This is a genomic window from Microbacterium aurantiacum, assembly GCF_002872075.1.
Lineage (GTDB): Bacteria > Actinomycetota > Actinomycetes > Actinomycetales > Microbacteriaceae > Microbacterium > Microbacterium aurantiacum_A.
The window spans coordinates 1-84,719 of sequence record NZ_PGGU01000009.1 but is presented as its reverse complement, the minus strand read 5'-3'; the positions used below and the strand labels follow the sequence as shown (position 1 = coordinate 84,719).

At 67.9% G+C, this 84,719-nt stretch carries 81 protein-coding genes, 1 tRNA gene, 1 other RNA gene and 1 pseudogene; 44 read left to right on the top strand and 40 right to left on the bottom strand.

The window, feature by feature from the left end; translation table 11 throughout:
* Window positions 1–232 precede the first annotated feature (232 nt).
* From CUR96_RS08765 to CUR96_RS08740, 6 genes are all read left to right on the top strand, one after another.
* Window positions 233–1,420: an ROK family transcriptional regulator gene (locus tag CUR96_RS08765; RefSeq protein ID WP_245861150.1), complete on the top strand. Its 1,188-nt coding sequence runs from the start codon at window positions 233–235 to the stop codon at window positions 1,418–1,420.
* 143 nt (window positions 1,421–1,563) lie between these two features.
* Window positions 1,564–2,916, top strand: a complete 1,353-nt coding sequence (locus CUR96_RS08760) for an extracellular solute-binding protein (RefSeq protein WP_102192927.1) — start codon at window positions 1,564–1,566, stop codon at window positions 2,914–2,916.
* 10 nt (window positions 2,917–2,926) lie between these two features.
* Window positions 2,927–3,856: a carbohydrate ABC transporter permease gene (locus tag CUR96_RS08755; RefSeq protein WP_432612420.1), complete on the top strand. Its 930-nt coding sequence runs from the start codon at window positions 2,927–2,929 to the stop codon at window positions 3,854–3,856.
* The gene (locus CUR96_RS08750; protein ID WP_102192925.1) at window positions 3,856–4,743 is read left to right on the top strand and encodes a carbohydrate ABC transporter permease; all 888 of its coding nucleotides are present in this window, start codon (window positions 3,856–3,858) and stop codon (window positions 4,741–4,743) included. The genes CUR96_RS08755 and CUR96_RS08750 overlap by 1 nt, the downstream gene beginning before the upstream one ends.
* A gap of 44 nt (window positions 4,744–4,787) precedes the next feature.
* Entirely contained in the window at window positions 4,788–7,811 is a 3,024-nt protein-coding gene (locus tag CUR96_RS08745; RefSeq protein WP_102192924.1) for an alpha-mannosidase, read from the top strand.
* Between the two features lie 85 nt (window positions 7,812–7,896).
* Window positions 7,897–8,457 carry a CDP-alcohol phosphatidyltransferase family protein gene (locus tag CUR96_RS08740; RefSeq protein WP_102192923.1) on the top strand — a complete coding sequence of 187 codons (561 nt, stop codon included), beginning with the start codon at window positions 7,897–7,899 and terminating at the stop codon, window positions 8,455–8,457.
* Window positions 8,458–8,543: 86 nt separating this feature from the next.
* Here CUR96_RS08740 and CUR96_RS08735 read toward each other — a convergent pair whose 3' ends face one another.
* Together CUR96_RS08735 and def are read right to left on the bottom strand one after the other, a co-directional pair.
* The gene (locus tag CUR96_RS08735; RefSeq protein WP_102192922.1) at window positions 8,544–9,062 is read right to left on the bottom strand and encodes a hypothetical protein; all 519 of its coding nucleotides are present in this window, start codon (window positions 9,060–9,062) and stop codon (window positions 8,544–8,546) included.
* A 117-nt stretch (window positions 9,063–9,179) separates the two neighbouring features.
* On the bottom strand, window positions 9,180–9,746 hold the full coding sequence (def, locus tag CUR96_RS08730; RefSeq protein WP_102192921.1) for a peptide deformylase: 567 nt from the start codon (window positions 9,744–9,746) through the stop codon (window positions 9,180–9,182).
* Window positions 9,747–9,807: 61 nt separating this feature from the next.
* Here def and CUR96_RS08725 point away from each other — a divergent pair, with 61 nt between their 5' ends.
* Window positions 9,808–10,836 (top strand): DMT family transporter, encoded by a 1,029-nt coding sequence (locus CUR96_RS08725; protein WP_102192920.1) that lies wholly within the window; start codon window positions 9,808–9,810, stop codon window positions 10,834–10,836.
* Here the strand turns inward: CUR96_RS08725 and pgl are convergent.
* From pgl to tkt, 6 genes are read right to left on the bottom strand one after another with little or no spacing between them, the layout of a single operon-like run.
* Window positions 10,830–11,609, bottom strand: a complete 780-nt coding sequence (gene pgl / locus CUR96_RS08720; protein WP_180968982.1) for a 6-phosphogluconolactonase — start codon at window positions 11,607–11,609, stop codon at window positions 10,830–10,832. The two genes, CUR96_RS08725 and pgl, sit on opposite strands and share 7 nt — an antisense overlap.
* Window positions 11,610–11,614: 5 nt before the next feature.
* A complete protein-coding gene (locus tag CUR96_RS08715; protein WP_102192918.1) occupies window positions 11,615–12,550 on the bottom strand; it encodes a glucose-6-phosphate dehydrogenase assembly protein OpcA in 936 nt (311 codons plus the stop codon).
* Window positions 12,547–14,097, bottom strand: a complete 1,551-nt coding sequence (gene zwf, locus CUR96_RS08710) for a glucose-6-phosphate dehydrogenase (RefSeq protein WP_102192917.1) — start codon at window positions 14,095–14,097, stop codon at window positions 12,547–12,549. Before zwf ends, CUR96_RS08715 begins: the two co-directional genes overlap by 4 nt.
* 22 nt (window positions 14,098–14,119) lie before the next feature.
* On the bottom strand, window positions 14,120–15,727 hold the full coding sequence (locus CUR96_RS08705) for a glucose-6-phosphate isomerase (RefSeq protein ID WP_102192916.1): 1,608 nt from the start codon (window positions 15,725–15,727) through the stop codon (window positions 14,120–14,122).
* A complete protein-coding gene (gene tal / locus CUR96_RS08700; RefSeq protein WP_102192915.1) occupies window positions 15,724–16,836 on the bottom strand; it encodes a transaldolase in 1,113 nt (370 codons plus the stop codon). Before tal ends, CUR96_RS08705 begins: the two co-directional genes overlap by 4 nt.
* The gene (gene tkt / locus CUR96_RS08695; RefSeq protein ID WP_102192934.1) at window positions 16,833–18,944 is read right to left on the bottom strand and encodes a transketolase; all 2,112 of its coding nucleotides are present in this window, start codon (window positions 18,942–18,944) and stop codon (window positions 16,833–16,835) included. Before tkt ends, tal begins: the two co-directional genes overlap by 4 nt.
* 257 nt (window positions 18,945–19,201) lie before the next feature.
* Here tkt and CUR96_RS08690 point away from each other — a divergent pair, with 257 nt between their 5' ends.
* Window positions 19,202–20,116, top strand: coding sequence for a heme o synthase (locus CUR96_RS08690; RefSeq protein WP_432612421.1), 915 nt, complete (start codon window positions 19,202–19,204; stop codon window positions 20,114–20,116).
* A gap of 102 nt (window positions 20,117–20,218) precedes the next feature.
* Here the strand turns inward: CUR96_RS08690 and CUR96_RS08685 are convergent, their stop codons facing one another.
* On the bottom strand, window positions 20,219–20,617 hold the full coding sequence (locus CUR96_RS08685) for a hypothetical protein (RefSeq protein ID WP_102192914.1): 399 nt from the start codon (window positions 20,615–20,617) through the stop codon (window positions 20,219–20,221).
* A 75-nt stretch (window positions 20,618–20,692) separates the two neighbouring features.
* A complete protein-coding gene (locus CUR96_RS08680) occupies window positions 20,693–21,799 on the bottom strand; it encodes a COX15/CtaA family protein (protein ID WP_102192913.1) in 1,107 nt (368 codons plus the stop codon).
* 234 nt (window positions 21,800–22,033) lie between these two features.
* On the opposite strand from CUR96_RS08680, the gene sufB reads away from it, so the two are divergent.
* Genes sufB through CUR96_RS08645 form a run of 7 tightly spaced genes read left to right on the top strand, consistent with a single transcriptional unit; the run spans window position 22,034 to window position 28,624 of the window.
* The gene (sufB, locus tag CUR96_RS08675) at window positions 22,034–23,452 is read left to right on the top strand and encodes a Fe-S cluster assembly protein SufB (protein WP_102192912.1); all 1,419 of its coding nucleotides are present in this window, start codon (window positions 22,034–22,036) and stop codon (window positions 23,450–23,452) included.
* Window positions 23,453–24,658, top strand: a complete 1,206-nt coding sequence (gene sufD / locus CUR96_RS08670) for a Fe-S cluster assembly protein SufD (protein WP_102192911.1) — start codon at window positions 23,453–23,455, stop codon at window positions 24,656–24,658. It abuts the gene before it with no gap.
* Window positions 24,655–24,981, top strand: coding sequence for a non-heme iron oxygenase ferredoxin subunit (locus tag CUR96_RS08665; protein ID WP_102192910.1), 327 nt, complete (start codon window positions 24,655–24,657; stop codon window positions 24,979–24,981). Before sufD ends, CUR96_RS08665 begins: the two co-directional genes overlap by 4 nt.
* Window positions 24,982–25,752 (top strand): Fe-S cluster assembly ATPase SufC, encoded by a 771-nt coding sequence (sufC, locus tag CUR96_RS08660; protein ID WP_102192909.1) that lies wholly within the window; start codon window positions 24,982–24,984, stop codon window positions 25,750–25,752. It begins immediately after the preceding gene.
* A gap of 9 nt (window positions 25,753–25,761) precedes the next feature.
* Window positions 25,762–26,091 carry a metal-sulfur cluster assembly factor gene (locus CUR96_RS08655; RefSeq protein WP_053096448.1) on the top strand — a complete coding sequence of 110 codons (330 nt, stop codon included), beginning with the start codon at window positions 25,762–25,764 and terminating at the stop codon, window positions 26,089–26,091.
* 2 nt (window positions 26,092–26,093) lie between these two features.
* Window positions 26,094–27,248, top strand: coding sequence for a MalY/PatB family protein (locus CUR96_RS08650; protein WP_180968981.1), 1,155 nt, complete (start codon window positions 26,094–26,096; stop codon window positions 27,246–27,248).
* Window positions 27,245–28,624, top strand: coding sequence for an MFS transporter (locus tag CUR96_RS08645; RefSeq protein WP_102192907.1), 1,380 nt, complete (start codon window positions 27,245–27,247; stop codon window positions 28,622–28,624). Before CUR96_RS08650 ends, CUR96_RS08645 begins: the two co-directional genes overlap by 4 nt.
* On the opposite strand, the gene CUR96_RS08640 is transcribed toward CUR96_RS08645, so the two are convergent.
* Window positions 28,599–29,156 (bottom strand): TetR family transcriptional regulator, encoded by a 558-nt coding sequence (locus CUR96_RS08640; protein ID WP_102192906.1) that lies wholly within the window; start codon window positions 29,154–29,156, stop codon window positions 28,599–28,601. The two genes, CUR96_RS08645 and CUR96_RS08640, sit on opposite strands and share 26 nt — an antisense overlap.
* Window positions 29,157–29,246: 90 nt before the next feature.
* Between CUR96_RS08640 and CUR96_RS08635 the strand changes: the two genes are divergently transcribed.
* Genes CUR96_RS08635 through CUR96_RS08625 form a run of 3 tightly spaced genes read left to right on the top strand, consistent with a single transcriptional unit; the run spans window position 29,247 to window position 31,106 of the window.
* The gene (locus tag CUR96_RS08635; RefSeq protein ID WP_102192905.1) at window positions 29,247–29,834 is read left to right on the top strand and encodes a biotin transporter BioY; all 588 of its coding nucleotides are present in this window, start codon (window positions 29,247–29,249) and stop codon (window positions 29,832–29,834) included.
* Window positions 29,824–30,516, top strand: a complete 693-nt coding sequence (locus CUR96_RS08630; protein ID WP_245861149.1) for an energy-coupling factor ABC transporter ATP-binding protein — start codon at window positions 29,824–29,826, stop codon at window positions 30,514–30,516. Before CUR96_RS08635 ends, CUR96_RS08630 begins: the two co-directional genes overlap by 11 nt.
* Window positions 30,513–31,106: an energy-coupling factor transporter transmembrane component T family protein gene (locus tag CUR96_RS08625; RefSeq protein ID WP_102192931.1), complete on the top strand. Its 594-nt coding sequence runs from the start codon at window positions 30,513–30,515 to the stop codon at window positions 31,104–31,106. Before CUR96_RS08630 ends, CUR96_RS08625 begins: the two co-directional genes overlap by 4 nt.
* 189 nt (window positions 31,107–31,295) lie before the next feature.
* Here CUR96_RS08625 and CUR96_RS08620 read toward each other — a convergent pair.
* The 4 genes and pseudogenes from CUR96_RS08620 to CUR96_RS08605 all read right to left on the bottom strand — a co-directional run.
* Window positions 31,296–32,375 (bottom strand): annotated as a pseudogene (locus CUR96_RS08620) (acyltransferase family protein); the annotation flags it as partial.
* 97 nt (window positions 32,376–32,472) lie between these two features.
* Window positions 32,473–33,144, bottom strand: coding sequence for a response regulator (locus CUR96_RS08615; protein WP_102192904.1), 672 nt, complete (start codon window positions 33,142–33,144; stop codon window positions 32,473–32,475).
* The gene (locus tag CUR96_RS08610; RefSeq protein ID WP_102192903.1) at window positions 33,141–34,367 is read right to left on the bottom strand and encodes a sensor histidine kinase; all 1,227 of its coding nucleotides are present in this window, start codon (window positions 34,365–34,367) and stop codon (window positions 33,141–33,143) included. Before CUR96_RS08610 ends, CUR96_RS08615 begins: the two co-directional genes overlap by 4 nt.
* 5 nt (window positions 34,368–34,372) lie before the next feature.
* A complete protein-coding gene (locus CUR96_RS08605; protein WP_102192902.1) occupies window positions 34,373–34,990 on the bottom strand; it encodes a DedA family protein in 618 nt (205 codons plus the stop codon).
* Between the two features lie 227 nt (window positions 34,991–35,217).
* On the opposite strand from CUR96_RS08605, the gene abc-f reads away from it, so the two are divergent.
* The 3 genes from abc-f to CUR96_RS08590 all read left to right on the top strand — a co-directional run bounded on the left by abc-f (window position 35,218) and on the right by CUR96_RS08590 (window position 38,026).
* Window positions 35,218–36,816: a ribosomal protection-like ABC-F family protein gene (abc-f, locus tag CUR96_RS08600; protein ID WP_102192901.1), complete on the top strand. Its 1,599-nt coding sequence runs from the start codon at window positions 35,218–35,220 to the stop codon at window positions 36,814–36,816.
* Between the two features lie 119 nt (window positions 36,817–36,935).
* Window positions 36,936–37,583, top strand: a complete 648-nt coding sequence (locus CUR96_RS08595; RefSeq protein WP_102192900.1) for a pyridoxamine 5'-phosphate oxidase family protein — start codon at window positions 36,936–36,938, stop codon at window positions 37,581–37,583.
* Window positions 37,580–38,026 (top strand): cupin domain-containing protein, encoded by a 447-nt coding sequence (locus tag CUR96_RS08590; protein WP_102192899.1) that lies wholly within the window; start codon window positions 37,580–37,582, stop codon window positions 38,024–38,026. Before CUR96_RS08595 ends, CUR96_RS08590 begins: the two co-directional genes overlap by 4 nt.
* Here the strand turns inward: CUR96_RS08590 and CUR96_RS08585 are convergent.
* From CUR96_RS08585 to CUR96_RS08570, 4 genes are all read right to left on the bottom strand, one after another.
* Complete coding sequence (locus tag CUR96_RS08585; RefSeq protein ID WP_102192898.1) at window positions 38,013–38,828, bottom strand: SURF1 family cytochrome oxidase biogenesis protein; 816 nt, start codon at window positions 38,826–38,828, stop codon at window positions 38,013–38,015. The two genes, CUR96_RS08590 and CUR96_RS08585, sit on opposite strands and share 14 nt — an antisense overlap.
* A complete protein-coding gene (locus CUR96_RS08580) occupies window positions 38,825–39,019 on the bottom strand; it encodes a hypothetical protein (RefSeq protein WP_102192897.1) in 195 nt (64 codons plus the stop codon). The genes CUR96_RS08585 and CUR96_RS08580 overlap by 4 nt, the downstream gene beginning before the upstream one ends.
* Window positions 39,016–39,363 (bottom strand): DUF3099 domain-containing protein, encoded by a 348-nt coding sequence (locus tag CUR96_RS08575; protein WP_102192896.1) that lies wholly within the window; start codon window positions 39,361–39,363, stop codon window positions 39,016–39,018. The genes CUR96_RS08580 and CUR96_RS08575 overlap by 4 nt, the downstream gene beginning before the upstream one ends.
* A 73-nt stretch (window positions 39,364–39,436) precedes the next feature.
* Window positions 39,437–40,087, bottom strand: a complete 651-nt coding sequence (locus CUR96_RS08570; protein WP_102192895.1) for a DUF4190 domain-containing protein — start codon at window positions 40,085–40,087, stop codon at window positions 39,437–39,439.
* Between the two features lie 140 nt (window positions 40,088–40,227).
* Between CUR96_RS08570 and CUR96_RS08565 the strand changes: the two genes are divergently transcribed.
* Window positions 40,228–40,938, top strand: a complete 711-nt coding sequence (locus CUR96_RS08565; protein ID WP_102192894.1) for a beta-ketoacyl-ACP reductase — start codon at window positions 40,228–40,230, stop codon at window positions 40,936–40,938.
* Window positions 40,939–40,974: 36 nt separating this feature from the next.
* On the opposite strand, the gene CUR96_RS08560 is transcribed toward CUR96_RS08565, so the two are convergent.
* From CUR96_RS08560 to glgC, 3 genes are read right to left on the bottom strand one after another with little or no spacing between them, the layout of a single operon-like run.
* Window positions 40,975–41,670 carry an alpha/beta fold hydrolase gene (locus tag CUR96_RS08560; RefSeq protein WP_102192893.1) on the bottom strand — a complete coding sequence of 232 codons (696 nt, stop codon included), beginning with the start codon at window positions 41,668–41,670 and terminating at the stop codon, window positions 40,975–40,977.
* A gap of 33 nt (window positions 41,671–41,703) precedes the next feature.
* The gene (gene serB, locus CUR96_RS08555) at window positions 41,704–42,339 is read right to left on the bottom strand and encodes a phosphoserine phosphatase SerB (protein WP_102192892.1); all 636 of its coding nucleotides are present in this window, start codon (window positions 42,337–42,339) and stop codon (window positions 41,704–41,706) included.
* Between the two features lie 31 nt (window positions 42,340–42,370).
* Complete coding sequence (gene glgC, locus CUR96_RS08550; protein ID WP_102192891.1) at window positions 42,371–43,615, bottom strand: glucose-1-phosphate adenylyltransferase; 1,245 nt, start codon at window positions 43,613–43,615, stop codon at window positions 42,371–42,373.
* Between the two features lie 46 nt (window positions 43,616–43,661).
* Here glgC and glgA point away from each other — a divergent pair, with 46 nt between their 5' ends.
* The 3 genes from glgA (at window position 43,662) to CUR96_RS08535 (ending at window position 45,994) form a co-directional block, all read left to right on the top strand.
* Window positions 43,662–44,846 (top strand): glycogen synthase, encoded by a 1,185-nt coding sequence (gene glgA / locus CUR96_RS08545; RefSeq protein ID WP_102192890.1) that lies wholly within the window; start codon window positions 43,662–43,664, stop codon window positions 44,844–44,846.
* Window positions 44,847–44,863: 17 nt separating this feature from the next.
* Entirely contained in the window at window positions 44,864–45,649 is a 786-nt protein-coding gene (locus CUR96_RS08540; RefSeq protein ID WP_102192889.1) for an ABC transporter ATP-binding protein, read from the top strand.
* A 90-nt stretch (window positions 45,650–45,739) separates the two neighbouring features.
* Window positions 45,740–45,994: a type B 50S ribosomal protein L31 gene (locus tag CUR96_RS08535; RefSeq protein ID WP_102192888.1), complete on the top strand. Its 255-nt coding sequence runs from the start codon at window positions 45,740–45,742 to the stop codon at window positions 45,992–45,994.
* A gap of 57 nt (window positions 45,995–46,051) precedes the next feature.
* Here the strand turns inward: CUR96_RS08535 and CUR96_RS08530 are convergent, their stop codons facing one another.
* From CUR96_RS08530 to CUR96_RS08520, 3 genes are read right to left on the bottom strand one after another with little or no spacing between them, the layout of a single operon-like run.
* A complete protein-coding gene (locus CUR96_RS08530; RefSeq protein WP_245861148.1) occupies window positions 46,052–46,333 on the bottom strand; it encodes a hypothetical protein in 282 nt (93 codons plus the stop codon).
* 55 nt (window positions 46,334–46,388) lie between these two features.
* Window positions 46,389–47,636, bottom strand: a complete 1,248-nt coding sequence (locus CUR96_RS08525; protein WP_102192886.1) for an alpha/beta fold hydrolase — start codon at window positions 47,634–47,636, stop codon at window positions 46,389–46,391.
* A 45-nt stretch (window positions 47,637–47,681) separates the two neighbouring features.
* A complete protein-coding gene (locus CUR96_RS08520) occupies window positions 47,682–49,685 on the bottom strand; it encodes a DUF262 domain-containing protein (protein ID WP_102192885.1) in 2,004 nt (667 codons plus the stop codon).
* A 175-nt stretch (window positions 49,686–49,860) separates the two neighbouring features.
* Here CUR96_RS08520 and CUR96_RS08515 point away from each other — a divergent pair, with 175 nt between their 5' ends.
* On the top strand, window positions 49,861–50,634 hold the full coding sequence (locus tag CUR96_RS08515; RefSeq protein ID WP_102192930.1) for a hypothetical protein: 774 nt from the start codon (window positions 49,861–49,863) through the stop codon (window positions 50,632–50,634).
* Window positions 50,635–50,821: 187 nt separating this feature from the next.
* On the top strand, window positions 50,822–51,325 hold the full coding sequence (locus CUR96_RS08510; RefSeq protein WP_102192884.1) for a DUF3145 domain-containing protein: 504 nt from the start codon (window positions 50,822–50,824) through the stop codon (window positions 51,323–51,325).
* A 147-nt stretch (window positions 51,326–51,472) separates the two neighbouring features.
* Here the strand turns inward: CUR96_RS08510 and CUR96_RS08505 are convergent, their stop codons facing one another.
* Entirely contained in the window at window positions 51,473–52,876 is a 1,404-nt protein-coding gene (locus CUR96_RS08505; RefSeq protein WP_102192883.1) for a PLP-dependent aminotransferase family protein, read from the bottom strand.
* A 95-nt stretch (window positions 52,877–52,971) separates the two neighbouring features.
* On the opposite strand from CUR96_RS08505, the gene CUR96_RS08500 reads away from it, so the two are divergent.
* Entirely contained in the window at window positions 52,972–53,637 is a 666-nt protein-coding gene (locus CUR96_RS08500) for a YczE/YyaS/YitT family protein (RefSeq protein WP_102192882.1), read from the top strand.
* Between the two features lie 69 nt (window positions 53,638–53,706).
* Here CUR96_RS08500 and CUR96_RS08495 read toward each other — a convergent pair whose 3' ends face one another.
* From CUR96_RS08495 to aceE, 6 genes are all read right to left on the bottom strand, one after another.
* The gene (locus CUR96_RS08495) at window positions 53,707–54,945 is read right to left on the bottom strand and encodes a beta-ketoacyl-[acyl-carrier-protein] synthase family protein (protein ID WP_102192881.1); all 1,239 of its coding nucleotides are present in this window, start codon (window positions 54,943–54,945) and stop codon (window positions 53,707–53,709) included.
* A 91-nt stretch (window positions 54,946–55,036) separates the two neighbouring features.
* Window positions 55,037–55,285: an acyl carrier protein gene (locus tag CUR96_RS08490; protein WP_102192880.1), complete on the bottom strand. Its 249-nt coding sequence runs from the start codon at window positions 55,283–55,285 to the stop codon at window positions 55,037–55,039.
* Window positions 55,286–55,352: 67 nt separating this feature from the next.
* Entirely contained in the window at window positions 55,353–56,354 is a 1,002-nt protein-coding gene (locus tag CUR96_RS08485; protein WP_102192879.1) for a beta-ketoacyl-ACP synthase III, read from the bottom strand.
* Window positions 56,351–57,271: an ACP S-malonyltransferase gene (locus CUR96_RS08480; RefSeq protein WP_102192878.1), complete on the bottom strand. Its 921-nt coding sequence runs from the start codon at window positions 57,269–57,271 to the stop codon at window positions 56,351–56,353. Before CUR96_RS08480 ends, CUR96_RS08485 begins: the two co-directional genes overlap by 4 nt.
* A 93-nt stretch (window positions 57,272–57,364) precedes the next feature.
* Window positions 57,365–58,564, bottom strand: a complete 1,200-nt coding sequence (locus CUR96_RS08475; RefSeq protein ID WP_102192877.1) for a PucR family transcriptional regulator — start codon at window positions 58,562–58,564, stop codon at window positions 57,365–57,367.
* Window positions 58,565–58,595: 31 nt separating this feature from the next.
* Entirely contained in the window at window positions 58,596–61,322 is a 2,727-nt protein-coding gene (gene aceE / locus CUR96_RS08470; protein ID WP_102192876.1) for a pyruvate dehydrogenase (acetyl-transferring), homodimeric type, read from the bottom strand.
* A gap of 153 nt (window positions 61,323–61,475) precedes the next feature.
* Between aceE and CUR96_RS08465 the strand changes: the two genes are divergently transcribed.
* The 4 genes from CUR96_RS08465 to CUR96_RS08450 all read left to right on the top strand — a co-directional run bounded on the left by CUR96_RS08465 (window position 61,476) and on the right by CUR96_RS08450 (window position 64,156).
* Window positions 61,476–61,548: transfer RNA gene (locus tag CUR96_RS08465), tRNA-Val, on the top strand.
* Window positions 61,549–61,835: 287 nt separating this feature from the next.
* Complete coding sequence (locus CUR96_RS08460) at window positions 61,836–62,612, top strand: hypothetical protein (RefSeq protein ID WP_102192875.1); 777 nt, start codon at window positions 61,836–61,838, stop codon at window positions 62,610–62,612.
* A 72-nt stretch (window positions 62,613–62,684) separates the two neighbouring features.
* Window positions 62,685–63,251, top strand: a complete 567-nt coding sequence (locus tag CUR96_RS08455; protein WP_102192874.1) for a hypothetical protein — start codon at window positions 62,685–62,687, stop codon at window positions 63,249–63,251.
* A gap of 17 nt (window positions 63,252–63,268) precedes the next feature.
* On the top strand, window positions 63,269–64,156 hold the full coding sequence (locus CUR96_RS08450; protein ID WP_102192873.1) for a TIGR01777 family oxidoreductase: 888 nt from the start codon (window positions 63,269–63,271) through the stop codon (window positions 64,154–64,156).
* A 5-nt stretch (window positions 64,157–64,161) separates the two neighbouring features.
* Here the strand turns inward: CUR96_RS08450 and CUR96_RS08445 are convergent, their stop codons facing one another.
* On the bottom strand, window positions 64,162–64,926 hold the full coding sequence (locus CUR96_RS08445) for an SDR family oxidoreductase (RefSeq protein WP_102192872.1): 765 nt from the start codon (window positions 64,924–64,926) through the stop codon (window positions 64,162–64,164).
* Between the two features lie 100 nt (window positions 64,927–65,026).
* Between CUR96_RS08445 and CUR96_RS08440 the strand changes: the two genes are divergently transcribed.
* Window positions 65,027–65,887 (top strand): helix-turn-helix transcriptional regulator, encoded by an 861-nt coding sequence (locus CUR96_RS08440; protein WP_102192871.1) that lies wholly within the window; start codon window positions 65,027–65,029, stop codon window positions 65,885–65,887.
* A 28-nt stretch (window positions 65,888–65,915) separates the two neighbouring features.
* Here CUR96_RS08440 and CUR96_RS08435 read toward each other — a convergent pair whose 3' ends face one another.
* The gene (locus CUR96_RS08435) at window positions 65,916–66,767 is read right to left on the bottom strand and encodes an aldo/keto reductase (protein ID WP_102192870.1); all 852 of its coding nucleotides are present in this window, start codon (window positions 66,765–66,767) and stop codon (window positions 65,916–65,918) included.
* 42 nt (window positions 66,768–66,809) lie between these two features.
* Here CUR96_RS08435 and CUR96_RS08430 point away from each other — a divergent pair, with 42 nt between their 5' ends.
* The 4 genes from CUR96_RS08430 to rnpB all read left to right on the top strand — a co-directional run bounded on the left by CUR96_RS08430 (window position 66,810) and on the right by rnpB (window position 70,057).
* Complete coding sequence (locus CUR96_RS08430) at window positions 66,810–67,232, top strand: YchJ family protein (RefSeq protein WP_102192869.1); 423 nt, start codon at window positions 66,810–66,812, stop codon at window positions 67,230–67,232.
* Window positions 67,229–67,960 (top strand): zinc ribbon domain-containing protein, encoded by a 732-nt coding sequence (locus CUR96_RS08425; protein ID WP_102192868.1) that lies wholly within the window; start codon window positions 67,229–67,231, stop codon window positions 67,958–67,960. The genes CUR96_RS08430 and CUR96_RS08425 overlap by 4 nt, the downstream gene beginning before the upstream one ends.
* 25 nt (window positions 67,961–67,985) lie before the next feature.
* Complete coding sequence (locus CUR96_RS08420) at window positions 67,986–69,686, top strand: bifunctional 3'-5' exonuclease/DNA polymerase (RefSeq protein WP_102192867.1); 1,701 nt, start codon at window positions 67,986–67,988, stop codon at window positions 69,684–69,686.
* Between the two features lie 14 nt (window positions 69,687–69,700).
* Window positions 69,701–70,057, top strand: an RNA gene (gene rnpB / locus CUR96_RS08415) — RNase P RNA component class A.
* 70 nt (window positions 70,058–70,127) lie between these two features.
* Here the strand turns inward: rnpB and ppgK are convergent.
* The gene (gene ppgK, locus CUR96_RS08410) at window positions 70,128–70,874 is read right to left on the bottom strand and encodes a polyphosphate--glucose phosphotransferase (protein ID WP_102192866.1); all 747 of its coding nucleotides are present in this window, start codon (window positions 70,872–70,874) and stop codon (window positions 70,128–70,130) included.
* Between the two features lie 69 nt (window positions 70,875–70,943).
* On the opposite strand from ppgK, the gene CUR96_RS08405 reads away from it, so the two are divergent.
* The 4 genes from CUR96_RS08405 to CUR96_RS08390 are packed head-to-tail and all read left to right on the top strand — an operon-like array spanning window position 70,944 to window position 76,450.
* A complete protein-coding gene (locus CUR96_RS08405; protein ID WP_102192865.1) occupies window positions 70,944–71,159 on the top strand; it encodes a hypothetical protein in 216 nt (71 codons plus the stop codon).
* 2 nt (window positions 71,160–71,161) lie between these two features.
* The gene (gene glnA, locus CUR96_RS08400; RefSeq protein WP_102192864.1) at window positions 71,162–72,499 is read left to right on the top strand and encodes a type I glutamate--ammonia ligase; all 1,338 of its coding nucleotides are present in this window, start codon (window positions 71,162–71,164) and stop codon (window positions 72,497–72,499) included.
* A 6-nt stretch (window positions 72,500–72,505) separates the two neighbouring features.
* Window positions 72,506–75,481 (top strand): bifunctional [glutamine synthetase] adenylyltransferase/[glutamine synthetase]-adenylyl-L-tyrosine phosphorylase, encoded by a 2,976-nt coding sequence (locus tag CUR96_RS08395; protein WP_102192863.1) that lies wholly within the window; start codon window positions 72,506–72,508, stop codon window positions 75,479–75,481.
* A gap of 51 nt (window positions 75,482–75,532) precedes the next feature.
* Complete coding sequence (locus CUR96_RS08390; protein WP_102192862.1) at window positions 75,533–76,450, top strand: diacylglycerol/lipid kinase family protein; 918 nt, start codon at window positions 75,533–75,535, stop codon at window positions 76,448–76,450.
* On the opposite strand, the gene CUR96_RS08385 is transcribed toward CUR96_RS08390, so the two are convergent.
* The 3 genes from CUR96_RS08385 to glnA (CUR96_RS08375) form a co-directional block, all read right to left on the bottom strand.
* A complete protein-coding gene (locus CUR96_RS08385; RefSeq protein WP_180968980.1) occupies window positions 76,437–77,594 on the bottom strand; it encodes an AI-2E family transporter in 1,158 nt (385 codons plus the stop codon). The genes CUR96_RS08390 and CUR96_RS08385 overlap by 14 nt on opposite strands.
* 36 nt (window positions 77,595–77,630) lie before the next feature.
* A complete protein-coding gene (locus tag CUR96_RS08380; protein WP_102192861.1) occupies window positions 77,631–78,569 on the bottom strand; it encodes an alpha/beta fold hydrolase in 939 nt (312 codons plus the stop codon).
* Window positions 78,570–78,699: 130 nt separating this feature from the next.
* The gene (glnA, locus tag CUR96_RS08375; RefSeq protein ID WP_102192860.1) at window positions 78,700–80,124 is read right to left on the bottom strand and encodes a type I glutamate--ammonia ligase; all 1,425 of its coding nucleotides are present in this window, start codon (window positions 80,122–80,124) and stop codon (window positions 78,700–78,702) included.
* A gap of 123 nt (window positions 80,125–80,247) precedes the next feature.
* Here glnA (CUR96_RS08375) and CUR96_RS08370 point away from each other — a divergent pair, with 123 nt between their 5' ends.
* Complete coding sequence (locus CUR96_RS08370; protein ID WP_245861146.1) at window positions 80,248–80,676, top strand: RDD family protein; 429 nt, start codon at window positions 80,248–80,250, stop codon at window positions 80,674–80,676.
* A gap of 2 nt (window positions 80,677–80,678) precedes the next feature.
* Here CUR96_RS08370 and CUR96_RS08365 read toward each other — a convergent pair whose 3' ends face one another.
* Complete coding sequence (locus CUR96_RS08365; protein ID WP_102192858.1) at window positions 80,679–81,167, bottom strand: ATP-dependent zinc protease family protein; 489 nt, start codon at window positions 81,165–81,167, stop codon at window positions 80,679–80,681.
* Between the two features lie 17 nt (window positions 81,168–81,184).
* Here CUR96_RS08365 and CUR96_RS08360 point away from each other — a divergent pair, with 17 nt between their 5' ends.
* Window positions 81,185–82,372, top strand: a complete 1,188-nt coding sequence (locus CUR96_RS08360) for a RimK family alpha-L-glutamate ligase (protein ID WP_102192857.1) — start codon at window positions 81,185–81,187, stop codon at window positions 82,370–82,372.
* Between the two features lie 69 nt (window positions 82,373–82,441).
* On the opposite strand, the gene CUR96_RS08355 is transcribed toward CUR96_RS08360, so the two are convergent.
* The gene (locus tag CUR96_RS08355; protein ID WP_102192856.1) at window positions 82,442–83,152 is read right to left on the bottom strand and encodes a DUF4191 family protein; all 711 of its coding nucleotides are present in this window, start codon (window positions 83,150–83,152) and stop codon (window positions 82,442–82,444) included.
* Window positions 83,153–83,328: 176 nt separating this feature from the next.
* Between CUR96_RS08355 and CUR96_RS08350 the strand changes: the two genes are divergently transcribed.
* On the top strand, window positions 83,329–84,719 hold a 1,391-nt coding region (locus CUR96_RS08350), incomplete at its 3' end, for a hypothetical protein (protein ID WP_102192855.1).

Below are 84,719 nucleotides of genomic sequence, written 5' to 3'. Positions count from 1 at the left end.
CCCCTCCCGCGAGTCGCGGGAGGGGCGCCTTCTCCCATGTACTGCGCGTTGATACGCGCACGACTGAGCGGCGACGACGGGAGTGCGCGTCCATGGCTTCCCGCTCTAGGCTTTAGCTTGCGGCCCGGGTTTGACCGTTGCGGTGCTACGCGGCAATCATGAAGGTTCACGCGCCGACGAAGGTGCAAGGGCGAGGGAGCGGAATATGCAGCGTGGGTCGAACCTCCCAGCTGTGGGCGTCTACAACCAGGCGCTCGTCTTCGACCTCATCCGCCGGTCCGAGGAAGGGCTCAGCCGCAGCGAGCTCGCCGAACGCACGGGGTTGTCGACGCAGACGCTCAGCAATGTCACTCGCCGGCTCGCCAACGAGGGGCTGATCGAGGAGACCGGAAAGGTCATCTCGGGGCCGGGAAAGCCCCGGACGCTGCTCGCGCTGCGGTCGGACTCGCGCTACGCGGTCGGTGTGCATCTTGACCCGGCCGTCGACACCGTCGTGGTCGTGGATGCCGCCGGTGCTGTCGTCGCACGGACGGAGCAGACCCCCGGAGGCGCCGATGCGTCGCCGGATGAACTCGTGGAGCGTCTCGGAGACAGCGTCCGATCACTCGTCGTCGAGGCGCGCCTCCCTGCGGAACGCGTGCTCGGGATCGGTGTGGCGGCTCCGGGGCCTTTCGACCGCGAAGCGGGTCGCTTGCTGAATCCTCCGCTCCTCCCTGCCTGGCATAACGTGTCGGTACGCAAGGAATTGGAACGGGTCAGCGGGTTGCCGACGCTGCTCGAGAAAGACGTCGTCGCGACCGTCGTCGGAGAGCAGTGGTTCGACGTCGGGCAGGAGCTCTCCGACGCCATGTTTCTCTACTATGGTGCAGGGCTCGGCCTCGGGCTCTCGGTCTCCGGGGCGCCCGTGCACGGCAGGACCGGCAACGCAGGCAACATCGCGCACATCGTCGTCGATCCGGAGGGGCCGCTCTGCACGTGCGGGTCGCGCGGCTGCATCGGGGTGATCATGGAGCCGCGAATGCTCCTGGCCCAGGCTGAGCGGACATCCGCCGCAAGTGATGCGGGAGATGCGCGGATGCAGCTCGAACTGCTGTCGGCCTTGGCCGCGGCCGGGGATGGGGGAGTGCTCACAGCCTTGGAGCGTGCAGGGCGGCACCTCGCGACGGCGATCGTCGAGGTGAACAACCTCCTCGATCTCGGCATCGTCGTCCTGGGCGGTCCTGCGTGGTCGAGGCTGGGCGAACGGCTTCTCCCGGTGCTGGATCACTGGGTGCACACCACAGCCGTGAGCACGTCCACGGAGCCCGTGCAACTGCGCCCGTCGCAGATCGGCGCGGATTCAGCCGCTGTGGGAGCTGCGTGCCTCGTGCTCGACGATGCGCTCACGGCGCGTCCGTCGCGGCTCATGATCAGCCACTGACCGCACGCTGTCGGTGCTGGCGACCTGCATAGCGCGCCGTGACAGAAATGTTATGAGACCCTCTCGCGGTAGTTATCCCATTTGATAGGATTATCCGTCTGAGGGCCTCAACAGCGAGGTCCGCATGCAAAGGAGCAAAGCAGATGCGAACGAAGCCCCTCGCCGCCATCGGTGCGATCGCGGTCGGCGCGATCGTCCTCTCGGGATGCAGCGCATCCGGGGACGCGGAGACGTCCGACAGCGGAGACCGCACCATCACTGTCGCGTACCAGATGACGTCGGCGTTCCACCAGCTCGACGATCTCTTCCAGAAGGTCAAGCCCGAGTTCGAGGCCGCGAACCCCGGTGTGACGGTGAAGCTCCAGCCGATCGAGTCCGAGGACGAGTACTTCACGAAGCTCGCCCTGATGAACGGGTCGCCCGACACCGCACCCGACGTGATCTACGAGGACACCTTCCAGCTGCGCTCCGACGCCGCCGCCGGCTACCTGCTCCCGATCGACGACTACCTCGCCGACTGGGACGAGTGGGACCAGTTCTACGATGCGGCCAAGGAAGCGGGACTCGGCGGAGATGGCAGCACCTACGGAATCTCGATGGGTACCGACACCCGCGCGATCTACTACAACAAGGAGATCTTCGCCGCAGCGGGACTCCCCACCGACTGGCAGCCAGCATCGTGGCAGGACATCCTCGATGCCGCCGAAGCGGTGAAGGCGTACGACGCCGACCTGATCCCGCTGAACATCTACGGCAGCAAGAGCGGCGGTGAGCAGACCTCGATGCAGGGTGTTGAGATGTTGCTCTACGGCACCGAGTCCACCCTGTACGACGCCGACTCGGACAAGTGGGCGGTGGGCTCCAAGGGTCTCACTGACGCTTTCGGCTTCTACGACACGCTCTACAAGAATGATCTGGCGACTCCGCTCGATCTCGCCCTCGACTCGACCATCGGCAGCCGTGTTTCCACGGAGCTGCTCCCCGAGGGGAAGCTCGCCATGGCTATCGACGGGTCGTGGCTGCCCGGCGGCTGGATCAGCGGCGACAGCGCCTGGGACGGCTGGGAGGACAAGATCGGTCTCGCCAAGATGCCGACGCAAGACGGCGGCGACCCCGGCTACACGTCCATGTCCGGAGGCTGGACCCTCGCGGTCGGCGCTCAGACGAAGCACCCGCAGACTTCCTTCGACTTCATCACGATGGCGCTGAACCAGGAGAACTCCCTCAAGTACGACACCGAGAACAGTCAGATCGCCGTCCGCGAGGACGTCGCGACCGACGATGCGTACCTCTCGTACAACCCGACCTTCGCGTTCTTCTCCGACCTCGTGCAGTACACGCACTTCCGTCCGACCACGCCGGACTACTCGCAGATAACCAGCGCGCTTCAGCAGGCGACAGAATCGGTGATCACCGGAGATGCGACCCCGGAGGACGCGGTGAAGACCTACGACGATGCTCTCACCCAGATCGTCGGCGCGGACAAGGTCGAGTAGGAATTCCTCAGTGACCTCCGCATCCGCAACGCGCAGCCCGGCCCCGGTGCACACCGGGGCCGGGCGGCGCACCCGCCTCCGCGACCTGCTGCGCTCTGTCCCGTTGTTACCTGCGGCGGTGCTGCTGGTCGTGTTCCTGCTCGGGCCGATCATCTATGCGATCTGGGGATCGCTGACCAACCGGGCTCTCACCGGCTATCGGGCGGCGCAGCCCGAGTTCGTCGGTTTCGACAACTACGTCGCACTGTTCACGGATCCGAACTTCTGGACGGCGCTGGTTCTCACGGTCGTCTTCGTGCTGTTCTCCGCGATAATCGGTCAGAACGTTCTGGGGCTCGGTGTCGCGGCGCTCATGCGCATCGGCTCGAAGTCGGTCAACAGCGTCGTCGGCGCACTCGTCGTCGTGGCCTGGGTGATGCCCGAGATCGTCGCCGCCTTCGCCCTCTACGCCTACTTCTCGAAGGACGGCACACTCAATGCGATGTTGGAAGCCGTCGGCATCCCCGCGGTGAGTTGGCTCATCGAATACCCGATGTTCGCCGTCATCCTCGCCAACGTCTGGCGGGGCACGGCCTTCTCGATGCTCGTCTACGGAGCTGCTCTCAACGAGGTGTCGCCTGAGGTGATGGAGGCCGCACAGATCGACGGCGCGAACGCCGCCCAGCGCTTCTTCCTCATCACCATCCCGATGATTCGCCGCTCGATATCGACGAACCTGATGCTCACCACGCTGCAGACGCTCGGGACCTTCGGTCTCATCTGGGTGATGACCAAGGGGGGACCCGGCGTCTCGAGCTCGACCCTTCCTGTCCTCGCGTATCAGGAGGCGTTCCAGTACTCGCAGATCGGCTACGGTACGGCGATCGCTGCGGTGACCCTCGTGCTCGGCGCGATCTTCGCCATCTTCTACATTCGCATCCTCAAGCCGGAGGTCGACTGATGACCGCCACTGAAGCACTCGTCCGCCCCGCTGTCAGGCGCGGCCCACGGATCTCTGTCGCGTCGCCTGCGAAGCGCCGCTCCGCGTGGCTCGCCAACACCGTCCTGATCGTGATCGGGGTCGTCTTCCTCGTGCCGATCGCGTGGATCGTGTTCTCTGCGGTGTCCCCATCCGCCACGGTGTCGATCTCGGTGCCGGAGAGCCTCACCTTCGACAACTTCGTCTCGGTGTTCGACTGGTCGATGACGCTGCTGCCGCTGTGGAACTCGACCCTCATCTCGCTCGGCACCGCGCTCATCACCGTCGCCGTCGGCGTGCTCGCCGCGTATCCGCTCTCGCGGCACAACTCGCGCTTCCAGCGCGGCTTCATGTACTCGGTCCTGTTCGGCTCCTGCCTGCCGATCACGGCCATGATGGTGCCGGTCTACGCGCTTTTCGTGCAGTTGAAGATGCTCGACTCGCAGGTCAGTGTGATCCTGTTCATGGCCGCCACGTCGTTGCCCATGGCGATCTGGATGCTGAAGAACTTCATGGACTCGGTGCCGGTCTCTCTCGAGGAGGCCGCATGGGTCGACGGCGCCTCCGCCATGCGGGCGCTGTGGACCATCGTCCTGCCCCTCATGCGCCCGGGCATCAGCGTGGTCTTCATCTTCGTGTTCACTCAGGCCTGGGGGAACTTCTTCGTCCCGTTCGTCCTGTTGTTCAGCTCCGAGAAGATGCCAGCGGCCGTCGCGATCTTCACGTTCTTCGGCAACCACGGCGCCGTCGCCTACGGGCAGCTCGCAGCGTTCGCCACGTTGTACTCCGTACCGATCCTCGTCTTGTACCTGCTCGTGCAGCGTCTCTCCGGCAGCAGCTTCGCGCTGGCCGGCGGCGTCAAGGGCTGACCCCCACCTCCGCGTACAACCCCCCAATCCAGAAAGCACCACACATGCACGACCGCACCGCGCTCATCGAGATGCGCATCGACCGATTCATCCGCGAGCGCCTCCGTCCGGCGCGCCACCGGCTGAGCCACCCGCTCGAGGTGCGCGCCTGGGAGGTACCGGGGGAGCCGGTGCCCTTCACGGACGCCGTCCAGGCGGACTACACCCCTACCGCGGTCGGCGCTCCGTGGGGGCGCCCCTGGGGGACGACCTGGTTTCGTGTCAGCGGGAAGGTCCCGACCGAGTGGCGCACGGCATCCGGCGATCTTCCTGACGCCACCCGGGCAGAACTCGTCGTGGACCTCGGTTTCACGGCCGGACAGAGCGGCTTCCAGGCCGAGGCTCTCGTCTGGGGTCTCGACGGGAGTCCGATCAAAGCCATCTCGCCGTTCAACAACGCGGTCGCCGCGGCGGTGCAGCCGGACGGCCGCATCGACGTGCTGCTCGAGGCGGCGTCCAACCCCGACGTGGGCAGCATCTTCACGTTCGACCCGACCGAGCTCGGTGACCCCGAGACCGCCGGTGCCGATCCGATCTACGTGCTCCGCGTCGTCGACGTGGCCCTGCGCGACCTGACCGTCGAGTCCCTGCTCGACGACACCGTGATCCTGCGCGGACTCATCGCCGAGCTGGATGCCTCGTCGCCGCGGCGAGCCGAGATCGTGCAGGCGCTGGATCGGATGATCGACCTCGTCGACCCGCATGACGTCGCGGGCACGGCGGCAGACGGCCGAGAGGCGCTCCGAACGGTGCTGGCTAGTCCCGCCCATGCGAGCGCGCACGTGCTGCATGCCATCGGGCACGCGCACATCGATTCGGCCTGGCTCTGGCCAGTGCGCGAAACGGCTCGCAAGGTGTCGCGCACCTTCTCGAACGTGCTCTCGCTGATGGACGAGAACCCTGACGTCGTGTTCGCCAGCTCGTCGGCGCAGCAGTTCGCCTGGATCAAGGAGCGCTACCCGGAGATCTGGGCGCGTCTGGTCGAGCGTGTGCGCGAAGGCCGCTTCGTGCCGGTCGGCGGCATGTGGGTCGAGTCGGACACGAACATGGTCGGCTCCGAAGCCCTCGCCCGTCAGCTCGTCGAGGGCAAAAGCTTCTTTCTCCGGGAGTTCGGAATCGACACCCCCGAGGTCTGGCTGCCTGACTCCTTCGGCTACAGCGCCGCACTTCCGCAGATCATCAAGGCCTCAGGATCGAAGTGGTTCCTCACGCAGAAGATCTCATGGAACGAGACGAACCGGATGCCGCATCACACGTTCCTCTGGGAGGGCCTCGACGGTACGCGCGTGTTCACGCACTTCCCTCCGGTGGACAAGTACAACTCGGACGCCTCGCAGGCCGACCTCGCGCATGCGCAGCGGAACTTCCAGGACAAGGGCAGAGCCCGTGTCTCGCTGCTGCCATACGGTTACGGCGACGGCGGAGGCGGACCAACCCGTGAGATGGCTGCGCAGGTCGAGCGCGCAGGGTCGCTGGAAGGATCGCCGATCGCCCGGCATTCCACGCCACAGGCGTTTTTCGAGCAGGCCGAGACCGAGTACCCGTCGCCCGAGGTCTGGAGCGGTGAACTGTATCTCGAGATCCACCGCGGCACGTACACGAGCCAGCTGGCCACCAAGCAGGGCAACCGTCGCAGTGAGCACCTGCTCCGCGAGGCAGAGATCTGGGCGGCGACGGCGTCCGTGCGAACCGGACTCGCCTACCCGGCCGATCAGCTCAGGCGCCTCTGGCAGCTCGTCCTTCTCCAGCAGTTCCACGACATTCTCCCCGGAACATCGATCGCCTGGGTGCATCAGGACGCCGAGCGCAACTACGCGGCGATCGCGGTCGAACTCGAGCAGATCATCGCTGGCTCCCTGCGTGCGCTGGTCGGCGAGGGTACCCGCAGCCTCGTGGCCAACGCTGCCCCGCACGGGCATGCCTCGGTCGGCGCGCTGGCAGTCGGTGAGGCGGATGCCGTCGCGCCGGTCACGCCGGTCGCAGCGGACGGCGGGTTCGTGCTCGACAACGGGCTCGTGCGTGCAACGATCGATGCCCGAGGGGCGCTGACGTCGATCGTCGACCTGACGAATGCGCGTGAGGTCGTGCCAGCCGGTCAGAGCGCCGGTGTCTTCCAGCTGCACCGGGACACCCCGACGCAGTGGGATGCCTGGGACATCGACGAGCACTACCGCCGTAACGTCACCGACCTCCTCGACGTGGACGACATGGAGGTCGTTGACGGTGCCGTGGTGATCTCGCGCTCATTCGGCGCATCGACGCTGGTGCACAGCATCCGTCTCGATGAGGGGTCGCGAACCCTGAAACTGGCTGTCGACCTCGACTGGCACGAGCGGCAGAAGCTGCTCAAGCTCAGCGTCCCCGTCGACGTGCACACCGACCACGCCGCCTCCGAGATCCAGTTCGGGCACATCATACGTCCGACGCACACCAACACCTCGTGGGATGCTGCGCGCTTCGAGACCGTGGCGCATCGGTGGGTCAGAGTGGGCGAGAGCGACTTCGGCGTCGCCGTCACCAACGATTCCACTTACGGCCACGACATCACCCGGCACCCGCGTAAGACGGGGGGGACGTACTCGAACGTGCGGCTCTCACTTGTCAGGGCGGCGCTGTTCCCCGACCCGCAGCAAGACCAGGGCCGGCATCATCTGGAGGTGGGCATCGTTGTCGGCGGCGACCTCGTCGAAACGATCGCCGAGGGGTACCGCACAAACCTCGCAGAGCGCCGCATAGAGGGAGCCGACGACGTGCACCCCCTCGTTTCGATCGACCACCCCGGTGTGGTGGTCGAGGCGGTCAAGCTCGCCGAGGATGGGAGCGGCGACGTCGTCGTCCGTCTGTACGAGGCGCTCGGGCGTCGCGCCCAGGCCACAGTCACCGTGGGCTTCCCGAGCGGTGACGTGAGCGAGGTGGACTTGCTCGAGCGAAAGATCGAGCAGGCCGCGCTGTCGAGTCAGGATGCCGACGGCATCCGTCTGGCGCTTCGACCGTTCCAACTCGTGACGCTGCGACTGTCGCGGGTCTGAGGAGCCCTGAGCTGTCTGGCTCTCGAGCCCAACGTGGGAGACGACGCGGTACTCTGGGCCATTGGTGGAGAGCGAGGATTGCCGGATGAACGACGTCCCTACCGAATCGGAGAAGACCCGCGATTGGGCGACGCTGCCGAACGCGATCACCGTTCTGCGCCTGCTCCTGGTCGTTCCGATCATCGTGCTGCTGATCCAGAACGCCGCTCCGGTGCTGACGCTCGTCCTGCTGGTGCTGTTCGGAGTGAGCGATTGGGTGGACGGCTACCTCGCACGGCGCCTGGGACAGACCAGCCGGACCGGCGCTCTGCTCGATCCCTTCGCCGATCGTGTCGGAGTCGCCTTCATCGCCTGCGGATTCGTGATCGCCGGTCACCTGCCCCTATGGATCGCCGTCGTGGTGGTGGGCGTGGATCTCACCCTCGGAGTCGTCTACCTGGTGCGGCGTCCGGAGCAGATGCCCCCCGCGACCCGACTCGGGAAGGCCCGCACGGCGATCTTCATGACAGGACTCGCTCTGATCGGGCTGGGCATCCTTCCCGATCTCGGCGTCATCGGCGTCATCGGGCAGATCATCTGCGCTGTCGGCGCGGTGCTCCATCTGATCGTGGGATTCGGCTACCTCCGGACTCTCGTCCGGCGCTGACGTTCGCGACAGAACGGTTCACGACGGCTGGATGCAGAAGAGGCCCCGCCGTCCGGCGGAGCCTCTTCTGGAAACGGTGGAAAGCGTCAGCGCGCCGCGCCCTTCAGCGTTCCAGTCGTCTGGACGCCGTCCTCGAGGATGACGCACTGGATGATGCGGTCGTTCAGAGTGTCCCAGGTGTCCTTCGTGGGCGTGATCGGGTAGACCGTCAGCACCGATGCGTCGTAGGCGACGCCGACGAACGTGGTGAAGGGCTCGCCGATGCACTCCTGCGAGGCTGCATCGACGTCGGTCTCCGAGAACTCGCCGTCGGGCATGGAGAACTCGTAGTAGACCTCTTCATCGTGCGGCTGATCGCAGGGGGTGACGTCGGCACTCTCGATGAGACCGGACGCGCTGGCCATCTTGCAGTCGCCGACCTTCAGCGCGAAGATGTCGATGTTCGCATCTTCCTTGACCTCGCCGGTCTCCTCGTCGCGCTCTGCATCCTGAGGGGCGCCACCGCTGAGAATGTCGTTGATCGCGCTGCAGCCGCTGAGGGCGATCGTGAGCGCCACGGCTGTTCCCGCCAGTGCCAGGGCGCGTCGCGTGCGCAGTTTCATCATGATGTGATTTCCCCTCGAATGACTTGGTGAGCGGGCGCGAGAAAACGCCCTCTTCGGGCACGCTATCGGCGGGGAGTCTGTGACGCAACTCCGAGGATGCTGTGATCCGGCTGAGTGTCAGCCTTCGAGGTCGTCGACACCCGGAGTCCAGCTCACCCCGGCACGCCCCCACCCGCGTTTGCGAGCGATCTTCTGCACTGTCTTCCAATCTCGGTCGGAGAGACGGTCGACGTAGAGGATGCCGTCGAGGTGATCGAATTCGTGCTGCATGATGCGGGCACGCCACCCATCCACCTCGATGCGCACGTCGGCGCCGTCGAGATCGGTACCCGTGACCAGGACCCGATCGGAACGCCGAAGAGGGAATCGCTCGCCGGGGAACGACAGGCACCCTTCGGACTCCAGATCAGGGTCGGGCTCGCCGGGTTCGAGCGGCGCCATCCACAGCACAGGATTGATCAGCACGCCGCGCCAGGGCTGGTCGTCATCGTCCACGTATGAGTAGGTGTAGAGCCGCAGTGGCACTCCGACCTGGGGGCCCGCGAGACCGACACCCGGTGCGGTGTCCATCGTGTCGTACATGTCGGCGACGAGTGTGCGGATGTCATCGGTGATCTCTTCGACGACGGATGCGGGGGAGTGCAGGACGGGGTCGCCCATGATGCGAATCGGAAGTACAGCCACGCCATAACCCTACTGGGCGGGAACTGCCAGGTAGGGTCGTAGTGTGAGCGTAGGCGTAGGGATGAACGGGGCGGAAGTCGTCGGCGACCAGCTCGTCGGCGCGTTTCAGAACCCGGGCCTGCTGCTGGGAATCCCGCTAGCCCTCGCCGGCGCCGTCTTCATGTCGCTCGGCGCGCAGTATCAGCATCGCGGGGTCGAGAAGGTCGAACTGCTGAGCGGTGCCGACGGCGCCAACGGGCTCAGCGTCGACCAGATCAAGCGGCTCCTGACGCGGCCGTCGTGGCTCCTGGGGACGTTGATGCTGGCACTCGCCATCATCTGCCAACTCGCCGCGCTCGTGCAGGCGCCGCTGATCGTCGTGCAGCCGCTGGGCGCGATCGCGCTGGTGATGACCACGCTGCTGAACGCCCGAATCTCGGGGCACTCACCGACCAAGCAATCGATCACCGCGATCGCGTGCTGCGTCGGTGGCATCTTCCTGTTCGTGTTCTTCGCCGCGATCTTCGCGACGGAGCAGGAGATCGACGAACGCCAGCTCTTCGTGATCCTGGCCGTCCTGCTCGTCGTGATCATCATCCTGGGTGCCTTCTGGCTGATCCTCAGGCACCGCATGCGCGCGCTCTTCTACGTGATCGGCGCCGGCATCCTCTATGGCTTTGTCGCGACCCTCGCGAAGGTCGTCATCAAGCGCGTCCAGGCCGGCGACTTCGAGTGGGTGACGGTCGTCTGCGTGATCGCGCTGCTCGCCGCCGCCGCCGTCGGGGCCTACTTCGTGCAGACCGCGTACAGCTCAGGTCCGCCCGACCTCGTGATCGCAGGGCTCACCGTCGTCGATCCACTCATCGCGGTGCTCATCGGCATGGTCGTGCTCGGCGAGGCGGCCGCCGCACCGTGGTGGGTCCTCATCATCTTCGCCGTCGCCGGAGCGATCGCGGTGTGGGGAGTCGTGGGACTCGCCCGATTCCACCCGCAGGTGCTCAGCGACAGCCAGGAACTGGGTATCGCTCGCGGCAGCGACGAGACGCCACGCAGCGACTCTTCGACCAGCCCAGGACCTCAGCGCTCGACGGGGTCCGAGAACGCTCAGTAGGAGCGGTCGATGAGATCGGGCGACACCTCGGACGCGGCCGCCTCGTCCACGAAGAAGACCGTGCGCTTGCGCCCCTTCGCGCCGGCGGCAGGCACGCTGGCATAGCTCGCGCCCGCGAGGGCGAGCCCGAGCGCTGAGGCCTTGTCGGCTCCAGTGAGCACCAACCAGACGCGCTTCGACGAGTTCAGCACCGGACGGGTGAGCGTCACGCGCTCCGGTGGCGGCTTGGGGGAGTCGCGGACCGGAAGGGCCGCGACGTCCGTCACACCGACCTCTGGGCGGTCGGGGAAAAGCGATGCGATATGACCGTCGGGGCCGACTCCGAGGAAACAGACCGCGAACGAGGGCCATGGCTGCTCGTCGGTGCCGAAGCGAGCGAGCTCCGCGGCATAGGCGGAGGCTGCCTCGTCGAGAGTGAGGCCGGAGTCGGACGCGGCCACCTCGTGCACGTTGTCGGCGGGCACCGGGACGTGGTCGAGCAGTGCCTGCCGGGACTGCAGGGCGTTGCGGTCGGCGTCCTCACGCGCGACGAAACGCTCGTCGCCCCACCAGAAATGCACGAGCGACCAGTCGATCTCAGCCGCGCGCGGATCCTCTGCGGTGGCGCGCAGCACGGCGCCCCCCATCGACCCTCCGGTGAGGGCGATATGGGCGATCCGTCCGTTCCTCGTACGCGCGCGCAGGCGCGTCAGGAACCGGTCGGCAACCCGGGCGGCCACTGCCGCCGGGGTTGATTCGACAACGACCCGCTTCTCTGCGGATGCTGCTTCCATCGAGCTCACACTCCAGTCTCGGGCGGACCCAGCTTCTCCCAGCCCTCGGTTATCACTCGACCGTACAGGACATCGGGGTCGAGGCGACGAAGCTCCTCAGCGAGACACTCGCGGAGCGTGCGCCGCGGCAGGTGCAGGTCGTGATCCGGCTGCTCCGGCTGTGTGAGAACGGCGACGCCGGGCGTCGGGCGCTCCAGCAGGATGTCGCCGGTGGCGCGAGTCAGACGCACCGACTTGATGCCTTCCTGCCAGTGCTCCGGGTCTTCGTACGACCAGCGCACGGGCACGTCCAGCGCCATCTGCAGCCATGCGGCGAGCAGCGCCGTCGACGGCGACGCGGAGGCCCCCCGAACCTCCACGGCGGTGACGGCTTCGTACGGCGGCTGGTCGAGCACGGCGGCGAGCTGCTCGCGCCAGTGCGTCAGGCGCGTCCAGGCGAGATCGGTGTCGCCGGGCGCGTGGGTCTCGCCGAGCCGGGCGAGGCGATCGCGCACGTCGGACGACGTGGCGGCATCCGTGATCCGGCGCTGGGCGATCCTGCCCAGCGGGGACTGCGCGGGCGCCAGCGGCGCTTCCTCGGGCCACCAGGCCACGACGGGAGCATCCGGGAGGAGCAGGCCGGTGATGAGGCTCTCCTCGTTGCTGGCGGCGTCGCCGAAGGCGCGGAGCACCACGACCTCGCTGGCCCCGGCATCCCCGCCGACGCGGATCTGCGCGTCCAGACGTGCTTCTCCGTCACCGGTGGTGAGCACGATGACCCGCATCGGGTGCTCGCGAGAAGCGTCGTTGGCAGCGTCGATCGCGGCCTCGGCGACACCGTTGCGTGCCGCGATGACGAGGGTGAGCACGCGACCGAGGGCGACCGCGCCGCCCTCTTCGCGCGTCTTGACGAGCTGCTTCGCGACCTGGCTGACGGTCGTATCGGGAAGGTCGATGATCACGGGCGTCTCCAGACTCTTCCGTCGCGGGCCAGCAGGGCATCGGCGGATGCCGGACCCCACGAACCGGGCGCGTACTGCTCCACCGGACCGCCTTCGGCGGCCCAGAACTTCTCCACCGGGTCGAGGATCTTCCAGGAGAGCTCGACCTCCTCGTGCCGCGGGAACAGCGGCGGGTCGCCCAGGAGGACGTCGAGGATCAGACGCTCGTAAGCCTCGGGGCTCGCCTCGGTGAAGGCGTGGCCGTATCCGAAGTCCATCGTGACGTCGCGCACGTTGGTGCCGTTGCCCGGCACCTTGGATCCGAAGCGGATCGTGACGCCCTCATCGGGCTGCACACGGATCACGAGGGCGTTCTGGCCGAGCTCGGAGGCGTTGCCCCGGCCGAACAGGTGCTCGGGTGCCCGCTTGAAGACGACGGCGACCTCGGTGACGCGGCGGCCGAGCCGTTTGCCCGTGCGCAGGTAGAACGGCACACCCGCCCAGCGGCGTGTGTCGATCTCCAGCTTGATCGCGGCGTACGTCTCGGTGGCCGACTCGGGGTTCATCCCGTCCTCGTCGAGGAAGCCGGTGACCTGCTCGCCACCCTGCCAGCCGCCCGCGTACTGGCCGCGGGCCGTCGCGAGCGACAGATCCTCCGGCACATGGACGGCCGCGAGGACCTTCTCCTTCTCGGCCCGCAGGTGCTCGGCGGACAGGCTGATCGGCTCTTCCATCGCGGTGAGCGCGAGCAGCTGCAGGAGGTGGTTCTGGATCACGTCGCGCGCGGCGCCGACGCCGTCGTAGTAGCCGGCACGACCACCCACGCCGATGTCCTCGGCCATGGTGATCTGCACGTGGTCGACGTAGTTGCGATTCCAGATCGGCTCGTACAGCTCGTTCGCGAAGCGCAGCGCCAGGATGTTCTGCACCGTCTCCTTGCCGAGGTAGTGGTCGATGCGGAAGATCGAGTCCGCCGAGAACGCGACCTCGAGTGCGTCGTTCAGCTCTCGGGCCGACTCGAGGTCGTGCCCGAACGGCTTCTCGATGACGACGCGTCGCCAGCACTGGTCGTCGTCGTCTTCGTCGCCGACGAGCCCGGAGTCCTTGAGCTGCTTGGCGACGACGGGGAACGCCTTCGGCGGGATGGACAGATAGAACGCGTGGTTGCCCATCGTGCCGCGTTCGACATCGAGGTGGTCCACGGTCTCGCGGAGCTTGCGGAACGACTCGGGGTTGTCGAACTCCCCGGAGACGAACCGGATGCCCTGAAGCAGCTGCGTCCACGTCTCTTCGCGGAACGGCGTGCGCGCATACTGCTTGACCGCGTCGTACACGACCTGCGCGAAGTCCTGGTCCTCCCAGTCGCGGCGGGCGAAGCCGACCAGCGCGAAGCCGGGAGGGAGCAGGCCTCGGTTGGCGAGGTCGTAGACGGCGGGCATGAGCTTCTTGCGTGACAGGTCGCCGGTCACGCCGAAGATCACGAGGGCGCTGGGCCCCGCGATGCGGTTCAGGCGACGATCATCGGGGTCACGCAGCGGATTCTGCCCGCGCGAGATGGGAACAGTCATGAGTGGGGGATTCTCCTGCTGACTACTTCTGGGCGGCTTCGAAGAGGGCGAGCACGTCGGCCGAGGAGTCCGTGATCGTGAGGGACACGACCGGGCGGCCGTGTTCGGCGAGGACAGCCGCGTCACCGGCGGCCTGGGCCTCGATGAGCTGTCCGAAGGTGAACGGTCGCTCCGGGATCTCCAGATCCACGTCGGTGCGCTCCAGGATCTGCAGGAACACGCCCTGGGCGGGCCCGCCCTTGTGGTACTGACCGGTGGAGTGCAGGAACCGCGGTCCCCAGCCGAAGGTGGTCGGGCGACCGGAATCGGCGGCGACGAGTTCGCGCAGCCCCTGCAGCTGCGGCACGTCGAGGCGGTTCACGTAGGCCTGGATCGACACGTAGCCGTCAGCGGACAGCTGCGCCCAGAGAGCATCGAGCACGCCCTCCACCGTTCCCGAGACCGCGAGGCTCGGGTCGGAGACCCGCACCTCGACACCGTTCTCGACGAACACGGCAGCCGCCTGCTCAGGACGCGCGTCCAGCAGGCCTCGTGCGGCGACCTTCGCCGACTCGACGTCGGGCTGATCGAACGGGTCGATGCCGAGCAGGATGCCGGCGATCGCGGTGGCGAACTCCCAGACGATGAACTGCGCGCCCAGCGTGCCGCTGACGAGGATCTCGCCCGGGTGGCGCTCGTGCAGGTGGAACTCGTTCGCATCGTCGACGAGCCTGACGATCTGCAGGTCGGCGGGCAGCGCGTCGAGCTCCGGCGAGACGGGCAGCAGGACGACCGGGAGGATGCCGGTGCCGCGCTTGCCCGTGGATTCGGCGATCAGCTGCTCGATCCAGTCCGGCAGGCCGTTGATGTGCGTGCCGTCCGTGACCAGGCCGAGCTTGTCGCGTCGCGGGCTGGTTCCGGCGATCGCCGCCGCCAGTCGCAGCGCCGGGTTGTCGGCGGAGTCGACGGCGACCTCGAGCAGCGACGCCTCGGCCTCGTTCAGCAGCTCATCGATGTCGACGCCGGCGAGTCCGCTCGGGACGAGCCCGAACGCCGTCAGTGCGGAGTAGCGGCCGCCGACGTTCGGGTCGGCGTTGAACACGCGATAGCCGGCCTCGCGAGCCGAGGCATCGAGAGGGGAGCCGGGGTCGGTGACGACGACGATCCGCTCGACGGGGTCGATGCCGAGGTCGCGGAAGGCGGCTTCGAACGTGCGGCGCTGCGAGTCGGTCTCGACCGTCGAGCCCGACTTCGACGACACGACGAGCACCGCGTTCTCGAGTCCCTCGTCGAGGGCGGCCAGGACCTGGCCGGGTGCGGTCGAGTCGAGGATCGTGAGCGGGACGCCGGACGTCTGCGCGATCACCTCGGGCGCGAGCGACGATCCGCCCATGCCAGCGAGCACGACGCGGTTCACACCCTTGGCGGCCAGACCATGGCGCAGAGCGACGATGTCGGCGACCAGTGGACGCGAGATCGACACGGCTTCGACCCAGCCGAGGCGGATCGACGCCTCGGCTTCGGCATCCGGACCCCACAGGCTCGCGTCGCCGCCGGTGAGGCGCGAAGCGATCAGGTCGCGGACGAGGCCGGGGACGACCTCGTCGATCGCCGCCCGGGGTGCCCCGGACGTGTGGATCGAAAATGTCATCGCTGAGCTTCCAGGCCCTCGGAGACCTGGGCCAGGAGGTCGTGCCACGAGTCGATGAACTTGGCGACGCCCTCGTCCTCGAGCACCTGGGTGACGTCGTCGAAGTCGACGCCCAGCTCGGCGAGCCCGGCGAACACGGCGCGCGCGTCGTCGTAGCCGCCGGTGATCGTGTCACCGGTGATGACGCCGTGGTCGAAGGTCGCTTCCAGCGTCTTCTCCGGCATCGTGTTGACGACACCCTGCGCCACGAGCTCGGTGACGTACAGGGTGTCCGGCAGCGCCGGGTCCTTCACGCCGGTCGACGCCCACAGCGGACGCTGCAGGTTGGCGCCGAGCTTGATGAGATCCTGCGCGCGCTTCTCGGCGAACTTCTGCTCGAAGAGCTCGTACGCGAGACGCGCGTTCGCAAGGCCCGCCTTGCTCTTCAGAGCGTTCGCGGCGTCCGTGCCGATCGCCGAGAGACGCTTGTCGGTCTCGGTGTCGACGCGGGAGACGAAGAACGAGGCGACCGAGTGGATGCTCGACAGATCGAAGTCGGCGCTGTGCGCCCGCTCGAGCCCGGTCAGGTAGGCGTCGATCACCTCGGCGTAGCGCTCCAGGCTGAAGATCAGGGTGACGTTCACGCTGATGCCGGCGGCGATGGCCTCGGTGATGGCCGGGATGCCCGCCTTCGTCGCGGGGATCTTGACCAGCAGGTTCGGGCGGTCGACCTTCGCGTACAGTTCCTTGGCCTGCTTCACGGTGCCGGCGGTGTCGTGCGCGAGGTCGGGGGAGACCTCGATCGAGACGCGGCCGTCGACGTGGCCGGAGGCCTCCCAGACGGGGCGGAACACGTCGAGCGCCGCGGCGACGTCCTGCGTGGTGGCGGCGAACACGGCCTCTTCGGCGGATGCACCGGATGCGGCGAGCTCGGTCACCTGTGCGTCATAAGAGGTGTCGTTCTTGTCGGTGATCGCGTTCGCGAAGATCGTCGGGTTCGTCGTGACGCCCACGACGTTGCGCGAGGCGATCAGATCGGCGAGGTTGCCGGACGCGATGCGGGTGCGGGAGAGGTCGTCGAGCCAGATGCTGACGCCGGCGGCGGCGAGGTCTGCGGTGGGGGTGCTCATGCGTTCTCCTTGGTGCTGTTGGCTGCGATGGTCTCGCGGGCCGCTGCGATGACGGCCTCGGTGGTGATGCCGAACTTCTGGAACAGGGTCTTGTAGTCGGCGGATGCGCCGAAGTGATCGATGCCGACGGAGCGTCCGCGGTCGCCGACGATGCCGCGCCAGCTGAGCACTGATCCGGCTTCGACGGACACGCGGGCGGTCACGGATGCGGGGAGCACGCTCTCGCGGTACTCCGCGCTCTGCTCGTCGAACCACTCCAGCGACGGAGCGGAGACGACGCGGGCGTTCACGCCCTCCGCGGCGAGAGCCGCGCGTGCGTCGACGGCGAGCTGCACCTCGGATCCGGTCGCGATGATGATGACGTCGGGGGTGCCGTCCGGCGCCTCGGCGAGGACGTAGGCGCCCTTGACCGCGTTGGATGCCGCCGCGAAGGTATCGCCCTCCGCTGCGCCTTCGCCGCGTGCGAACACCGGGATGTTCTGACGCGTGAGGGCGATGCCCGAGGGCCCGGACTGACGGCGCAGCATCTCGAGCCAGGTGACCGAGGTCTCGTTGGCGTCCGCCGGACGAACGATGGTGAAGTTCGGGATGGCGCGCAGCGTGGCGAGCTGCTCGACAGGCTGGTGGGTCGGGCCGTCCTCGCCGAGGGCGACCGAGTCGTGCGTCCAGACGAAGATGCTCGGCACGTTCATCAGTGCAGCGAGTCGGACCGCGGGGCGCATGTAGTCGCTGAAGATGAGGAACGTTCCGCCGAAGGCGCGAGTCGGGCCGTGCAGCACGATGCCGTTGATGATGGCGCCCATCGCGTGCTCGCGGATGCCGAAGTGCAGCACGCGGCCGTACGGCGAGCCCGACCACTCGTGGGTCGACCACTCGGCCGGGATGAACGACTTCGAGTCCTTGATGGTGGTCAGGTTCGACTCGGCGAGGTCGGCCGATCCGCCCCACAGCTCGGGGAGCTGGGCGGCGAGAGCATTGATGACCTGGCCGGAGGCGGCACGGGTGGAGACCTCCTTGCCGGATTCGAAGACCGGCAGTGCGGTGGCGATGTCGGTGGGCAGTTCGCCCGCCTCGAGGCGTTCGAGCAACGCGTTGCGCTCCGGGTTCGCCGACGCCCAGGCGTCGAACGACTCCTGCCAGGCGGCGCGTGCCTCGGCGGCGCGCGCGGCGAGGCCGCGAGTGTGCTCGAGGACGTCATCGGCGACGGCGAAGTGCTCCTCGGGGTCGAAGCCGAGCACCTTCTTGGTCGCGGCGAGCTCATCGGCACCGAGGGCGGAGCCGTGGATCTTGCCGGAGTTCTGCTTGCCGGGCGACGGCCATCCGATGATCGTCTTCAGGACGATGAGCGACGGCTTGTCGGTCTCGCCCTTGGCGGCCTCGATCGCTGCGAACAGCTCGGCGACGTCTTCGACGTACTCGCCCGTCTTCTTCCAGTCGACGACCTGGACCTGCCAGCCGTAGGACTCGTAGCGCTTGGCGACGTCTTCGGTGAAGGCGACGTTCGTGTCGTCCTCGATCGAGATCTGGTTGGAGTCGTAGATGGCGATGAGGTTGCCGAGCTGCTGGTGGCCGGCGAGCGAGGATGCCTCGCTGGTGATGCCCTCCTGCAGGTCGCCGTCACCGGCGATCACATAGATGAAGTGGTCGAAGGGGCTGGTGCCCGCCGCGGCCTCCGGGTCGAACAGGCCGCGCTCGTAACGGGAGGCGTAGGCGAAGCCGACGGCCGAGGCGAGACCCTGGCCGAGCGGGCCCGTCGTGATCTCGACGCCCTTGGTGTGTCCGTACTCGGGGTGACCCGGAGTGAGCGATCCCCAGGTGCGCAGCGACTTGAGGTCGTCCAGCTCGAGGCCGAAGCCGCCGAGGTAGAGCTCCACGTACTGCGTGAGGGAGGAGTGTCCGGCCGAGAGGATGAAACGGTCGCGACCGAGCCAGTCGGTGTCGCTGGGGTCGTGGCGCAGCACGCGCTGGTACAGCAGATACGCGGCCGGTGCCAGGCTCATCGCGGTGCCGGGGTGGCCGTTGCCGACCTTCTCCACGGCATCCGCCGCCAGGAGTCGCGCGGTGTCCACCGCGCGTCGATCGATCTCATTCCACTGCAGTTCCGACACGGTGAAGCCCTTCTCCAACATTTCGAGAGCACCCGGAGAGCAGAGTCGCGGTCCGCATCGTTACGGAGGAGAGGTCATGAGCGCCGGGCGCGCGAGTGGTTTCAGCATACCGCTGTGCGTCGTTGCGTTACCTCGTCTTACAACCTCTCACAACGATGGAAAGCCGGATGTGAGACGGGGCCCGGGCGCGGGGCGCGGTGTATCGGGTGCCCTAGACTGGGAGGGCTGTCGTGACGCGTGCGGAGGAGGCGATCGAGATCTCGACGATGACTGAGAAGACCGTGGTGAAGCAGTCCATCGGCCGCACTGTCAAGGCCTACGTCGCCCTGACGAAGCCACGCGTGCTCGAGCTTCTGCTGGTCTCCACCGTGCCGGTGATGTTCCTCGCACAGGGCGGACTGCCGAACATGTGGCTCGTGCTCGCGACCGTGATCGGCGGCTCGATGAGCGCCGGATCGGCTGCCGCGTTCAACATGTATCTCGACCGCGACATCGATGCGCACATGCACCGCACCGAGAACCGGCCGCTGGTCACCGGCGAGATCACGCCGCGCGGCGCCCTGATCTTCTCGTGGACGCTCGCCGTGGCATCCACCGTCTGGCTCGCCCTCACCACCAACTGGCTCGCGGCGACGCTGTCGGCCGTGGCGATCTTCTTCTACGTCGTGATCTACACGATGATCCTCAAGCGCCGCACGGAGCAGAACATCGTCTGGGGCGGGATCGCCGGGTGCTTCCCCGTACTCATCGGCTGGGCGGCGGTGACCGGATCGCTCGACTGGCCGGCATTCGTGCTGTTCCTGCTGATCTTCCTGTGGACGCCGCCGCACTACTGGCCGCTGTCGATGAAGTACAAGTCCGACTACGAAGACGTCGACGTGCCGATGCTCGGCGTGACGCGCAACGCCTCTCAGGTGGGGCTGCAGGTCATCCTCTACGCATGGGCGACGGTCGCGTGCTCGCTGCTGCTCGTGCCGATCGCCGACATGGGCCTCGTGTACACGGTGTCGGCGCTGGTGTTCGGCGGCTGGTTCATCTACGAGTCGCACCGCCTGTACAACCGTGCGGTGCACGGTACCGAGCCGCGTCCGATGCGGGTGTTCCACGCATCGATCACGTACCTGACGCTGATCTTCGTCGCCGTTGCGATCGACCCGCTGCTTCCGTTCTGAGTCACGGCGCTCCTGCCAGGTTCAACCTCGCAGAGCTGCTGCTTCTTCGCAGAGAATCTCGCGAAACCTGCGACGTCGCTGCAGCACTGCGAAGCTACGACCTCACCTGGTGAGCGCCGGCTCTGCGTCCTGGGCGGGGGCGGCCCCGTCGGCGTCCACCGTCTCCGTGGCGTCTTCAGCCGCATTCTCCACCGCGTCGATCTCAGGGCCGGTGCGGTCTTCGGATTCCGCGACCGGAGCCGGCGCACGCAGCAGAGCCTTCGCCGCTGCCAGCACCAGCGCGAGGAGGATGCCGACCACTCCGGCTCCGAGTAGAACCGCGCCGACGAGGACGATCGACGGTCCCACGTAGACCTCGACGTTCGTCGCTGTGCCGTCGAGCAACCTCGCGGTCATCGTGCCGATCTGCCCGGCGATGAGCCACACTCCGACCGCGGCCGAGGCGACGGAGAGGACGAGGAGGGCCCAGTAGGGAACGTTTCGTGTCAGTGATGTTTTCATGGGACGAGCCTCGCCGACGCCGTGATGAGTCCCGCGTGCGCCGGCTTTGTGTCGGCTATGCATCTGCCGACCGCGTCAGCTCCTGATGCGCTTGAGATGCAGCACCACGACGGTGTAAGCGGCGGCGGCCAGCGCGGCGAGCACCATGTGGATGCCGACGAGCAGAGGCGGGAGTCCCTCACGGGCCTGCCAGACGCCGACCCCGACCTGCACCGCGATTGCCACGGCCAGGACCAGCAGCCAGCGGCGCGGTTCGAGACGGAGCACCCACGATACGACCGCGAGCGCCAGCACCAGGCCAGCGAGGATGTATCCGGGCCAGGAGTGCACGTGCGCAAGCACCGTCGCGTCGAAGCCGTGGCGCAGCACGTCGGCATCGCCGGAGTGCGGACCGGATCCGGTGGTCAGGACACCGAAGAGGATCGTGACCGCGAGCGCGAGCCCGGTGATGTGCGTCGTGACGGCGAACCACCGCGGCACCGCGCGCTCACGCGGCCCCGGTGCCGCATTCATCCGCACCAGGAACGCCGCTGTCACGCACACCAGCAGCAGAGACGAGGCGTAGTGGAAACCGACGATGAACGGGTTCAGGCCCGTGAGCACGGTGATCCCGCCCACGAAGGCCTGCGCCACGACTCCGACCAGAGTGATCCACGCCAGCGTCACCAGGTCGCGACGATCGCGAGTGGAGCGGATGGAGTGCACAGCGGCGGCGATGCACACCAGAAGCAGGACCGCCGACGCGATCGGGAACGCCGGGAGCACGAGCGGCGCGCTGACGGCGTAGGCGATGACGGCCGCGACGATGCCGCCGACGGCGTAGCGCACGGCGAGCATGAGCGCGCGCCGCCCGCCCGTCGCCTGCAGTACGAGGAGGATCACAGCGACAGCGATGATCCCCACGACCCCGGTCATCGTGCGGTTGCCGAACTCGATCACGCCATGGATGCCCTGTTCCGGCGTCGGCACCAGCGACTCCGGCGTGCACAGCGGCCACTCGGAGCATCCGAGACCCGAGCCGGTGAGCCGTACCGCACCGCCGGTGCCGATGATGATCGTCTCCGTGAGGAACGAGAGCCATGCGAGGACCCGCAGAAGACGACCGACGCGAGCCGGGGACTCCGTAGCGGAGCGGTGCTCCCGGCCCCGGGCGTCGGGAGCGGGGATCGTGGTCTCGGGCATAGGTCCTCCGGACCGCGGGTGAACGTTACGGGGCACGGCCCGGCGTCCAGGCGGAACCTGTAGAATCGGATTGTTGTGATGAGCGCTGACCGCGCTGAAGCATCGTCAACAGTTTAGGCGCGATGGATGCGCCGGTGATGAGGGCCCACCAGCGGCACCCGCTCCCGCAGACTCGACGGGGATCAGGTGTGTCGGGGCGGATGACACCGTTGGGACCTAAGAGGAGAGTGTGTGATGTCGGATGTTCTGATCGACCGCCCGGAGCTTGACGGTCTGGGGGTGTACGAGTTCGGCTGGCACGACGCGGACGCCGCGGGTGCCATTGCGAAACGCGGTATCTCCGAGGAGGTCGTCCGCGGGATCTCGGGCCTCAAGAACGAACCCGAATGGATGCTGAAGACCCGTCTGAAGGGGTATCAGCTCTTCGGTCGCAAGCCGATGCCGACCTGGGGCGCCGACCTCAGCGAGATCGACTTCGACAACATCAAGTACTTCGTCCGCTCGACGGAGAAGCAGGCCCAGTCCTGGGAAGAGCTTCCGGCAGAGATCCGTGAGACCTACGAGCGCCTCGGCATCCCGGAGGCGGAGCGTCAGCGCCTCGTCTCGGGCGTCGCCGCGCAGTACGAGTCCGAGGTCGTCTACCACCAGATCCGCGAGGACCTGGAACAACAGGGTGTCATCTTCATGGACACCGACACCGCGCTGCGCGAGCACCCCGAGATCTTCCAGGAGTACTTCGGCACCGTGATCCCCGCGGGCGACAACAAGTTCGCCGCGCTGAACACGGCCGTCTGGTCGGGCGGCTCCTTCGTGTACGTGCCCAAGGGCGTGCACGTCGAGATCCCGCTGCAGGCGTACTTCCGCATCAACACCGAGAACATGGGCCAGTTCGAGCGCACCCTGATCATCGCCGACGAGGACAGCTACGTTCACTACATCGAGGGCTGCACCGCCCCGATCTACAAGTCGGACTCCCTGCATTCGGCCGTCGTCGAGATCATCGTGAAGAAGAACGCCCGCGTTCGCTACACGACGATCCAGAACTGGTCGAACAACGTCTACAACCTCGTCACCAAGCGTGCGGTCGCCCACGAGGGCGCCACCATGGAATGGATCGATGGCAACATCGGCTCCAAGGTCACGATGAAGTACCCGTCGATCTACCTGATGGGCGAGCACGCCAAGGGCGAGACCCTGTCCGTCGCCTTCGCCGGTCCCGGTCAGCACCAGGATGCCGGCGCGAAGATGATCCACATGGCGCCGTACACCCAGTCCTCGATCGTCTCGAAATCGATCGCCCGCGGCGGTGGTCGTGCCGGTTACCGCGGCGAGGTGCGAGTGGATGCCAACGCGCACCACTCCGCGAACACGGTGCGCTGCGACGCGCTGCTGGTCGACACCAAGTCGCGCTCCGACACCTACCCGGCCATCGACATCCGTGTCGACGACGTGCAGCTCGGCCACGAGGCGACCGTCTCGAAGGTCAGCGAAGAGCAGCTGTTCTACCTGCAGTCCCGCGGCATGCCCGAGGACGAGGCGATGGCGATGATCGTGCGCGGCTTCATCGAGCCGATCGCTCGCGAACTGCCGATGGAGTACGCGATGGAATTGAACAAGCTCATCGAGATGGGCATGGAAGGCAGTGTCGGCTAGATGACGGCCCCGACGACAGCGCCCGCCGAGGCGCAGCACACGAACGCCCACGTGGACCCGGCGGCTCAGGTCTTCGCTACGGGATTCGTTCCCGTGCAGACCAGATCCGAGCGACCGCACTCGTTCGAACCCGCCGATTTCGGCACGCCGACGGGCCGCGAGGTCAACTGGAAGCACACCCCGGTCGCCCGGCTCGCCTCGCTCTTCGACGTCGCCGCCGAGAAGGACGGCGTGAGCTACGACTTCGGCACGGCGCAGCAGTATGTCGCGGCTCCGCTCGCTGCCGGCGCCGCACCGCGTGGTGACGTCTTCCTCCCGGAAGACGTCACGTCCGCCGTGGCCTGGCAGGGCTCCCCGGAGGCGCTGCACATCCGCATCCCGCGCGAGACGGAGGTCGCCGAGCCCCTCCTCGTCACGATCACCGGGCAAGGCGCCGAGCGTCGTGCCGACGCGCACGTCGTGATCGAGGCGCTGGAGCACAGCACTGCGACGGTCGTGCTGCAGCACACCGGTGCCGCGCAGTACGCGCAGAACGTCGAGATCATCGCCCGCGACGGTTCCAAGCTCACCGTGATCAGCCTCCAGCAGTGGCAGGATGACGCGATCCACACGGCGTCGCATCAGGCGCGCGTGCATGCGGACGCCACACTGAAGCACTTCGTGATCACCTTCGGCGGCGGTGTCGTCCGGGTGAACCCGAACATCGAGCTCGCAGGGACCGGATCAGAGGGCTACCTCTACGGACTCTCCTACGCCGATGCCGGCCAGCACTTCGAGAGCCAGGTCTTCCTGCACCACAAGGGTGCGCACACCACCGGCGACGTGCTCTACAAGGGCGCGCTGCAGGGTGCGGGGGCGCACAGCGTCTGGATCGGCGACGTTCTCATCGGACCTGATGCGACCGGCACGAACTCCTACGAGGCCAACCGCAACCTGGTGCTCACCGAGGGTGCACGCGCCGACTCGATCCCGAACCTCGAGATCCAGACGGGCGACATCCAGGGCGCCGGCCACGCGAGCGCGACCGGCCGCTTCGACGACGAGCAGCTCTTCTACCTGCAGGCCCGCGGCATCAGCGAGGAGGAGGCACGGCGACTCGTCGTGCTCGGCTTCCTCACCGACATCGTGCAGCGCCTGGGCATCCCGGCCCTCGAGGCCGAGCTGCTGGCGGCGATCGAGACCGAGCTCGCGGCGGTGAACGCATGACCGCGCACCGCGTCTGCGGCGTCTCCGACCTGGAGCAGGACACTCCGATCCGCGTCGATCCCGACGGCGTCCCGATCACGGTGATCAAGGACTCCGAGGGCGTCATCCACGCGATCGGCGACACCTGCACGCACGGCGAGATCTCCCTCGCCGAGGGCTTCGTCGAAGGTGACACGGTGGAGTGCTGGGCCCATGGCTCGGCGTTCTCGATGATCACCGGCGTGCCCCAGAACCTCCCTGCGTATGAGCCCGTTCCGGTCTACGTCGTCGAGATCGACGGCGACGACGTGCTCATCGACCCGACTGTGATTAAGGAAGTCTGAATGTCTGTTCTCGAGATCCGCGACCTGTACGTGACGGTCGAGACCGAGGCGGGAACCACCCCGATCCTCAACGGAATCACCCTCACGATGAACACGGGGGAGACCCACGCGATCATGGGGCCGAACGGCTCCGGCAAGTCCACGCTCGCGTACACGATCGCGGGCCACCCGAAGTACACCGTCACCGGCGGCTCCATCACCTTCGACGGTGAGGACGTCCTGGCGATGAGCGTCGACGAGCGTGCGCGTGCGGGGCTCTTCCTCGCGATGCAGTACCCCGTCGAGATCCCCGGCGTGACGGTGACGAACTTCCTCCGCACCGCCAAGACCGCGCTCGACGGCGAGGCGCCCGCGATCCGCGGCTGGACCAAGGACGTCAAGCAGGCGATGACGAACCTGCGCATGGACCCCAAGTTCGCGCAGCGCAACGTCAACGAGGGCTTCTCCGGAGGCGAGAAGAAGCGTCACGAGATCCTTCAGCTCGAGGTCCTCAAGCCGAAGTTCGCGGTGCTCGACGAGACCGACTCCGGACTCGACGTCGACGCGTTGAAGATCGTCTCCGAGGGCGTCAACCGCGCCAAGGAGTCGACCGGTCTCGGCGTGCTCCTCATCACGCACTACACGCGCATCCTCCGCTACATCCGACCGGACTACGTGCACGTCGTCGTCGGCGGACGCATCGTCGAGGAGGGCGGCCCCGAGCTCGCGGACCGCCTCGAGAACGAGGGATACGACCGTTTCCTCGACCCTGCCGCTCCCATCGAGGCGTAGGCTGAGCGTATGACCGCGACGCTCACCGATGCGAAGTACGACGAGGTCACCGAGGCTCTCAAGGACGTCATGGACCCCGAGCTCGGGATCAACGTCGTCGACCTCGGACTCATCTACGACCTCGCCTGGGATGACGAGAACGATGCTCTCGTCATCCACATGACGCTGACCAGCGCCGGCTGTCCTCTCACCGACGTGCTCGAGGATCAGACCGCCCAGGCGCTGGACAACGTCGTCGACCGGTTCCGCATCAATTGGGTCTGGATGCCGCCGTGGGGTCCGGAGAAGATCACCGATGACGGGCGCGACATGATGCGCGCCCTCGGCTTCGCCATCTGAGGATGCTCGAAGTCACCGCCCTCCCGCTGGCCGAGCTGCGCGCTCGGACCAGCGAGAAGTGGCGCGAGTACCCCGACGACGTGCTCCCGCTGTTCGTGGCCGAGACGGATTTCCCGCTGGCGCCGGCGGTCGCCGACGCACTGCAGCACGCTGTCGCGACCGGGGACACCGGCTACATCGCCTCACGCAATCCGCTCGCCGGTTCCTATGCGGCCTTCGCCCGCCGCCGGTTCGGCTGGGACGCGGATGCCGAGAGGATGCGCAGCACTGCCGACGTCAGCATGGGGATCGTCGAGATCCTTCGCCGCGTCGTCTCGCCCGGGGAACGGGTGGTCGTGACCACACCGGTCTACCCGCCGTTCTTCGAGCTCGTGACCGAGGCCGGCGGGATCGTGGAGCGGGTCCCGTTGCGGGACACCGGGACGGGATGGGAACTCGATCTCGAAGCGATCCGGTCTGCGCTCGACGACGGAGTCCGCGCCGTGCTGCTCTGCAACCCGCACAACCCGACGGGCACGGTGCACAGCCGTGATTCGCTGGCGGCTCTTGCCGCTCTCGCGGATGAGTACGGGGCAGCCGTGGTCTCGGATGAGATCCACGCGCCGCTCGCACAGCCGGGCACCGGGTACACGCCGTTCCTCGCGGTGAGCGACGACGCGCGTCGTGTCGGCTACGCGGTCGTCAGCGCGAGCAAGGCCTTCAACCTCGCCGGCCTCAAGTGCGCTCTGATGGTGACGGCCGCCGACTCCACGAGCGCGGTCGTGCGCGACCTGCCGATCGAGGTGGAATGGCGCACCGGGCAGTTCGGCCTGCTCGCAGCGGTGGCGGCGTTCTCCGAAGAGAGCGATCCCTGGCTCGACGGTCTGCTGCACACTCTCGACCAGAATCGTCGCCTCGTCGCGGATCTGCTGGCCGCGCACCTTCCGGACGCGCGCTACCGGATTCCGGATGCAGGCTACCTGGCCTGGATCGACCTCACCGGCCTCGGCTGGGGAGAGAACCCTGCGCGCCGCATCCTGCGTGATGCGAAGGTCGCGCTCCACTACGGGCCGGCATTCGGCGGCGAGGGCGCGGGGCATGTGCGCCTGAACTTCGGCACCAGCCCGGAGATCATCACCGAGGCGATCGAGCGCATCGCGGCGCTCGTCGAACGGTGAGCGCGACGCAGGCCGCCGTTTCGATCTGGGATCGTGCGCGTCTCGGCATCACCGTCGGCTCCGTCGTCCTGATCTTCCTCGCCGCCATCGAGGCACTGGCCGTGACCACCGTCATGCCGATCGTCAGCGTCGATCTCAACGGGGAGGCGCTGTTCGCGGTCGCGTTCTCCGGCACCCTCGCCACCGGGGTGATCGGCATGGTCGCTGCAGGAGCATGGAGCGACCGCACGGGTCCTCGGGTGCCGCTGTACACGGCCGTGGTGCTCTTCATCATCGGCCTCGTCGTCTCGGGGTTCGCACCCGACATGTACACGTTCATCGCGGGGCGGCTCATCCAGGGCCTGGGCGCAGGTGGGCAGACCGTCGCTCTCTACGTCGTGGTGGCCAGGGTCTATCCGTCCGAGCTGCACGGTCGGATCTTCGCGGCGTATGCGGCGGCCTGGGTCGTGCCCTCCATGATCGGCCCCTTCCTGGCGGGCGCCGTGGCCGAGTTCCTGCACTGGCGATGGGCGTTCCTGGGCGTCGCGGTGCTCACGGTGCTCGCGTTCGTGCTCGTCGCCGCGCGGCTGCGCGACGTCTCGCTGAATCCTTCGGACGACGCCACTGCGGACGCGCCGATTCCGCGCAGCGGGTCGATCGGAATGCGGATGCTGCGTGCCGTCGTCGTCGCCGTGTCGGCGGTCGCCGTCGGCTTCGCGGCAGAGGCTCAGCCGGCGATCGGGTGGCCGATCGCGCTCGGAGCCCTGGCCGTGCTCGGCTTCGCGATCCTGCCTCTGCTGCCGCCCGGCACACTGCGGGCCCGCCGCGGACTGCCCAGTGTGATCCTGGTGCGCGGCCTGGCCGCCGGCTCCTTCTTCGCCGCCGAGGCCTACGTGCCGAAGCTTCTGATGGACCGCTTCGAATTCAGCCCGACCATCGCGGGCCTCGCCCTCACGATCGCCGCGCTGGCGTGGTCGAGCGCGTCCGCGGTGCAGGGGCGCTATGGCGACCGGCTCGGCAGCACGCGGATCGTGGCCGTCAGCATCCCGCTGATGCTGGTGGCCGTGCTCAGCCTTCTCATCGTCTCCGTGTCCGGCACGATGCCGTGGCTCGCCGTGATCGGCTGGGGATTCGCCGGCGCCGGCATGGGGCTGCTGTACCCGAGGCTGACCGTGCTGACCCTGGCCTACTCGACGTCGGCCGACGAGGGGTTCAATTCCTCGGCGCTCTCGATCTCGGACTCCACGGGGTCAGCGGTCACGATCGCGCTGGCCGGGCTGCTGTTCCTCGCTCTGCCCTTCGGAGGGTCGGGATTCCCGATCGTCTACGTGTTCACGGCCGTGCTGCTGGTGGTCGCCCTCATCCCCGGGCTCAGGCTGGGCGACGGGTCTCGCTGAGCGAGACGAAGGCGCGGATGCCGGCCTCGAAGACGTCGGCGGAATCGGCGGTCGGGTCGGCGGCGCTCCCATCGACAGCGCCGATGCTCTGCGCGTGCATCCGCTGCTGCAGCAGCATCGCGTGGCCGAGGATGAACTCGAAGACCGCATCGGCGAACGCCCCGTTGTCGCCGTTGTCCCCGCTGCCCGATGCGGCCAGCGCGGCTTGCGCTCGCCCGGCGCCGAGGCGCAGCGCGTAGGCGCTCATGACGACCTCGGCGCCGTCGCGGTAGGCGAGCAGCGCGTCGCGGATCGCGCGGGCGGTCGGTGCGAGCGCGAGCGAGGGATCCGGTTCGGGTATCGCGCTGAGGATGCGGTCGGCGACGGCCGCCAGGAGTTCCTGCTTGCTCGCGAAATGCCAGTACAGGGCGCTCGCCTGCACGTCGAGTTCGGCCGCGAGACGGCGCATCGACAGGTCGGGGAGCCCGACGTCGTCGAGCAGCCGCAACGCACAGTCGACGACGCTTCGGCGGTCGTGTCGTGCAGGGCTCATCTCCTCAGTATACTGAACGGCGTTCAGGTGAACAGTGTTCAGGTGCGTCGACTCCGTCGACAGCGCGAGAACTCCCTCGAGAGGAGAATCATGTCCGAGCAGCGCGGCGACATCGGTCGCGGACTGGCCCGTATCGCGATCTTCGCGGCCCTCATCGTCGTCCTCGGGATGGTCACCATCCCGATTCCGGGCGGCGTCCCCATCACCGCGCAGACGCTCGGCGTCATGCTCGCCGGCGCCGTCCTCGGCCCGCGGCGGGCTCCGCTGGCCGTGCTTCTCGTGCTGGTGCTCGCCGCGGTCGGCCTGCCGGTGCTCGCGGGGGGTCGTGGCGGCCTCGGCGTGTTCGTCGGCCCGTCGGCCGGCTACCTCCTCGGCTGGGTCGTCGGCGCGCTCGTGGTCGGCCTCATCGTGCACCGGGGAAGGATCACCGCCTGGCGGGTGGCGCTGGGAACGGTCGTGGGCGGCATCCTCGTGGTGTATCTGCTCGGCATTCCGGTCACCGCGCTCGTGCTGGGGCTCGATCTCGCACCGACCGCGCTGGCCGCCACCGCCTTCCTCCCCGGCGATCTCCTGAAGGCCGGCGCAGCCACGGCGCTCACGCTGGCCCTTCGGCGCGCCTATCCTCCCGCCTTCGGCCTCTCCGCGTTCGATCGGGCGGCGTCGGCGCGTGTCGCCTGACACGCTGCTGGGCACGATCGGGCTCGAGAACGTCTCTGTGCGGATCGACGGGCGTGCCGTTCTCAGCGACGTCACCCTCGAGCTCGCCGCGCGCCGGATCGCCGTGATCGGAGCGAACGGATCGGGCAAGTCCACGTTCGCGCGTCTGTTGAACGGACTCGTCGCACCGTCATCGGGAAAGGTGCTGGTGCACGGGATGGATCCCGTGCAGGAGCGGCGACAGGTGCGACGCCGGGTCGGCTTCGTCTTCTCGAACCCCGACGCGCAGATCCTGATGCCGACGCCGGCAGAGGACCTGGCGCTCTCGTTACGGGGCCGTGAGGGAGGGGAGATCGCGGATCGCGTGCGCGAAGCCCTCCATGCGCACGGCCTGGCCGAGCACGCGGATGCACCGGCGTTCTCTCTCTCCGGAGGACAGAAGCAGATGCTGGCGCTGGCGTCCGTCCTCATCACCGAACCGGAGCTCGTCGTCGCGGACGAGCCGACGACGCTCCTCGACCTGCGCAACTCCCGACGGATCGGCGACCTGCTCCTCTCTCAATCCGCACAGCTCGTGCTCGTCACGCACGATCTCGATCTCGCCGCGAGGTGCGACACGGTGATCCTCTTCGACGAGGGCCGGGTGGTCGGCCTCGGGGAGCCGGCCGCGATCATCGAGACCTACCGGTGGACGGCCGGATGATCCTGCTGTACCGCCCGGGGTCGAGCATTCTGCACCGATCACCGGCCGGCGTGAAGCTCGCGCTGTTCGCGCTGGCCGCGCTCGCGCTGTCCGCCTACCCCCACGACGGCTGGAGCATCGCCGTTGTGCTGGTCGCCGTGTGCGCGCTCTATGCCGTGGCGCGGCTCCCGTTGCGCATCCTCCTCGCCGAAGCGTGGCGGCTGCGCTGGATCGTGCTGGTGCTCGGCGCTGCGCTGACGATCTTCGTGTCGCCCCTCATCGCCTGGATCAACACCGGGAGAGTCGTCGGCATCGTGCTGCTCGCCAGCCTGCTGACCCTCACCACCCGGATGTCTGACCTGCTCGCTGTGCTGCACCGGCTGATGCGCCCGCTGGGCCGGATCGGTGTCGACGCGGAATCCGTGGCGATGGCCATATCGCTCACCATCACCATGATCCCCGTGGTGGCGGGGTTCGCCGACCGCGTTCGAGACGCTCAGGATGCGCGGGGGGTTCGTCTCGGCGTGCGGTCGGCCATCCCTCTGCTGGTGCTCGCCCTCCGGCATGCGGACGACGTCGGCGACGCCCTCGCCGCCAGAGGCCTCGCCTGACCCGGCTCGGCGCGAGAACCGCAGCGACATCAGGAGCATGGCGACGGCGATGCTCGCCGTGACGACGGAGGTTCCGAAGATGAGCAGCATCAGGACCGCACTCAGCCCGGTCAGCGTGGTGAGCGCGATGCGCCGGCCGGATCGATGCGCCTCTGGAGCGGCACCCGCCTCGAACCGCGTGAAAGCGATGGCGACGACGGCGGTGAGTGCGAGTGCGAGTGCGAGCCACAGCGGGCGTCCGAGCCACCAGCCCACGCTGCCGAGTTCGGGGAGCGCGACGCCCGTGACGATGGCTCCGACCGCGGAGGCCCCGGCCATCGCGAGCAGCACAGGCATGTGCCAGAGGTAGATCGTCATGGTGCGCAGGCTGATGAAGGCCGTGAACGCCGCGGCACGAGGACGGCGGCTGAACAGCTCCAGCTGATCGCGGTACAGCGAGACCAGAGCGATGTGCACGACGCCGACCAGCAGCATGGCGGCCGTCGGCGGGTTGATGTTGGCGACGAGATCGGGGGAGTACAGGCCCGTGACGAAAGTGCCGACGAGGATCGCGAGGGCGCCCGCCGCTGCCAGGGCGCGGGTGCGTCTGGTCAGCGCATCGATGCTGCCGTCGGCGAAGAAGAATCCGAGCTGCTGCAGCGTCAGCCAGACGAAGGCGAGGTTCAGGAAACCGAGTCCCTCGAAGCCGCTTGCCCCGCGCAGCACGTCGACGGCGACCGAGACGGCCGCGAGGGCGCCGATCGTGAGGAGCGGCGCGCGCCCATGAGCGGCGACGAACAGGGGGAGCAGGGCCTGACAGAGCAGGAACACACCGAGGAACCACAGCGGCTGCCCGTACCGGAAACCGGCGGTGGCGATGAGATCGGCGGGCACGCCGGCGAAGGTGAGGAGCAGGAGCGTCACGCCGACGGCGCCGACGGTGAACATGGCCGGGCGCAGCAGCCGGTGCAGGCGACCCGCCACGAAGTCGGAGGCGGTGCCGCCACGGTTCTTCGCCCGGCGGTAGGCGATGAGGCCGGAGAACCCGCCGATGATGAAGAACAGCGGCATCACCTGCAGAACCCAGCTGAGCGGGGTGATCCACCAGGTGCCGTCGCTCGCGTTCTCGAAGACCGGTCCCGAATCGCTGACCGTGACGCCGACCATGATGGCGTGCAGAAGCACGACTCCCACGACGCAGAGAGCGCGGACGAGGTCGATTCCGGTGTCGCGAAGTCCTTTCGCGGTCGGTGCGGATGCGGCGATCTGCGGCGCCTGGACGATGGCCATGAGTCCTCCTCGGGAGCGGTGTCCCAGGAGACTATGGAGCCGGTGCGTTCCGCGGCATCAACCGATGGTGCCGTCACGCCCCCTACCGAGGGGTGAGTCAGGAGGTCGGCTCGACCAGACCGGTGTCGTAGGCGAGGATCACGGCGTGCACGCGGTCTCGGAGACTCAGCTTCGCCAGGATCTTGCCGACGTGGGTCTTCACGGTCTGCTCGGCGATGAACAGCTCCTTCGCGATCTCCCCGTTGGACTTGCCCTGCCCGATCAGCACCAGTACTTCCCGTTCGCGTTCGGTGAGGCTGTTCAGAACGGTCTCGGAGCGCGGGGAGCGGGGCCGGTGACCGGAGAACTGCTCGATCATGCGCCGGGTGACGCTGGGCGCCAGCAGTGCGTCACCTCCCGCGACGACACGCACCGCATGCACGAGTTCTTCCGGCAGAGCGTCCTTCAGCATGAAGCCGCTGGCTCCGGCCTGCAGGGCGTCGTAGACGTAATCATCGATGTCGAATGTGGTGAGCATCAGGATCCGCGGCACATGCGCGGCCGGATACGACGATCCGAGGATGCGCCGTGTCGCCTCGATGCCGTCGAGCTCGGGCATCCGCACATCCATCAGGATGACATCCGGATCCAGTCGCGCCGACAGCGCGACGACCTCGAGACCGTTCGACGCCTGACCTGCCACACTGATGCCCTCATGGGCGTCGAGGAGTGCGGCGAATCCGGCACGCACCATGGCCTGGTCATCGGCGATGAGGACGCTGATCGTCACGGGTTCTCCTTGTGGGTGATGAGGGGAAGCACGGCTTCGACGGCCCATCCGCCGTCCGCGACCGGTCCTGCACCGAATGTGCCCCCGAGGAGCTGCGCCCGCTCCCGCATGCCGCGCAGCCCATGACCCGGCGCCTGCTCGAGGGTCGTCGTCGCCGGTGCCGAGTTCTGCACCGCGATATGCACGGCGGCGGCGTCGACTCTGACGCGGACCGAGATCATGGTCTCCGGCGCGTGGCGCACGGCGTTGCTCAGGGCCTCCTGGACGATGCGGAAGGCGGCGATCTGCACGCCTGGAGCGACGGAGGGTGCGTCGCCGGTGATGATCTCCAATCCGACTTCGACCCCCGCCCGGCGGATGCTGTCGACGAGCGCGGGGATATCGTCGATGCCCTGCTGGGGCGCGAGTTCGGCCGTCTGATCCTCGGTGCGCAGTACGCCGAGCATCCGCCGCATCTCGGTGAGCGATCCGCGTGCCGTCGCGGCGATGTCCTCGAACTCGGCGGCCACTTCCTGATCGAGGCTCGGAAGGCGGTATCGCGCGGTGGATGCCTGCACCTGGATGACGGACATGCTGTGCGCGATGACGTCGTGCAGCTCGCGGGCGATGCGGGTGCGCTCCTCCATGAGCGCTCGGCGCGCCTCTTCGAGCGCGCTGTGCTCACGCTCCCTGTTCAATTCGGCGCCCACGCGGGCTCGAGCGGCGACGAGGACGGCGATGAGGTACATCGCGACCGCGAGAGACGCCGTCACGATCATGTCCGCTGTCGCGCTGGACGCCGCGCCCGCCGTCATGACGATCTCGGCGCGCAGAAGGGGAGCGGTGAGTGAGGAGAGCACCCCGATCGCCAGCGGGAAGACGCCCAGACGCGACCCGTGCACGAAGGTCACCACTCCGACGAAGAGCACGAACGTGATCAGAGCGGGCACCGACCACGGCCAGGGTGAGGCGACGGCGAGCTCGGGCACGACGAACAACGGAAGAGCGAACGCCGCAGCGCAGAACTGGGCGATGGCCGTGCGCGGGCGGGAGAGCGCGAGCAGAGGTGCGGAGCAGAGCGCGGCTCCCAGGATGAACGCCAGAGGCAGCGGCGTGCCGTAGAGAGCGGTCTGAATCGGAACCAGCACCGCGAAGAGCGCGAGCAGCGCCCCGCACAGCAGCGCGATGGCGCTGCGGCGGGTGATCCGTGGGGAGCGTCTGGTGCGCTGCCGGCGTTTCGCCATGGCCTTCATCCTGCCAGTTGCGGCACGGCGACGCGTCGACGCCGAACTGCGGCCACGCGATCGACGGTGAAGCCGATCACGAGCGCGAGGACGACGCCGACGGCGGCGCTGAGCAGGGGCTGATCCTTCACCCAGGAGCCGGCGAGAAGTCCGATCCCCACGCTGAAGGCGCTCCAGCTGGCACCCGCGAGCAGGCTCAGCGGCACGAAGCGACGCCACGGGAACGCCAGCGCCCCGGCGGTCATGTTCACGGCGACGCGTCCCACCGGGATGTACCGGGCGCCGAGGATCAGCATGGCGCTGCGATCATCGAGCGCACGCTGGGCGTGGGTGAACGCGGCTGCGACGCGCGGGCGCCGCATCCAGGCGAACCGCCGAGTTCCCAGGCGACGCCCGATCGCGTAGGCGATGTTGTCGCCGATCGCTGCGCCCACGGCGGCGACAGCGCACAGAAGCGCGATGTGGACGTCGCCGGTGGATGCGCCGACCGCCGCTGCGGCGACCAGCACCGTCTCGCTCGGAACCGGCGGGAAGAAGCCGTCTATCACCGCCACGGCGAGCATGACCAGGTACAGCCAGGGCGACGCGACGGTCTGCGTGATGAGCTCGTTGATGACATCCACCCGAGAAGGTTAGGAAGCAGGACAGGGGTGCGGCATCCCTCCGCGGTATCGTCCCTCTCCACCTCTGGAGGTATATCCGGCGCAGTGATCGTCCTGTGGGGCAGAGTTCGATCCCGGCCGCCTTCTGCACCGGTCGCCGTACTTCGACGGAACGTCCAGCGAGGGCGATCTATACTGAGAGGCTGGCCCTTCGGCCGCATCCTCCCTGACGAACGGACCAACCTGCTGTGCTTGCCGTGCACGACCTCGAGATTCGCGTGGGCGCCCGCCTCCTCATGGAGAACGTGTCGTTCCGCGTCAGCGACGGCGACAAGATCGGCCTCGTGGGCCGCAACGGTGCGGGCAAGACCACACTGACCAAGGTGCTGGCCGGCGATGTGCTGCCCTCGGGCGGCCGCGTCGATCGTTCCGGCGAACTCGGCTACCTGCCGCAGGACCCGCGCTCCGGTAATCCGGAGGACCTCGCCCGTACGCGCATCCTCGACGCCCGCGGTCTCGGACAGTTGAACCTCGGCATGACCGAAGCCGCCTCAGCGATGGGCTCGAACGACCCGGCCGTCGCCGCGAAGGCGATGAAGCGCTATGCCCGTCTGACCGAGCAGTTCGAGGCGCAGGGCGGCTACGCGGCGGAGGCCGAGGCGGCCGCCATCGCCAATAACCTCTCGCTGCCGGATCGCATCCTCGACCAGCCCCTCTCCACGCTGTCGGGTGGCCAGAGACGGCGCATCGAGCTGGCGCGCATCCTGTTCTCGGATGCCGAGACGATGATCCTCGACGAGCCGACCAACCACCTCGACGCCGACAGCGTCGTCTGGCTGCGAGAGTTCCTCAAGGGATACAAGGGCGGGCTGATCGTGATCAGCCACGATGTCGAGCTCGTGGGGGAGACCGTCAACCGGGTGTTCTACCTCGACGCGAACCGCCAGATCATCGACACGTACAACATGAACTGGAAGAACTACCTGCGCCAGCGGGTGGCCGACGAGGAGCGCCGCAAGAAGGAGCGCGCCAACGCCGAGAAGAAGGCGACCACGCTGCAGCAGCAGGCGGCACGCTTCGGAGCGAAGGCCTCGAAGGCGGCGGCCGCGCATCAGATGGTCGCACGCGCCGAGAAACTGCTCGCGGGCCTCGACGAGGTGCGACAGGTCGACCGGGTCGCGAAGCTCCGCTTCCCGAAGCCGGCGCCCTGCGGGAAGACGCCGATGATGGCGACCGGTCTGTCGAAGTCGTACGGTTCGCTGGAGATCTTCACCGATGTCGACCTCGCGATCGATCGCGGTTCCAAGGTCGTGGTGCTGGGGCTCAACGGCGCGGGCAAGACCACGCTGCTGCGAATGCTCGCGGGAGTCGACCAGCCGGACACCGGACAGCTCGAGCCCGGGTACGGACTGAAGGTCGGGTACTACGCCCAGGAGCACGAGAACCTCGACGTGTCACGATCGGTGCTGCAGAACATGGTCTCCGCCGCTCCGCACATCACCGAGACAGAGGCGCGCCGGGTGCTCGGGTCGTTCCTGTTCACCGGCGATGACGTGCTGAAGCCGGCCGGGGTGCTCTCCGGTGGCGAGAAGACCCGTCTTTCGCTGGCGACCCTGGTCGTGTCATCCGCGAACCTGCTGCTGCTCGACGAGCCGACCAACAACCTCGACCCGGCGTCTCGCGAGGAGATCCTCGACGCGCTGGCGCACTACGAGGGTGCTGTCGTGCTGGTCTCGCACGACCCCGGCGCTGTTCAGTCGCTGAACCCGGAGCGCGTCCTCATCCTGCCGGACGGCGTCGAGGACCTCTGGAGCCAGGAGTATCAGGATCTGATCGAGCTCGCGTAACCGCGCTGCTCGCTCGGAGAACGCTGTTTCGCCGACCCTCGCGCTGTCGGTTCGGCTCCTCTGATCGGAGACGGGACGCGTGGCGGAGAGGGTGTTCGCTGCTGTCGTAGGATGCGAGCATGGCACCTGCAGCGGACCGGACAGACGATCTGAGCGATGCAGCGGAGGTGCATCCTGCGGGCATCACGCGGTGGTTGCGTGATCGGCCGACGTTGTCCGGAACCGCTCCCCGGTTCGACTCGACCGAACTGCCGGACGAGCCGACGCCCCTGTTCCTGCGCTGGATAGGTGAGGCGGCGGCGGCTGGAGTCAGCGAGCCTCACGCAGCCACGCTCGCGACCGTGGACGTCGACGGCGTTCCCGACGCGCGGACCCTGATCCTGAAGGCCGTCGATGACAACGGGTGGGCCTTCGCCGGCCCGCGTTCATCTCGCAAGGGGGACCAGCTCGCGGCGAACCCGGTGGCCGCGCTCAACTTCTGGTGGCAACCCGTCGTGCGAGCTGTGCGGGTACGCGGCCTCGTCACGGAGGCGTCGCAGGAAGAGAGCGATGCGGACCTCGCTGCTCGGTCCCCTGCGGCGCGCGACGCGATCCCACGTGGAGGTTGGGTGTTGTGGCGACTTGCGCCGACACGGGTCGAGTTCTGGCAGGGTTCGCCGGATCGTCACCATACCCGTGTCGTGTACGAACCGTTGGAAGATGGCACCTGGTCGTTGCAGGTCGGCGCCTCAGGATCTTCCGTGCAGAATCGAGGAGAACAATCATGACCGGATACCAGGTAATCGAGATCGGCGCCCTCGACGAATGGCGCGGCCACTTCGGCGGATTCGACGAGGCTCGATCGCGCGACGGGCGACGCGTCGTGGACCATGAGCTCACGATGCAGTACATCGGACTGACCGCCAACGCGCTGGAGCCGGGCGAGGAAGCAGGCTACTGGCACACCCACTCGAAAGTCGAGGAACTGTACGTGTTCCTCGAGGGCCGAGGCCAGATGGGGCTCGATGACGACGTCGTCGAGGTCGGGCCGGGTACGGTCATCCGCGTCGGGCAGGGCACCTGGCGCACCTGGCGCGCGCTTCCGGACAGTCCGGCACAACTGCGCTGGCTCTGCATCCGGGCCGGCGGGGAGGAACTGCCGCACCTGCCGGACGACGGCTCGCGCAATCCGGACAAGCCGATGCCCTGGGCCGACGTCAGCGCGAGCTGATGTCGAGCAGCTCGTCCTCGGTGTCGGCATCGTGGTCGCGGCGGCGCTTCACGGCCGGTGCCGGCGCGCCTTCGAGCTCCTCGCGATGCTTCACGATCTCGGTGCGGATGATGTACCCGATGAAGATGAAGCCCATCAGCGCGAACAGGATCCACTGGATGGCATAGGAGAGGTGAGGGCCGGGGTCGTCGGTGGGGGAGTCGAAGCCGCTGGGCGTCGTCTCGGGTGCCGGGTCCTCGCTGACCAGCTGGCCGTACGCCGAGGTGATGACGTCGCCGTCAACGAGGTCGGCGACCGCCGGCAGGTGGATCGTCGGCAGCTGTCCCTCCGGGGCACCCCGGCCCGACGCCGGCAGCTGCTCGCTCGGACGCAACCTCACGATCACCTCGACCTCTCCCGACGGAGGAGCCGGCACCGCATCCGGTGACTCGCCGTCACCGGGTGGAACCCAGCCCCGGTCCACGATGAACACGCGCCCGTCGACATCGCGGAACGGAACCAGCACCTCGAATGCGCTCGTGCCGCCGTGCGGACGATTGCGGACCAGCAGCTGATCCTCATCGAGGTACTCGCCCCTCAGGATCGCCGGATGCCACTGATCGGCTGCATCAAGCGCACCGTCGGCACCGATGAGATCGGCGAGCGGAACCGGCGCGGCGTCGTAGTTCCTCTCGACGAGTTCGATCTGCTCCGCACGGGTTTCGTTGCGTTCGAACTGCCAGTTGGAGAGGAATGCGCACGCGACCGCGAAGCCGATCGCGATGAGGACGTAGACCCCCCAGCGCAGGATCCTTGCCCTCATGCGGGCACGCCGTCGCGCACGGTCACCGGGAAGTCCCGAGCGGCCAGGTAGTCGCGCAGGAAGACGACGTGCTCATCGCAGGCGAGCCAGATCTTCTCCCGGTCGGCCGCGTGGATACGAGGATTCCGCCACACCACCTGATGCGACGCGGCGGCCCGGCAACCGGCGCGCGAGCACTCCGGAGCAGTCATGGCTGATCCTCACGGGTCTCTCGGATCGTCACGATCCGCGGTTCCGCCGTGGGGATCACCGGGTCGACCGTCGTGGCCTCCAACTGCTGCACGGGCGACTCCGCCTGCGTCTCGGTGCTGTCGCTGCCGGCGTTCGCGAACACGACGGCGATGTAGGGGAGCACAGCCGCGGCGATCGCGAAGACCCAGGTGTACCAGCCGTACGGCTGCACCAGCACCATCAGTGCGAAACAGGCGATCCTGATCGACATCGTGAGCGCGTACCGGCGGACACGGTGAGCGACCTCATCCTGCGGAGCGATCGGCAGGGAGGTGACAGCTGGGGCATGGCGTGCGGCCTTCACGATGACTCCAGCCTACGCCCGTCCGAGCGAACGAGGAGCGTCCGCGCGGCGGGCTGAGGGCTCGGCGAGGGCCCTAGGAGTTGAAGAGGAACGGCAGTGAGAACGCCCCGAAGAACAGCACGCTGATCAGTGAGATCGCGATGGACAGGACGACGAACGCGAGCACCACGTATCCGAGGATGATCCCGGCGAATGCCATGCCGCGCCCGGCGAGTGCCGGGTTCTTCTTGGTCTGGCCCAGTGCCATGTGCCCGGTGATCACTGCGGCCACGGAGGCGAGGATCGGCACGAACAACCAGCTCAGGATGAGACCGGCCAGGCCGCACACCAGCGAGGCGACCGCGAGTCCGCTCGTCGGACGGGTCGGCGCGTACGTGGCGGGCGCCGGCGTTCCGTACACGGGGTAGCCGTTCGACTGCGGAGCGGCTGGGGGCGCGGCGTAGCCCTGCTGTGCGCCCGGGTACGCGGGCGCCGTGGGATACGAAGGCGCCGCCCCTGGGTACGCCTGCGGCGTCTGGGGGTACGACGGCGCGGCCCCGGGGTACGCCTGTGTCGGAGGCGCTGGGTAGGAGGGAGCCTGGGCAGGCTGCGCCGGCTGAGCGACCGGAGGCACCGGAGCGGGCGGGGCAACCGCCCACGCGGGCGCGGGGGCTGCCGGAGCCGCCGGGGGTGGCGTCAGGGACGGATCCTCCGCGGGCGGAGTGGGGATGCTGTTGTCGCTCACGCTGATGCCTTTCGTCCTGCACAGCGTTTCAGCAGCGCGGGGATCTGTCAAACGTCGCGCAGACGATCACGGGGCCATCCTCGGTAGGATCGATGTCGGCTCGGCCGCCCCGAAGCTGCAGCCAGATCAGGAGTGGGAACATGAGTGCTCAGCGCGTCGTCCTCGTCACCGGAGGCAACCGCGGCATCGGCCGGGCGATCGCCGAGCGATTCGTACGCGACGGATACCGCGTCGCCGTCACGGCACGCAGCGGCGAGGGTCCGGAGGGCACGCTCACGGTGCGGGCGGACGTCACGGATGCCGCCGCCCTCGATGCCGCGTTCACCGAGGTCGAGCAGAAGCTGGGGCCGGTGGAGATCGTCGTGGCGAACGCCGGGATCACCAAGGACACACTCCTGCTGCGGATGAGCGAGGACGACTTCGACAGCGTCGTGGCGACGAACCTCGGCGGCACGTTCCGCGTCGTCAAGCGCGCATCCAAGGGGATGCTCCGCGCGCGCTTCGGCCGGGTCATCCTGATCTCCAGCGTCGTGGGGCTCTACGGCTCCGCCGGTCAGGTGAACTACTCCGCCTCGAAGAGCGCTCTCGTGGGCTTCGCCCGCTCGCTCACCCGCGAGCTCGGTGGCCGAGGAATCACGGCCAACGTCGTGGCGCCGGGATTCATCGAGACGGACATGACAGCGGAGCTCCCGGAGGAGACGCAGAAGCAGTACAAGGCGAGCATTCCGGCCGGCCGCTTCGCGACACCGGATGAGGTGGCCGGCGTCGTCACATGGCTCGCAGGCGACGACGCCGGTTACATCTCGGGTGCGGTCATCCCGGTGGACGGCGGCCTCGGGATGGGCCACTGAGCCCAGGGTCATCCCGCAGGGCCGGCACAGAGCGACTCAGCCGGCAAGCGCAGCGATGATCAGCCGGGCGAGCCGCTCGGGCGTCGAGAACTGAGGCCAGTGGCCGGAATCGATGCGCACGACATCTGCGCTCTCGATGGCACGGAACTCTTCGCCGTACGGCCCCCAGTTGTCGAGCTCCGACTCCAGGGTCTCCCGATCGAGGCTGCCCATGAGCAGCGTCACCGGCACGGTGAAACGCGACGGGTTGCCGAGTTCGATCGGATCGGTCGGCACACGCGCCGGCACGCTCCGGGTCAGGGGAGCGGTACGCGCGCGGGTCGCCTCGTCGAGGTCCTCGACATCCTCGTCCGGGAAGAAGTCCCAGCCCGGGAACGGGATGACACCGTCGACGACCTCGAACTCGCTGATGCCAGAGCCCGCCGGTGGCGGCACCGTGTCGACGAACACGACCCGTGCGACTCGCTCCGGTCGGGCATCGACGGCGCCCCAGGCGACGTTGCCGCCCCCGCTGTGGCCCACGACGACGACCGGACCGGTCACGCCGTCGATCGCGCCGACCGCTGTCTCCACCCAATCGCGGATCCCGATGTCGGCAGACTCGGATGCGGGTGCTCCGAGACCCGGCATCGTGAGCGCATGCACGCGGTGGCCCGCACGCTCGAGATCGGGGATGACGTCGTTCCAGCTGGATGCGTCGAGCCAGAGACCGGGGATGAGGATGAGGTTCATGGCCGCGACGCTACCCTGAGGTTCGGACATCCGCTAAGGCAGGAGCGAGATGATCTCGGAGAGGTCCTGGTCCCGGATGACCAGGTTGGCGGCTGCGCGAACTGCCGGCTTCGCGTTGAAGGCGATACCCAGGCCCGCGACGGCCATCATCTGCAGGTCGTTCGCCCCGTCGCCGATGGCCACCGTTGCGTGTGGCGCGACACCCAGCTCCGCAGCCCATTCCTGCAGCGCGGTGGCCTTGACCGCTGCATCCACGATGTCGCCGTCGACCATGCCCGTCAGCGCGCCATCGGCGACACCCAACCGGTTCGCGCGCCAGCGGTCCACGCCGAGCGACGGCGCGACGTGATCGAGGATCTCGTGGAATCCGCCCGACACGACGCCGACCACGCCGCCGCGCTCGTGCACGGCCGCGGTCAGTTCGCGTACCCCGGGTGTCGGCTCGATGCGCGTGAGCACGCGCGCGAACGCCTCGACGGGAACCCCGCGGAGTGCCGAGACCCGGGACCTCAGGCTCTCGGCGAAGTCGACCTCACCGCGCATCGCGGCTTCGGTCGCCGCCTGCACCTCGGCCCCGCGGCCAGCCTCATCGGCGAGGAGCTCGATCACCTCGTTGCGGATGAGGGTGGAATCGGCATCGAGGACGACGAGGAAGCGCGCGGAGGTCACCCGATCGAGCGTAGCGGCAACGGAACCCGGCTCAGCGTTCGATGAAGACGCCCTTGCCCACCACGGTGATCCCGGAATCGGTGATCGTGAACCCTCGAGCCAGATCCCGCTCGCGATCCACGCCGACGGTCGCACCGTCGGCGAGCACGACGTTCTTGTCGAGGATCGCCCTGTGCACCCGCGATCCCGACCCGACCCGCACGTGATCGAAGACGACGGAGTCGGTGATGGTCGACCCTCCGCCGGCGAGGGTCCACGGCCCGACGACACTGCGCTCGAGGTGAGTGCCGGAGAGCACCGACCCGAGCGACACGATCGAATCGATCGCGTTGCCGATGCGCCCCACGGAGTCGCGGACGAACTTCGCCGGCGGTGAGTTGACCGCCTGCGAGTGGATCGGCCAGTCCATGTTGTAGAGGTTGAAGATCGGCAGCGTGGAGATCAGATCCATATGGGCGTCGAAGAACGAATCGATGGTGCCCACGTCGCGCCAGTAGGAGCGATCACGCGGCGAGGAACCGGGAACGTCGTTCTGCTTCATGTCGTAGAACCCGGCTTCGCCTCGGTCCACGAAGTAGGGGACGATGTCGCCGCCCATGTCGTGACCGGACGTCGGCGATTCGCCGTCGACCTCGACGGCCTCGATGAGCGCATCGGCGTCGAAGATGTAGTTTCCCATCGATGCGAGCACCTCGTGCGGCGAGTCCGGAAGACCCTCGGCATCCGAGGGCTTCTCGAGGAACCGCTTGATGCGCCCCGCATCCTCGGGGTCGGTGTCGATCACGCCGAACTGGTTCGCCATGGCGAGCGGCTGCCGGATGCCGGCGACCGTCGCCTTCGCACCCGATTCGATGTGCGCGTCGAGCATCTGACGGAAATCCATCCGGTACACGTGGTCGGCGCCGATCACGACCACGATGTCGGGCTTCTCGTCGCTGATGAGATTGAGGCTCTGAAGAATCGCATCAGCCGATCCCGAGAACCAGCGCTTCCCGAGTCGCTGCTGTGCCGGCACCGAGGCCACATACGAGTCCAGGAGGGCGGACATCCGCCACGTCTGCGAGATATGACGGTCGAGGCTGTGGGACTTGTACTGCGTGAGCACGACGACCTGGCGCAGCCCGGAGTTTATGAGATTCGAGATCGCGAAATCGATCAACCGGTACTGTCCGCCGAACGGAACGGCCGGCTTGGCGCGATCGGCCGTCAGTGGCATGAGGCGCTTGCCCTCGCCACCGGCGAGGATGATCCCGAAGACCTTCTTTGGAGCGGACATGGCTCCACCCTAGAGGGCGAAACCCGTCGTGTACTAGCGTTCGAACATGCGAGTTGAGATGATCACCAAGGAGTATCCGCCGGCGATATACGGCGGTGCCGGGGTGCACGTCGCGGAGCTCGTCTCAGCGCTGCGCGAGAGCATCGAAGTGCGGGTCCGCGCCTTCGGCGAGCCGCGTGACGAGCCGGACACGTATTCCTATCGAACGCCTGTGGGACTGACGGATGCGAATGCCGCTTTGCAGACCATCGGCACCGATCTCGAGATCGTCTCGGCGATCAGCGGTGCTGATGTCGTGCACAGTCACACCTGGTACGCGAACTTCGCCGGCCACCTGGCATCTCAGCTGCACGGCATCCCGCACGTGCTGACGGCTCACAGCCTGGAGCCGCTCCGGCCCTGGAAGGCGGAGCAGCTCGGTGGCGGCTATGCCGTGTCCAGCGGCATCGAGAAGCTGGCGTACGAGAATGCGGCTGCGGTGATCGCGGTGAGTGCGGGCATGCGGGCCGACATCCTGCGCAGCTACCCGAACGTGGATCCGGCCCGGGTGCGCGTGATCCACAACGGCATCGACGTCGAGCGCTGGCATCCCGTTCAGGATGCCGAATTCCTGCAGAGCGTGGGCATGGATGCGAATCGCCCTTCGGTGGTCTTCGTCGGACGCATCACCCGTCAGAAGGGCCTGCCGTATCTGCTGCAGGCGGCGCGGCGCCTGCCGCCGGAGGTTCAGCTCGTCCTCTGCGCCGGCGCGCCGGACACTCCGGAGATCATGGCGGAGGTGCAGGAGGGCGTCCGGCTGCTGCAGGAGACCCGCGACGGCGTCATCTGGATCGAGAAGATGCTGCCCCGCGAGCAGCTCTCCGCGATCCTCACCGCGGCGACCACCTTCGTCTGCCCCTCGGTGTACGAGCCGCTGGGGATCGTCAACCTCGAGGCGATGGCATGCGGAGCGGCCGTCGTCGGGACGGCGACCGGCGGCATTCCCGAGGTCGTCGCAGACGGCGTCACCGGGCGTCTGGTGCCGATCGAGCAGGTTCAGGACGGCACCGGAACCCCTGTCGATCCGGAGCGCTACATCTCGGACCTCGCGGCGGTTCTGACCGAAGTCGTCTCCGATCCCGAGCGCGCGAAGGCGTACGGCGAAGCCGGGCGCGAGCGTGCCAGGGCGGACTTCAGCTGGGCGGCGATCGCCGACACCACGCGCGCGCTCTACGCGGAGCTCTCGTCCTGAGCCGATAGGCTGGAGGCATGCCGATCGCTCTGGAATTCACCGACGTCGTCGTGCGCCGCGAAGGGCGCAACATCATCGATCACGTGACCTGGCAGGTCTCCGACGATCAGCGATGGGTGATCCTCGGACCGAACGGGGCTGGTAAGACCACGCTGCTGCAGCTGGCCGACACTCTCATGCATCCGACCTCCGGAACGGTGACGGTACTGGGGGAGACCCTCGGCCGCACCGACGTGTTCGAGGTGCGTCCGCGCATCGGCTTCGCCTCCTCGGCCATGGCGAAGCGCGTGCCCCGCGATGAGACGGTGCTCAACGCCGTCCTCACCGCCGCCTACTCGGTGCTCGGGCGCTGGAACGAGAACTACGAGGACATCGACGAACGCCGCGCGCTGCGAGTGCTCGGAGACTGGCGGCTCGAGCATCTCGCCGACCGCACCTTCGGCACGCTGAGCGACGGCGAGCAGAAGCGCGTGCAGATCGCACGCGCGGTGATGACCGATCCGGAGCTTCTGCTCCTCGATGAGCCCACGGCGTCGCTCGACCTGGGGTCGCGCGAGGAGCTGCTGGCCCTGCTCAGCGGCTACGCCTCCTCGCCGACCACGCCCGCGATGCTGATGGTCACGCACCACGTCGAGGAGATTCCGGTCGGCTTCACGCATGTGATGCTGATTCGCGACGGTCAGGTCGTCTCCGCCGGGCCCATCGCCGAGACCCTCACCGCCGAGTCGCTGAGCGAGACCTTCGGCATGCCGATCGCGCTCAGCAGCGAGGACGGCCGCTACTCCGCGCGCGCGGTCTCCTGATCCGCCGTCTGCTAGACTCGAACCTTGGTGCTTCCGCACCGCAGACTTCCCGCGCCCTGGCACAATCCAGGGCACCAAGTAAGGAATCCCATGAAGACTGACATTCACCCCGACTACCAGGCAGTCGTGTTCCGCGACCTCGGTTCGGGCGAGACGTTCCTCACCCGCTCCACCGTGTCCGGTGACAAGACCATCGAGCTCGATGGCGTGGTCTACCCCGTCATCGACGTCGAGATCTCCTCGGCTTCGCACCCGTTCTACACGGGCAAGCAGCGCATCATGGACTCGGCCGGTCGCGTCGAGAAGTTCAACCAGCGCTTCAAGGGCTTCGGCGGCTCCAAGTAACGACCGCCGTGAAGGCCCCGTGCTCCCCGGAGTACGGGGCCTTCTTCGCGTGCGGCGTCAGATGTCGAGCGTGATGCGGCCGCCGTCGATCCTGCTCGGAGGATCGCCCGGAGAAGGCGCGGGAGCCGTTCGCTTCGTCTGGCGGTCGCGTTCCATGCCGGCCTCGTAGGCGGACGGCATCCAGATCGCGTCGAAGGAGCCGCCGAATCCGCCGCCCGTGCCGTCGTACTTCTCCTCCACGGACTTCTTCGAGAGGCCGCGAACGATGGCGAACAGGATCAGACCGGGCCCCATGCCGGCGACCACGGCGACGTAGAACCACCCCATGACGTCCTTCATGAGTCCAGCGTAGGCGGGCTGTGCATGGCGCGGCATCCCCCTGACGGGGGATCCGTCAGCGGATGCGCCGGTCGTGCGCGAGATCGATGAGACGCGAGAGCACGGGACCCGACCGCAGGCCGTTGTGCTCGTGTTCGCTGGTCACCCACAACTCCACGCCGGGAAGCAGGCTGGCGGTCTCGAGCGAGTACTCCATCGGCACGTACACGTCGTTCGCATACACGGCAGCCGCGCCGACAGCGCCGGAGGCCGCGATGGCTTCGGCGTCGTACACACGGGGCCACTCGAACTCGGCGAGTTCCAGGGCGACCTCTCGCCACGGCTGGAACGCCGGTACGGTCTCGGTCCATTCACGGCGGATGTGCTCGCCGGTGAACAGCGTCGGATCGGCGGCGAAGTCTTCCGGCTCGGTGCGCTCCGCGGACCAGCGGGTGGCATGGCCGCTCGCGTAGCTGGATTCATGGAACGCGAAGTAGAGGGGGTTGCGGCCGCTGTAGGGCATCGCGTGCATCAGATCGTGACGGAACGCGTTCGATGCCGGGTCGAGTTCGAGCAGCGACCACAGCGTCTGCCAGCCCTCGTTGGTTCCCAGCGCCGAGCCGATCGAACGCAGACGCGACACCGACACGATCTCGCCGTCAGGGAGGGCGATCCGCCCGGCATCCGCCAGGTCGACCAGCCGGGCCATCGCATCGCGATGCTCGGGAAAGCGCCGGTAGTACCGCTCCGATGCCGCGCGCATCTTGCCGTAGCAGAGGGCGTAGACGTCGTCGGGGTGGCGGTCGACGGTGCTGAGGCCGCCGGTGATGAAGACGTGATCGAGGGATGAGGCATCTGTGGAGAGGTAGGCGAGGGTCGTGAATCCTCCGAAGGACTGGCCCAGGACGTTCCAGGTGGCAGTTCCCAGATGCTCGCGCATCGCCTCGCAGTCGCGCACGATCGAGTCCGCGCGCAGATGGGTGAGGTACTCGGAGACGGCCGAGCTTCCGCGTTCGAGGTCGGCATCGCCGACAGGGGTCGAGCGGCCGGTGCCGCGCTGATCCAGCAGCACGACTCGGTAGTGCGCGAGAGCCTCATCGAGCCACGCCGGAGACGTCGACGAGCGGAAGGCGCGAGGCGCCTCGAACCCCGGGCCGCCCTGGAGGAACACCAGGTGGGGGAGACCCTCGCCGCCCTCGCGGGACACCACGGCAGCGAAGACGTCGATCGTGCGGGTGTCGGACGGATCTGACCAGACCAGGGGAACGGTGAGCGTGTGCTCTTCTACGGTCAGATCCAGGATGCGACGGACAACGGTGCTCACCGTTCGAGCCTATCGTCCGGTGTGTGCTGCGGTCCGTCGAAGGGGCTACATCACCCCGGCGATGTAGGAGTACTTCACGAACACCTCGGTGGCGATCCCGGATTCCTCGAGCACTCCCTGCACGGCGTTCATCATGTAGTTGGAGTCCCAGCCCATGTAGAGGAAGTGCGATTCGTCGAGCTCGTCCCACTGGCCCTTCCAGGCCATCTCGCCGTAGATCGGCCCGCCGTGGTTCGCGCAGTACGAAACTGCCGCTTCCCTCGTGTCCGTCCAGGCACGACGAAACACCCGGTTGAAGAGGTGCCTGACGTCGAAGACCTCCCACCGTTCGCCGCGATACTCGATGTACTCGAACTCCCGGTCCCAGCCGGCGGGCCACCCGCGTCGGCGCACGGCATCCAGGATCGGGGTCAGGCCGTCGTCGTCGATCTCGGGCAGCGCCGGACGCGCCCAGATCCGCAGCAGGTCGGCGGTGAGCCGCACGGTTCGCTGCGTGATCGCCGCCGTGCCCCACGACGTGACCTCTTCGAGTTCGCGTGTGGCGGGCACCGAACTGCGAGCGTAGGCTTCGGCTCGTTTGACGGGATACGGGGCTCCGAACACCCGCTGGGCGAGCGACGGCTCGAGGAGCGTGAGGTTCCCGAGCGTCGGCGCGAGTGCACGATGGCTGTTCTGCTCGTCGTCGGTGAACTCGCTCCACCGGCGGAGGTCGTCACCCGACCAAGTATCGCCCGGAGCCGCTGGGACGATGTGCTCGACATCGAGGTCGGAAGGATCATCGACGCCTTCGAGTCGCCCCAGCACATACTCCGCGTAGGGGAGCTCGCTGTACTTGAGCACGGCGCTCACCCGCTCGTCCGAAGGCGTGATCCGAGCGAACGCGCGGACCAGGGATTCGTGCCCCTCGCTGCGTGCACGGCACAGCCGCGCGATGAGGCGTTCGTTGGGCAGGTTGACCAGGGTCCGTCGCAGGTAAAGCGCCTGGATCCACTCCAGGACCCGGATGAGCTCGTCTCGGCCGACGATTCCGCGCGCATAGTCGCTGTACACCTTCATCACCAGCGGATAACCGGCTCGGCCGAACGTGTTCACGTACCGCAGCTGGCGAGCGATCTCGGCATCGCTCTCCTGTGAAGGGTCGAGGAGGATGCCGTAGATCTCCGCATAGTGACGCCAGATCGCGGCGTCCGCCTGAAGGTGCTCGACATCGACGCGGGGGAACGACTGCCGGAATGCGCTGTACACGCCGTGCTCGCCGTTCGCGGCGAGCTCTCGCCCTGTGGTCATCACCAGGTAGTGCCGCCAGAACGCCCCGATCGCCTGGCCGGTGTGCTGCTCGATCGGCAGCCAGAAACGTGCCTCGACATCGAGCTGCTCCGCGTGCGTGAGCCCCATCAGGATGTAGTTGTGGATGAGCTCGTGGTCGCGCAGAGGCTCCCCGGTGGAGTTCAGGCTCTCGAAGATCTGCTGAGCGTTCGCGGCCGCGCCCAGGGTGATCGAGACATGCTCGAGCTTCTGCAGTCCGCGCCAGATCTGCGGCACGTCCTCGACATGCACCTGGCTGCGGAAGAAGGCGTAGTTGTCGTCGAAGCGCGACTCCCGGTCCGTGTCGCCCCGGCGCTCCAGCACCACAGACTCGTACAGCTCGGCCCACGCATCATGCGGGCGCAGCTTGGTGCGCGAGGGATCGTCCTGGCGGACCAGTACTCGCTCGAGCTCGGCCGCCAGCGCCGGGTCGGTGTCCTTGATCGAGTGGTGGAGGGCTGCGACCAGGAGCATCAGGGTGGTGATGCGCTGCTGGCCGTCGATGAGCACGAGATCTGCGGCTGCGTCGGCAGGACTCTCCGCGGAGAGGATGGAGCCGATGAAATGACGATGGGCTTCGTCTTCGCGGGCGACGGCACGGATGTCCGTGAGCAGCTGCTCACAGCCGCCGATATCCCAGCGGTACTGCCTCTGATACACCGGCACGACGATCGTCGTCGACCCCGCTGCGAGCCATTCGATCGTGTTGACTGCTGTCGCCTCGACGTTGGTCGCAGTGCTCATGCTGGTGTCTCGTCCTCCCGTAGTGCGCGGTGCCGAGGACTCGCCCGACGCCCCGATCAGTCTATTGGCTCTCCACGGCGGCCCTCCGGGGAACGCGCGGGCTTCGCTGTTAGGCTTGCCTTATCAGGGCCTGTTAAAACGTGCTGGCCCCCGATGAAAGGACATGAGTCAGATCATGGGATACATCAAATCCGCTGCCCTCGAGGAAAAGGGCTTCGTCGTCCTCGACAGCTACAACCAGGAACTCGACCCCAAAGAGTGGCTGGACATCGAGTACAACGACTGGAAGTCCTCCGGCGACACGCGGTTCGCGCCGCTCGCCAGCGCATTCGGCGACATCGAGTGCAACGGCTTCTGGAACCACAAGCCGCCGCGCACCGACAAGGACGGCGTCTGGATCGACTCGCAGGTCGCGAAGGCCCCGAACCTGACGCGTCGCGCGCAGGAGCCGGGCGCCAACGTCGGCCGCTGCCGCGTCATCGAACTGCAGCCCACTCCCTACGGCGAGTGCCTCTACAACCTGCACCAGGATGACAACAACCGGCTGAACCCCGACGGCACCGGCTGGGTCGTCCGCGGCTTCTTCAACCTCACCGACGACAAGGACAGTTACTTCGTCCTGCGTGAGAACCGCACCGACCCGAGCATCGAGTACCGCATCGCCCTCCCGGCCGGCGCGCAGCTCATCGTCGACACCCAGCGTCTGTGGCACGCGGCCACGCACAACGGCACCGAGCCGCGCTACTGCCTGATCACCTCGTGGACCTCGGGTCCCGAGCTCGACGCGTACATCGAGAAGTACAACGGCACCGACGACGTCCCCAACTACGAGGTCGCTCAGGACGTGCTCGAAGCAGGCTACGCCGAGCAGGCGCGCAAGGATGCCGCTCGCGCCGCCTACTACGCCGCCAAGGGTCAGCAGGCCAAGCTGGCGATGAGCGAGGCCTGACCTCTCGACAAACTCAGGACCCGTTCGTGAGAGGAAGCCCCGGTCGCGAGACCGGGGCTTCCGTCGTCTGAATCACACGCTTGTTATTTCGGCCGGACTGGGCGAGAATGGGCGCACAACCGCATATTCTCGCCACTTCGTTGGCTCAGGTCGTTGGGGAAGACGCACCTGATGAAACGGAGAGATCATGGCGACGGCTTACGCACGCGGAGTGGTGTACATCCACTCCGCACCCCGCGCGCTCTGCCCGCACCTCGAATGGGCGGTGGGTCGCGCTATCGGTCGCGCGGTGAACTTCGACTGGACCGAACAGCCCGTCCTCGAAGGCGCGCAGCGCGCGGAGTTCTACTGGGACGGCCCCGTCGGCACGGGCGCTGTGCTCGCGACCGCCATCCGCGGGTGGGAGCACCTGCGCTTCGAGGTCACCGAGGACCCCACGCCTCGCAGCGACGGCGGCCGCTGGTTGCACACGCCCGACCTCGGCATCCACTACGCGCAGACGGATGCCGCGGGCAACATCGTCATCGGCGAGGATCGCATCCGCTATGCGATGGAGATCGCCGCCGGCAGTGCCGTCGAACTCCAGCGGGAACTCGACGTCGCGCTCGGCTCCGTCTGGGACGAGGAGCTGGAGCCCTTCCGCCACGCCAGCGACGACGCGCGCGTCGTCTGGCTCCACAAGGTGGGCTGATCGCCTTCGGTGATCAGCCCCGAGGCCCGGAGCGGGGGAGGCGTGAGTATCGGATGCCGGTGAATCTTCCCGGACGCTGAGAAGACGTATCCCCACTCTCCGCTCGACGAGGACCTCACCCCGACTGGGGCGGGGTCCTCGTCGCATTCAGACCACAGCCGAGCGGGGCAGGTCCCCGAACGCTCCTCCATCGCTCTGGGAGACGTGCTCCCACGCGACGCGGAGCCGCGCCATCGCGTCCGCGGCCTGCGCAGGAGGGAACGAGATCGGTATCCGCATCCGGCGTTCGAGCACGCCACCCGTCGTGAAGCGCGGGCCAGGCGGCAGGATCAGTTGCTGCTCGCGTGCGGCGAGCGAGAGCGCCGTCGAGACCGGCGCCCCCAGGTCCACCCATGCCGAGAGTCCTCCCGGTGTGGACGGCATCCTGATGCCATCGATGGCCGCCAGGCCGTCGGCCACGGCAGAACGCCCCGCACTCAGGCGTGCGCTGACGTGCGCCTTCAACGACGGCAGATCGGCGAGCAGCTCGGCGGCGATGCACTGCTCCAGCAGCGCGGTACCGAGATCGTACGAGGAACGCAACGCCAGGACGCGCGCGACAAGACGACGATCCGCACGGATCCAGCCGATGCGGAGCCCGCCCCACGCCAGCTTCGACATCGACCCGATGGTGACGACGCCGGGACTGAACGACGACATCGGCGCGGGCGACCACCCGCGATCGATGTCGAGTTCCACGGTCGTCTCGTCCACGATCAGCAGCGTGCCGGTGCTGCGCGCCGTCGCCGCGATGGTATCTCGTTCGGCGTCCTTCATCGTGGCCCCGGTGGGATTGTGGAAATCGGGGATCAGGTAGGCCGCTTGAGGGCGGGAGCCGAGCAGGACACCGGTGAGATGCCGCGGGTCCCAGCCGTCCTCGTCGACGGGGGTGGGCTGCGTGCGATACCCGTGGCGACGGAGGGCTTCGATCGCATGCGGGAACGTCGGCTGTTCGACGAGAACACGGTCTCCGCGCCGGCCGATCGTCGTGAGGACGAGATTGAGAGCGTGCATCGCGCCGGCGGTGATCACGATCTCGTCTGGTGAGGTCGCCGCTCCGCGCTCCGTGAAGCGTCGCGCCACCGCCTCACGGAGTTCCGGGAGCCCCTGCAGTTCGTAGCCGCTCGAACTTCGGAGAGCCGCCAGGCGAGGGAGCGAGCGCACCGTCGCATCGTAAAGACCGGGAGTCGAGTCCATCGAGGCGATCGACATGTCGATCGACGTCTCACTGACGATCGGGACGGGTGCGAGGTAGCCGTGAGGGAGGGTCACCCGCGTCCCGCCGCCGTGGATCCGGTCCACGTATCCCTCGGTGTCGAGGATGTCGTACGCGCGCGTGACGGTGGAACGGGATCGCTGCAGTTCGACGGCGAGTGCACGCTCGCTGGGCAGTCGTTCTCCCACGGTCAGGCGCCCGTCGAGGATCAGTGCGCGGATCTGAGCCGAGAGACGGGAGGCGCTGTATCCCGAAACCTGCCGTGCTCCGAGCAGTTCGGTCAGTCGAGATCCCATGCATCCATTGTCCTGCAAAGTGGCACGAGATGATCAGACCACTTTGCGTCCAGTGGCCTCAGAATCCGATACCGGATGACCGGCACGATAGGAGAATGCTCCTGCGCACCGTCTTCCTTCCCGTCACCGCCACCAGCCGGCGGGATCTCGTCGAGAGGATGCTCCAGCTCCTCATCGGCCTGCTCCTGTACGGGGTGGCCCTGGGGCTGATGGTGCGGGGCGGCATCGGTGTGGCGCCCTGGGACGTCCTCTCGCTCGGAATCACCGGCCGCACCGGCATCGGGTACGGGCTGATCACGAACCTCGTCGCGATCGCCGTGCTCCTGCTGTGGATTCCGCTTCGACAGCGCCTCGGCCTGGGTACGGTCCTCAACGCGTTGCTGGTCGGCCCGAGTGCGGACCTGACCCTCTGGCTGCTTCCGCCGGTGCCCTCGGTCTGGGTCGGAGCGCCGCTCTTCATCGTGGGACTCGTCCTGCTTTCCTTCGCCACCGGACTCTACATCTCGGCGGACTTCGGACCCGGCCCGCGGGACGGCCTGATGACCGGGTTGGTCCGTGTCACCGGATGGAAGGTGTGGATCGTGCGCACCCTCATCGAGGGCAGCGTGCTTCTCGTCGGCTTCCTGCTCGGCGGCCCTGTCGGCGTCGGCACGGTGCTCTTCGCTCTGGGCGTGGGCCCGCTCATCGGATGGTTCCTGCCGCGCATCAGACGGCCTCGCGAAGAGCGCTCGCGTCGGCTCGCACCCATCACGGCGCGCTGACCCCCGATAACACGAACGGAAGAGGCCCCGGGAGATCACTCCCGGGGCCTCCTGCGCGTATGCGATCCGTCAGTCGGCGTTCGCGAAGACGGCGACGGCATTGTGCCCGCCGAAGCCGAACGAGTTGCTGATTGCGATCTGCGGTCCGTCGCCGAGCGGAGTGGGTTCGCCCGAGAGGCGGAACGGCACGGCCGGATCGGGCTCGGTCATGTTGATCGTCGGCGGGGCGACACGATCGCGCAGGGCGAGGAGCGAGAAGATCGCCTCCAGCGCGCCGGTGCCGCCGAGCAGGTGGCCGGTGGACGCTTTCGTCGCGGAGACGGGGATCTCATCGAGTCGGTCACCGAAGACCTTCTTGAGAGCGACGTACTCGTTGGGATCGCCGACGGGGGTCGAGGTCGCGTGCGCATTGATGTGCGTGACCTGATCCGGCGTGACGCCGGCCTCCGCGAGTGCCTGGGTCACCGCGCGTGCGGCCCCGGTGCCTTCCGGATCGTTGCCGGTGATGTGATATGCGTCGGCGGTGACGCTGCCACCGAGCACGTACCCGTAGATCTTGGCGCCGCGTGCCTTCGCGTGCTCCTCGGTCTCGAGAATCAGCACGGCAGCACCCTCGCCCATGACGAAGCCGTCACGGTCGATCGCGCCGGGGCGGGAGGCGGTCGCCGGGTCGTCGTTGCGGCGGGACAAGGCCTGCGCCGACGCGAAGGAGGCCATGGTGATGGGGTGGATCGCGGATTCAGTGCCGCCGGCGATCACGATGTCGGCGTCGCCGTCCTGCAGGTGGTGGAAGGCGTGGATGATCGACTCGGTGCTCGACGCGCACGCGCTCACCACCGTCTGCGCGTAGGCGCGCGCCTGGAACTGGAGCGAGAGGTTGCCGGCTGCGGCGTTGGGCATGAGCATCGGGACGGTCAACGGCATGACGCGCCGCGGACCCTTCTCGCGCAGGGTGTCCCAGGCGTCGAGCAGCGTCCACAGACCGCCGATACCGGTGGCGAAGTCGATGCCGAGGCGCTCGGGGTCCACCTCGGGGGAGCCTGCGTCGGCCCAGGCTTCGCGTGCCGCGATCAGCGCGAACTGCGACGACGGGTCGAGGCGCTTGGCCTCGTGGCGGGGCAGAACCTCTTCGGGGCGGACGATGGCTTCGGCGGCGAAGGTGACGGGGAGCTGGTACTGCTCGACCCAGTCGTGCTCGAGGGTCCGGGTTCCGGACATGCCTGCGAGCAGGTTGGTCCAGTTGTCCGGAGCGGTCCCGCCGATGGCGGAAGTGGCGCCGATGCCGGTGACGACGATGCGCTTGGTCATGGTGTGGTTCCTTGTCGGGCGGGGTGGAGCAGAATTCGGGCAAGGCAGAGGATGCCACGCCCCGCAGATGCGGGGGTGGCATCCCGTCGTACTACTCCTGGCCTGCGACGATGAAGTTCACGGCGTCGCCGACGGTCTTGAGGTTCTTGACCTCGTCGTCGGGGATGGTGACGCCGAACTTCTCCTCGGCGTTGACGACGATCGTCATCATCGAGATCGAGTCGATGTCGAGGTCGTCGGTGAACGACTTCTCGAGCGCGACCTCGTCTGCGGAGATGCCGGTCTCGTCGGTGATGAGTTCTGCGAGGCCGGCGAGGACCTCATCGTTGGTGAAAGCCATGTGGTCTTCCTCTTTCTTGCGGGTTGTAATCGGAACCGTGGAACAGTCTAGGGAAGGTCGGGCGTTCTCAGGGGAGGACGACGACCTGGGCGGCGAACACGAGTCCGGCGCCGAAGCCGATCTGCAGAGCCAGGCCGCCCGACAGCTCGGGGTGCTCGGCCATCAGGCGGTGGCTCGCCAGCGGGATCGATGCCGCTGAGGTGTTCCCGGTCGTCTCGATGTCTCGGGCGATCACCGTGGTCTCGGGCAGCTTCAGCTGCTTGGCGAACTCGTCGATGATGCGCAGGTTGGCCTGATGGGGGATGAAGGCTGCGAGGTCGGATGCTTCGATACCGGCCTTCTCGAGCGCCTGGCGGGCGACCTTCGCCATCTCCCACACCGCCCAGCGGAACACCGTCGGGCCCTCCTGGCGGAGCGTCGGCCAGGGAGCCACGCCGTCACGGAAGTCGGTGAGCGTGTGGTTCATGCCCACGGCATCCGCCTTCGAGCCGTCGGATCCCCACACGGCGGGCGCGATCCCCGGTGTGTCACTGGGGCCGATGAGAGCGGCGCCGGCACCGTCGCCGAGGAGGAAGGAGATGCTGCGATCGGTCGGGTCGACGACGTCGGAGAGCTTCTCGGTGCCGATGACCAGCGCGTAGCGAGCGGCACCGGCGCGGATGAGCGCGTCGGCCTGCGTCACCGCGTAGGAGTAGCCGGCGCATGCGGCGTTGATGTCGTAGGCGGCTGCCGGGTTCGCTCCGACGCGGTCGGCGACGATCGCAGAGACCGAGGGGGTCTGCTTGGGGTTGCTGATGGTGGCGACGATGACCAGGTCGATCTGGTCGGCGGGCACGCCGCCCTTCTCGATCGCCTCGACCGCAGCAGTGGTGGCGAGATCGATGGCATCGGTCTCCTTGACCGCGCGAGCGCGCGTGATGATGCCGGTGCGCTGCTGGATCCACTCGTCGCTGGAATCGATCGGGCCGATGAGGTCCTCGTTCGGCACGGCGTTCTCGCCGCGCGCCGCGCCGTAGGAGTAGATCCGCGTGAACGCGGGACCGGTGATCTGAGTCAGCGTCGGGCTCATGCGGATTCTCCGTTCAGCAGCGCGACGGCCGCATCGAGGTCTTCGGGGGTTTTCACGGCGACGGTCGGCACACCGCGCAGACCGCGCTTCGCGAGGCCGGTCAGAGCTCCGGCCGGCGCGAGCTCGATGAGCCCGGTGATGCCGTGGTCGGCGAACGATGCCATGCAGAGGTCCCAGCGCACGGGCGAGGAGACCTGATCGACGAGGTAGTCCAGAGCCTGCGCGCCGTCGGTGACGACGGAGCCGTCACGGTTGGTCCACAGTGTGATCTCGGGATCAGCAGGCGAGGTCTCCGCGACGGCGGTGCGCAGAGCCGCGACGGCCGAGGCCATGTATGCGGTGTGGAATGCGCCGGCGACCTGCAGCGGAATGACCCTGGTGCCCTTCACCGGCGCCTCCGCGAGAGCAGCGAGCGCGGGGAGAGCGCCGGCCACGACGAGTTGGCCGCCGCCGTTGTAGTTCGCGGGAGACAGCTCGAGTTCCGCGAGCCGGTCGAGGACGGCCTGCTCGTCGCCGCCGAGGACGGCGCTCATGCCGGTGGGGGTGTGAGCTGCGGCATCCGCCATCGCGCGACCGCGGATACCGACCAGGCGCATGCCTGTCGTGGCGTCGAGCACCCCGCTCCCGACGAGCGCGGCGATCTCGCCCACCGAATGGCCGGCGATGCCGTCGGCCCGGCGACCGGCACGGGCAGCCAGTGCGTCCGCGGCGATCAGCGACGCCGCGACGATGAGCGGCTGCGCGATGCGGGTGTCACGGATGGTGTCGGCATCCGACACGGTTCCGTGCTGCTGCAGATCGACCTCGGCAGCCTCCGAATAGCCGGCGAGGCGTTCGGCCGCACCGTCCAGTTCGAGCCACGGGGCGAGGAAACCGGGGGTCTGCGAGCCCTGACCTGGGCATACGACGACAATCACACCCCCAGTCTGTCAATGATCGGAGGCGAGTGGTGGATGATCCATCACAAGATTGCGAGAAACCCTTGTGTGTGGCGCACAGCGCTGGCCTTCTCAGCGGGGCGTGCGGCGCAGGGCGGGCCGACGCCGCACCTGATCGGCGGCGCCGATGGAACCGAGGATCAAGGCGGTCTGCAGGATCAGCGCTTCCCGCGGACCGGTGGCGTCCCAGCCGATGACCTCGCTGACGCGCTTGAGGCGGTACCGGACCGTGTTCGGGTGCACGAAGAGCTCACGCGCGGTCGCCTCGAGGGAGCGGCCGTTGTCGAGGTAGCTCCACAGGGTCGTGACGAGGTCGGTCGAATGGGCCTGCAACGGGCGGAAGATGCGCTCGATCAGCGTCTGCTTCGCGAGGGGATCGCCGGCGAGGGCGCGCTCCGGGAGCAGATCGTCGGCCTCCACCGGACGCGGGGCGCTTCGCCAGGCGCGGGCGACCGCGAAGCCGGCGAGTGCGGCGCGAGCGCTCTGGCTCGCATCCACAAGGGCGGCGACGGCCGGGCCGAGCACCACATAGCCCGGACCGAACAGCGGTTCCAGGCGCGCGGCGATCTCGAGGAACGCCAGTTCTTCTTCTTCGTCGTTCTCCTGGCCGGCGATCCTCGCGCGGCCGAGCACGAGCACCAGGCGCGAACCCTGCACGCCGATCAGGACGTCGACAGCGAGCTTTCGCGCGGTGCGGCGCACCTGATCGACGTCGAACTGGGGAGGAGTCGTCCCGACGAGGACGGCGACCTCGCCGTGACCGTGCCAGCCGAGTGCCGCGATGCGGCTGGGCAGTTCTTCGTCGGCTTCACCGGTGAGGATCGAGTCGACGACCAGGGCCTCGAGGCGCGCATCCCACAGTCCGCGAGCCTCGGCGGCGCGGGCGTACACGTCGGCGGCGGCGAATGCCACGTCGCGCGAATACAGCAGGATCGCCTCGCGGATGTTGTCGCCCTTGCCGGCGACGCGTTCCTCGGTGACCTCGACCGTCACCCGGATCAGCTGCAGCGTCTGCTGCAGGCTGACGCTCCGCAGCAGCTCGCGGGGAGCTGCGGCGAAGATGTCGGCGGCGATCCAGGGAGTCGAGGTGGGGTCGTCGTACCACTGGATGAACGACGTGATGCCGGCCTGAGCCACCAGCCCGACCGCAGAGCGGCGGGCTGGTGGCATGTCGGCGTACCAGGGGAGCGTGTCCTCGAGCCGCTTGATCGTCACCGAGGCGATGTCGCCGGAGATCCGGCGCAGCCAGGTGAGGGTCGCGGCTTTGTCCATACCGCGCGAAGACGAACCTGTCACCGAGAGCTCAGCTCTCGCCGCCCGCGTTGCCGCTGGTTCCGGCGTTCACGTCGTGCAGTCGGTACTTCTCGATGGCCTGCGCCGCGAGCGAGCGGTCGACGACGCCTTCCTCGGCCAGTGCCTGCAGCGTGCGCACCACGATCGACGGGCCGTCGATCTTGAAGAAGCGACGCGCTGCCGCACGCGTGTCGGAGAAGCCGAACGTGTCGGCGCCGAGCGTCGCGAAACGCTGCGGAACCCACGGACGGATCTGGTCCTGCACCGCGTGCATGAAGTCGCTGACGGCGACGACCGGTCCCTGGGCGCCCTGCAGCTTCTCGGTCAGGTAGGCCGTCCGCGGCTCCTCGTTCGGGTACAGGAAGTTGTGCTCGTCGGCGGCGAGGCCGTCGCGGCGCAGCTCGGTCCACGAGGTGACCGACCAGACGTCGGCGACGACGCCCCAGTCGTTCTTCAGCAGCTCCTGCGCCTCGAGTGCCCAGGGCAGCCCGACGCCGGAGGCGAAGAGCTGGGCGCGGTGACCCTCGCCGGTGCCCTCGGAGACGCGGTGGATGCCGCGGACGATGCCGTCCACGTCGACGTTCTCCGGCTCGACGGGCTGCACGATCGGCTCGTTGTAGAGCGTGATGTAGTACATGACGTTCGGGTCGGGGTGGTTGCCGCCGTACATGCGCTCGAGACCGCTGCGCACGATGTGCGCGATCTCGTAGCCGTATGCCGGGTCGTACGAGAGCGTCGCCGGGTTGGTCGAGGCGAGCAGGTGCGAGTGGCCGTCGGCGTGCTGCAGGCCTTCGCCGGTGAGCGTGGTGCGGCCGGCGGTCGCGCCCATGATGAAGCCGCGTGCCATCTGGTCGGCTGCGGCCCACTGGGCATCGCCCGTGCGCTGGAAGCCGAACATCGAGTAGAAGATGTAGATCGGGATCAGCGGCTCGCCGTGCGTGGCGTACGAGGTGCCGGTTGCGGTGAAGGCGGCGAGAGCGCCGGCCTCGTTGATGCCGACGTGGATGATCTGACCCTGCGGGCTCTCCTTGTAGGCGAGGAGCAGTTCCCGGTCGACCGAGGTGTAGTGCTGGCCGTTGGGGTTGTAGATCTTCGCCGTCGGGAAGTACGCGTCCATGCCGAACGTGCGCGCCTCATCCGGGATGATCGGCACGATGCGGTGGCCGAAGTCCTTGGAGCGCAGCAGATCCTTCAGCAGGCGGACGAACGCCATCGTCGTGGCGATCTCCTGCGAGCCGGACCCCTTCTTGGGAAGGGCGTAGGCGGAGTCATCCGGGAGCGACAGCCCGACGTGGGTGGAGCGGCGCTCCGGCAGGAAGCCGCCGAGGTTCTTGCGACGCTCGAGCATGTACTGGATGGTCTCGTCCTGGGCGCCCGGGTTGTAGTACGGGGGAAGATACGGGTTCTCCTCGAGCTGCGCGTCCGTGATCGGGATGTGCATCGTGTCGCGGAACGTCTTGAGGTTGTCCAGCGTCATCTTCTTCATCTGGTGGGTCGCGTTGCGGCCCTCGAAGTGCGGGCCCAGGCCGTAGCCCTTGACCGTCTTCGCCAGGATGACGGTCGGCTGACCCTTGTGCTCGACGGCCGCCTTGTACGCCGCGTACACCTTGCGGTAGTCGTGGCCACCGCGCTTGAGCTGCCAGATCTGGTCGTCGGTGTAGTCCTTGACCAGGGCGGCGGCGCGCTCGTCGCGGCCGAAGAAGTGCTCGCGGATGTAGGCGCCGGACTCCGTCTTGAAGGTCTGGTAATCGCCGTCCGGGGTGACGTTCATGATGTTCAGCAGCGCACCCTCGGTGTCGCGGGCGAGAAGGTCATCCCATTCGCGGCCCCAGACCACCTTGATGACGTTCCAGCCGGCGCCGCGGAAGAACGACTCCAGCTCCTGGACGATCTTGCCGTTTCCACGCACCGGGCCGTCGAGGCGCTGCAGGTTGCAGTTGATCACGAAGTTCAGGTTGTCCAGACCCTCGTTCGCGGCGACCTGGAGCTGACCGCGGCTCTCGACCTCGTCCATCTCCCCGTCGCCGAGGAACGCCCACACCTGCGAAGAGGAGGTGTCCTTGATGCCGCGGTTCTCGAGGTACTTGTTCGACATCGCCTGGTAGATCGCGTTGATCGGGCCGAGGCCCATCGAGACGGTCGGGAACTGCCAGTAGTCCGACATCTGACGCGGATGCGGGTAGGACGGGATGCCGAAGGGAGCGCGGGACTGTTCCTGACGGAAGCCGTCGAGGTTGTCCTCGCTCAGCCGGCCCTCGAGGAAGGAGCGGGCGTAGATGCCGGGGGAGGCGTGTCCCTGGACGAAGATCTGGTCTGCGCCGCCGGGGTTGTCCGCACCGCGGAAGAAGTGGTTGAAGCCGACCTCGTAGAGCGCGGCCGACGACGCGTAGGTGGAGATGTGGCCGCCCACGCCGATGCCGGGGCGCTGGGCGCGGTGCACCATGACGGCGGCGTTCCAGCGCATCCACGCGCGGTAGCGGCGCTCGACCTCTTCGTCGCCGGGGAAATCGGGCTCGTTCTCCGGGGCGATCGTGTTGATGTAGTCCGTGGTCGGGACCATCGGCACGTTGAGATGCAGCTCCTTGGAGCGCTTGAGAAGGCTGAGCATGATCTCGCGGCCACGTCCGTGGCCCTTCGAGTCCACCAGCTCGTCGAGCGACTGCTGCCACTCACCGGTCTCTTCCGGATCGCTGTCGAGGGGGCCCTGGGAGTACGGATCCTGGTCGTGGACGGTCACGGTGGAGCCTTTCGTCAAGCTGGCGGTTCTCGCCGGGAAACGGGAAGCGACGCGGGGGAGTCTTGTCGACTCGACACAACGCACGCCGGTTTCAGCCTAGCCCTCTTCCACGACGATGCGGATCACCGGGGCATGGATAGACTGATCGGGTCAGGGCCTTTAGCTCAGCTGGTAGAGCGCCACGTTTACACCGTGGATGTCGTCGGTTCGATCCCGGCAGGGCCCACCTAGAAGGTTGTTGTTCAAACCGGCGACTTCCCGATTCGGGGTCTGCTGTAGTCCTTGCCGACGAAGATTCCGTCGAGGACGAGGCGCTGTCGGCGGGGAACGGATACGCACCAGCCCAGGTCGCGTCGCTGTCGTGCTCGGCGGATCTCCTGGGTCTGGCCAGCGGGTTGGGCGCCGGCATCGGGATCTCCCTAACGAGCGGGCGTCGCCAGGAGGGCACCGAATGTCGGCGGCAGATGCGATCTTGGGAAGGAGGTATGAATCCTTCTACGACGGGAGCGGCACATGTTGGGAGCTATCAAGGAGATCCCCGACGCGATCAAGAGTTGGAGTGAGAATCGGGAGCAGCTTTACAACGTGGTCGCGAGTGTTGCGGCTGCTCTTGTCATGAGCGCGTTCCTGACAGGCATGCGCCCGTCCGAGTCGCTCGCGGTCGTTGCTCGTGGGGTTGGGTTGACGCCGGTCGCCGACTGGCTGCTCTCCTCCGCTCCGCCATTCCTGGCCGAACGTGTCGTGATCGTCAACCACATCGCCCTGGTGGTGGCAATGCTGCTGTTCGCGGTGATGGTTCTCGTTCCGCTGCTGCGGGGCCGCCGCGACGACAACAGGATGTTCGCCTACGAGTTCCTTCCCCTCATTGGTGCACCATCAGCAGGAACGATCTGGGTACTGCTCCTGGTTGCGGCTCAGTACGGGGACATCGCCTCACCGCTGCAAGCCTGGGCCGAGACAGCATCCAACCTCGGGGTCTGGACTCTGGGCGGCCTGGTCCTAGGAGGAATTCTCTATCTGCTTGCAGCACGGCATGGGTGGGGTGATCTTGCTCGTTTCCTGCTGCGGCCACCGGCGGTCGTCGCCTATCGATCATTCACGGGGGTCGGCTTCGCGTGTCTCGCCGTGGTCTTTGCCGCGATCTCGGTCCCGATTTCGATCGCGAGTTGGTTCTCGGCATTGGAATCGGATCGCCGCCGCAAGATCCGGGCCAAAATCGAAGAGGAACGCCTTGACCGGGAACCCGTGCCCACAGGCGCCGCCGTCGTACGCCTCGACCGCGCCTCCTAAGGCGTACACGTTCCGGGACAACCGCGGTGCTGCGGCAGCGACGAAGCAGGCTGTACCTGCGAGGATCGACGTGTGACTGAAACCCCGCTCTGGCTCCGACCGACCTCCTCCGGATGGCGTGTCGTCGTCGACGAAGGCCGGACCCTGATGCACGTTCTGGATCCCTCAGGCACCGTGCAGGCCCGCGTGCCGATCAAGCCGACGGAGACGTACACCGGCCCCTTCGCCGACAGGATGAACTCCACGACGAACAAGGTGTTCGAAGGTCACGGCCCGCAGATGACGTTCGCCCGACGAGCTGTTCCGTTCGAATTGACCGGCACCGGTGACAGCGGAACCCTGACGCCCGGCGCCGCGGACGGGCGACGGGCGACCAAGAGCATCGTGATCGAAATCCGAGGCCGCCGCTACGTCCTTCGACACACGTCGAGCAGCAAGGGCGACGTGCTGCGCGACGGCAGCCTGATCGTCAGATTCGCGGCCGGGCGTCAGAACGGCGTGCACCAGTACCTGCGAAACGACCTCGTCGGCCTGGACACCACGGACGAGATCGCCCTCACCATCTTCGAGAAACTGGGCCGGCCAGGTCGCCAAGGAGCGATCGCCGACTTCTTCGACGCTCTGTCGAACCTGTCCTGACACGGAAAGCGGAGCACATGAAACGGCGAATCGTCATCAGCGGAGCATCCGGCCTCATCGGCTCCGCACTGTCGGAATCCCTGCGCGCCGACGGTGCAGAGGTGACCAGGCTCGTGCGTCGTCCGGCGCGTGACGGCTCCGAGGTGCAATGGGCGCCGGGGGAGCATCCGCTCGATCCCGACGTCCTCGCTGGAGCCGACGCCGTCGTCGCGCTCGGCGGTGCCAGTGTCGGCCGGCTGCCGTGGACGCGGGCTTACCGCCGTGAGCTCGTCGAGTCCCGCCTGCGCACGACGCGGACACTCGCCACCGCGCTGTGTGAACTGGGGGCGGATGCCCCTGCACTGGTCTCGGCGTCCGCTGTCGGGTTCTACGGCTCGGCGCCGGGCGAGGTGCTCGACGAGAACTCGAGAGCCGGCGACACGTTCCTCGCGAAGCTCTGCGTCCGCTGGGAGGAGGAGGCGCGGCGCGCGGGCGACGACGTCAGGGTCGCGCTGCTGCGCACCGCACCCGTCATCCACCCGCGCGGTGTGCTCAAGCCGCTTATCGTCCTCACCAGATTCGGAGTCTCCGGCCCGCTCGGGAAGGGCACCCAGGTCTGGCCGTGGATCTCGCTTGACGACGAGGTGAGGGCTATCCGGCACGTCATCGACGAGCAGCTGGCGGGACCGATCAACCTGACCGGCCCCACGCCCGCCACCGCGAACGACACCGGGCGCGCCCTCGCCCGCAGGATGAACCGGCCGTTCTGGCTGCCGGCACCCGCGTGGGCGCTGCGCTTCGGACTCGGCGCGGCGGCGGATTCGCTGCTCCTCTCCGACGCCGATGTGCGACCGGCCGTCCTCGAGCGATCGGGCTTCCGCTTCGCGCACGCGACCGTGCAGGAGGCCGTCGACGCCTCGGTCTGACGACTTCAGTTCCCGTGCGGGTCGAGCCGGTTCAGGGTCGATACGACGTGAGCGTAGTCGCCTCTGGCTTCGCCGTATCGCAGGAACTTCACGTTCTCGACCTGGATCTCGGTCGCGTCGGGTTCCGTCTCGATCAGCCCCATCACCTCGGCGACGAACTCGTCGAGCGGCATCGCGAAGGCGCTGTCCTCCTGCCCCGGCATGAGCGAGGTGCGCACGGCCGGAGGCTCGAGCTCGACGACCTTCACGCTCGAACCCGTCAGCTGCAGTCGGACGGACTCGCTGAGCATGTGGATCGCCGCTTTGGTGGCGTTGTAAGTCGGGGTGACCCGCAGCGGGGCGAAGGCGAGCCCGGACGACACCGTCATGATCGTCGCGTCCGGCACGGCGCGGAGATGCTCGACGAATGCGGCGATGAGGCGGATCGGACCGAGGAGGTTGGTGGTGACGATGGCCTCCGCCGAGTCCAGGAAGCCCTCGCTGATGCTCCAATCCTCGGCGCGCATGATCCCGGCCATCGTGATGAGCACGTTCAGGTCGGAGTGCGCGGCGAGGACGGTTCGTGCTGCGGAGCGGATGCTGCCGGCATCCGCCGTGTCCACCTCGACCGTGTACAGCTCGGGATTCCGGGCCGCGATCTCCTGCAGGCGGTCGGTTCGCCGCCCGCCGACGATGACGGTGTTGCCGCGGGCGCTGAGCGACAGGGCGAGGGCGAGGCCGATTCCACTGGTCGCGCCAGGGATGAAGATGGTGTTTCCGGTGATGTTCATGCCTCCACTCTGTGGACGGCGGCGCGCGCCGGGCAGAGATGGATCATCCACGGATCGCCGCTCCCTGGATACGCATGGGGATGCGGGGGATACTGCGGGAATGGATCGTGATGCCCTCGCCGACTTCCTGCTGCGGCGCAGACAGGAGCTCAAGCCGGCCGATGTCGGACTCGGCGAGGGACCGCGACGCCGGACGGAGGGTCTTCGGCGCGAGGAGGTCGCGATGCTCGCGGCGATGTCGACCGACTACTACGCCCGGCTCGAGCAGCGCCGAGGTCCTCAGCCGAGCGTGCAGATGCTCTCGGCCCTCGCGCGTGCGCTTCGCCTCTCTCCGGACGAGCGCGACTATCTCCATCGGGTGAGTGGTCACAGTGCGCCGGATCGCGCCGTGTTCAGCGACTACGTGCCGCCCGGCCTGCTCCGCGTGTTGGATCGGCTCGCCGACACCCCGGCGTTCGTCGTGTCCGTCCTCGACGAGGTACTCGTCCAGACCGGCCCGGCGCGGGCCCTGTTCGGCGACGCGCGCGGGCTGACGGGGTTGGAGCGCAGCGGGATCTACCGCTGGTTCGCCCGGCCGGATGAAGAGCGACGGATCTATCCCGAGCGGGATCATGAGCGTCACGGGCGCACCCTCGCCGCCTCGCTGCGGGCCGCGCACGGTACTTGGGGGCCGGCATCGCGCGCGGGCGAGATCGAGCGAGCTCTCCGCGCCGTCAGTGCGGAGTTCGTCCGGTACTGGGGGGACCACGAGGTCAGACGGAGATTCGAGTACCACAAGACACTCGTGCATCCGGAACTCGGCGAGATCGAAGTCGACTGCCAGGGGCTTCTCACCGAGGACGAATCCCAGGCACTGATCGTGCTCACGGCCGCGCCGGGAAGCGAGGCCGCAGGCAAACTCGATCTGCTCAGGGTGCTCGGAACGCAGACCGTCCGTTCAGCGGGCGGCATCGGCCGCTGAAAGACGGTACGTCAGGCGGATACGGCGATCAGGATTCCTCGTGCGTCGCCGGGTCTGCGTCGAACAGCCGCCCGTCCGGCCTGCCGAGAGCCGTGATCGCGGCCACCTCGGTGTCATCGAGTGCGATGGCGGCCGCGGCGAGGTTCGAGACCTGGTGCTCCCGAGAGGAGGCCTTCGGGATCGCGACGGTTCCGCGCGCGACGTGCCACGCCAGCACGGTCTGTGCAGGAGTGATGTCGTGCGCGCCGGCGATCTCCGCGATGACCGGTTCATCGAGCACGTCGCGGCCTCGACCGATCGGGCTCCACGCCTCGGTGAGGATGCCGTGCTCGCGGTGATAGGCGAGCTGCTCCTCCTGCGGGAAGTACGGGTGCACCTCGATCTGGTTGACGACCGGGCGGACCCCCGTCTCGCGTTCGATGCGCTCGAGGTGCTCGGGGAGGAAGTTCGACACGCCGATCTGGCGTACGGCGCCGCGTTCCTGCGCCTGCACGAGCTCGGTCCAGGCCTGCACGTACTCGTCCTGCCGCGGATTCGGCCAGTGGATGAGGTGCAGATCCGTGATGCCGACTCCGAGGCGGAAACGGCTCTCCTCGATGCTGGTGCGAGCCCTCGTGGCGCGGTGGTGGCGACCGGGGAGCTTCGTGGTCACGACGATCTCGCTGCGGTCCACGGCCGAGTCCCTGACGCCCTGGCCGATCGCGCCCTCGTTCTCGTAGTTGAACGCGGAGTCGACCAGCCGATAGCCGGCATCGAGGGCGCCCGCGACAGCCGCGGCCCCCGCTTCGCCGTTCAGGCTGTAGGTGCCGAGGCCGATGGCGGGGAGAGTGAAGCCGTTGTGGGCGGTGAACAGGGGGACGGTGACGGACTGAGTGCTCACGGGTTCTCCTTTCGAGGCGGATCTTCAGCGTACGCTGGAGCGATGCGCGCAGCCGGTGACATTGCTCCCGATGACCGCTGCCCCTGCTTCTCCGGGGACGCCTACGGCGCATGCTGCGGCCCGCTGCTCGACGGAGCATCCGCCCCGACTGCCGTGCGCCTGATGCGCTCGCGGTACACGGCTTTCGCGCTCGGCGACACGGACCACCTGCGTGCCACGTGGCATCCCTCGACCAGGCCGCATGACATCGAGATCGACGACGGCCTGATCTGGCGTCGCCTCGTCATCGTCGGCACCGACGGCGGCGGGCCCTTCGACCACGAGGGGGTCGTCGAGTTCGAGGCGTTCTGGCGTCAGGGCGACGAGCGCGGTGTGATGCGCGAGCGCAGCCGGTTCGTGCGAGTGGACCGGCGCTGGCTCTACGTCGACGGCGTCGTCACTCCAGCGACTAAGTTGGAAGGGTGAACGCAGCCCCGGAACACCAGCGCATCCTGCTCGACGTCGCCGACCTCGATCGGCGCATCGCGCAGGCGGAACGCGCTCGCACCCAGCCGACGCAGTCGTCGCGGATCAACGAGCTCTCCGCCCTCCGCCAGGAGCAGCTGCGTGAGCTCACGGCGCTGACCGGAACCCGTGAGGATGCACGCACCGAGCTCGTCCGGCTGGAATCCGACGTCAAGATGGCCGAACAGCGTCGTGCCCGCGATGCGGAGCGCCTCGCCGCGTCCGCGAACTCCAAGGAGGCGCAAGCTCTCGAGCACGAGCTCGCCAGCCTGGCGAAGCGGCTCAGCGACCTCGAGGACGCCGAACTCGACGTGATGGGTCGCGTCGAGGATGCGGACGCCGCCGTCGCCGCGCAGCAGGCGCTCATCGACGCGACGACGGCCGAGGGCACACAGCTCACCGTGCAGGCGAAGGCCGACGTCGCCGCCGCGACCGAGCGCATCGCCCAGCTCGGACGCGATCGCGCCGCAGTCACGGCGCCGCTGCCGGCCGACCTCCTCACCGAGTACACCCGCCGGGCCGCGAAGGCCACCGGAGCGGCACTCCTCACGAGGGGCACCTGCGAAGGGTGCCGCATGGTGCTCTCGAGCACTGACCTGAACGACATCCGCCGCGCCGAGCCCGACGCTGTGATCTTCTGCCCGGAGTGCGGCTGCATCCTGGTGCGCACGGAGGAGTCCGGCCTGTGAGCTGCCTTTTGGTCGCTCGACGGCGGTGACCGCCCCGCCTCGACCGGCTCTCGAACGACGGATCGCTCTCGTCGAGACGGGGCCGAATGCGTTCCTGGCGATCGAATTCGATGACGCCGGCGACGAACTGGGCCGCGCGGCGCTGGACGCGAAGGAACTCATCGACTGGGTCCGCGATCGGGAAGCGGCCGATGCCCCACGCTGGATCCTGCGCAGCGCGCGGCAGATCTATCCGCGACTTCTCAAGGCGGGAGTGCGCCTCGCCCGCACCCACGACCTGATGCTGTGCCACGCGATCCTGCGCGACACAGCTTCGGTGGAGCATCCGCTGCCTCCGTCTGCGGAGTGGGTCCCGCGCGAGCTCGTCGTCGAAGCGCCGGCCCTGTTCGATGTCGTCGAACGCGTGGCGGCCGACCCCGTCGCCGAGTTCCTCGACCAGTACCGCGCGCAGCGCAGCGTCCTCGACGAAGCGACCGACGGGCGGCTGACACTCCTGTGCGCGGCAGAATCGGCGGGCGGACTCGTCGCCGAGGAGATGCGCGCGGCGGGTCTTCCGTGGGACGTCGCCGCGCACGAGGCGATCCTCACCGCGACGCTCGGTTCCCGCCCCGTCGCCGGTGGCCTGCCCAGCCGGATGGTCGAGCTCGGCGATCGGGTGCGTGAGCTCCTCGATGACCCCACGCTGCATCTGGACAGCCAGCCCAAGCTGCTGCGTGCGCTGCACCGGGTGGGTGTGCACGCGGAATCCACCGGCCGATGGGAGCTCTCCGAGCACGATCATCCGGTCATCGAGCCCCTGCTGGCCTACAAGAAGCTCTCCCGGCTGCTCAGCGCGAACGGCTGGTCGTGGCTCTCCGAGTGGGTGCACGAGGGGCGTTTCCGGCCTGTCTACATCACCGGCGGCGTCGTCACGGGTCGCTGGGCATCGTCGGGCGGCGGGGCGCTCCAGGTGCCGCGCAGCCTCCGCCCCGCGGTCAGGGCGGACGCCGGATGGATCCTGGTCGTCGCGGACGTCGCGCAGCTGGAACCGCGGATGCTGGCGGCGATGGCGCACGACGAGGCGATGGCCAGGGCGGCGCGCGGGACCGACCTCTATGCGGGCGTCGTGGAATCCGGCGCCGTCAGCACGCGCGAGGAGGCGAAGTACGCCGTCCTCGGGGCGATGTACGGCGCGACGACCGGTGACAGTGGCCGGCTCGTTCCGCGACTGCGCAAGGTCTATCCGCGCGCGATGGCGCTCGTCGACGAGGCGGCCCGCGTGGGGGAGGACGGCGGAGTCGTCTCGACCTGGCTCGGACGCTCCTCGCCGCGTCCGTCATCGGAGTGGGCTGCGCTCCAGTCGCGGGCCACAGATGCGGATGCCGAGGCGGCCGAGGTGACGGTCGCGCGTCGCCGCGCGCGGGACTGGGGCCGGTTCACCCGGAACTTCGTCGTGCAGGGCACGGCGGCGGAGTGGTCGCTGATCTGGCTCGCCGAACTCCGGCATCGTCTGCAGCGCCTTCCCCCCGCAGCGAGGCCGGCCCCCGCATCCGGGCCCTTCGCGCACGAGGCGCACCTGGCGTTCTTCCTTCATGACGAGGTGATCCTGCACGTCCCGGAAGAGCATGCCGAGGCCGCCGCCGATGCCGTCCGCGAGGCCGCGGCCGCAGCGACCCGGCGCCTGTTCGGCGCGTTCCCGATCGATGTGCCGCTCGACCTGCGGGTGGCGCGGTCGGCCGAGAAGTAGAATGGACCTGCGAATGGGTTGACTGGACGGTCGCGTGGCGGGAAACCGCACCGAGGAACGTCCGGGCTCCACAGGGCAGGGCGGTGGGTAACACCCACCCGGAGCAATCCGCGAGAAAGTGCCACAGAGAGCAGACCGCCCCGCAAGGGGTAAGGGTGAAAGGGTGGTGTAAGAGACCACCGGGGGCCGTGGTGACACGGCCCGCCAGGTAAACCTCGCCCGGAGCAAGGTCAGACAGAGGATGTTGACGCGGCTCGCCGAGTCCTCGGGTAGACCGCTGGAGCGGCACGGCAACGTGTCGCCGAGAGAGATGGCCGTCGAAGGGGCGAAGAACCCCGGAACAGAACCCGGCGTACAGGTCGGCCCATTCGCCTCGACGTGATGAAGGCCCCGATGATCGAGATCATCGGGGCCTTCAGCGTGAACAGGGTTGTCTGAGGATCAGTCGCCGGCGAGAGACGCCGCGCCGATGATGCCGGAGTTGTTGCGGTGGATCGCCGGGACGATCGGCGTCTTGAGCTCGAGCAGCGGCAGGAAGTCGCCGGCGTTCTTGGACACCCCTCCGCCGACCACGAACAGGTCAGGGCTGAAGAGGAACTCGATGTGGGAGTAGAACGCCTGCAGACGCTCGGCCCATGCGGCCCAGCTCAGGCCCTCCCGCTCACGTGCGGACGTCGCGGCCCACTTCTCCACCGAGTCGTAGGTGCCGAAGTTCAGGTGACCGAGTTCCGTGTTGGGAACCAGCACGCCGTCGTAGAGGAACGCCGAGCCGATCCCGGTCCCGAGCGTCGTCATCAGCGTGAGGCCGCGGACGTCCCTAGCGGCACCGTGGCGAGCCTCGGCGACGCCGGCCGCGTCTGCGTCGTTCACGAAGACGATGTTGCGCCCGAGTCCGTCGCGGAAGAACCGCTCCGCATCGAAGTCGACCCATTCCTTCGAGACGTTCGCCGCGGAGAGGGTCTTCCCGCGCTTCACGATCGCCGGGAACGCGACGCCGAGCGGCATGTTCGAGTCGTGCACATCAAGGGTCTTCAGGACCGTCTGCACCGCGAGGAGGACATCCTTGGGCGCTGCGCCTTCGGGAGTGGGGACGCGAACCCTGTCGGACGCCATGGTCCCGTGGTCGAGGTTGACGATTCCCGCCTTGATACCAGTGCCGCCGATATCGACGCCGATTGCTTGAGCCATGGCCGATAGCTTAGCGACCGGCGGTGGCCCGAGTAGGATCGTTGCAGTTGACGCGAAAGGGTACGACACATGTCAGACGGCGATCAGAAGTACTGGTACAACCTCGAGACCGGGCAGGTCGAATTCGGGATGATCTCGCCGGCGGTCGACCGTGTCGGACCCTTCGACACCGAGGCAGAGGCAGCTCGCGCACCCGAGACCCTGGAGGCGCGTTCGCGCGCCTGGGCCGAGGAAGAGGCGGCAGACGACGGCTGGGCCACCAGCAAGGATGCGGGCGCAGAGTAACCATGGACAAGCAGAGGGATTTCGTGCTCCGCACGATCGAAGAGCGCGGCGTGAAGTTCGTCCGCCTGTGGTTCACAGACGTCATCGGCACGCTGAAATCCGTGGCGATCGCACCCGCGGAGGTCGAAGGGGCATTCGCCGAGGGGATCGGATTCGACGGGTCGGCCATCGAGGGCCTGACCCGCAGCTTCGAGTCCGACCTGCTCGCGCAGCCGGACCCGACCACGTTCCAGACTCTGCCCTGGCGGGGCGAGATCGACCCGACCGCGCGGATGTTCTGCGATCTCACCACCCCTGACGGCCAGCCGGCCGTGGCCGACCCGCGTCATGTGCTCAAGCGCGCGCTGGCGAAGGCGGCGGATGCCGGGTTCACGTTCTACACGCATCCCGAGATCGAGTTCTACCTGCTCAAGTCCTCCTCGTTCGGGCCCGAAGGTCCGGTGCCGGTGGATTCCGCCGGCTACTTCGACAACGTCCCCGGGGGAACGGCGCACGACTTCCGCCGCCGCTCGGTGCGGATGCTCGAGGACCTCGGCATCTCCGTGGAGTTCAGTCACCACGAGGGCGGACCCGGTCAGAACGAGATCGATCTGCGCTATGCCGACGCGTTGACCACGGCCGACAACGTGATGACGTTCCGCACCGTCATCAAGGAGGTCGCGATCGAGCAGGGCGTGTACGCCACGTTCATGCCCAAGCCGCTCGGCGGGCAGCCCGGCAGCGGGATGCACACGCACATGTCGCTGTTCGAGGGCGACCAGAACGCCTTCTATGAGGAGGGCGCGAAGTACCAGCTCTCCAAGACCGGACGGCACTTCATCGCGGGTCTCCTCAAGCACGCCAACGAGATGGCTGCGGTCACGAATCAATTCGTGAACTCGTACAAGCGGCTCTGGGGCGGTGACGAAGCGCCGAGCTTCGTCACATGGGGGCACAACAACCGCTCCGCGCTCGTGCGCGTGCCCATGTACAAGCCGAACAAGGGCCAGTCCTCCCGCGTCGAGTACCGGGGACTGGACTCGGCCGCGAACCCGTATTTGGCTTACGCGCTCATGCTCGCCGCCGGTCTCAAGGGCATCGAGGAGGGCTATGAGCTGCCGCCGGAGGCCGAGAACAACGTCTGGTCGCTGAGCGAGTCCGAGCGCCGCGCCCTGGGTTACGCCGCGCTGCCGACGAGCCTGGATCACGCGCTGGAGTTCATGGAGGGGTCCGAGCTCGTCGCCGAGACGCTGGGCGAGCAGGTCTTCAACTACGTGCTTCTCAACAAGCGCAAAGAGGTCGAGGCCTACCGCAGTCAGGTGACGCCGTTCGAGCTGAAGAGCAACCTCGAGCTGCTCTGAGCCCGCATGGCACGCCTGGACGATTCCGTCTCGCTCTCCGCGCTCGCCAGGCTCGGTTTCGCAGAGCTCAGCACCGCAGCGGACTCGCTGTCGGAACTCGCGGCGCTGCTCGGTCGTGAGCGCGCGCTGCTGCTCGAAGACGTGGGAGCCGCGGACCCCGACGCCGCCGTCATCGGGATGCTGCGTGTCGCACGACGCGATCCTGCGCCCCTGCGCGCGCTGAGTGACGATCCCGCCGCCCGGCGCAGACTCTGGCGCGTGTTCGGCGCCTCGCAGGGCCTTGCCGACTTCTTCCTCCGTCATCCCGGCGAGATCTCGGTCCTCGGTGTGGAGACCGACGAACTGCCGAGCGCGGAGAAGCTGCGTGACGACCTGCTCGCCTCGGTCGGCGCGCAGGACGGGTTCGCCGACTCCGGCGACGACTCGGCTCTGGTCGCTCTGCGCGTCGCGTACCGTCGCAGCATCGCGGCGATCGCCGCCGTCGATCTCGCGCATCCGGATCCGACTGCGCTGGTGGCAGCCGTGGCCGCCGCCTTGGCCGACGCGGCCGGCGCCGCGCTCGAAGCGTCGCTCGCCGTCGCCCGCACGCGCCTGCTGGCCACGACGAGCCGTGAGGAGATCGCTGCGACGCTGCTCGCGATCATCGGAATGGGCAAGGCCGGTGCTCGAGAGCTGAACTACGTCAGCGACGTGGACGTCATCTTCGTCGGCGGAACCGCGGACGAGGATGTCCTCGCCGAGTCCAAAGCCATCGACATCGCCACGCGATTGGCCCGCGAGACCATGCGCGGCCTCAGCGGCATCGAGGTCGAGCCTCCGCTGTGGGAGGTCGACGCCGCCCTGCGCCCCGAGGGCAAGCAGGGCGCCCTGGTGCGCTCGCTCGCCTCCCACCTGGCCTACTACGACCGCTGGGCGAAGAGCTGGGAGTTCCAGGCGCTGCTGAAGGCCCGCCCTCTCGCCGGCGATCCGCAGCTCGGCGGCGAGTACATCGCCGCGGTGCAGCCGAAGATCTGGTCCAGTGCCGCGCGCGAGGACTTCGTCGACAGCGTGCAGCGGATGCGCGAGCGCGTCATGGAGCACATCGATCCGGAGGATGCGCCGTATCAGCTCAAGCTGGGTTCCGGCGGTCTGCGCGACATCGAATTCACGGTGCAGCTGCTGCAGCTCGTGCACGGCCTCACCGACGCGTCGCTGCGCACCCGCGGCACCCTGGAGAGCCTCGATGCGCTCGTCGAAGGCGGATACATCGGACGCGCGGAGGCGTCGACGTTCGCCGACGACTACTGCGTCCTGCGACTCATGGAGCACCGTCTGCAGCTGCGCGAGCTCAGCAGGACGCACCTCATGCCGCGCACGCCGGCGGGTCTGCGCATCCTCGCCCGCGGCAGCGGCCTCGCCGACACCGGAGAGGGCATCTGGGAGCGCTGGGAGCACGTGCGCCGGGAGGTGCGCGACATCCACACGCGGCTCTTCTACCGCCCGCTGCTGAGCGCGGTCGCCTCGCTGCCGGAGGAGGAGCGGACGCTCTCCACGGAACAGGCGCGCGATCGACTCGCCGCCATCGGCTTCCGCGACCCTGCAGGCGCACTGCGCCACATCGGCGCCCTCACCACGGGCCTCAGCCGCAAGGCGACGATCCAGCGGCACCTGATGCCGATCATGGTGCGCTGGTTCGCGGACGGCAGCGACCCGGACTACGGCCTGCTGGCCTTCCGCCGCATCAGCGAACGCCTCGGCGACACCCCGTGGTTCCTGCGGATGCTCAGGGACTCCTCCGGAGCGGCCGAGAGCCTCACGAGGCTGCTTTCGTCGTCGCGTTACGTCGGCGAGCTCATGGACGGCTTCCCCGAGTCCGTCGCCTGGCTCGACAGCGCCGAGCTGCTCACACCGCGCGGGCAGAAGGCGCTCGACGAGGAGGCCAGGGCGATCCAGACCCGCCACGACACGGTGGGTGACGCGCTACGGGCGGTTCGGGCTCTCCGCCGCCGCGAGCTGCTGCGCACGGCCATGGGCGGTGTGCTTGACGTGCTCTCGATCGAGCAGATCGCGACCGCGCTCACCGAGATCACCGACGCGACGATCCAGTCGGCGCTGCGTGCCGTCCGGCGGGAGATCGTCCCGCCGGAAGACGATGCGCTCGACTTCGCCGTGATCGGGATGGGCCGATTCGGCGGCGCGGAGCTCGGATTCGGGTCGGATGCCGACATCCTCTACGTGTACGACGCCAACGGGATCGACCCGCAGCGCGCGCAGACGCTCGCCACTCGCCTCGTCGCCGGGCTGCGCGAGCACCTCACGGATCACCGTGTGCCCCTCGACCTCGATGCCGACCTGCGGCCGGAAGGGCGCAACGGCCCTGTGGTGCGCTCGATCGAGGCCTATGCGGAGTACTACCGGCGCTGGTCGCTCTCGTGGGAGGCGCAGGCTCTGCTCCGGGCACGGGGCGTCGCGGGAAGCCTCAAGCTGATCGCGAAGTTCACCGCGATGGCCGATGCCATCCGATATCCGTCGGCCGTCGATCTGCAGGGCCTCCGGGAGATCAAGCGCATCAAGGCGCGGGTGGAGGGTGAGCGGCTGCCTCAGGGGGCCGATCCCCGACGCCATCTGAAGCTCGGGCCCGGATCGCTCAGCGACGTGGAGTGGCTGGTGCAGCTCGTGCAGCTGCAGCACGCGCACGATGTGCCGGGGCTGCGCACGACCTCGACCCTGGGGGCCCTCGACGCCGCGGTCGAGGCCGAGCTGATCCCGGATGCGTCTGCGGCGCTTCTGCGCGAGGCGTGGCGCCTCTCCAGCCGTCTGCGGTCTGCGATCACACTCCTGACCGGGCAGACCAGCGATGTGCTGCCCACCGACCGCAGACAGCTCGATGCCATCGGCCGTCTGCTCGGATATCCGGATCGTTCCGCAACGGAGGTGGAGGAGGACTACCTCGCGGTCACGCGCCGCGCCCGCCGCGCCTTCGAGCACCTCTTCTACGGCTGAGTCCGCACCTCGCGAGTTGCATGGAGCGACCGCGTCACGCAGAGTGAATCCATGACGAATTCCATAGGCGTGATCTGGAATCCCTCGAAGATCGATGAGGACCAGCTGCGCACCGCGGTCGAGGCCGCATTCGACTCGGACACGGATGTGCGCTGGTGGGAGACGAGCGTCGATGACCCGGGTCGGGGCATGGCGCGAGAGGCTGTCGATGCCGGTTGCGGCACCGTGCTCGCCGTAGGCGGCGACGGCACGGTGCGCGCAGTTGCGGAGGTCGTCGCCGGTACCGACGTCGTCCTCGGCATCGTGCCGCAGGGGACGGGGAACCTTCTCGCGCGGAATCTCGAACTGCCGCTGGAGGACATCCCGGCCGCGCTCGCGCGGGTCTCTGACGGCGTGCCGCGGGCGATCGACCTCGGCTGGGTGGAGCTGGACGGCGAGGAGCATGCCTTCGCAGTCATGGTGGGCTTCGGCATCGATGCGCAGATGCTCGTCGAGACCGATGACGACCTGAAGGATCGCGCCGGATGGCTCGCGTACGTCGAGGCGATGGGCCGCGCCCTCGCCGGCACCGAGATGACGTCGATCACGCTGACCCTCGACGACGACGATCCGCAGGAGATCGAGGGCCACACGCTGCTGATCGGGAACTGCGGGATGGTGCAGGGCGGCATCCGCCTGCTACCGGATGCGACCCTCGATGACGGTCTGCTCGACCTGCTCCTGATCAGCGCCGATGGAGCGCTGCAGTGGCTCGACACCGTGCGAACGGTCGTCTGGGACAACGGCATCCGGCGCCTGTTCACGCTGGAGCCGGAAACGGTGAGCACGGAGTCGACCCGTCACCTCACAGCCAAGCGGATCACGGTCGAACTCGCCCGGCCGCAGGCGTTCGAGGTCGACGGCGAAGAACTGGGCGAGGTGTCGGTGTTCTCGGTGCGCGTGCAGCCGGCCGCTCTCAGGGTGTACTGACGATCAGATCGCCGTCCGGCGGCACTATCTTGCCGTCCTGAGCAGGGAACGTCACCTTCTGGATGATGATGATGACGCTTGCCGCGACCGGGATGGCCACGAGGGCGCCGAGGATTCCACCCAGCGCTCCGCCGCCCACAGCGGCGATCACCACGACCGCGCCGGGGACGGCGACGGCTCTGCTCATGATCCTGGGGCTGAGAACGTATGCCTCGATCTGCATGTACACGAGGTAGTAGATCGCGGCGATCAGCGCGGTCTGAGGCGCGGCGATCAGGCAGATGAGCGAGATGACGATGGACGCGCTCAGCGTGCCGACCAGCGGGATGAGCGATCCGATGAAGGCCAGGAGGGCGAGCAGGGCCGGAACCGGGGCTTGGATGATGCTCAGGAAGATCAGGCTGAGGACGCCGTTGATGAGGGCGAGGCTCGCCTGGCCGATCACGTAGCGACCGACGGCGCCGGACACGTCCTCGAGGAGACCGCTGAAACGCGACCGCTGGTAAGCGGGGACGAAGCGGACCGCGGTTCGCTTGATGCCGCGCAGCGAGGCCATGAAGTACAGGGTCAGGATCAGGACGATCGTGACGGCCGTGAAACCGCCGGCGATGCCGACGCCCACCGCGAGGACGCCCCCGCTGATGTTCGCGAAGTTGCCCGGGTCCTGGAGGAAGCTGAGCACGCCGTCCGCCGCGTCCTGGAACACCGTCCCGAACTGCGCGCTCATGTCTTTGAACCAGGCGCTGGCGGTGATGTCGGCGACCATCTGGGGGCCGTCGTCGATCAGGTTCGTGATCTGTTCGACCAGGATCGGCACGATGGCGACGATGATCCCCGCGAAGACGAGAAGGACGGACGCCACGACGATGGTCACGGCGGCCGGACGCGGGAGTCTCCGCTCGATCAGGGCGACGAGCGGGTCCAGACCCAGTGCGAGGAACAGGGCGACGCCGATGTAGACGAGCACCGTCGCGAGCTGGCCGACCATTCCGCCGATGAGCAGCGCGACCAGGACCCCGAGGGCACCGAGCAGGCCGAACGTGAAGGGGTTGATCTTCCAGGCCTGGGACTGGCGCCCCGGTTTCGAAGCCGGCCGCGGCTGTTCGGCAGTCGTGACTGCGGTGCTGCGTCGACGCATGGTCATCTCCCCGTGATTCCGATCGGATCCAACCATTGAACACTACGGCGCTTCTGGGCCCTCTCGTGTCGGCGGCATCGGGAGAACACGATCCAGGAACTCCCGGATGAGGGAGACGACCTCGTCGAAGCTGGTCTCGAGGAGCCAGTGCCCGCCGTCGACGAGATGCAACTCGGCGTCGGGGTGATCGCGGTGGTACGCGCGAGCCGCCCCCGCCGGCATGTATCCGTCCTGAGGGCCCCAGACGATGAGCGTCGGAGGCCGGTGCTCTCGCAGATACGCCTGCTCTCGGGGGAACCAGGCCAGGGTATGCCGCTGGTCGGCGAGCAGGTTCGTGAGGTTCTCGCGGCGCTCAGGCGTCCCCAATTGCGCCCAGGCGAGAGTCCACAGATCCGGAGGGATTCGCTCCGCGAGCATCTCGTCGACCTCGCCGACGAACTCGTCGCGGAATCCCTCTTCGCTCACGTTCTGGCCGAGCGCGCGTCGTCCCTCTTCTGTGGGCCTGTTCCAGAACTCCTTCAGCGGTTCGTACTTCGGCCCGAGCTGATCCTCGTAGATGTCTCCGTTGGAAATGATCAACGCCGTGACCTTCTCCGGCGCTGAGAGCGCGAGCCGGAATCCGAACTGCGAGCCGTAGTCGTGCAGATAGAGGACGAAGCGGCTCAGGCCGAGCACGTCGACGAACCGCTCCAAGAAGGCCGCGTAGCCGTCGAACGTGTACGAGAACTCCGAAGCGCCGGGCGTGTCGCTGTATCCGAAGCCGGGCAGGTCGGGAGCGATGGTGCGCCATCGGTCGGCCAGCGCGGGCATGAGGTTGCGGTACGCGAATGACGAAGACGGATACCCGTGGGGGAGAAGCACAACCGGCGCGTCCGCCGGCCCGTTCTCACGGTAGAAGACGCGTACGCCGTCGACGACCACGGTGCGGTGCCGTGTCGCACGCTCCGGCGTGTCCCCGCCGAGCACGGGTGGTCTGGACATGTGCTCCTCCTCGCGTCGTCCCGGCCAGCATAGGAACCGTCGCGGGGCGGATCAAGAGAGCACGCGGACACATGGAAGGGCCCGCCCCAGCATGACGCTGAGGCGGGCCCTTTCTGGGTGAAGCTGTCGATCAGACCCCGAAGTACAGCTCGTACTCGAACGGGTGCGGGCGCTGGGCCATCGGCAAGATCTCGTTGTCGTACTTGTAGGAGATCCAGGTCTCGATGAGCTCCTTGGTGAACACGCCGCCCTCGAGGAGGAAGTCATGGTCGTTCTCCAGTGCGGTCAGCGAGTCCAGCAGCGAGTTCGGAACCTGCGGGATGTTCTTGGCCTCCTCGGGAGGAAGCTCGTACAGGTCCTTGTCGATGGGCTCGAGCGGCTCGATGCGGTTCTTGATGCCGTCCAGGCCCGCCATCAGCTGCGCGGCGAATGCCAGGTACGGGTTGCCCGAGGCATCCGGAACGCGGAACTCGATGCGCTTGGCCTTCGGGTTCGAGCCCGTCAGCGGGATGCGGATCGCGGCCGACCGGTTGCCGGCGGAGTACGCCAGGTTGACCGGAGCCTCGAAGTGCTTCACCAGGCGGTGGTAGCTGTTCAGCGACGGGTTCGTGAAGGCGAGCACGGCGTGCGCGTGCTTGAGCAGACCGCCGATGTACCAGCGTGCGACGTCGCTGAGCTGGCCGTAGCCGGTCTCGTCGTAGAACAGCGGCTTGCCTTCGCTCCAGAGCGACTGGTGCGTGTGCATGCCGGAGCCGTTGTCGCCGTACAGCGGCTTCGGCATGAACGTGGCGGCCTTGCCCCACAGCTCAGCGGTGTTCTTGACGATGTACTTGAACTTCAGGATGTCGTCGGCCGCGTGCACCATCGTGTCGAAGCGGTAGTTGATCTCCTGCTGGCCGGCGGTGCCCACCTCGTGGTGCGAGCGCTCGAGGATGAAGCCGGCGTCGATGAGCTTCAGCGTGATGTCGTCGCGCAGGTCCGCCGTCTTGTCGACCGGCGAGACGGGGAAGTAGCCGCCCTTGTACGGGGTCTTGTTGGCGAGGTTTCCGCCCTCCTCCTCGCGGCCGGTGTTCCACGCGGCCTCTTCGGAGTCGACCTGGTAGAAGCTCTTGCCGGCCGAGACCTCGTAGCGCACGTCGTCGAAGAGGTAGAACTCGGCCTCGGGAGCGAAGTACGCGGTGTCCGCGATGCCGGTCGACGCGAGGTACTTCTCGGCCTTCTTGGCGACCTGGCGCGGGTCCTTCGAGTAGATCTCGCCGGTGCGCGGGTTGTAGATGTCGAACAGCATCACGATCGTGCTGGCCTCGCGGAACGGGTCGACGTAAGCGGTGGAGACATCGGGGATGAGCTGCATGTCGGACTCGTGGATGCTCGCGAAGCCGCGGATCGAGGAGCCGTCGAACAGCTGTCCGTTGACGAAGAAGTCCTCATCGACCGTGGCAGCGGGAATGTTGAAGTGCTGCTGCACACCAGGCAGATCGGTGAAACGGATGTCAAGGAACTTGACGTCGTTCTCCTTGATGTAGCTCAGCACCTCAGATGAATCTTTGAACATGGGTAACGACTCCTGAATAGCGGATCGGGGCTTCACGGCCACTCTGCACAGTACGGCGCGAGGGTTACCTCCCAGTATCCACTTTGTTTCGGGCGTGTTACGTACCCTCGGTAGGCTGGGCAGGTGACGGATGCTGTGAGCGCGTACCCCGGTGAACGACTCGGACTCCCGCGGACGGGCGCCGGAAGCGTGGCCAGGGCCGGACGCCGGATCGGCGCCCTCCTGATCGATTACACCGCCGCCACGATCATCGCGACGGCGTTCCTCGGCTTCAATCAGTTCGCGTTGCCCTCCGAGGCCGGGCTGACACAGTTCACCCCGCTCGTCGTCTTCGCGGTGCTGCAGATCCTGTTCATCCCGACAGCCGGCGGCAGCCCGGGGCACCGCATCCTCGGGATGCGCGTGGTACGCCTCGACGGCGGCTGGGTGGGGCTGTGGCGTCCGATCGTGCGGACCCTCCTGCTGATCGTCGTGATCCCTGCCGTGATCTGGGACGAGGATCAGCGAGGGCTCCACGACAAGGCCGTGCGGACCGTCCTGGTCCGGGCCTGAGCTCAGTCGCGTCCGCGGTTACGGCGACGCGCCTCGCGCGGCGCCCTGCCGCCGAGGAACGAGCGGGCGGGATCGACCACGTATCCGCGGCGGAGCGCCTCCCGGCCGATCAGCATCCGGAAGCCCATCTCGTCACGGTTGCTGAGCGTCACCTCCGCGAGCACCTCGCGATCGACCAGGCGGACGAGCAGCTTCACGACGAGTCGCTCCTGCGCGTGTCCTGAGGAGCTGCGCACCGCGCGACGGTCGTGGACCGGGCACTCGACGACGACGGCATCCTCTTGACTGTCCTGCCACGGCTTGACCTGGAACCGCACCCAGGCGTCGCCGTCCCGCTCGAACTCGTGGATGTCGAACGCATGCAGAGAAGAAGTGCGCGCGCCGGTGTCGATCTTGGCTTTGAGCCACTCGACATCGAGATCGGGCAGGCTCACCCACTCGCGCCACCCCGTAAGGGTGTTTGAATGGGTTGACCTACTCACCTGATACATCCTGGCAGGAAAACCTTGTGAAGATCGCCGTGCTCTCCCGTGCCCCGCAGGCATACTCGACTCAACGTCTGCGAGCGGCCGCCCTCCAGCGCGGCCATACCGTCAAAGTCCTCAACACCCTCCGCTTCGCCATCGACCTCACCGCCGACGAACCCGACCTGCATTACCGGGGCCGGCAGCTCAGCGACTACGACGCCATCCTGCCCAGGATCGGCAACTCGATCACGTACTTCGGCACCGCCGTGGTCCGTCAGTTCGAGCAGATGGATGTGTACACGCCGAACACCGCGAACGGCATCTCCAGCGCGCGCGACAAGCTTCGCGCCAACCAGATCCTGTCGCGCCACAACATCGCGATGCCGCCCACGGCGTTCGTGCGCAATCGCGCCGATGTGCGCCCGGCGATCGAACGTGTCGGGGGAGCGCCCGTCGTCATCAAGCTCCTCGAGGGCACCCAGGGGATCGGCGTCATCCTCGCGCCGCAGGTGAAGGTCGCCGAGGCGATCATCGAGACCCTGCACTCGACGAAGCAGAACGTGCTGATCCAGAAGTTCATCTCCGAGAGTCGTGGACGCGACATCCGCGCACTCGTCGTCGGGGACCGGGTCGTCGCCGCGATGCGCCGCTCGGCGGCCGGTGACGAGTTCCGCTCCAACGTCCACCGCGGTGGATCGGTCGAGCGGGTCGAACTGGATCCGGTGTACGAGAGGACCGCGGTGCGCTCGGCGCAGATCATGGGTCTGCGCGTCGCCGGCGTCGACATGCTCGAGGGCGAGGACGGCCCGCTGGTGATGGAGGTCAACTCCTCGCCGGGTCTGCAGGGCATCGAGACCGCGACGAACCTCGACGTCGCGGGTGCCATCATCGACTACATCGCCGGGCAGGTCGCCTTCCCCGAGATCGACGTCCGCCAGCGGCTCACGGTCTCGACCGGGTACGGCGTCGCCGAGCTGCTCGTGCACGGCGCTGCCGACCTCATCGGCAAGACGCTGGGCGAGGCAGGGCTCTGGGAGCGCGACATCACGGTGCTCACCCTGCATCGCGGCGTCTCGGTGATCCCGAACCCGCGCAAGCATGTCGTACTGGAGGCGGAGGACCGCCTGTTCTGCTTCGGCAAGCTGGAGGAGATGCGCTCGATGATCCCCGAGCGTCGCCGGCGCCGCGCGAAGGTGCGCCGCCTGCCGCGCGAGCCGCTCTCGGAGTGATCGACCGAGACGAAAGAAGCGGCCGCGCCTCCGAGGAGGGCGGCCGCTTCTTCGTCCAGGTGCGAAGTGTCAGCGGGGACGCTGTGCACGTGCCTTGGTCGGGTCGATGCCCTTCGGGATGGGCAGCGACGACAGCGACTGCGAGACCGATTCGATGCGGCGGATGACGGCGGCCATCGTGGTCTTGTCGATCGCCTTCGGCAGCTTCTTGATGGTCTTGGCGAGCTGACTGATCGGCACGTCGTCTTCGCCGTGACCGACGTACAGCACCGTCACCGGGACACCCTGCGCGACGCGCTGCACCTTCTGGCGCTCCTCGTTGATGAGGCGGGTGAGACGGCCGCGGGAGCCCTCGCCGACGACGACGACGCCGCCGCGGCCGACGGTGCGGTAGACCGCCTCCTGAGTCTTCGGGTTGATGCCGACCGGTGAGTCGGATGCCTGCCAGCTGCGGCCCAGGCTGCTGCTGAGCACGTGGCCAGTGGCACCGGGCATGCCGTCGATCTTCTTGTACATGGCGTTCGTGGACAGGCGCGTCATCAGGAAGAGCGAGCCGAGCACGCCGAGCATGAGACCGGTGATGCCCCAGAGGATCAGCGTCCACACCTGGAACGGCGGGATCAGATAGCCGACGACCAGGCCGACGAGAATGCCTGCGACGAGGATCGCGATCTGAGCCCAGGGCAGCCAGGCGTAAGCCTCACGGGTGAACCTGAAGAGGGACTTGATCTGGGAGAAGAACCCAGGACGCTTCTCGGGGTCAGGAGCACGCTTTGCCATAGGTATCAGCCTACCGAGTCCGGGATGCTGCGGATGTCGGCGTTCGCGCCGGGCGGATTCGATATTCGATGGCCAGCTCGTTCGACTTCTCCTGCACAGCGTGTGATTCCGAGGAGTTCGTCCACATCGCGCCCCTCGGCCCCCACTGGGCGTGACGCTGCGCTGTCATGGGATCCATGGCAGATCGTGACAAGGACGGCGGCGACCGCACTCTCGTGCCCGGCGCACATCGAGTGATCCGGATGCTGGAGGCGCAGGAGGGGCCGTTCGCCGGTGCGCTCGTCTCCCGTGGCAGCGGCGTCGCCGTGCAGATCGACGCCGCGGCGCTCAGCGGATGGGACGGATGGGCTTACGGCGGTGCGGAGCACGTCGCGGGGCCGCTGGATGTAGTGCGCCGGCCCGACGGGCACGACGTGCTGCTGCCCTGGTGCTCGGAGCGGCTCACCGCATTTCTCGGGCGTCGTGCGGCGGCCGGAGTCGCGGTGACGGCGGGCGAGACGGCCACGCTGGTCGGTAGTCTGCTCCGCGGAGTCGATGAGCTCGACGGCGGGGCGGACGTTCGCGGGGGCTGGTGGCTGACCGACGAGGGGCGCCCGGTCTTCGTGCTCGGCGAGGGCGAGAGCGCTCGGGAGTCCGCAGCGCGCATCGTCGCGCGGCTGCGGGAGAGCACGACGGACCGAGCGCTGGCCAGGACGCTCACCGGTGTGCAGCAGGGGCTGGATCAGCCCCGGGTACCGCGCCGAGTCCAGGACGATTGGGAGCGGGAGCTGTTCGAGAACGCAGCGCCGCGGCCACTGCGCCGCGAGGTCTTCGCGCCCGAGCGGGCACGGGACATCGTTCCGCAGCGAGCTGTCTTCGAGGATGCGACCGACGCGGCTCCGGACCGCAGCCTGGCGGCGGTCGTACAGGTCGTCCGCCGGTGGGTGCGGGGGAGGTGGTCGGCCCTGTCCGCGCTGCGTCCCGAGGCCTCCCAGCGCTCCTCGAAGCAGACGGGGAGCGGATCGGCCGTTCCCCGGCCTGCACGGCAGCGACGCCGGGCCCTGATCGTCGCAGGCGCGGCCGCCGCTGCGGTGCTGGCCGTCGGGCTGCTGTGGCCGACCGGCGGGGCATCCGAAGCCGGGGCACAGACCGATGGCGGTTCGGATGCCGGGACCCCACCGTCCGAGGAGCAGACGTCACCCGCGCAGGAGCCGGCCGCGAGCGCGACGCCGGACGAGCCCACGGCGTCGTCCGGCGAAACAGATGGTCCGCCGACCGCAGAGGGCAGCGACCCGGTGTATGCGGCGACGGCTCTGCTCGCGGTCATCCGAGCCTGCGCCGAGGCAGAGGACGCCGCGTGCACCGCCGCTGTGGCGGAAGGCGCGGTCGGTGTCGTGGAGCGACTCGGCGCTGTCGGGACCGATCGCGAACTTGCCCTCGTCGACGAGTACGGCGACGTCGCGGTGATCCGGGTGACTCCGGCCGGCTCTGCCCACGAGGAGGGTGAACAGCGGGCGGCGGCATCCGAATCGATGCTGGTGCTCGTGCGCCTCGACGAGAACTGGCTGGTCCGCGACGTCTATGACGT

Excerpts from the sequence above, each read along its gene's own strand:
- CUR96_RS08760 (WP_102192927.1), top strand. The coding sequence starts at position 1,564 with ATGCGAACGAAGCCCCTCGCCGCCATCGGTGCGATCGCGGTCGGCGCG.
- CUR96_RS08750 (WP_102192925.1), top strand. The coding sequence starts at position 3,856 with ATGACCGCCACTGAAGCACTCGTCCGCCCCGCTGTCAGGCGCGGCCCA.
- CUR96_RS08745 (WP_102192924.1), top strand. The coding sequence starts at position 4,788 with ATGCACGACCGCACCGCGCTCATCGAGATGCGCATCGACCGATTCATC.
- CUR96_RS08740 (WP_102192923.1), top strand. The coding sequence starts at position 7,897 with ATGAACGACGTCCCTACCGAATCGGAGAAGACCCGCGATTGGGCGACG.
- CUR96_RS08735 (WP_102192922.1), bottom strand. The coding sequence starts at position 9,062 with ATGATGAAACTGCGCACGCGACGCGCCCTGGCACTGGCGGGAACAGCC.
- CUR96_RS08725 (WP_102192920.1), top strand. The coding sequence starts at position 9,808 with ATGAACGGGGCGGAAGTCGTCGGCGACCAGCTCGTCGGCGCGTTTCAG.
- pgl (WP_180968982.1), bottom strand. The coding sequence starts at position 11,609 with ATGGAAGCAGCATCCGCAGAGAAGCGGGTCGTTGTCGAATCAACCCCG.
- zwf (WP_102192917.1), bottom strand. The coding sequence starts at position 14,097 with ATGACTGTTCCCATCTCGCGCGGGCAGAATCCGCTGCGTGACCCCGAT.
- CUR96_RS08705 (WP_102192916.1), bottom strand. The coding sequence starts at position 15,727 with ATGACATTTTCGATCCACACGTCCGGGGCACCCCGGGCGGCGATCGAC.
- tal (WP_102192915.1), bottom strand. The coding sequence starts at position 16,836 with ATGAGCACCCCCACCGCAGACCTCGCCGCCGCCGGCGTCAGCATCTGG.
- CUR96_RS08685 (WP_102192914.1), bottom strand. The coding sequence starts at position 20,617 with ATGAAAACATCACTGACACGAAACGTTCCCTACTGGGCCCTCCTCGTC.
- CUR96_RS08680 (WP_102192913.1), bottom strand. The coding sequence starts at position 21,799 with ATGCCCGAGACCACGATCCCCGCTCCCGACGCCCGGGGCCGGGAGCAC.
- sufB (WP_102192912.1), top strand. The coding sequence starts at position 22,034 with ATGTCGGATGTTCTGATCGACCGCCCGGAGCTTGACGGTCTGGGGGTG.
- sufD (WP_102192911.1), top strand. The coding sequence starts at position 23,453 with ATGACGGCCCCGACGACAGCGCCCGCCGAGGCGCAGCACACGAACGCC.
- CUR96_RS08665 (WP_102192910.1), top strand. The coding sequence starts at position 24,655 with ATGACCGCGCACCGCGTCTGCGGCGTCTCCGACCTGGAGCAGGACACT.
- sufC (WP_102192909.1), top strand. The coding sequence starts at position 24,982 with ATGTCTGTTCTCGAGATCCGCGACCTGTACGTGACGGTCGAGACCGAG.
- CUR96_RS08655 (WP_053096448.1), top strand. The coding sequence starts at position 25,762 with ATGACCGCGACGCTCACCGATGCGAAGTACGACGAGGTCACCGAGGCT.
- CUR96_RS08650 (WP_180968981.1), top strand. The coding sequence starts at position 26,094 with ATGCTCGAAGTCACCGCCCTCCCGCTGGCCGAGCTGCGCGCTCGGACC.
- CUR96_RS08640 (WP_102192906.1), bottom strand. The coding sequence starts at position 29,156 with ATGAGCCCTGCACGACACGACCGCCGAAGCGTCGTCGACTGTGCGTTG.
- CUR96_RS08635 (WP_102192905.1), top strand. The coding sequence starts at position 29,247 with ATGTCCGAGCAGCGCGGCGACATCGGTCGCGGACTGGCCCGTATCGCG.
- CUR96_RS08625 (WP_102192931.1), top strand. The coding sequence starts at position 30,513 with ATGATCCTGCTGTACCGCCCGGGGTCGAGCATTCTGCACCGATCACCG.
- CUR96_RS08610 (WP_102192903.1), bottom strand. The coding sequence starts at position 34,367 with ATGGCGAAACGCCGGCAGCGCACCAGACGCTCCCCACGGATCACCCGC.
- CUR96_RS08595 (WP_102192900.1), top strand. The coding sequence starts at position 36,936 with ATGGCACCTGCAGCGGACCGGACAGACGATCTGAGCGATGCAGCGGAG.
- CUR96_RS08590 (WP_102192899.1), top strand. The coding sequence starts at position 37,580 with ATGACCGGATACCAGGTAATCGAGATCGGCGCCCTCGACGAATGGCGC.
- CUR96_RS08585 (WP_102192898.1), bottom strand. The coding sequence starts at position 38,828 with ATGAGGGCAAGGATCCTGCGCTGGGGGGTCTACGTCCTCATCGCGATC.
- CUR96_RS08580 (WP_102192897.1), bottom strand. The coding sequence starts at position 39,019 with ATGACTGCTCCGGAGTGCTCGCGCGCCGGTTGCCGGGCCGCCGCGTCG.
- CUR96_RS08565 (WP_102192894.1), top strand. The coding sequence starts at position 40,228 with ATGAGTGCTCAGCGCGTCGTCCTCGTCACCGGAGGCAACCGCGGCATC.
- CUR96_RS08560 (WP_102192893.1), bottom strand. The coding sequence starts at position 41,670 with ATGAACCTCATCCTCATCCCCGGTCTCTGGCTCGACGCATCCAGCTGG.
- glgC (WP_102192891.1), bottom strand. The coding sequence starts at position 43,615 with ATGTCCGCTCCAAAGAAGGTCTTCGGGATCATCCTCGCCGGTGGCGAG.
- glgA (WP_102192890.1), top strand. The coding sequence starts at position 43,662 with ATGCGAGTTGAGATGATCACCAAGGAGTATCCGCCGGCGATATACGGC.
- CUR96_RS08540 (WP_102192889.1), top strand. The coding sequence starts at position 44,864 with ATGCCGATCGCTCTGGAATTCACCGACGTCGTCGTGCGCCGCGAAGGG.
- CUR96_RS08535 (WP_102192888.1), top strand. The coding sequence starts at position 45,740 with ATGAAGACTGACATTCACCCCGACTACCAGGCAGTCGTGTTCCGCGAC.
- CUR96_RS08530 (WP_245861148.1), bottom strand. The coding sequence starts at position 46,333 with ATGAAGGACGTCATGGGGTGGTTCTACGTCGCCGTGGTCGCCGGCATG.
- CUR96_RS08520 (WP_102192885.1), bottom strand. The coding sequence starts at position 49,685 with ATGAGCACTGCGACCAACGTCGAGGCGACAGCAGTCAACACGATCGAA.
- CUR96_RS08515 (WP_102192930.1), top strand. The coding sequence starts at position 49,861 with ATGGGATACATCAAATCCGCTGCCCTCGAGGAAAAGGGCTTCGTCGTC.
- CUR96_RS08510 (WP_102192884.1), top strand. The coding sequence starts at position 50,822 with ATGGCGACGGCTTACGCACGCGGAGTGGTGTACATCCACTCCGCACCC.
- CUR96_RS08505 (WP_102192883.1), bottom strand. The coding sequence starts at position 52,876 with ATGGGATCTCGACTGACCGAACTGCTCGGAGCACGGCAGGTTTCGGGA.
- CUR96_RS08500 (WP_102192882.1), top strand. The coding sequence starts at position 52,972 with ATGCTCCTGCGCACCGTCTTCCTTCCCGTCACCGCCACCAGCCGGCGG.
- CUR96_RS08495 (WP_102192881.1), bottom strand. The coding sequence starts at position 54,945 with ATGACCAAGCGCATCGTCGTCACCGGCATCGGCGCCACTTCCGCCATC.
- CUR96_RS08490 (WP_102192880.1), bottom strand. The coding sequence starts at position 55,285 with ATGGCTTTCACCAACGATGAGGTCCTCGCCGGCCTCGCAGAACTCATC.
- CUR96_RS08485 (WP_102192879.1), bottom strand. The coding sequence starts at position 56,354 with ATGAGCCCGACGCTGACTCAGATCACCGGTCCCGCGTTCACGCGGATC.
- CUR96_RS08475 (WP_102192877.1), bottom strand. The coding sequence starts at position 58,564 with ATGGACAAAGCCGCGACCCTCACCTGGCTGCGCCGGATCTCCGGCGAC.
- CUR96_RS08460 (WP_102192875.1), top strand. The coding sequence starts at position 61,836 with ATGTTGGGAGCTATCAAGGAGATCCCCGACGCGATCAAGAGTTGGAGT.
- CUR96_RS08450 (WP_102192873.1), top strand. The coding sequence starts at position 63,269 with ATGAAACGGCGAATCGTCATCAGCGGAGCATCCGGCCTCATCGGCTCC.
- CUR96_RS08445 (WP_102192872.1), bottom strand. The coding sequence starts at position 64,926 with ATGAACATCACCGGAAACACCATCTTCATCCCTGGCGCGACCAGTGGA.
- CUR96_RS08440 (WP_102192871.1), top strand. The coding sequence starts at position 65,027 with ATGGATCGTGATGCCCTCGCCGACTTCCTGCTGCGGCGCAGACAGGAG.
- CUR96_RS08430 (WP_102192869.1), top strand. The coding sequence starts at position 66,810 with ATGCGCGCAGCCGGTGACATTGCTCCCGATGACCGCTGCCCCTGCTTC.
- ppgK (WP_102192866.1), bottom strand. The coding sequence starts at position 70,874 with ATGGCTCAAGCAATCGGCGTCGATATCGGCGGCACTGGTATCAAGGCG.
- CUR96_RS08405 (WP_102192865.1), top strand. The coding sequence starts at position 70,944 with ATGTCAGACGGCGATCAGAAGTACTGGTACAACCTCGAGACCGGGCAG.
- glnA (WP_102192864.1), top strand. The coding sequence starts at position 71,162 with ATGGACAAGCAGAGGGATTTCGTGCTCCGCACGATCGAAGAGCGCGGC.
- CUR96_RS08395 (WP_102192863.1), top strand. The coding sequence starts at position 72,506 with ATGGCACGCCTGGACGATTCCGTCTCGCTCTCCGCGCTCGCCAGGCTC.
- CUR96_RS08390 (WP_102192862.1), top strand. The coding sequence starts at position 75,533 with ATGACGAATTCCATAGGCGTGATCTGGAATCCCTCGAAGATCGATGAG.
- CUR96_RS08385 (WP_180968980.1), bottom strand. The coding sequence starts at position 77,594 with ATGACCATGCGTCGACGCAGCACCGCAGTCACGACTGCCGAACAGCCG.
- CUR96_RS08380 (WP_102192861.1), bottom strand. The coding sequence starts at position 78,569 with ATGTCCAGACCACCCGTGCTCGGCGGGGACACGCCGGAGCGTGCGACA.
- glnA (WP_102192860.1), bottom strand. The coding sequence starts at position 80,124 with ATGTTCAAAGATTCATCTGAGGTGCTGAGCTACATCAAGGAGAACGAC.
- CUR96_RS08365 (WP_102192858.1), bottom strand. The coding sequence starts at position 81,167 with ATGTATCAGGTGAGTAGGTCAACCCATTCAAACACCCTTACGGGGTGG.
- CUR96_RS08355 (WP_102192856.1), bottom strand. The coding sequence starts at position 83,152 with ATGGCAAAGCGTGCTCCTGACCCCGAGAAGCGTCCTGGGTTCTTCTCC.